97 protein-coding genes, 1 tRNA gene, 1 pseudogene and 1 riboswitch (2 of these 100 cut by a window edge) are annotated in these 113,619 nt (G+C 72.0%); of the genes and pseudogenes, 31 read left to right on the top strand and 68 right to left on the bottom strand.

The window, feature by feature from the left end; genetic code table 11:
- Positions 1-595, bottom strand: partial view of a family 2 encapsulin nanocompartment cargo protein terpene cyclase gene (locus CP980_RS05590; RefSeq protein ID WP_189998367.1) — the beginning only. It extends 623 nt beyond the left edge of the window; 595 of the gene's 1,218 nt are visible here — the first part of the coding sequence; its start codon is at positions 593-595; the stop codon falls past the left edge of the window.
- A 110-nt stretch (positions 596-705) separates the two neighbouring features.
- Positions 706-2,013, bottom strand: a complete 1,308-nt coding sequence (locus CP980_RS05595; protein WP_150492815.1) for an NsdA family TPR-like regulatory protein — start codon at positions 2,011-2,013, stop codon at positions 706-708.
- 307 nt (positions 2,014-2,320) lie between these two features.
- Between CP980_RS05595 and CP980_RS05600 the strand changes: the two genes are divergently transcribed.
- Positions 2,321-3,733, top strand: a complete 1,413-nt coding sequence (locus CP980_RS05600; RefSeq protein ID WP_150492817.1) for a family 2B encapsulin nanocompartment shell protein — start codon at positions 2,321-2,323, stop codon at positions 3,731-3,733.
- 13 nt (positions 3,734-3,746) lie between these two features.
- Positions 3,747-5,960: a terpene synthase family protein gene (locus CP980_RS05605; protein ID WP_189998364.1), complete on the top strand. Its 2,214-nt coding sequence runs from the start codon at positions 3,747-3,749 to the stop codon at positions 5,958-5,960.
- 11 nt (positions 5,961-5,971) lie between these two features.
- On the opposite strand, the gene CP980_RS05610 is transcribed toward CP980_RS05605, so the two are convergent.
- Positions 5,972-6,907, bottom strand: a complete 936-nt coding sequence (locus CP980_RS05610; RefSeq protein WP_150492819.1) for a cation diffusion facilitator family transporter — start codon at positions 6,905-6,907, stop codon at positions 5,972-5,974.
- A 200-nt stretch (positions 6,908-7,107) separates the two neighbouring features.
- On the opposite strand from CP980_RS05610, the gene CP980_RS05615 reads away from it, so the two are divergent.
- The gene (locus CP980_RS05615) at positions 7,108-7,560 is read left to right on the top strand and encodes a hypothetical protein (protein ID WP_132759540.1); all 453 of its coding nucleotides are present in this window, start codon (positions 7,108-7,110) and stop codon (positions 7,558-7,560) included.
- 141 nt (positions 7,561-7,701) lie between these two features.
- On the opposite strand, the gene CP980_RS05620 is transcribed toward CP980_RS05615, so the two are convergent.
- From CP980_RS05620 to CP980_RS05645, 6 genes are all read right to left on the bottom strand, one after another.
- Positions 7,702-9,921 (bottom strand): NADP-dependent isocitrate dehydrogenase, encoded by a 2,220-nt coding sequence (locus CP980_RS05620; protein WP_132759539.1) that lies wholly within the window; start codon positions 9,919-9,921, stop codon positions 7,702-7,704.
- A gap of 214 nt (positions 9,922-10,135) precedes the next feature.
- Positions 10,136-10,489 (bottom strand): DUF805 domain-containing protein, encoded by a 354-nt coding sequence (locus CP980_RS05625; RefSeq protein ID WP_099888658.1) that lies wholly within the window; start codon positions 10,487-10,489, stop codon positions 10,136-10,138.
- Positions 10,490-10,897: 408 nt separating this feature from the next.
- Entirely contained in the window at positions 10,898-11,737 is an 840-nt protein-coding gene (locus CP980_RS05630; protein WP_373312775.1) for a chitosanase, read from the bottom strand.
- A 339-nt stretch (positions 11,738-12,076) separates the two neighbouring features.
- On the bottom strand, positions 12,077-13,159 hold the full coding sequence (corA, locus tag CP980_RS05635; RefSeq protein ID WP_150492821.1) for a magnesium/cobalt transporter CorA: 1,083 nt from the start codon (positions 13,157-13,159) through the stop codon (positions 12,077-12,079).
- A gap of 65 nt (positions 13,160-13,224) precedes the next feature.
- On the bottom strand, positions 13,225-13,617 hold the full coding sequence (locus tag CP980_RS05640; protein WP_099888660.1) for a TOBE domain-containing protein: 393 nt from the start codon (positions 13,615-13,617) through the stop codon (positions 13,225-13,227).
- A 9-nt stretch (positions 13,618-13,626) separates the two neighbouring features.
- A complete protein-coding gene (locus tag CP980_RS05645) occupies positions 13,627-14,562 on the bottom strand; it encodes a LysR family transcriptional regulator ArgP (RefSeq protein WP_150492823.1) in 936 nt (311 codons plus the stop codon).
- Between the two features lie 69 nt (positions 14,563-14,631).
- Between CP980_RS05645 and CP980_RS05650 the strand changes: the two genes are divergently transcribed.
- The 3 genes from CP980_RS05650 to CP980_RS05660 all read left to right on the top strand — a co-directional run bounded on the left by CP980_RS05650 (position 14,632) and on the right by CP980_RS05660 (position 18,191).
- Entirely contained in the window at positions 14,632-15,255 is a 624-nt protein-coding gene (locus tag CP980_RS05650) for a LysE/ArgO family amino acid transporter (protein ID WP_132759535.1), read from the top strand.
- Between the two features lie 76 nt (positions 15,256-15,331).
- On the top strand, positions 15,332-16,522 hold the full coding sequence (locus CP980_RS05655; RefSeq protein ID WP_150492825.1) for an NUDIX hydrolase: 1,191 nt from the start codon (positions 15,332-15,334) through the stop codon (positions 16,520-16,522).
- Between the two features lie 151 nt (positions 16,523-16,673).
- Positions 16,674-18,191: an MFS transporter gene (locus tag CP980_RS05660; RefSeq protein ID WP_150492827.1), complete on the top strand. Its 1,518-nt coding sequence runs from the start codon at positions 16,674-16,676 to the stop codon at positions 18,189-18,191.
- On the opposite strand, the gene CP980_RS05665 is transcribed toward CP980_RS05660, so the two are convergent.
- The 4 genes from CP980_RS05665 to CP980_RS05680 are packed head-to-tail and all read right to left on the bottom strand — an operon-like array spanning position 18,180 to position 21,959.
- Positions 18,180-19,079: a hypothetical protein gene (locus CP980_RS05665; RefSeq protein ID WP_132759532.1), complete on the bottom strand. Its 900-nt coding sequence runs from the start codon at positions 19,077-19,079 to the stop codon at positions 18,180-18,182. The genes CP980_RS05660 and CP980_RS05665 overlap by 12 nt on opposite strands.
- A 52-nt stretch (positions 19,080-19,131) precedes the next feature.
- Entirely contained in the window at positions 19,132-19,668 is a 537-nt protein-coding gene (locus CP980_RS05670) for a cupin domain-containing protein (RefSeq protein WP_099888666.1), read from the bottom strand.
- Entirely contained in the window at positions 19,665-20,882 is a 1,218-nt protein-coding gene (locus CP980_RS05675) for a cytochrome P450 (protein ID WP_150492829.1), read from the bottom strand. Before CP980_RS05675 ends, CP980_RS05670 begins: the two co-directional genes overlap by 4 nt.
- Positions 20,883-20,909: 27 nt before the next feature.
- Complete coding sequence (locus CP980_RS05680) at positions 20,910-21,959, bottom strand: type III polyketide synthase (protein ID WP_099888668.1); 1,050 nt, start codon at positions 21,957-21,959, stop codon at positions 20,910-20,912.
- A 204-nt stretch (positions 21,960-22,163) separates the two neighbouring features.
- Here CP980_RS05680 and CP980_RS05685 point away from each other — a divergent pair, with 204 nt between their 5' ends.
- Together CP980_RS05685 and CP980_RS05690 are read left to right on the top strand one after the other, a co-directional pair.
- Positions 22,164-23,438, top strand: a complete 1,275-nt coding sequence (locus tag CP980_RS05685; protein WP_229906830.1) for a cytochrome P450 — start codon at positions 22,164-22,166, stop codon at positions 23,436-23,438.
- A complete protein-coding gene (locus CP980_RS05690; protein ID WP_165937375.1) occupies positions 23,435-23,662 on the top strand; it encodes an acyl-CoA carboxylase epsilon subunit in 228 nt (75 codons plus the stop codon). Before CP980_RS05685 ends, CP980_RS05690 begins: the two co-directional genes overlap by 4 nt.
- Positions 23,663-23,668: 6 nt before the next feature.
- Here the strand turns inward: CP980_RS05690 and CP980_RS05695 are convergent, their stop codons facing one another.
- The gene (locus CP980_RS05695; protein WP_150492831.1) at positions 23,669-25,450 is read right to left on the bottom strand and encodes a VanW family protein; all 1,782 of its coding nucleotides are present in this window, start codon (positions 25,448-25,450) and stop codon (positions 23,669-23,671) included.
- 246 nt (positions 25,451-25,696) lie between these two features.
- Here CP980_RS05695 and yczE point away from each other — a divergent pair, with 246 nt between their 5' ends.
- The gene (yczE, locus tag CP980_RS05700; protein ID WP_132759528.1) at positions 25,697-26,398 is read left to right on the top strand and encodes a membrane protein YczE; all 702 of its coding nucleotides are present in this window, start codon (positions 25,697-25,699) and stop codon (positions 26,396-26,398) included.
- A 39-nt stretch (positions 26,399-26,437) separates the two neighbouring features.
- On the opposite strand, the gene CP980_RS05705 is transcribed toward yczE, so the two are convergent.
- From CP980_RS05705 to CP980_RS05720, 4 genes are all read right to left on the bottom strand, one after another.
- Positions 26,438-29,377, bottom strand: coding sequence for an NHLP bacteriocin export ABC transporter permease/ATPase subunit (locus tag CP980_RS05705; protein ID WP_150492833.1), 2,940 nt, complete (start codon positions 29,375-29,377; stop codon positions 26,438-26,440).
- 1 nt (position 29,378) lies between these two features.
- On the bottom strand, positions 29,379-31,496 hold the full coding sequence (locus CP980_RS05710; RefSeq protein WP_229906893.1) for an NHLP family bacteriocin export ABC transporter peptidase/permease/ATPase subunit: 2,118 nt from the start codon (positions 31,494-31,496) through the stop codon (positions 29,379-29,381).
- Positions 31,497-31,570: 74 nt separating this feature from the next.
- Positions 31,571-32,377, bottom strand: coding sequence for an HlyD family efflux transporter periplasmic adaptor subunit (locus tag CP980_RS05715; RefSeq protein WP_150492835.1), 807 nt, complete (start codon positions 32,375-32,377; stop codon positions 31,571-31,573).
- Between the two features lie 71 nt (positions 32,378-32,448).
- Positions 32,449-32,667 carry a hypothetical protein gene (locus tag CP980_RS05720; RefSeq protein ID WP_099888675.1) on the bottom strand — a complete coding sequence of 73 codons (219 nt, stop codon included), beginning with the start codon at positions 32,665-32,667 and terminating at the stop codon, positions 32,449-32,451.
- A gap of 379 nt (positions 32,668-33,046) precedes the next feature.
- On the opposite strand from CP980_RS05720, the gene CP980_RS05725 reads away from it, so the two are divergent.
- A complete protein-coding gene (locus tag CP980_RS05725; RefSeq protein ID WP_150492837.1) occupies positions 33,047-33,481 on the top strand; it encodes a VOC family protein in 435 nt (144 codons plus the stop codon).
- Between the two features lie 1,164 nt (positions 33,482-34,645).
- On the opposite strand, the gene CP980_RS05730 is transcribed toward CP980_RS05725, so the two are convergent.
- Positions 34,646-35,569, bottom strand: coding sequence for a hypothetical protein (locus CP980_RS05730; RefSeq protein ID WP_150492839.1), 924 nt, complete (start codon positions 35,567-35,569; stop codon positions 34,646-34,648).
- On the bottom strand, positions 35,566-39,033 hold the full coding sequence (locus CP980_RS05735; RefSeq protein ID WP_150492841.1) for a P-loop NTPase: 3,468 nt from the start codon (positions 39,031-39,033) through the stop codon (positions 35,566-35,568). Before CP980_RS05735 ends, CP980_RS05730 begins: the two co-directional genes overlap by 4 nt.
- 238 nt (positions 39,034-39,271) lie before the next feature.
- On the opposite strand from CP980_RS05735, the pseudogene CP980_RS05740 reads away from it, so the two are divergent.
- Positions 39,272-40,045 (top strand): annotated as a pseudogene (locus tag CP980_RS05740) (IS5 family transposase).
- Between the two features lie 484 nt (positions 40,046-40,529).
- Here CP980_RS05740 and CP980_RS05745 read toward each other — a convergent pair.
- Positions 40,530-40,603: transfer RNA gene (locus tag CP980_RS05745), tRNA-Pro, on the bottom strand.
- A gap of 136 nt (positions 40,604-40,739) precedes the next feature.
- Here CP980_RS05745 and CP980_RS05750 point away from each other — a divergent pair.
- Positions 40,740-41,441, top strand: a complete 702-nt coding sequence (locus CP980_RS05750) for a thiamine pyrophosphate-dependent enzyme (RefSeq protein ID WP_150492843.1) — start codon at positions 40,740-40,742, stop codon at positions 41,439-41,441.
- Positions 41,442-41,452: 11 nt separating this feature from the next.
- Positions 41,453-42,352 carry a transketolase family protein gene (locus CP980_RS05755; protein WP_150492845.1) on the top strand — a complete coding sequence of 300 codons (900 nt, stop codon included), beginning with the start codon at positions 41,453-41,455 and terminating at the stop codon, positions 42,350-42,352.
- Positions 42,353-42,443: 91 nt separating this feature from the next.
- Here CP980_RS05755 and CP980_RS05760 read toward each other — a convergent pair whose 3' ends face one another.
- The 8 genes from CP980_RS05760 to CP980_RS05795 form a co-directional block, all read right to left on the bottom strand.
- Positions 42,444-42,995 carry a GAF domain-containing protein gene (locus tag CP980_RS05760; RefSeq protein ID WP_132759522.1) on the bottom strand — a complete coding sequence of 184 codons (552 nt, stop codon included), beginning with the start codon at positions 42,993-42,995 and terminating at the stop codon, positions 42,444-42,446.
- A complete protein-coding gene (locus CP980_RS05765) occupies positions 42,992-43,621 on the bottom strand; it encodes a GTP-binding protein (RefSeq protein ID WP_132759521.1) in 630 nt (209 codons plus the stop codon). The genes CP980_RS05760 and CP980_RS05765 overlap by 4 nt, the downstream gene beginning before the upstream one ends.
- Entirely contained in the window at positions 43,599-44,012 is a 414-nt protein-coding gene (locus CP980_RS05770; RefSeq protein WP_132759520.1) for a DUF742 domain-containing protein, read from the bottom strand. The genes CP980_RS05765 and CP980_RS05770 overlap by 23 nt, the downstream gene beginning before the upstream one ends.
- A complete protein-coding gene (locus tag CP980_RS05775; protein WP_132759584.1) occupies positions 44,012-44,440 on the bottom strand; it encodes a roadblock/LC7 domain-containing protein in 429 nt (142 codons plus the stop codon). Before CP980_RS05775 ends, CP980_RS05770 begins: the two co-directional genes overlap by 1 nt.
- A 35-nt stretch (positions 44,441-44,475) precedes the next feature.
- Positions 44,476-46,257, bottom strand: coding sequence for a sensor histidine kinase (locus CP980_RS36340; RefSeq protein ID WP_150492847.1), 1,782 nt, complete (start codon positions 46,255-46,257; stop codon positions 44,476-44,478).
- Between the two features lie 289 nt (positions 46,258-46,546).
- Complete coding sequence (locus CP980_RS05785; RefSeq protein ID WP_132759518.1) at positions 46,547-47,791, bottom strand: MBL fold metallo-hydrolase; 1,245 nt, start codon at positions 47,789-47,791, stop codon at positions 46,547-46,549.
- Between the two features lie 148 nt (positions 47,792-47,939).
- On the bottom strand, positions 47,940-48,725 hold the full coding sequence (locus CP980_RS05790) for an SGNH/GDSL hydrolase family protein (protein WP_132759517.1): 786 nt from the start codon (positions 48,723-48,725) through the stop codon (positions 47,940-47,942).
- Positions 48,726-48,890: 165 nt separating this feature from the next.
- Positions 48,891-49,859 carry a M23 family metallopeptidase gene (locus CP980_RS05795; RefSeq protein ID WP_132759516.1) on the bottom strand — a complete coding sequence of 323 codons (969 nt, stop codon included), beginning with the start codon at positions 49,857-49,859 and terminating at the stop codon, positions 48,891-48,893.
- A 2-nt stretch (positions 49,860-49,861) separates the two neighbouring features.
- Positions 49,862-50,038, bottom strand: a riboswitch (cyclic di-AMP (ydaO/yuaA leader).
- Between the two features lie 339 nt (positions 50,039-50,377).
- On the opposite strand from CP980_RS05795, the gene CP980_RS05800 reads away from it, so the two are divergent.
- Entirely contained in the window at positions 50,378-51,172 is a 795-nt protein-coding gene (locus CP980_RS05800; RefSeq protein WP_150530139.1) for a tyrosine-protein phosphatase, read from the top strand.
- Positions 51,173-51,364: 192 nt separating this feature from the next.
- Here CP980_RS05800 and CP980_RS05805 read toward each other — a convergent pair whose 3' ends face one another.
- From CP980_RS05805 to CP980_RS05875, 15 genes are all read right to left on the bottom strand, one after another.
- Positions 51,365-52,747 carry an aspartate aminotransferase family protein gene (locus CP980_RS05805; RefSeq protein ID WP_150492849.1) on the bottom strand — a complete coding sequence of 461 codons (1,383 nt, stop codon included), beginning with the start codon at positions 52,745-52,747 and terminating at the stop codon, positions 51,365-51,367.
- Positions 52,744-53,772, bottom strand: a complete 1,029-nt coding sequence (hpnH, locus tag CP980_RS05810; protein WP_150492851.1) for an adenosyl-hopene transferase HpnH — start codon at positions 53,770-53,772, stop codon at positions 52,744-52,746. Before hpnH ends, CP980_RS05805 begins: the two co-directional genes overlap by 4 nt.
- 5 nt (positions 53,773-53,777) lie before the next feature.
- Positions 53,778-54,464, bottom strand: a complete 687-nt coding sequence (locus tag CP980_RS05815) for a phosphorylase family protein (protein ID WP_150492853.1) — start codon at positions 54,462-54,464, stop codon at positions 53,778-53,780.
- Complete coding sequence (shc, locus tag CP980_RS05820; protein WP_150492855.1) at positions 54,464-56,422, bottom strand: squalene--hopene cyclase; 1,959 nt, start codon at positions 56,420-56,422, stop codon at positions 54,464-54,466. Before shc ends, CP980_RS05815 begins: the two co-directional genes overlap by 1 nt.
- Before the next feature lie 118 nt (positions 56,423-56,540).
- The gene (locus tag CP980_RS05825) at positions 56,541-57,641 is read right to left on the bottom strand and encodes a polyprenyl synthetase family protein (RefSeq protein WP_373312773.1); all 1,101 of its coding nucleotides are present in this window, start codon (positions 57,639-57,641) and stop codon (positions 56,541-56,543) included.
- Between the two features lie 50 nt (positions 57,642-57,691).
- On the bottom strand, positions 57,692-59,071 hold the full coding sequence (hpnE, locus tag CP980_RS05830; protein WP_132759511.1) for a hydroxysqualene dehydroxylase HpnE: 1,380 nt from the start codon (positions 59,069-59,071) through the stop codon (positions 57,692-57,694).
- A gap of 151 nt (positions 59,072-59,222) precedes the next feature.
- A complete protein-coding gene (hpnD, locus tag CP980_RS05835; protein ID WP_189998363.1) occupies positions 59,223-60,194 on the bottom strand; it encodes a presqualene diphosphate synthase HpnD in 972 nt (323 codons plus the stop codon).
- Positions 60,191-61,126: a squalene synthase HpnC gene (gene hpnC, locus CP980_RS05840; RefSeq protein ID WP_150530140.1), complete on the bottom strand. Its 936-nt coding sequence runs from the start codon at positions 61,124-61,126 to the stop codon at positions 60,191-60,193. Before hpnC ends, hpnD begins: the two co-directional genes overlap by 4 nt.
- A gap of 342 nt (positions 61,127-61,468) precedes the next feature.
- Entirely contained in the window at positions 61,469-62,251 is a 783-nt protein-coding gene (locus CP980_RS05845) for an ABC transporter ATP-binding protein (protein WP_132759509.1), read from the bottom strand.
- Positions 62,244-63,179, bottom strand: a complete 936-nt coding sequence (locus CP980_RS05850) for an ABC transporter permease (protein ID WP_099888692.1) — start codon at positions 63,177-63,179, stop codon at positions 62,244-62,246. Before CP980_RS05850 ends, CP980_RS05845 begins: the two co-directional genes overlap by 8 nt.
- A 128-nt stretch (positions 63,180-63,307) precedes the next feature.
- Positions 63,308-64,180 carry a glycosyltransferase family 2 protein gene (locus CP980_RS05855; protein ID WP_132759581.1) on the bottom strand — a complete coding sequence of 291 codons (873 nt, stop codon included), beginning with the start codon at positions 64,178-64,180 and terminating at the stop codon, positions 63,308-63,310.
- Between the two features lie 8 nt (positions 64,181-64,188).
- Positions 64,189-64,968: a CDP-alcohol phosphatidyltransferase family protein gene (locus tag CP980_RS05860; protein ID WP_132759508.1), complete on the bottom strand. Its 780-nt coding sequence runs from the start codon at positions 64,966-64,968 to the stop codon at positions 64,189-64,191.
- A complete protein-coding gene (locus CP980_RS05865; protein ID WP_099888695.1) occupies positions 64,946-66,007 on the bottom strand; it encodes an iron-containing alcohol dehydrogenase family protein in 1,062 nt (353 codons plus the stop codon). The genes CP980_RS05860 and CP980_RS05865 overlap by 23 nt, the downstream gene beginning before the upstream one ends.
- Entirely contained in the window at positions 65,995-66,747 is a 753-nt protein-coding gene (locus CP980_RS05870) for a phosphocholine cytidylyltransferase family protein (RefSeq protein WP_150492857.1), read from the bottom strand. Before CP980_RS05870 ends, CP980_RS05865 begins: the two co-directional genes overlap by 13 nt.
- Positions 66,744-68,525, bottom strand: coding sequence for a DUF5941 domain-containing protein (locus tag CP980_RS05875; protein ID WP_150492859.1), 1,782 nt, complete (start codon positions 68,523-68,525; stop codon positions 66,744-66,746). The genes CP980_RS05870 and CP980_RS05875 overlap by 4 nt, the downstream gene beginning before the upstream one ends.
- A 317-nt stretch (positions 68,526-68,842) precedes the next feature.
- Here CP980_RS05875 and idi point away from each other — a divergent pair, with 317 nt between their 5' ends.
- A complete protein-coding gene (gene idi / locus CP980_RS05880; RefSeq protein ID WP_132759505.1) occupies positions 68,843-69,442 on the top strand; it encodes an isopentenyl-diphosphate Delta-isomerase in 600 nt (199 codons plus the stop codon).
- Between the two features lie 13 nt (positions 69,443-69,455).
- Here the strand turns inward: idi and CP980_RS05885 are convergent, their stop codons facing one another.
- The gene (locus CP980_RS05885) at positions 69,456-69,947 is read right to left on the bottom strand and encodes an ATP-binding protein (RefSeq protein ID WP_229906892.1); all 492 of its coding nucleotides are present in this window, start codon (positions 69,945-69,947) and stop codon (positions 69,456-69,458) included.
- Positions 69,948-70,330: 383 nt separating this feature from the next.
- Between CP980_RS05885 and CP980_RS05890 the strand changes: the two genes are divergently transcribed.
- Positions 70,331-71,122, top strand: coding sequence for an enoyl-CoA hydratase/isomerase family protein (locus CP980_RS05890; RefSeq protein WP_132759503.1), 792 nt, complete (start codon positions 70,331-70,333; stop codon positions 71,120-71,122).
- Here the strand turns inward: CP980_RS05890 and CP980_RS05895 are convergent.
- Positions 71,100-71,735 (bottom strand): DJ-1/PfpI family protein, encoded by a 636-nt coding sequence (locus CP980_RS05895; RefSeq protein ID WP_132759502.1) that lies wholly within the window; start codon positions 71,733-71,735, stop codon positions 71,100-71,102. The two genes, CP980_RS05890 and CP980_RS05895, sit on opposite strands and share 23 nt — an antisense overlap.
- 40 nt (positions 71,736-71,775) lie before the next feature.
- A complete protein-coding gene (locus CP980_RS05900) occupies positions 71,776-72,747 on the bottom strand; it encodes a GlxA family transcriptional regulator (protein ID WP_150492861.1) in 972 nt (323 codons plus the stop codon).
- A gap of 92 nt (positions 72,748-72,839) precedes the next feature.
- On the opposite strand from CP980_RS05900, the gene CP980_RS05905 reads away from it, so the two are divergent.
- A complete protein-coding gene (locus CP980_RS05905) occupies positions 72,840-74,477 on the top strand; it encodes an ABC-F family ATP-binding cassette domain-containing protein (RefSeq protein WP_150492863.1) in 1,638 nt (545 codons plus the stop codon).
- Between the two features lie 42 nt (positions 74,478-74,519).
- On the opposite strand, the gene CP980_RS05910 is transcribed toward CP980_RS05905, so the two are convergent.
- The 5 genes from CP980_RS05910 to CP980_RS05930 form a co-directional block, all read right to left on the bottom strand.
- Positions 74,520-75,290 carry an SDR family NAD(P)-dependent oxidoreductase gene (locus CP980_RS05910; protein WP_150492865.1) on the bottom strand — a complete coding sequence of 257 codons (771 nt, stop codon included), beginning with the start codon at positions 75,288-75,290 and terminating at the stop codon, positions 74,520-74,522.
- A 7-nt stretch (positions 75,291-75,297) separates the two neighbouring features.
- Positions 75,298-76,521 (bottom strand): MAB_1171c family putative transporter, encoded by a 1,224-nt coding sequence (locus CP980_RS05915; RefSeq protein WP_150492867.1) that lies wholly within the window; start codon positions 76,519-76,521, stop codon positions 75,298-75,300.
- Positions 76,508-77,011 carry a hypothetical protein gene (locus tag CP980_RS05920; protein WP_132759497.1) on the bottom strand — a complete coding sequence of 168 codons (504 nt, stop codon included), beginning with the start codon at positions 77,009-77,011 and terminating at the stop codon, positions 76,508-76,510. The genes CP980_RS05915 and CP980_RS05920 overlap by 14 nt, the downstream gene beginning before the upstream one ends.
- A 247-nt stretch (positions 77,012-77,258) precedes the next feature.
- Positions 77,259-79,715 carry a Tex family protein gene (locus CP980_RS05925; RefSeq protein WP_150492869.1) on the bottom strand — a complete coding sequence of 819 codons (2,457 nt, stop codon included), beginning with the start codon at positions 79,713-79,715 and terminating at the stop codon, positions 77,259-77,261.
- Positions 79,716-79,832: 117 nt separating this feature from the next.
- The gene (locus CP980_RS05930; RefSeq protein WP_150492870.1) at positions 79,833-80,696 is read right to left on the bottom strand and encodes an SCO6745 family protein; all 864 of its coding nucleotides are present in this window, start codon (positions 80,694-80,696) and stop codon (positions 79,833-79,835) included.
- Between the two features lie 294 nt (positions 80,697-80,990).
- Between CP980_RS05930 and CP980_RS05935 the strand changes: the two genes are divergently transcribed.
- Positions 80,991-82,499, top strand: a complete 1,509-nt coding sequence (locus tag CP980_RS05935) for a M1 family metallopeptidase (protein WP_150492872.1) — start codon at positions 80,991-80,993, stop codon at positions 82,497-82,499.
- A gap of 57 nt (positions 82,500-82,556) precedes the next feature.
- Here CP980_RS05935 and CP980_RS05940 read toward each other — a convergent pair whose 3' ends face one another.
- On the bottom strand, positions 82,557-83,450 hold the full coding sequence (locus CP980_RS05940; protein WP_150492874.1) for an oxygenase MpaB family protein: 894 nt from the start codon (positions 83,448-83,450) through the stop codon (positions 82,557-82,559).
- Between the two features lie 173 nt (positions 83,451-83,623).
- Between CP980_RS05940 and sph the strand changes: the two genes are divergently transcribed.
- The 3 genes from sph to CP980_RS05955 all read left to right on the top strand — a co-directional run bounded on the left by sph (position 83,624) and on the right by CP980_RS05955 (position 86,530).
- The gene (gene sph, locus CP980_RS05945) at positions 83,624-84,613 is read left to right on the top strand and encodes a sphingomyelin phosphodiesterase (protein ID WP_150492876.1); all 990 of its coding nucleotides are present in this window, start codon (positions 83,624-83,626) and stop codon (positions 84,611-84,613) included.
- Positions 84,614-84,683: 70 nt separating this feature from the next.
- Positions 84,684-85,322, top strand: coding sequence for an HAD family hydrolase (locus CP980_RS05950; RefSeq protein WP_373312809.1), 639 nt, complete (start codon positions 84,684-84,686; stop codon positions 85,320-85,322).
- A 38-nt stretch (positions 85,323-85,360) separates the two neighbouring features.
- Positions 85,361-86,530, top strand: coding sequence for a helix-turn-helix domain-containing protein (locus CP980_RS05955; protein ID WP_150492879.1), 1,170 nt, complete (start codon positions 85,361-85,363; stop codon positions 86,528-86,530).
- 460 nt (positions 86,531-86,990) lie between these two features.
- On the opposite strand, the gene CP980_RS05960 is transcribed toward CP980_RS05955, so the two are convergent.
- Together CP980_RS05960 and CP980_RS05965 are read right to left on the bottom strand one after the other, a co-directional pair.
- Positions 86,991-88,649: a bifunctional aspartate transaminase/aspartate 4-decarboxylase gene (locus tag CP980_RS05960; protein WP_150492881.1), complete on the bottom strand. Its 1,659-nt coding sequence runs from the start codon at positions 88,647-88,649 to the stop codon at positions 86,991-86,993.
- 55 nt (positions 88,650-88,704) lie between these two features.
- Complete coding sequence (locus CP980_RS05965; protein ID WP_150492883.1) at positions 88,705-90,555, bottom strand: AMP-dependent synthetase/ligase; 1,851 nt, start codon at positions 90,553-90,555, stop codon at positions 88,705-88,707.
- 85 nt (positions 90,556-90,640) lie between these two features.
- Here CP980_RS05965 and CP980_RS05970 point away from each other — a divergent pair, with 85 nt between their 5' ends.
- The 3 genes from CP980_RS05970 to CP980_RS05980 all read left to right on the top strand — a co-directional run bounded on the left by CP980_RS05970 (position 90,641) and on the right by CP980_RS05980 (position 92,739).
- Entirely contained in the window at positions 90,641-91,366 is a 726-nt protein-coding gene (locus tag CP980_RS05970) for a MerR family transcriptional regulator (RefSeq protein WP_132759487.1), read from the top strand.
- A gap of 123 nt (positions 91,367-91,489) precedes the next feature.
- The gene (locus CP980_RS05975; protein WP_244328230.1) at positions 91,490-91,867 is read left to right on the top strand and encodes a peptidase inhibitor family I36 protein; all 378 of its coding nucleotides are present in this window, start codon (positions 91,490-91,492) and stop codon (positions 91,865-91,867) included.
- Entirely contained in the window at positions 91,861-92,739 is an 879-nt protein-coding gene (locus tag CP980_RS05980; protein WP_150492885.1) for a hypothetical protein, read from the top strand. Before CP980_RS05975 ends, CP980_RS05980 begins: the two co-directional genes overlap by 7 nt.
- A 50-nt stretch (positions 92,740-92,789) precedes the next feature.
- Here the strand turns inward: CP980_RS05980 and CP980_RS05985 are convergent, their stop codons facing one another.
- From CP980_RS05985 to CP980_RS06010, 6 genes are all read right to left on the bottom strand, one after another.
- Positions 92,790-94,961 (bottom strand): 3-hydroxyacyl-CoA dehydrogenase NAD-binding domain-containing protein, encoded by a 2,172-nt coding sequence (locus CP980_RS05985; protein ID WP_150492887.1) that lies wholly within the window; start codon positions 94,959-94,961, stop codon positions 92,790-92,792.
- A 58-nt stretch (positions 94,962-95,019) separates the two neighbouring features.
- The gene (locus CP980_RS05990) at positions 95,020-96,234 is read right to left on the bottom strand and encodes an acetyl-CoA C-acetyltransferase (protein WP_150492889.1); all 1,215 of its coding nucleotides are present in this window, start codon (positions 96,232-96,234) and stop codon (positions 95,020-95,022) included.
- A gap of 28 nt (positions 96,235-96,262) precedes the next feature.
- Positions 96,263-97,405, bottom strand: a complete 1,143-nt coding sequence (locus CP980_RS05995; RefSeq protein WP_132759483.1) for an acyl-CoA dehydrogenase family protein — start codon at positions 97,403-97,405, stop codon at positions 96,263-96,265.
- 9 nt (positions 97,406-97,414) lie between these two features.
- Positions 97,415-98,440 carry an LLM class F420-dependent oxidoreductase gene (locus CP980_RS06000; protein ID WP_099888721.1) on the bottom strand — a complete coding sequence of 342 codons (1,026 nt, stop codon included), beginning with the start codon at positions 98,438-98,440 and terminating at the stop codon, positions 97,415-97,417.
- Positions 98,440-99,618: a CaiB/BaiF CoA transferase family protein gene (locus tag CP980_RS06005; RefSeq protein ID WP_132759482.1), complete on the bottom strand. Its 1,179-nt coding sequence runs from the start codon at positions 99,616-99,618 to the stop codon at positions 98,440-98,442. Before CP980_RS06005 ends, CP980_RS06000 begins: the two co-directional genes overlap by 1 nt.
- Before the next feature lie 105 nt (positions 99,619-99,723).
- Positions 99,724-100,140, bottom strand: a complete 417-nt coding sequence (locus CP980_RS06010; protein ID WP_132759481.1) for an MmcQ/YjbR family DNA-binding protein — start codon at positions 100,138-100,140, stop codon at positions 99,724-99,726.
- Between the two features lie 171 nt (positions 100,141-100,311).
- Here CP980_RS06010 and CP980_RS06015 point away from each other — a divergent pair, with 171 nt between their 5' ends.
- Positions 100,312-101,655 (top strand): saccharopine dehydrogenase family protein, encoded by a 1,344-nt coding sequence (locus CP980_RS06015; RefSeq protein WP_150492891.1) that lies wholly within the window; start codon positions 100,312-100,314, stop codon positions 101,653-101,655.
- Positions 101,656-101,667: 12 nt separating this feature from the next.
- Here the strand turns inward: CP980_RS06015 and CP980_RS06020 are convergent, their stop codons facing one another.
- Entirely contained in the window at positions 101,668-102,345 is a 678-nt protein-coding gene (locus CP980_RS06020) for an endonuclease V (RefSeq protein ID WP_132759479.1), read from the bottom strand.
- A 25-nt stretch (positions 102,346-102,370) separates the two neighbouring features.
- Between CP980_RS06020 and CP980_RS06025 the strand changes: the two genes are divergently transcribed.
- Positions 102,371-102,670 carry a YciI family protein gene (locus CP980_RS06025; protein WP_123511716.1) on the top strand — a complete coding sequence of 100 codons (300 nt, stop codon included), beginning with the start codon at positions 102,371-102,373 and terminating at the stop codon, positions 102,668-102,670.
- 204 nt (positions 102,671-102,874) lie between these two features.
- Here CP980_RS06025 and CP980_RS06035 read toward each other — a convergent pair whose 3' ends face one another.
- Together CP980_RS06035 and CP980_RS06040 are read right to left on the bottom strand one after the other, a co-directional pair.
- Positions 102,875-103,411 carry a DoxX family protein gene (locus CP980_RS06035; protein WP_150492894.1) on the bottom strand — a complete coding sequence of 179 codons (537 nt, stop codon included), beginning with the start codon at positions 103,409-103,411 and terminating at the stop codon, positions 102,875-102,877.
- A 257-nt stretch (positions 103,412-103,668) separates the two neighbouring features.
- Positions 103,669-104,730, bottom strand: coding sequence for a WD40/YVTN/BNR-like repeat-containing protein (locus CP980_RS06040; protein WP_373312770.1), 1,062 nt, complete (start codon positions 104,728-104,730; stop codon positions 103,669-103,671).
- A gap of 95 nt (positions 104,731-104,825) precedes the next feature.
- Here CP980_RS06040 and CP980_RS06045 point away from each other — a divergent pair, with 95 nt between their 5' ends.
- The 4 genes from CP980_RS06045 (at position 104,826) to CP980_RS06060 (ending at position 108,934) form a co-directional block, all read left to right on the top strand.
- Complete coding sequence (locus tag CP980_RS06045) at positions 104,826-105,242, top strand: (4Fe-4S)-binding protein (RefSeq protein WP_132759476.1); 417 nt, start codon at positions 104,826-104,828, stop codon at positions 105,240-105,242.
- 178 nt (positions 105,243-105,420) lie between these two features.
- Positions 105,421-105,837 (top strand): spore wall synthesis regulator SsgD, encoded by a 417-nt coding sequence (gene ssgD, locus CP980_RS06050; protein WP_132759475.1) that lies wholly within the window; start codon positions 105,421-105,423, stop codon positions 105,835-105,837.
- A gap of 244 nt (positions 105,838-106,081) precedes the next feature.
- Positions 106,082-107,722 carry an ABC-F family ATP-binding cassette domain-containing protein gene (locus CP980_RS06055; protein ID WP_167535798.1) on the top strand — a complete coding sequence of 547 codons (1,641 nt, stop codon included), beginning with the start codon at positions 106,082-106,084 and terminating at the stop codon, positions 107,720-107,722.
- Between the two features lie 240 nt (positions 107,723-107,962).
- Positions 107,963-108,934: an acyl-ACP desaturase gene (locus tag CP980_RS06060; RefSeq protein ID WP_099888730.1), complete on the top strand. Its 972-nt coding sequence runs from the start codon at positions 107,963-107,965 to the stop codon at positions 108,932-108,934.
- A gap of 106 nt (positions 108,935-109,040) precedes the next feature.
- On the opposite strand, the gene CP980_RS06065 is transcribed toward CP980_RS06060, so the two are convergent.
- From CP980_RS06065 to ligD, 3 genes are read right to left on the bottom strand one after another with little or no spacing between them, the layout of a single operon-like run.
- Complete coding sequence (locus CP980_RS06065; protein ID WP_099888731.1) at positions 109,041-109,283, bottom strand: WhiB family transcriptional regulator; 243 nt, start codon at positions 109,281-109,283, stop codon at positions 109,041-109,043.
- 60 nt (positions 109,284-109,343) lie between these two features.
- Positions 109,344-110,138: a VOC family protein gene (locus CP980_RS06070; protein ID WP_150492898.1), complete on the bottom strand. Its 795-nt coding sequence runs from the start codon at positions 110,136-110,138 to the stop codon at positions 109,344-109,346.
- Positions 110,139-110,161: 23 nt separating this feature from the next.
- Positions 110,162-111,220, bottom strand: coding sequence for a non-homologous end-joining DNA ligase (ligD, locus tag CP980_RS06075; RefSeq protein ID WP_132759473.1), 1,059 nt, complete (start codon positions 111,218-111,220; stop codon positions 110,162-110,164).
- A 75-nt stretch (positions 111,221-111,295) separates the two neighbouring features.
- Here ligD and CP980_RS06080 point away from each other — a divergent pair, with 75 nt between their 5' ends.
- On the top strand, positions 111,296-112,363 hold the full coding sequence (locus CP980_RS06080) for an ATP-dependent DNA ligase (protein ID WP_150492899.1): 1,068 nt from the start codon (positions 111,296-111,298) through the stop codon (positions 112,361-112,363).
- A 133-nt stretch (positions 112,364-112,496) separates the two neighbouring features.
- On the opposite strand, the gene CP980_RS06085 is transcribed toward CP980_RS06080, so the two are convergent.
- Positions 112,497-113,619, bottom strand: the 3' portion of a protein-coding gene (locus CP980_RS06085; protein ID WP_150492901.1) for an NAD(P)-binding protein. It continues 299 nt past the right edge of the window; only the last 1,123 of its 1,422 coding nucleotides appear in the window; the start codon falls outside the window, past its right edge; its stop codon occupies positions 112,497-112,499.

Genomic DNA, 113,619 nt, shown 5'->3' on the forward strand with positions numbered 1-113,619 from the left:
CGAGGACCGGGTCGGCGCACATGGCCCGCTCCAGCAGGGGCGCGTAGGCGGCGGGGAGGTGGGCCGGGTCGATGGCGGCCAGGGCCTGGGACAGGTGGGTGGCGATCCGCAGGGGGACGGCGCCGGCGCTCTCGTCGTCGCAGTAGTAGTCGTCGGTGGCCCACTGGGCGAGGGTGCACTTGGCGGGCGCGAGCAGCCGGTCCGGGTCCTCGACGTGGGCGTACGTGAGCATGGTGTAGCGGCCGAGCGACAGGGCCCGTACGTCGGCCGGGCGGCCTGCGTAGATCCCGGTCTGCTCGGCCCAGGCGAGGAGCCGGTCCTCGACCACCTCCGCGAGGGCCGGATCGTCGCGCTGCGGGGGCGGGCAGTACAGCTCGGGGACGGCGGGCGCCGGGGCGGGGGCCCGTACGGAGACCGGACCGGGGGCCGGACCGGCAGCCGGGGCCGGCGGCGGCGGGGCGGCCGGCGGCGGGGCGGCGGGCGGCGGGGCGGGCCGGATGCGCAGGGTGCTGGTGCCGGGTCCGCCCGGCCCCCCGCGCAGCCGGGCCAGCAGCGCCGCACGGGAGGGAACGGGAGCGGCCGAGGGAAGGGACATGGCACGACAGTGCGTCGCGGGCCCGGCGTCGGGGTACCCGCCGGAGCGGCGGCCCTGTTGAAAATCCCGCGCGGTTGAAGCTCTGCACGGATGTACGAGCAGGGGCTCCGTCACGTCCCCGCGGCGACCCGCTCCAGCAGCGGCCGTACGACGCCGCTGGCGCGGACCGCCCGCAGCCTCCCCCGCATCCGGCGCAGCGCGTCCGTCACCCGGGCCGATTCCAGCTGCGGTACGGCGTCCAGGACCTCGTGCCAGGCGGCGCAGGCCCGCTCCAGATGGCCCTGGCCCAGATGGAGTTCGGCGAGCCGGGCCGCCGTGACGGCCCGGGCCCGCCGCTCGGCGGGCGGCCGGTGGCGCAGGGAGGCGCCGAGCGCGGCGATGGCCCCCGGGCCGTCGCCCAGCGCGGCCAGCGCCTCCGCCTCCTGGTGGCACAGCGCGGCCTGGTGGTAGTCGCCGATCGGAGCGCTCTGCCCCTCCGAGCGCTCCAACAGCTTCTGGGCGCCCGCCAGATGGGCGATCGCGGCCCGCCGGTCCCCGCAGGCGGCCTCCGCCACCGCCAACTGGCCCGTGACGAAAGCCGCTTGGAGCGTCGGCAGCCGCCCGGCCTCCCGCGCCGCCGCCTGCGCGAGCTCCAGCGCCTGCGTGCGGTGGCCGAGGTGGTGGGCCTGCACGCTCATGGCCCGCAGCACGGGCGCGTGGCACTGCGGATCGCCGGCCTCCCGGCCCAGCCGCAGCGCCGCCCGGTAGTAGGCCTGCGCCACGCCGTGCTGGTTGCCGTCGAAGCACAGGAAGGCGGCCGTGTAGGCCAGCCGGGAGGTGGCGCCCAGCAGCCGGTGGCGTACGGAGGGCGGCGCGTCGGCCCGCAGCCACGGGGCGACGGTGGTGGCCAGGTACGCGGTGAGGGCGGGCCGGGCCAGGCCGCTGCCGAACATCATGTCGCTGTTGCGGAAGACCGGGAGCACCGCCTCGGCGGCCCGTACGTGGTCCAGCCCGATCCGTGCCCCACCGCGCCGCCCGGTCCGTACGCCGGCCCTTTCCGGGTCCTGCGGTGGTTCCTGCGGCGGGCGCCAGGCGCTGGAGTACACCGGGATCTCGCCCAGTGCGCCGACCCCGAAGTCCGGTCCGGCGTCGGCCTGCCCGCCTTCGGTCCGCGCGGCGGCGGACGGGCGGGCCAGTCCGGTGTCGGCGGCGGCGATCCGGCGCCGGGTGCGCAGGCTCAGGGCCTCGGCGGCCAGGGCGACGACGTGCGCGGGCGGCTTGGTGCCCGCGAGCCAGTGGGAGACGGAGGTCCGGTCGTAGCTCAGGGTGAGGCCGGCCTCGGCTGCGACGCCGTTGACGGCCCGTGCGAAGTCCTGCCCGCTCCAGCGGGCTTCGGCCAGGAGGGTGCGCAGTCGTCCGTTGGGGTCTCGCTTGGCCATCCGGAACCGCCCAACTCGTACGTGTGTCCAGCGCTTCAACACGGTCGGAGATTCAACAGGGTGGGACGGGGGCCCGTGTACCCGGTGGGGCCGCCCTGCCTCTAACTAAGACGTGTGCACACGGTGGCCCCCGGTCACACCGGGTGTCCGTGGCGTGCGGGAGCACGCGGATCACGTACAAGCGGGGCCACTCCTTCCGATCACCCCCGTACGCGGCGTGCGCGACGCACGCGACCGCGAGCCGCGCCGCATCCGGAGCCCGCAGGACCGGCCGACCAAGGAAGACCGACCGAGAGGACGTTCCGTCATGCCTGTCGACCCGACGACCGAAGACAGCGCCGCCGCACAGCAGAGCCGCTCCTCCCGCCAGAGCCTCAGCACCGACGCGGCGCGGAACCTGGCGACGACCACCAAGTCCGCCCCGCAGATGCAGGGCATCAGCTCCCGCTGGCTGCTGAGGATCCTGCCGTGGGTCCAGACCAGCGGCGGCACGTACCGGGTCAACCGCACGGTCAGCTACACCCTCGGCGACGGGCGCATCAGCTTCGTCAAGACCGGCTCCGAACTGCGGGTCATCCCGCCCATGCTGCGCGAACTCGGTATGCTGCGGCACTTCCCCGACGACGCGGTCGTCAAGTCGATCGCGGACCGGTTCGTCAAGGAGGAGTTCCGCAAGGGCGACGTGATCGTCCGCCGCGGCGAGCCCGTGGACAAGATCTACCTGATCGCCCACGGCCGCATCGAGCGGCTCGGCGAGAGCGCGTACGGTGAGGAGGCGAGCCTCGGCGTCCTCAGCGACGGCGACCACTTCGGCCACCACCCGCTGCCCGACGCCCGCTGGGAGTTCACCGCCCGGGCCCAGACCGACGTGGTGACCATGACGTACAACCGCGGCAACTGGGACGAGGCCCTGACCCGCTCCCCCGCCCTGCGCCGGCACGCCGAGGCCTATCTGGAGGCGGAGCGGGTCGGCCGCAAGGGCAGCGAGGCCGTGGACGTGTCGGCCGGCCACACCGGCGAGGTCATGCTGCCCGGCACCTACGTCGACTACGACCTGAGCCCCCGCGAGTACGAACTGAGCGTCGCCCAGACCGTGCTGCGCGTGCACACCCGCGTGGCCGACCTCTACAACCAGCCGATGAACCAGTCGGAACAGCAGCTGCGCCTGACCATCGAGGCCCTCAAGGAGCGCCAGGAGAGCGAGCTGGTCAACCACCCGGAGTTCGGGCTGCTGCACAACGCCGAGTACGAGCAGCGGATCTACGCCCGCACCGGCCCGCCCACCCCCGACGACCTGGACGACCTGCTCAGCCGGCGGCGCGGCTCCCAGTACTTCCTCGCGCACCCGCGCACGATCGCCGCGTTCGGCCGCGAGTGCAGCCGGCGCGGCCTGTACCCGGCCTCCGTCGAGTTCCAGGGGCACATGATGCCCGCCTGGCGGGGGGTGCCGCTGCTGCCCTGCAACAAGATCCCGATCACGAAGGAGCGGACCAGCTCGATCCTGGTCATGCGCACCGGCGAGGACAACGAAGGGGTGATCGGACTGCACCAGCCGGGCCTGCCGGACGAGTACCAGCCGGGGCTGTCCGTGCGGTTCATGGGCATCAACGAACAGGCGATCGTCTCCTACCTGGTCACCGCCTACTACTCGGCGGCGATCCTGGTTCCCGACGCCGTCGGGGTGCTGGAGAACGTAGAGATCTCCCGCTTCGAGGACTGAGGGCGGCGCCCGTATGAGCAGCACCGCAAGCACCCAGCCCTTCGAACTGCCCGAGTTCTACGTCCCGCACCCCGCGCGCCTCAACCCCCACCTGGCCCCCGCCCGCGCCCACGCCCTCGACTGGGCCCGCTCCCTGGGCATGCTGGAGGGCTCCGGCGTCTGGGACCGCTCCGACCTGGAGGCCCACGACTACGCGCTGCTGTGCGCCTACACGCACCCCGAATGCGATGCCGCGACGCTCTCGCTGGTCACCGACTGGTACGTGTGGGTGTTCTTCTTCGACGACTGGTTCCTGGAGGTCTTCAAGCGGCGCGGGGACCGGGAGGGCGGGCGCACGGCGCTGGACCGCCTGGCGCTGTTCATGCCCGGATCCGTGCCCCCGCCGGGCGGGGCGGCGCGGGCCCCCGAGCCCGGGAACCCGGTCGAGGCGGGGCTCGCCGACCTGTGGGCCCGTACCGTCCCCGGCCATTCGCCGGACTGGATCGCCCGCTTCTCGCTCAGCACCCGCAATCTCCTCGTGGAGTCCCTGTGGGAGCTCGACAACATCAGCATCGGCCGGGTCGCCAATCCCGTCGAGTACGTGGAACAGCGCCGCAAGGTGGGCGGCGCGCCCTGGTCGGCGGGGCTCGTCGAGCACGCGGTCGGCGCCGAGGTGCCCGCCGCCGTCTCCGCCGAGCGGCCGCTGCGCGTGCTGCGCGACTGCTTCGCCGACTCGGTGCATTTCCGCAACGACCTGTTCTCGTACGAGCGCGAGGTCGGCCAGGAGGGCGAACTCAGCAACGGGGTGCTGGTGCTGGAGACGTTCTTCGGCTGCACCACCCAGGAGGCCGCCGACCAGCTGAACCGGCTGCTGACCTCGCGGCTCCAGCAGTTCGAGCACACCTTCTTCGCCGAGCTGCCGCCGATGTTCGTACGGACCGGCCTGGCCCCGGAGGAGGTCGCGGCGGTGCTCACGTACGCCCGCGGGCTCCAGGACTGGCAGTCCGGCGGCCACGAGTGGCACCTGCGCTCCAGCCGTTACATGAACCGCCGGGCCGGCCTGCCCTCCGGTCCTCCGGGGCTGGGCGGCGCTGTCTGCGCCCTCAAGGCACTGCTCGGGACCACCGGCGGTGCGGACCGCCGCCGGCGGCACACCCACGTTCCCCACCCGGTGGGACCCTCGGTGATCCCGGACTTCCACCTGCCGTTCCCGACGCGCCTGAACCCGCACCTGGAGGGGGCGCGGGGGCGGCTGGTGGAGTGGAACCGGGCGATGGGGATGTTCGACGAGGGCCTGTGGTGGGAGGAGAAGGCGGTCGACTACGACTTCGCCCTGTGCTCGGCGGGCATCGACCCGAAGGCCTCGGCCGAGGACCTGGACGTCAGCGCGGCCTGGCTGAGCTGGGGCACGTACGCGGACGACCTCTATCCGCTCCGCTTCGGCGCCACCCGCGACCTGGCCGGGGCCAGGGCCCAGGACGCCCGGCTGCGGGCGCTGATGCCGCCGGAGCCGGGGGCGCCCACCCCCGCGCCGGTGAACGCGCTGGAGCGCGGGCTCGCCGACGTGTGGCTGCGCACCATCACCCCGATGGCCCCGGCCGGGCGGCGCATGTTCCGGGCGGCGATGGACTCGGTGCTCGACGGCTGGCTGTGGGAGGTGGAGAACCAGGCGGCCCACCGGGTGCCCGATCCGGTGGACTACCTGGAGATGCGCCGGGTGACCTTCGGCTCGCCGATGACGGCCTCGCTGGCCCGGATGGCGCACATGGACGTCGTACCGGAGGCCGTGTACGGGAGTGCGGCGATGCAGTCGCTGGAGGCGGCCGCCTTCGACTACTCGGGGCTGATGAACGACGTGTACTCGTACCAGAAGGAGGTGGAGTACGAGGGCGAGCTGCTCAACATCCTGGTCGTCACCGAGACCTTCTTCGGCTGCGACTACCGGACGGCGCTCGGGGTCGTGGGCGATCTGATGACCGCGCGGATGAAGCAGTTCGAGCACGTGCTGGCCGACGAGTTCCCCGCCATGTACCGGGACTTCGCCCTGGACGCGGCGGCGCGCCGCGCCCTGGACCGGTACGCGGAGGAGCTCAAGCAGTGGATGGCCGCGATCGCGACCTGGCACGCGCGGACCGGGCGCTACCGGGAGGAGGACCTGAAGCGGCACCACGCGCGGCGGACCGGGGCGGTCGTCGCGGCCTTGCCCGGTGCGCTGCCCCGGGCTCCGCACCGGGCCGGGTGGGCCTGAGGGCGCCGGCGCTACGTGTGCAGGGCCCGTTCGTCCTCGGCGTGGCCCTGCGGTTCCAGCTGGAGGGTGGAGTGGGCCACGTCGAAGTGCTCGCCGACGCAGGCCTGGAGCCGGGCGAGCAGCTTGCCGTGCTCCTCGCCGCGCAGGGTCTCTTCCGCCACCACGACGTGGGCGGTGAGCACGGGCATGCCGGAGGTGACCGTCCAGGCGTGCAGGTCGTGCACGGCCAGTACCCCGGGCTGCTCCAGGAGGTGCCCGCGTACGTCGGCCAGGTCCATGTCCTGCGGGGTGGCCTCCAGCAGGACGTGGGTGGCCTCGCGCAGCAGTCCGTACGCGCGGGGGACGATGAGCAGGCCGATGACGATGGAGGCGATGGGGTCGGCGGCCTCCCACCCGGTGAGCAGGATGACCAGGCCGCCGACGATGACGGCGACGGAGCCGAGGGCGTCGCCGAGCACTTCGAGGTAGGCGCCGCGCAGGTTGAGGCTGTGCTCCTTGGCGTCGCGCAGCAGCCACAGGCCGACGCCGTTGGCGGCCAGGCCCACGACGGCCACGCCCAGCATCAGCCCGCCCTTGACCTCGACGGGTTCGCTGAAGCGGCGGATCGCGGTGTAGAGGACCCAGACGAAGATCGCGAGGAGGAGCAGTGCGTTCAGGACGGCGGAGAAGATCTCGACCCGGTAGAAGCCGAAGGTGCGGCGCGGGGTCGGGGCGCGCTGGGCGAGGGTGACCGCGCCGAGCGCGAGGGAGACCCCGACGGCGTCGGTGAGGCTGTGCGCGGCGTCGGCGAGGAGGGCGAGGCTGCCGGAGAGGAGGGAGCCGACGACCTGGATCAGGGTGATCGTGGCGCTGATGCCGATGGTCCAGAGCAGGCGGGCTCGGAACGTCCCGCTGACGGTCCCGGCGGCCGCCGAGGGAGCTCCGTGGTCGTGACCCATGATCAGCATCCGACCACAGGAGGCCGGTGTGCGCCCGCCGGACGTCCCCCACCTGGCCGAATGGACAAAAGTGCGCCGCGTGTACAACTTATCCGGAATGCGACATTCCCCTAGCCATCCGGCAGAACTGGCGCATAATCATCGCTACGCGGCTCGAATGAACCCTTGGCCGCGCATGGGACACGCATGCAATGGGGGGCATCGTGCCGATGAGGGATGCAGGCCGGACCGGCACGCTGCCGGCGACGTCCGACGAACTGTCCCGGCTGCTGACCGTCGTCCGGCGGGGACGGGTGCTGACGGTCACGGGGCGGTTCCGGGAGCCGCGGAGCCGGCTGGTGCGGGAGATCGCCGGGCGGCTCTCGTCCAACTTCTGCGACGGCGCGGCCGTCGTCGCGATCGGCCGGCCCTTCGGTGTGCGCGAGCTGACGGCCGCCCTGGGCTGCGTACCGGGCATGCCGTTCCTGCCGTACGGGACGGCGGACGCCGTCTCCTGGCTCGCGGAGCGGGACATGCTCCTGGTCCTGGACGGCGCCGAGCACCTCGCGCCGGAGGCGCTGGCCTGGCTGCGGCGCCTGCTCACCGCGGCCCCCGGGCTGCGCATCCTGGCCTCGGGCCGGTCACCGCTGGCCTTCGAGGGGGAACGCGTCCACCGGCTCTGAGCAGGGGGCGAGGGGCAGGGGGCGAGGGGCAGGGGGCCGCAGACCCCGGAACGGTCCGCCCCCGGCCGTACGAGCGCGGGTACGGGTCCGCCCCGGTCGGCGGCTGCCGACCGGGGCGGAATCGATCAGGACGACCGGACCTCAGGCGAGGGTGGCGATCGCCTGGTTGAAGGTCGCGGACGGCCGCATGACCGCCGCGGCCTTCGCGGCGTCGGGCTGGTAGTACCCGCCGATCTCGGCCGGGGAGCCCTGGACGGCGACGAGCTCGCCGACGATCTTCTCCTCGGACTCGGTCAGGGTCTTGGCGAGCGGGTGGAACGCCGCGGCCAGCTTCGGGTCGTCGGTCTGGCGCGACAGCTCCTGCGCCCAGTACAGGGCGAGGTAGAAGTGGCTGCCGCGGTTGTCGATGCCGCCCAGCTTGCGGCTCGGCGACTTGTCCTCGTTGAGGAAGGTGCCGGTCGCGCGGTCCAGGGTGTCGGCCAGCACCTGGGCGCGGGCGTTGCCGGTGGTGGTCGCGAGGTGCTCGAAGGAGACGGCCAGCGCGAGGAACTCACCGAGGGAGTCCCAGCGCAGGTAGTTCTCCTTGACCAGCTGCTGGACGTGCTTCGGGGCGGAGCCGCCGGCGCCGGTCTCGAAGAGGCCGCCGCCGTTCATGAGCGGGACGACCGACAGCATCTTGGCGCTGGTGCCCAGCTCCAGGATCGGGAAGAGGTCGGTCAGGTAGTCGCGCAGCACGTTGCCGGTCACCGAGATGGTGTCCTCGCCGCGGCGGATGCGCTCCAGGGAGTACTTGGTGGCCTCGACCGGGGAGAGGATCTCGATGGTCAGACCCTCGGTGTCGTGCTCGGCGAGGTACGTCTTGACCTTGGCGATCAGCTGCGCGTCGTGCGCGCGGCCCTCGTCCAGCCAGAAGACGGCCGGGACGCCGGTGGCGCGGGCGCGGGTGACGGCGAGCTTGACCCAGTCCTGGATCGGGGCGTCCTTGGTCTGGCAGGCGCGGAAGATGTCGCCCTTGGCGACCTGCTGCTCCAGGACGGCCTTGCCCTCGGCGTCGACGACGCGGACGGTGCCCGCGGCGGCGATCTCGAAGGTCTTGTCGTGGCTGCCGTACTCCTCGGCCTTCTGGGCCATGAGGCCGACGTTCGGCACCGAGCCCATGGTGGACGGGTCGAAGGCGCCGTGCGCGCGGCAGTCGTCGATGACGACCTGGTAGACGCCCGCGTAGCTGCTGTCCGGGAGGACGGCCAGGGTGTCGGCCTCGTTGCCGTCCGGGCCCCACATGTGGCCGGAGGTGCGGATCATGGCCGGCATGGAGGCGTCGACGATGACGTCGGACGGGACGTGCAGGTTGGTGATGCCCTTGTCCGAGTCGACCATCGCGAGGGCCGGGCCCTCGGCGATCTCGGCGTCGAAGGAGGCCTTGATCGCGTCGGCGTCGGGCAGCGCGCCCAGGCCGTTCAGGATGGTGCCGAGGCCGTCGTTCGGGGACAGGCCGGCGGCGGCCAGGGTCTCGCCGTAGCGGGCGAAGGTCTTCGGGAAGAAGGCGCGGACCACGTGGCCGAAGATGATCGGGTCGGAGACCTTCATCATCGTGGCCTTGAGGTGCACGGAGAACAGGACGTTCTCGGCCTTGGCGCGCTCGATCTGGTCGTTCAGGAAGGTGCGCAGCGCGTCGACGTGCAGGACGGACGCGTCCACGACCTCACCGGCGAGGACGGGTACGGACTCGCGCAGGACGGTCGTGGTGCCGTCGGCGGCGACGTGCTCGATGCGGAGCGTGCCGGCCTCGGTGATGACCGCGGACTTCTCGGTGGAGCGGAAGTCCTCGGCGCCCATGGTCGCGACGTTCGTCTTCGACTCGGGGGTCCAGGCGCCCATGCGGTGCGGGTGGGCCTTGGCGTAGTTCTTGACCGAGGCGGGGGCGCGGCGGTCGGAGTTGCCCTCGCGCAGGACCGGGTTGACGGCGCTGCCCTTGACCTTGTCGTAGCGCGCGCGGATCTCGCGCTCCTCGTCGGTCTTCGGGTCGTCCGGGTAGTCCGGAAGCGCGTAGCCCTGGCCCTGGAGCTCGGCGACCGCGGCCTTCAGCTGCGGGATCGAGGCCGAGATGTTGGGCAGCTTGATGATGTTCGCTTCCGGCGTCTTCGCCAGCTCGCCGAGCTCGGCGAGGGCATCGGCGATCCGCTGGCCCTCTTCCAGGTGCTCGGGGAAGCTGGCGATGATCCGACCGGCCAGGGAGATGTCACGGGTCTCGACATTCACACCGGCCGTCGACGCGTAGGCCTGGATCACAGGCAGGAAGGAATACGTCGCGAGGGCCGGGGCCTCGTCAGTGTGCGTGTAGATGATGGTCGAGTCAGTCACCGGATGCTCCGCTCCACAGTCTGCGTCTCTCGTCTGCAACATTGCTCGACATCAAGATATCTCGTGATCGGGGCGGTCCGGACAGCCCCCTGCCCGAGTCCCGGGGAGACACGCGTCACCCCCGGGCCCGCACGGCCCGTGGAACGGCGAGAGCGCCGCCCCGCGGCCGTTTCCGGCCGGGGCGGCGCTCAGGCGATCAGGCGTACGGGCCTGCTCAGGCGTGGACGGCCTTCGGGTTCGGGCCGTACTCGTTCGGCTGGGCCTGGCCCTCGGTCGCCATGAGGACGAGGAGCCAGATGCCGCCGATCAGCGGGACGAGGGCGATGAGCAGCCACCAGCCGGACTTGCCGGTGTCGTGCAGGCGGCGGACACCGACGGCCAGACCCGGGAGGAGGACTGCCAGCGCGTAGATCGCGTAGAGCAGCGGGTAGGTGCCGATCGCGTTGTCCAGGACGGCGATGATGATCAGGGCGATCAGGTTGAAGAGGGTGAACATCCAGTACTCCTGGCGGCGGGCGCGGCCGGAGAACACGGTGTACTTCTTCAGGACGTCGGTGTAGTAGTGCATGGGTCCCCCCTGAGGACGGTTCGTCGGCCCGTCCGTCTGGAGCAAGCCGAGGCAGAACTTATGCCCCGCTTATGTGGTGGTCAAGCCACTTCACAACCCGCCGGAAGAGCCGCATTTCGCCGGTTCACCGACCAAAGTCACCGGCCTCGGGCGCCACTTGGAACCCACGGATCGTTCCGCGTCACAGCGCGTGACGAAATGGGGGAGATAGCTGCCATTTCGTGATGCAGGAGGGGCTCCTGAATCACTCGCAGGCAACCTGTGCACCCCCTCGCCCCCGCCGGAGCGCCCTCGTCCGCACCCACATCGTTACGGCTCCGCGACCCTGTCAGCCGCTGTCACGTACGTGCACGGCGCCCCGCGCCGGACCCTCGCACCGGCACGGGACGCCGTGAACTCACCTGCGGCTCAGCCGATGTGGAACGAGTCCCCGTAGACCTTCCAGTCCAGCGGGGTGTTGAGGTTCAGGTTCCCCTTCTTCAGGAAGACCCGCTGCGCGGTGTCGACACGGCTGGTGTCGCTGTGCGCCTCCTCCTGCTTCATCGCCCAGACCCGGGCGTCGAGGAAGGCGTTCAGCCAGGTCGTCTCGTTCCCGCCCTGGGCCGGGGGCTTGGCCTTGGACAGCGCCCGCTTGCGGATGTTGCGGAAGCTGGTGGAGTCCCCGCCGTCCCCGTGCATGACGATGGCGTCGTAGTAGATGAACTGGCCGAGCGCGCCCACCCCGTCGGACTTGCCCTGATTGACTGCGGGGTTGAAGTAGACCCGGTCGCGCTCGTGGTCCTGGGCCTTCTTGAACTCGGCGTCCTGGGCCGCCTTCGCCCAGTCCTTGGTGAAGTTGGGGTCGAGGCCCTGGTGCGAGTCGGAGCCGTCGACCTTCCGCAGGGCCGGCAGGTACTTGGCGAGCACGTTGCCGGGCTTGACGTCGGTGTAGTACTCGACGAGGTCAAGCATGTCGCCCGTACCGGAACAGAAGCCGATGATCCCGGCCGTGTAGCCGCGGCCGTCGTCTATGTCCTCGATGTACTTGTACTGCGCCTTCCAGTCCAGGGAGGAGTTCTCCGCACTGGAGACGATCTGCATCGCGATGTCCTTCTTCGCCGGGTCGTCGAGCCCGACGGCCTTCGCCGCCGTCGCGGCGGCGGGTGCGGCCGCGGGGGCCGCCGTCGCGTGGGCGGTCACCGGGACGGCGAGGAGCGCGCCGCCGAGCAGGGCGCTGATGGCGATTCTCTTGCGGTGGGGGGCGAACACAAGACCTCCATAGGGGAGTTGAGGCTTGGCAGCTTCGTTAGGAAACTTTACTACCAGAGGTCGGGACAGCTCAATACCCCCGCACGCCACGTGTGCGGCCGGCAGGACAGGGTGCGACAGCGCTGGTTCATCGACCAACGCGCGGGACGCGCGGTGGCCGGATTTCCGTACCCGGGACCAGTGCCCCCGCTCCCCGCGCGCTTGTTTGACTGGGGGTACACCACGGAGGACGCCCCGGTGCCGGCGGCTCTCGCGCCGGGCGGACCCGTGGGAGGAAGGGGAGGTCCCCGCGCCCCGATCGCGGTGTTCGGCGCGCGGGCCCCTGGCCCGGAAAAAGGCTCAGAGCCAGCCGTTGCGGCGGAAGCCGCGGTGGATGACGAAGCAGGCGAGGCCCATCACGCCGACCACGATCGGGTAGCCGTACGTCCAGTGCAGTTCGGGCATGTTGTCGAAGTTCATGCCGTAGATCCCGCAGACCATGGTCGGCACGGCGACGATGGCCGCCCACGCCGTGATCTTGCGCATGTCCTCGTTCTGCGCGACGGTGACCTGCGCGAGATGCGCCTGGAGGATGGAGTCGAGCAGCGCGTCGTACGCGTTGATCTGGTCGGTGGCCCGGGTCAAGTGGTCGGCGACGTCGCGGAAGTACGCGCGGACCTCCGCCGGGATCACCGGTATCGGCTGCGTGGCCAGGTGCTGGAGCGGGCGGCTCAGCGGGGCCACCGCCCGGCGCAGCTCCAGCAGTTCGCGCTTGAGCTGGTAGATGCGGCCCGCGTCGCCCCGGCCGCCGTACTCGCTGAACACCGCCGTCTCGACGGCGTCGATGTCGTTCTGCACCGCGTCCGTGACGGCCACGTAGTCGTCGACGACGTGGTCGGCGATGGCGTGCAGCACCGAGGCCGGCCCCTTGGCCAGTTGGTCGGGCGCGGCCTCCAGGCTCTCCCGGACCGGGCCGAGCGTGCCGTGGCCGCCGTGCCGGATGGTGATGACGAAGTCGTCGCCGGTGAACGCCATCAGCTCGCCGGTCTCCACGACCTCGCTGGTCGCGGTGAGCTCCTCGTGCTCCACGTAGCGCACCGTCTTGAAGACGGAGAACAATGTGTCGTCGAACCGCTCCACCTTGGGGCGCTGGTGCGCGGTCACGGCGTCCTCGACGGCGAGGGGGTGCAGGCCGAACAGCTCGGCGAGCCCGGCGAGCTCCTCCCTGGTCGGTTCGTGCAGGCCGATCCAGACGAACCCGTCGCCCGCCTTGCGCACCCGGCGCAGCGCCTCCTCCACCTCGGCGCAGCCGTCCTGCCGTGCTCCGTCCACGTAGACCACGCAGTTGACCACCGCGCTGCCGAGCGGGGAGCGGGAAGGGTGGCTGAGGTCGACGGCGCGGCGGTAGCCGCGGCGCACGGCCCGGCGCAGGTTGCTGAACATGGACAACGGGGTACTTCCCTTCGGCGGATCAGCGGCCAGTCTGCCACCGCCGCCGATCGGCCCCGTCAGACCCTGTCGATGAACACGCTCGTCGACTTCACCCGGGCCACGGCCTGCGCGCCGACCTCCAGGCCGAGCTCCTCCACCGCCTCCCGGGTCAGGAGCGATACGACACGGTGCGGGCCGGCCTGGATCTCGACCTGTGCGTCGACCGTGCCGAGCTTCACGGCGGTGACGATGCCGGGGAAGGCGTTGCGCGCCGAGGTGTACGGGGCGTCCTCGCCCTCGCCCGCCTCTTGGGCGGCCTGCACGCAGAACGCGGCCAGGTCCGGCCCGTCCACCATGCGCCGCGCGCCCTCCCGGCGGGTGGGGAAGCGCTCGGCGTCGGCCCAGCGGCGGGCCGTGTCGACGCTCACGCCGAGCAGCCGCGCGGCCTGGCCGATCGTGTAGGACTCCATACCCGCAGCTTAGGGGGTGTCCCGCCGGTCGGGCCGGACCCCGTCCTGGCGCAGGGCCCCGGCCGCCGCGGCCGCCACCACCCGTGCCACCGTCGACAGCGCCGGGGAGTCGAGCTTCCACTGCTGCCAGTACAGCGGCACGTCCAGCGGCCGCCGCGGCGCGAGCAGTTCCAGTCCGCCCGCGCCGACCAGCGGCTCCGCCTGGGGCTCCGGCACCAGTCCCCACCCCAGCCCGGCCGCCACCGCGTCGCGGAACCCCTCCGAGGTCGGGACGTGGTGGCGCAGCGGCCCGGCCGCGGCGTCCTGATCGCCGGTCAGCGACCGTACGTACCCGTCCTGGAGCTCGTCCCGCCGGTCGAACACGATCACCGGGGCCTCCCGCAGTCCCCGCTCCAGGTCTCCGGTCAGGTACCGGGCCACGAAGGCGGGGCTCGCCACCGGCAGGTACCGCGCCAGCCCCAGCCTCCGTACGGTGCACCCGGCCACCGGGTCGGGCGAGGAGGTGACCGCCGCCATCACCTGGCCCTCCCGCAGCAGGCCCGTCGTATGCCCCTCGTCCTCCCGGTGGAGCTCGAAGAAGACCGGCGGGTCCTGCGGCACCCGGGTGAGGGCGGGCAGGAACCAGGTGGCCAGCGAGTCCGCGTTGACGGCGATCGGCAGCCGCACCGGACCGCCCGACTCCTGCGCCATCCCGAGCTCCGCGCGAGCGTCCCGCTCCAGGCGGGCCAGCTGCCGGGCGAAGCGGACCACCACCTGCCCGGACTCGGTCGCCCGTACAGGCTTCGTCCGCATCAGCAGCACCCGCCCGGTCCGCTGCTCCAGCGCCTTCACCCGCTGGCTCACGGCCGAGGGGGTCACGTGCAGGGCCGCGGCCGCCGCGTCGAAGGTGCCTTCGTCGACCACGGCGAGGAGGGTCCGCACCTGGTCCAGGGGAAGTTCGTCCATCACGAACGCTAAGGGTACGTAAATATCTTTAGCTGTACTGAAGCCGCGCGGCTGCCTACGGTCGAAGACATGACACACGGCATCATCGCGGCGGCGCTCGCCGGCTTCGGCACCGGACTCTCCCTCATCGTCGCCATCGGCGCGCAGAACGCCTTCGTCCTGCGGCAGGGGGTGCGCCGGCACGCCGTCCTCGCCGTGGTCGCGATCTGCGCCGTCTCCGACGCGCTCCTCATCGCCCTCGGCGTCGCCGGGGTCGGTGCCTTCGTCACCGCCTGGCCGGCCGCCCTGACCGCGGTCGCCATCGCCGGAGGCACCTTCCTGATCGCCTACGGGTTCCTCGCCGCCCGGCGGGTGCTGCGGCCCGCCCCCGGCGCCGCCCTGGCCGCCGAGGGGGCCACCGCCGGGTCCCGCCGCCGGGCCGTCCTGGTCTGTCTGGCCATGACCTGGCTCAACCCGCACGTCTACCTGGACACCGTCCTGCTGGTCGGCTCGCTCGCGGCCGACCGCGGCGACCTGCGCTGGGCCTTCGGCATCGGCGCCGCAGCGGCCAGCCTGATCTGGTTCGCCACCCTCGGCTACGGCGCCCGGCTGCTGAGCGGCGTGCTGGCGCGCCCCTCGGCCTGGCGGGTGCTGGACGGGCTCGTCGCGGCGACCATGGTCACCATGGGCGGGATGCTGCTGGCCCGGGCCTGACCGGCGGGCGCGGCGGGCCCGCGCGGGGTGGGGGTCCGCCCCGTACGGTGGCACGACCAGACACCAGGAGCCCCCTTTGCCCGACCGCCCGTCCGCCCCTCCCTCCGACAGCCCGGCCGGGCGGACGCCGGGCCACGCCCCGGGCCACGCCCCGGGGCGCCCCTCCCCCGACGAGGTGCGCCTGTACTACGCCGCCCGGCCGTCGCCGCTCGTCGCCGCCACCGCGATCGTGCTGGACCCCGCCGGGCGTGTCCTCGTACTGGCGCCCTCGCCGCCCCGGGCGGAGGCGGAGCTCCCGGGCACCGCCGTCGAGGACACGCAGACCCCGGAGGAGGCGCTGGCCCGCGGGCTGGAGGAGGAGCTGGGCCTGTCCGCGCCGATCGGCCGGCTCCTCGCCGTGGAGACCCGGCGGCCCGGCCCGCTCGGCCGCTCCCTCATCGCCCACGTCCACCTCGTCGGGCCGCTCCCGCCGGAGCAGGCCGGCGCGCTCGCCTCCGCGGACGGCGGGCCCGCCGGGGCCCGGTGGCTCGTGCCGGAGGAGGCGTACGCGGCGCTGCCCGCCCGGCTCGCGCCCCGGCTGCGCGCCGCCCTGGCCGCCCTGTACGCCGGCTCCCTCGCGCACCTCGTCGACGGGGTGCCGCAGCCCGGCTCCCCCGCCGGCCTGGACCCGCGGCGGCGTACGGCCCTGGAGCACGCCGGTTCCTTCGACGCGGCCAGCCACCGGGCCGCCCGTCCCAAGGCCGTCACCGCGGCGAGCGTGGTGTTCACCGACTCCGCGGGCCGGGTCCTGCTGGTGGAGCCCTCGTACGGCAACTCCGGGCGCTGGAACCTGCCGGGCGGCGGGATCGACAGCGACCTCGGCGAGACCCCGCGGGCCGCCGCCCGCCGGGAGGTGCGGGAGGAACTCGGCCTCGACCTCGCACCGGGCCGGCTGCTCGGCGTCAACTGGGCCCACAAGCCCGGCTATCCGGCCCGCATCCGCTTCCTCTACGACGGCGGGGTCCTGGACGACGCCGCCCTGGCCCGGATCCGCCTCGCCCCCTTCGAGCTGCTGCGCTGGCGGGCCGCGCCCGTCGGGGAGCTGCGCGCGCTGGTCAAACCCTCCCTGCGGCGCCAGATCGAGGCGTGCCTGCGCGCACGCGCCGAGGGCACGGGCCCGCTGGAGCTGCACGCCGGCCGCCCGGCCGACGCCCCGCGCGAGAGGAAGGGCAAGAAGGGCACCGGGGAGAAGAAGGAGAAGGAGAAGGGGACGAAGGGGAAACGGTAGGAGAAACCAACGCGGTACTGGTCCATCCGGACGGCGTCATGGCGTGGCGCGCGGGTGACGGGGCGCTCTCACGCATCGTCGAACCAGACAGTCCACGCACACGCGTACGCCCTCTCGCCGGCGAGAACGCGCGGAACCCATGGAGCCACCCATGTCCGCAGAGCCGACCCGTCCCGGAACCAGTACCGCTTCCGCCGTCCCCGGCGCCGCGGCGCCCCCCGATCCGCGCCGCTGGTGGATCCTCGCCGTCATCGGCCTCGCCCAGCTCATGGTCGTCCTCGACGCGACCATCGTGAACATCGCCCTGCCCTCCGCCCAGGCCGGCCTCGGGTTCTCCGACGACCAGCGGCAGTGGGTGGTGACCGCGTACGCGATCACCTTCGGCAGTCTGCTGCTGCTCGGCGGGCGCCTGGCGGACAAGTTCGGGCGCCGCCGGGCCTTCCTCGTCGGGCAGATCGGCTTCGCGGCGGCCTCCGCGCTCGGCGGCGCCGCGGCCACCTTCGGGGTCCTCGTCACGGCCCGCGCCCTGCAAGGCGTGTTCGCGGCGCTGCTGGCTCCCGCCGCGCTCTCGCTGCTGACCACCACCTTCGCGGCGCCCGCCGAACGGGCCAAGGCCTTCGGCGTGTTCGGGTCGCTCGCCGCGTCCGGGGGCGCCGTGGGGCTGCTGCTGGGCGGTTTCCTCACCGAGCACCTGAGCTGGCGCTCGACGATGTACGTGAACCTGCTGTTCGCCGCCGTCGCCGTCACCGGTGGGGTGCTGCTGCTGAAGCGGCCCGCGCCCACCACCCCGCCCCGGCTGGACCTGCCGGGCACGGTCCTCGCCTCGTCCGGGCTCTTCTGCCTGGTCTACGGACTGGCCACGGCCGGCCCGCGCGGCTGGCACTCCGTACGCAGCCTGGGCTTCCTGGCCATGGCCGTGCTGCTGCTCGGCGCCTTCGTGTGGTGGCAGCGCCGCAGCCCGCACCCGCTGCTGCCCCTGCGGATCGTGCTCGACCGGGTCCGGGGCACGGCGCTGATCGCCGTGTTCATCACCGGGGTCGGGATGTTCGGGGTGTTCCTGTTCCTGACGTACTACCTCCAGCACACCCGCGGCTACAGCCCGGCCCGGACCGGGCTGGCCTTCATGCCGATGTCCGGCTGCACGATGATCGGCGCGATCGGCAGCAACATGGGGCTGCTGGGCCGGATCGGCGGGCGCCCGCGCATCGTCACCGGCATGCTGCTGTCGGCCTGCGGGATGGCCTGGATGACGAACCTGACGGCGACCGCCCCGTACGTCGTGGACGTGCTGCCGGGCCAGGTGGCGACGGGGCTGGGCATGGGCCTGATCACGGCGGCCGCCATGAACCTCGGCACGGCCGGCATCGACCCGCGGGACGCGGGGGTGGGCTCGGCGACGGTCAACGCCATGCGGCAGACGGGCGGCTCCGTCGGCACGGCGCTCATGAGCACCCTTGCCGCCGGAGCCGTCGCCCACTCGCTGGCGGGCCGGCGGCCCACGCCGGACCTGATGGCGCGGGCCGCCCTGGAGGGTTACCACACGGTCTTCACGGCATCGGCGGCCATCTTCGCCGTCGGCGCGGTGCTGACCCTGTTCATGCTTCCCGGCGGCCTGTCCGTGGAGCGCCGGCACGGCGCTCCCGGGGGCCGTGGTCCGTCAGCGCGGTGAGTGGCCGCCGGCGGCCGGCGCCGCCGGCTTGGCCTGCTGCTGGGCGGGCTTCGCGGGGGCGGGCGGGGCCACGGGGGCCCCGTCGGCCGTCAGGCAGTTCGACAGCGAGCTGCGGACCCGGTCGCCGGTGGAGAAGTGCTTCACCCGGCAGGAGTTGGTCCCGATGCCGCCGTCGACCTGGCCGTAGCCGGGGCCGATCGTCAGGACGGTGTCGTTCAGGCCGCGGACCGTGTCGTTGCCCGGGCCGCCCTGGACGATGCCCGCGGACTCGGCGCCCACCGACTTGGGCTCGATGACGTCGTTCTCGCTGCCGCCGAGGACCCGGCCGCCGAGGTCGACGTTGCCGGTGCGGATCAGGTCGTTGCCGTCGTTGCCGAAGACCTGGCCGCCGCCGCGCTCGTACTCGCCCGGCTGGCCCATGACGCTGCCCGTGGTGATCTTGTCGTCGCCGTGGTCGCCGTAGACGCTGGCGCCGTGCTCCGCCGTGCCCACGACGAGCGCGGTGATGATGGTGTCGCTGCCCAGACCGCCGCGCACCGAGGAGTTGCCGTTCTTCGGGGCGAGGTTGTTGACCTGGAGGGTGTCGTCGCCCTCGCCACCGAGCACCTGGGAGTCGATCAGCATGCCCTTGACGCGGATGTTGTCGTTGCCGCCGGCGCCGTCGATGATGACGTTCTCGACGTCGTTCTCGCACAGGATCGTGTCGACGCCCTCCGTGCCCCTGACCACCGTCAGACCGGACTTCACCTCGACACCGTTGAGGTAGCACCAGTAGGACGGCAGGGAACTGGCGGCCTGGGCCGGGCCCGCCGCCAGCGTGGCGGCGGCGACGACCGTGCCGGCCAGGACGTACGTGGCGGTGCGAAGTTTGCGGCGCGTGCGCAGCATGAATTCTCCCGAGAATGGTGTGCGTGTGGTGTGGGGGTTCTTGCGGTGGTGGTCAGGACAGCTCGTGGCGCAGCGGCGTGAGCTGTTCGATGTCGTAGCGCTTCCGGAGTGCGTGGACCGCGGCGGGATCCGGGGTGGCGCTCGTGTCGAGCAGTTCGAGGAGCTCCTCGAAGTACCGCTCGTGATCGGGGGGCGGGGAGGCCTGGAAGAACATCCGGGCCGGTTCGCCGGTGGGGTTCGCGAAGGCGTGCGGACAACCGGGCGGAACCACGATGACGGTTCCTGGCGTGGCACGGACGACCTGGCGTCCGTCGAGCGACTCCCAGTGTCGCCAGTCGTCCCCGGAACGGACGCGCGGCTCGAAGGCCATGACGTCGAGTTCACCCTCCAGGACGTAGAAGAGCTCCTCGCTGCGGGTGTGCAGGTGCGCCCCCACGTCGAACCCGGGCGGGACGACGACCTCGAAGCTGGAGGCCACCGTGGAGTGCTCCCCGGTGACCTTGAACGTGACCTGCTGGGCGTCGGTGTGCAGCTTGCGGCCGTGACCCGGGGGCACGAGCAGCCCGTCGCGGGCGACGTGCGCGGTCATGACCAGGTCACGGGCAGACCTTCGGGCCCGCGGATGAGGGCCCCGGGCCGCCAGCGCAGTTCGCTCACGGGGACGCTGAAGCGCAGGTCCGCGAAGCGGTCGAGGAGGGCGTCCACCATCAGCTCGGATTCGAGGCGGGCCAGCATGTTCCCGGGGCAGAAGTGGGGTCCGTACCCGAACGAGACGTGCGGGTTGGGGCTGCGCTCCAGGTTCAGCTCGTGGGGGTCGGGGAAGACCTCCGGGTCGCGGTTGGCCGCGAGGTAGGAGACGTAGATCGCCTCGCCCGCCCGGATGAGCTGCCCGGCCACGGTGACGTCCTCCAGGGCGATCCGGGAGAGTCCGACGGCGTTGCGGTGCGGGATGTAGCGCAGCAGCTCGTTGATGGCCGAGGGCCGCAGGGCCGGGTCGCTGCGCATCCGGTCCATCAGGTCCGGCCGGGTGAGCAGGATGTAGACCATGTTGCCGACGTTGTTGGTGACGGCCTCGCCCCCGATCTGCAGGAGCAGGGCGAGGCCGGTGGCCTCCTCGGCGGTGACCTCGCCCGCCTCGATGGCCTTGACCAGGAGCCCGATGACGCTGTCGCCGCCGGCCACTTCCCCGGTGCGCATGCGCCCGCCCAGGTAGGCGCACATGTCGTTCTTCGCCTGTTCGCTGCGCTGCGCGCCCTGGGCCGAGGAGAGGATCAGGGTGGTCCATTCGTGGACCCTGGGCCGGTCCTCCTCCGGTACGCCCATCAGCTCGCACACGACGGCGAGCGGGAAGGGCGCCAGCAGGCGTTCGGTCAGGTCCACGGGCGGGCCGTCGCGCAGGATCCCGTCGACGTAGCCGTCGAGCATCTCCTTCGCGCGGGTGCGCAGGCGCTCCACCCCGGGGGTGGTGAAGGCCGCGCCCACGGTGCGCCGCAGCCGGGTGTGGTCGGGCGGGTCCTCGAACCCGACCGCACCCGGTGCGGGGATGAAGTGCGGGGCCAGGCGGGTGACATCGTGTTCCACGACCAGCTTGCGGCTGAACCGGGGATCGTTGGCCACCATGCGCACGTCGTCGTACCGGCAGACGAGCCAGGCCCACCCGCTCCCGTTGGGCATGCGGATCCGGGTGATCGGACCCGCCTGCATCAGCTCGGCGAGGACGGGGTCGAAGTCGACCCCGTCCAGGGCCGGGGTGGGCCAGTGCGTGATGGGTGGCCTTGAGGTAGCGGGGCCGTCCTTCAGCATTCTTCGGATTCCTCCCTCACCCGGTCCTCATTCCGAGGTCCAGCTGCCCAGTGAGATCTCCGCGGTGATGCCCGGGCCGAAACCGGCCAGCAGGCCCCGCGCGGCGTCGGCGGTGCCGTTCTCGTCGAACATGCGGCGCAGTGCGTCCAGGACGACGGCGCTTGCGATGTTGCCGTACTCGGTCAGTGTGGCCCGACTGAAGCGGAATGCCTCGGGTGCCACACCGAGGTACTTGCTGAGGTCGTCCAGGATGCGCGGTCCACCGGCGTGGATGATGTAGAAATCCAGCGCGGCGGCGTCCCAGCCATGGAGCTTGGCCAGGTCCTTGAGGGACGGTGCGAGCGGCTCCATGGTCCCCGGGACCCGCCGGTCTAGCTTGAAGTGGAACCCGGTGGACTTGACGTCGTACATGATCCAGTCCTCCGTCTGGGGGATGATGTACGAACTGTTGCGGTGCAGTTCCATGCCGGTTCCGCCCCGGCCGCGGACGACGGCCGCGCCCACTCCGTCGCCGAACAGGCCGTTGGAGAGCAGGTTGCCGACCTCAAGGTCGCTGGGCTGGTAGCACAGCGAGCAGAGTTCGCAGGACACGATCAGCGCGTTCGCCTCGGGGTAGGCCATGCAGAAGTCATGGGCCCGGTTGACCGCGGCGCCGCCCGCGGCACAGCCCAGCTGGGCGATGGGCAGCTGCCGGGTGTCCGTCCGGAAGCCGAGCGCGTTGATCATCCAGGCGGTCAGCGAGGGCATCATGAAGCCCGTGCACGACACGTAGATGATCATGTCGATGTCCTTGGCCCGGAGCTGGGCGTCCTCCAGCGCCTGCCGCACCACCGCCGGGACCCGCGCCTTGGCCTCGGCCTCGTACACGGCGTTGCGCGATTCGAAACCGGGGTGCTTGAGCGTTTCCTCGATGGGCTGCACGATGTGCCGCTTCGCGACGCCGGTGTTGCGGATCAGGCGCAGCGCCAGGTCGAGCTGCGGATGGTCCGCGTGTACGGACCGGCACAGATCGAGGGTCTGCTCCATCGTGATCACGTGCTCGGGCACGGACACCGTTGGCCTGCACAGAGTCGCCATGGGTGGCTCTCCTTTCGTGTCTGACACAGCCTCATCGACCTCCGCCGGATGCGCGCGCGGGACTACGGCGTTGGGGACATGAGCCAATCCGGTGACGCTGCGCCGCGGAGGCAGCGGAGCGAGTGGCGACAGGGAAGGGATGCCGGTGCCGATTTCCCGCGGAATCGCGCCTTGGGGGGTGCCATCCACGCAGGGAGATGAACCATGACGTCAGACCCGCAAACCGCCCTCCGGCCCGAGCCGGAGATGGACCCGGAGAGGGACGCCGGGGTGGACCCGGCCTCGGGCGAACCGGTGCACTGCTGGAACCTGGACGATTTCGAGGCGCTGGAATTCGACCCGTTCCTGCACGACCGCCTGCGGGACAAACGGGCCACCCGGATCCGGCTGCCGTTCGGCCAGGGAACCGCCTGGCTGATGGCGCGCTACGCCGATGTGAAGGCGGCGACCACCGACCCCCGGTTCAGCCGGTCGGAGCTGGTCGGCCGGACGATCACCGCCTCCTCCCCGCACGCGATCGCCTCGCAGCAGGCGTCGATGAACTACGCCGACCCGCCGCGCCTGAACGACATGCGGCGTGTGGTCGCCCGGGCGTTCACCGGCAAGAGCATGCAGAAGCTGCGGCCGACCGTGCAGCACACGGCCGACCAGCTGCTGGACGAGATGGAGCGGCACGGCTCGCCGGCGGACCTCGTCGAGCACCTGCACGGCCCGTTCCCGCTCGCGGCCGTCGCCGACCTGCTGGGGATGCCGCAGGACATGCGCCAGGACATGACCTCCTGGGCGAACGTGATCATGACCCCGGGGCCGGCCCCCGACAAGAGCACCGACGCCCTCAAGACGGTGCGCGAATGCGTGGTCGCCCTGCTCGCCATGCGGCGGGAGAAGCAGAGCGACGACCTGGCCGGGGTCCTCGCCGGGGCGGCCGACGCCGGTGAGATCACCGAGCCGGAGGCCGTCTCCATCGCCACCGCGATCCTCGTGAGCGGTGCGCACGCCGTCCGCAACAACAGCGCGAACATGGTGTACGCCCTGCTCACCCATCCGGAGCACCACGAACGGCTGCGCCGGGAGCCGGAGATGATCCCCCAGGCGGTCGACGAGCTGCTGCGGTTCATCCCGCACCGCAGCGGGGTCGGTCTGCCGCGGATCGCCACGCGGGACGTGGACATCGCCGGGGTCACGGTCAAGGCCGGGGACACCGTGTACTCCTCGTACCTCGCGGCCAACCGCGATCCCGAGGTCTTCCCGAACCCGGACACGCTGGACTTCGACCGCGGGCCCATCGCCCACATGGCCTTCGGCAACGGGCCCCACCACTGCGTCGGCTCGATGCTGGCCCGTATGGAGTCCGAGATCATCATCACCACGCTGATCGAACGCTATCCGCGCCTGGCCCTGGCCGTGCCGCCCGAGCAGCTCGAATGGCAGGCCGGGGCGCTGATCCGGGGGCCCAAGACCCTGCCGGTGACCTGGTGATACGCCGACACCGGATCAAGGTGGTCCGAGGCACCCCGGACCACATAGAACTGGCGGCACTCACGGCCGCCCTGCTCATACTGGCGCGCACGGCCCCCGTGCCGTGCGCGCCCCACGCCCGCTCCCACCGCCGCCACCGGGCCCACTGGGACCGGAACGTGACGTCGGTGGTGCACTGCCCCGCCCACTCCTGGCGGGCACGCCCGCCCGCGGGCTTCGTCTAGGGGGTGTCAGGCGCGGCCCGGCTGCGATGCGGCCGGGCCCGTCGGCGTTGCCGAGGGGCTCGGGGTCGCCTGCGCGTCACAGGTGACCTCGTCGCGCGGGGTGTAGTGCGTGCGGTAGGTCTCGCGCTTGACCTCCTGCCCGCCCTGGACGAAGACCCGGTCGACGGCGACGTCGAAGCCCTCCAGCGGGGTCTGGACCTCGCAGGTCGGACCGGAGCCGGTGCGCTTGGCCGGCGGGGTGGTGTTCGTCCGCGGGCCCTGGGTCGCGCGTATCTCGTCGTACTTCTTCGTGCCGAGGAGGCTGATGGTCACCGAGGTGTCGGTGGACTCGGCCTTGACGTAGATCGCGTGGCCGGAGTCGTTCTTCCAGCGCAGGTCGAGGGTGCCCCAGGCGACGGTGGCCTCGCGGCCCTCCGGGTAGCGCTCGATGTAGAACGAGTGGGCCCCGTGCTCCACAGGGTGGACGCCCGCGAAGAACATGGCGTTGTACATGGTCGTCGCGACCGCCGAGACCCCGCCGCCGGGGGACTTCACGTACTGGCCGTCGTTGATCATGATGCCGTCGACGAAGCCGTTCTCCTTGGTCCGCTCGCCGACCGTCTTGTTGAAGCTCCACGTCTCGCCGGGCATCACGACGGAGCCGTTGATCAGCTCCACCGCCCGCCCGATGTTCGTGGTGCGGTACGGCGCGGCCGGGAAGTCGACCTTGAAGGACGACATCTGCTCCTTGATGCCGAGCCGCGCGGCGTTCTCGGCGGTCAGCCGCGGGTGGACCGTCGTCACGGCGACCTCGCCGGTACGGGCGGCGCCGGTGCGCGTCAGGAGCGGGACGACCGCGTCGGCGAAGGCCTTCTCGGTGACCTGCACGCCGGAGCGCCCGTCCTGGGCGACGACCGCGCGGCCCGTGGAGTCCACCCGGAAGGTGGCCCCGCGGGAGGGGCTGGTGGCCGCGGCGATCTGCCGGGCGACCGCGGGCTCGGCCATCAGTGCCTTGGCGTCGAGCCTGGGGACCAGCCTGCCCTGCGCGTCGGGCTCCACCGACAGGTGCTTGCCCAGCACGGCGGGGGTGAGGGTGACCGTCTTCCCGGCCACGGAGAGGGTGACCGGGCCGGACATCGCGGGCTCGGCGAACTCCTTCAGGGCCCGCGCGGTCTCCTGCTGCCCCACGGCGGGGGCCTTCTGGTCCACGGGGAGGGCGACCGCCCCGCCCTGCGGGCGCAGGTAGGCGGCGCGTACGGTCTCGGCCGCCCGGTCGGCGCGTACGGCGACGCCGGTGACGGGGGCGGTGGCCCGGGCCGTGCCGTCCTCGAAGGTGATGTCGCCGTCGCGGGCCTGCCGGCCGGCGGCGGTGATCCGGCCGACCTCGGCGGCGCTCGTGGGGCCGTCCGTACGGATCACGGGCTCGACCTCCCGGTTCTCGGCCGGGGTGACCAGGCGCCCGATCACGGTGAAGGGGTCGGATCCGGTCTGCGCGGCGCGGTCGACGGTGGCGGCGGTGTCCAGGGACAGCCCGAAGGCGGCGGGGGCCGCCTTCTCCGTGCGGTCGCCGATGCGCAGCTCGATCGGGGCGGCCGCGGCGGGGCCGAGCGCGCGGTCGAGCGCGGTCTTGGCCTCCGTACGGCTCATCCCGCCGATGTCGACGCCGCGGACGTGGGTGCCGTCGGCGATGGCGTCGCCCGCCGCGGCGAGACCGGTGAGGTAGAGGCCGCCGAAGCCGAGGACGACGGCTCCGCCGACGAGGGGCAGGGCCGTTCGCCGGTTGACCTTCAGGCGGTGTACGCGTCGCATGTGTCTCGTCTCTCCCGGTGCCGTTGGCGCTGGTGGATCGGTGTGGACCGGCAACCAGCATTCATCAATTCGGACCAAAAGGGACAAAAATGTGCCTGTTCTCACGAGGGCCGGTGCGGCGGGCCGCCCAGGGGGCCAGTCGACCGAAAACAAGGCCACTTGGTTCGGATTGGACCTGTTGGGCCGTTCGGGGGATGCCACACGGTAAGACCTGCCGGTCTTTGGCTCCCCCGAAAGGCTCCACCGATGTCCATCGCCCCCGTCCGCCCCGCGCGGCGTCTGCCCCGCCGGCTCCTGCAGCTCTACGTGGGGCTCGCGCTGTACGGCGCCAGCTCGGCCTTCCTGGTCCGCGCCGGGCTGGGGCTGGACCCGTGGGACGTCTTCCACCAGGGGCTCGCCGAGCGCACGGGGTGGAGCATCGGCACCGTCTCGGTGGCCGTCGGCGCGCTGGTCCTGCTGCTGTGGGTGCCGCTGCGGCAGCGGCCGGGGCTCGGGACCGTATCCAACGTGTTCGCCGTCGGTCTGACCATGGACGCCACGCTCGCGGTCCTGCCGGACGTCCACGGCACGCTCGCGCAGGCCTCCCTGCTGACCGCGGGCATCCTCCTCAACGGGGTCGCGACCGGCCTCTACATCGCCGCCCGCTTCGGGCCCGGCCCGCGTGACGGCCTCATGACCGGGCTGCACCGGCGGACCGGGCGCTCGCTGCGGCTGGTCCGTACCGGCATCGAGCTGACGGTGCTGGCGGCCGGAGTCCTGCTGGGCGGCACGGCGGGCGTCGGCACGGTGGCGTACGCCCTGGCCATCGGCCCGCTCTCCCAGCTCTTCCTCCGCGTCTTCGCCCTGCCGCCGCAGGCGGCCCCCGCTCCTCCCGTGGCCGGGTCGGCGCCCGAGCAGGCGACCGGCACTCCGGCTCCGGCTCCGGCTCCGGCTCCGGCGCGAGGCTGACGGCCGCACATCCCCCGGCCCGTTACCGGGCCGGCCCCCTCAGCCGATCTGGCGGCGGACCAGTTCGCGGAACGGTCCCGAGGGATCGGCGAGCAGCTCGGCGGGCGGCCCCTGCTGGGCGATCCGGCCGTCGGCCATCACGATCACCCGGTCGGCGTCCATGACCGTGGACAGCCGGTGCGCGATCACGATGCGGGTGGCGCGCAGGGCTCGGGTCGACTCGATGACCACCCGCTGGGCCTCGTTGTCGAGCGCGCTGGTGGCCTCGTCCAGGAAGAGGATGCGCGGCTTGCCGACGAGGGCCTGGGCGATCATCAGCCGCTGGCGCTGGCCGCCCGAGACGGTCCCGCCGCCGTCGGACAGGACGGTGTGCAGGCCCATCGGCATGGCCTTGATGTCCTCGGCCAGCCCCGCCAGCGCCGCGGCCTCCGCCGCCTCTTCGAGGGAGTACGTGCCGGAGCCGCGGATGCAGTCGAGGATCGACCCGGAGAACGGCTGGGCGTTCTGGAGGACGACACCGCACTGGCGGCGCACGGCCGCCTGGTCGAGGGCGGCCAGGTCCTGGCCGTCGTACAGGACGCTGCCGGAGGCGGGCCGGTCGAAGCCGATGAGCATGCGCAGCAGCGTCGACTTGCCGCAGCCGCTGGCCCCGACGACCGCGACGAACTCCCCCGGCCGCACCGCGAACGACACGTCGTCCAGGACGAGCGGGCCGTCGTCGGTGTACCGGTACGAGAGGTCGCGCACCTCGACGGCGCCGCTGAGCTCGCCCGGCCGGATGCCGGCGGCCCGTACCTCGGGGCTCGCCCCGAGGATCGGCTTGACCTGCTCGTACATGGGCTGCACGGCGGCGGCCGACAGGAGGGCGCCGGTCAGCTGGGTGGCGGAGGACAGCATCATCGTCACGGCGGTGCTGAACGTGAGGAACTCGGCCGCGGACATGCTGCCGCGGGCCGGCCCGGCCAGCAGCATGAACATCGCGAGCGTGCAGAGCGGCAGGTAGACCGCGTTGAGGACGGTGAGGACGTTCTTGATCCGGCCGATGCGCTGCTGCAGTTCGCGGGTCCGGGCGAACTCCCGCGCCCAGGCGGCGTACGCGAAGCTCTCGGCGGCCGCCACGCGCAGTTTGGGCAGCCCGCGCAGGGTCTGGAACGCCTGGTTGTCCAGCTTGTTGCCGAGCCGGATCAGCTGCCGCTGATAGCGCAGCTGCCAGAGCCCGAGACCCAGGAAGACGGCGGCCACGCAGATCAGCATGGCGAGCGCCGCCAGCGCCAGGGGGACGCTGTAGACGAGCAGCAGCACGAGGTTCATCGCGCCGACGGTGCCCGCCTGCAGGGAGACCGCGACGATGCCGGACAGCACGCTGCGGATGGAGCTGATGCCCATGGCCGCGGCGGCGAGTTCCCCGGTGGAGCGGCCGGAGAAGAAGGTCACGGGCAGTCGCAGCAGCCGGTCCCAGACGGCCGGTTGCAAGGTGGCCTCGATGCGGCCTTCCATCCGCAGGACGGAGGTGTTCTGGAGCAGCATGAAGGCGGCCGAGACCACGCAGGTCGCGATGAGCGCCAGCGCGGTCTGCGCGATGAGGCCGTCCTCGCCGCGCGGTACGTACGTGCCGAGCACCCGGCCGGTGGCCACGGGGACGAGCGCGCCGAGGCCGACGGCTCCGAGTCCGCCCAGGACCAGGCCGCGCAGGTCCTGGGCGCTGCCGCGCACGCTGAAGCGCAGCAGGTGCGCCACGCCGGGCTTCCCGTCGGGCAGGGGGCGGTAGAACATGACGGCCTGCGGGGCGAAGGCGGCCGCGTCGCGCCGGCGCACGGGTGCGCGGGCTCCGGTGGCCGGGTCGACGGCCTCGTACCGGCCGCGCCGCCAGAGCAGGGCCACGGGGGCCCCGTCGTCCGCGCGGCGGCCGACCAGCGGTCCGCCGTACTCCCGCCACCAGCGACCGGTGAGCCTGACGGGACGGGTGCGGACGCGGGAGGCGAGGGCGATGCGTTCGACCGGGTCCATGCGCCCGGAGTCGGCCGCGGCGCCAGGGGGTTCGGTCAGGGCGATGCCGGCTTCGGCGGCCACGAGGCGGCACGCGGCGAAGGTCGCGTCGTCGCCGGCGGCGCCGCGCGGTCCCCGGCGGGAGCGGCCGATGGAGGCGAGCAGGGCGCGGTCGGCCCCGGTACGGGCGGCTTCTCCGGCCTCGATGCCGGCGGCGGTCCGGTCCGCGTGGGCCCGCTCGTCCTGCTCGATGCGGCGGTCCAGGGCGGACAGCAGCCGGTACTGCCGGTCGACCATGCCCTGCCACACGGCCTCGTCGACGAGGAGCGTGCCGGCCGTGGCCGCGCCCGCGTGGGGCTCGTACACGGCGCCGTACTGCACGCTGCCCGGCGGGATCTGCATCCACAGGATGTCCTCGTCGGCCCCGCCCCGGCCCGCGGCGTCCGGGCCGCCTTCCAGCGGAGTCCGGTACAGCACGCGAAGGCCCCGGCCGATGCCGCGGGCGAAGGCGTCCTCCAGCGGGCTGGGTGCGGGCTGCCAGGGCTCGGCGTAACCACCGTACGGGTGGTACGCGTCGTACCCGCCGTACTCGCCCGGGAGGCTCCAGGATCCCCCGTTCGCGGGCCGGTGCAGCTCGTGCAGTTCGATGCGGCGCAGTACGCAGCCGTGCAGCGGGCGCCCGGTCAGCGTGTGCGCGGGCCCGTCGACCGGGCCCAGCAACAGCGCACCCGGCTCCAGCCGGCCGAGGAAGTGCCAGTGGCCCTCCTCGGCGGCGTCGACGGCGAACAGGTCCAGCTCGCCCCGGAGGACGAGCCACAGGACGAGGGGCCCCTCCAGGGAGAGGCTGCGCAGGCCCGCGCAGTCGACGGCCGAGCCGAGCGCGCCGAGGGCCGCGACGACCGGATCCGTCCCGGGGTGGGGCCGGTCGGCGTGCTGCGCCTGGTGAGGCTGTGGGAACTGCTCCGTCTGAGGGGTCGGTTGCCAGGTCGCCACGTCAGTGCTCCTTGACCAGTGCGGCGTACCGGCCCCGGGCGGCGACCAGTTGTTCGTGGCGTCCGCGCTCCACGACCGCGCCCCGGTCGAGTACGACGATCTCGTCGCTCTCGCGTACGGTGCTCAGCCGGTGGGCGATCACCACGCAGGCGCAGCCGCGGCGGCGCAGGTTGTCCATGACGATCTGCTCGGTCGCCGCGTCCAGGGCGCTGGTCACCTCGTCCAGGATCATGACGCTGGGGCGGCGCACCAGGGCGCGGGCGATCTCCAGCCGCTGGCGCTGGCCGCCGGAGAAGTTGCGCCCGTCCTGCTCCACGCGGCTGTGGATGCCGCCGGCCCGGCGCGCGACCACCTCGTGGACGGCGGCGTCGCGGAGGGCGGCGACGACGGCCTCGTCCGGGATGGACGGGTCCCACAGGGCGACGTTGTCGCGGACGGTTCCCTCGAAGAGGAAGACGTCCTGGTCCACGAACGACACGGAGGCGGCCAGCGCGGCGCGCGGGATGTCCTCCAGCCGCATCCCGTCGATGCGGATGGCCCCCTCCCACGGGGTGTGGAGGCCGGAAATCAGCCGGGAGACGGTGGACTTGCCGCTGCCCGAGCCGCCGACGAGGGCGAGCTGCTGCCCGGGGCCCACGGCGAGCGAGACGTTCTTCAGCAGCGGCGCGTCCAGGGGGCTGTAGCCGAAGGTGACGCCGTCCAGCTCCACGTGGCCCTTGAGCCGGCGGGTGCCGGAGTGCGGCTCGCGGCGCAGGTAGAGGGGGTCGACGGGAAAGTTCTCTACGTCCTTCAGCCTGGCCACGTCGGCGGCGAAGTCCTGGATCCGGCCCGCCACGGCGCCCAGGCGGGTGATCGGCGCGGTGAAGCTGGTCACGAGGGCCTGGAAGGCGACGAGCAGGCCGACCGACAGGTGTCCCTCCACCGCGCGCAGGCCGCCGATCATGAGGATCAGCGCGCTGTTGAGCGCGGCGAGGGTGGGGGCGACGACGGCCAGCCAGGCGCTGGGGACCCCGAGCCGCTGCTGTACGTCGAGGGTGACGGCGTGCTGGCCGGCCCAGCGGCGGAAGAAGGCGTTCTCCCCGCCGGTGGCCTTCATCGTCTCGATGAGCTGGAGCCCGCTGTACGAGGTGTTGGTGAGCCGGGCGCTCTCGGCGCGCAGCTTCTGGGTGCCGGTGGCCCTCAGCCGCATCACGATCCGCAGGGCCACGAGGTTGAGCAGGGCGATGAGCACCCCGACGAGGGTGAGTTGCGGATCGTAGGTCCACAGCAGGACGGCGTAGAGCACGACCACCACGGCGTCCACCCCGGCGGCGGCCAGGTCGCGGGCGAGGGTCTCGGCGACCGCGTCGTTGGACTGGAGGCGCTGGACGAGGTCGGCGGGGTTGCGCTGGGTGAAGAAGGCGACCGGGAGCCGGAGCAGGTGGCGCAGGAAGCGGGCGCTGCCGAGCGTCGAGGAGATGATGCGGCCGCGCAGCAGGTTGGCCTGCTGGAGCCAGGTGAGCACGGCGGTGAGGACGAGGGCCGCCGTCATCGCCGCGAACAACACGCCCAGCAGGGAGGTTTGCTCGCCGATGAGGAACGTGTCGATGTACGTACGGCTCAGCGCGGGCACCGTCGCACCGACGGCCACCAGCAGGAGGCTGGAGAGCACGGCGGCGAGCATCGTGCCCGAAGTGCCGCGCAGGCGGGCCGGCATGGCGCTCATGACACCTTCCCGGCGGCCGCTGCGGCGAAAGCGCGGGCCGGGTTCGAAGACGAGCGCGATGCCGGTGAAAGCGGTGTCGAACTCCTCCATGGGGACGAACCGGCGTCCCTTGGCGGGGTCGTTGACGTACGCGCCCCGGCGGCCGAGGCGCCGGCCCGTTCCCTCGTAGACGACGTAGTGGTTGAACTCCCAGAAGAGGATGGCGGGCGGGGCGACCCGGGCGAGCGCGGCGAGGTCCATCTGCATGCCCTTGGCGGTCAGCCCGTAGCCCCGGGCCGCCTTGAGCAGGTTCCCGGCGCGGGAGCCGTCGCGGGACACCCCGCAGGCGATGCGCAGCTCTTCGAGGGGGACGAAGCGGCCGTGGTGGCCCAGGACCATGGCCAGCGCGGCGGCCCCGCACTCCACCGCCTCCATCTGGAGCACGGTGGGGGTGCGTACGGGACGGGGCGCGCGGCGGGGCGGGCGCGGGCGGCCGTGGGTGGGGACGGTCACGGGAGCAGCCAATCGACGGGGCGCTGCGGCGGCAGGTGGACGGCTCCGGTGACCGGTGTCGTGGAGTCGAGGGGGTACGGGGGGCCGCCCGCGGTGGACCAGCGGTAGCCGGAGGCGGTCGCGGTGGAGCCTTCGAGCTCCACGAGCACGGCGACGGGGCTGCCCTGTCGGGCGAACTGCGCGGCCAGGCGCGGGTCGCCCAGGAACCCGGCGATCTGCGCCTGCGTCTGGGGCGCGCGCCCCACCTCCTTGACGCGCCCGCGCAGTACGCCGAACCGCTGCCGGGGGACGGAGGTGACGTCGAGGTCGACGGATGCCCCGACACGGATGTCCGCGCCGCCGGCGCCGGACACGTACAACACGGCGACCAGCGGCTCGTCCGCGCTCTTGACCCGCTCCAGGACGGCGAGGTCCGCGCCCGTCGTCACGACGGCGCCCGTCTTGGCGACCAGGCTCGTCACCCGGCCGCCGGCCACGGCGCGCACGGTCCGTTCGCCCTGCTCCGTGGCGACTTGGAGCAGGGGGGCGCCGGGCGGGAGCAGCTGCCCCTCCTGGGCGGGCACGGCGGTGACCTGTCCGGAGAACGGGCTCTGGAGCAGATAACTGCCCTGGGCGCGCGTAAGGATTCCGGATGCGCTCAATTTCGCGGAAACAGAACCGTCGAACGCCCACACACCGAGAACAGCCATGACGAGCACGGTCACACCGAGCACGAATCTCCCCTGAGGGCGGGCGAAGCGCACGGGAAGATCGAGCTCATCACCCGAATTCAGCTTGGAGAGCGCCTTTCGACGGAACTGCACGAACTCCCCTTCACACACGGCGAACCCCGGAACGAAATACGCCCCGGGGTCCACTCACACGGACTTCCGGCTCAGAGGCCGGCGACACCGGCGCGAACGCCGACGATGCCCTCGGCCGCACCGGGCAGAGCCTGCACGCCCTGGACCGTGTGGAGCGAGGTGACCGTGTTCACCACGTGGAAGACGTCGCCGGTCACGGCGCCGAGGAGCCCGCCGGAAATGCTGACACCGCCGGAAACCGCGTCCAGCTCGTCGTCGGCGATCTCACGGGTCTCGATGTCGTTACGCATGATGTGCGCACCCTTTCAGTCGTCTGATCAATCATCAAATGACGTGGCCTCACGGGCCGCGCCGGGACCGATGAAAGCACGCTGACGAGCAGTGCAGCCAACCGTGTTGACACCCCGAACGAGGCGGCACGACGAGGTGGGACACGAACTCTCCGATCAATCCGGCGGATCATTACACCTCCTCCACACGATCGAGTAACAGATTCGGGCGGCCCCTTTCCCCGGCCCCGCACAACCACCCAAACCGGACCAAAAATTCACCGGCGGTGTAACGGGACGCACCCCCTCCACTTTCACGGGGTGAAGATTCCCGGGAGCGACAGCGCGTGACCTCTCAACCGCGCTCCGTGCGCCCGGCCGAGATTGCTATGGTGCGCCGATGTCATCGATCAGGCAGGTCCAAATCACCTTCGACTGCGCGGAACCCGAGCGCGTCGCCCGCTTCTGGTGCGAGGTTCTGGGGTACGTCGCACCGCCGCCGCCCGCAGGGTTCCCCACGTGGGAGGCGTACGAACTTTCCCGTCCCCCGCAGGACCAGGGCGCCTGGTTCGCCTGCAGCGACCCGTCGGGGGCGGGCCCGCGGCTGTACTTCCAGCGCGTCCCCGAGGGCAAGGTCGCCAAGAACCGGGTGCACCTCGACGTACGGGTCGGCACCGGACTGGTGGGGGCCGAGCGCCTGGCCACGCTCCAGGCCGAGTGCGCACGGCTGATCGCGCTCGGCGCGGTGTGCGTGCAGGTGCTGACCGCCGACGAGGACAACGAGTCCTGCATCGTGATGCAGGACGTCGAGGGCAACGAGTTCTGCCTCGACTGAGGGCGCCGTCCGCCGGCCCCCGCCCACGTGCCGCCAGGCCTTGGAGCGACCGAGCAGCCCGGACCCCGAAAAACGATCAGAGGCCGTGTCGGATGTCTCCGACACGGCCTCTGATCCACGACTCTCACGAGTCGGGACGACAGGATTTGAACCTGCGACCCCTTGACCCCCAGATCGATGGGTCGGAGGAAAAATCGCGACATACGCCTTAACGTCAGGGCGCACAGCGTGTACTTATGTACCTGGCGTGCGCCCATCGACGTGGGCGGTGGTCCCCAGCTGGTCCCCAAGGTAAGCCACCTGGCCCTCGGCCCGCCGAGCCGTCTCGGACCGCTGGGCGGGGGCGGCGAGTCAGGGCGCAGTCTGGAGTTGCCTCCTTTCGACCCGGCGGCGAAGGTCGCTTACGACCTCACGCCAACGCCACGAGCCTTCCCAGTTGCAGTTCTAGTGGCCGCTGGGCTCCCAGTCCGCGAGCTCGTTCAGCTGCTTGAGTAGGGCTTCCGGCCCGACAGGAGGGCGGTAGGCGCGCTCGTCGTCGAGCTGGCCGGCGATCTCGTGGAGTTGCTGGGCAGCGCTGTAGCAGGAGAGCTGGGTGTCTGTCAGCCGGCGCGCAGAGTAGCCGCCGCACTTGCTGCATCAGTCCCGTCGTCCGGGAACACCCCGGTACTCAGCCGGAGGAACACCCTGAGCAGGCCGCGCCCGCCATCGCCGGATCGTCCGGGGTGCCCGCCGGACTGAGGGGCAGCAGACCGCCCCCCGCCGGTTCCCGAGAACAAGACCGACAGACGGCCATCGACAAGGCACCCCCACGACGGCCTAGCGGCCGACGGTACTCCAGCCGGCGGGCGCGGACGGGGCCGAACGGCCTGCAGCGTGCTCGCGGAGGCGGCAGGTCAGGATCGGCCTTCGGCCCAGTGCCGACGCACGGCGCCTCGTCCAGGTTGCGCAAGCCCTATTAGTTCACCGCCTCCCAGCAGGCCGCCTGCTCCCAGCCGGCAAGCGCTCATCCGGGCGCCAAGCTTCGCGGCGGCCGATGCTGCGATCAAGCCGGCCGGTGGCGATCGCGATCACTTTCGCGACGCGTCGCCGGGAGCGCGTTCCGGCCAATCGACCTTGCACTTCCAAGGCCCCGCCCTCAGCTTGCGAGCCAATGCCAAGCCGATCCTACGGACTCTTCAGCTGATCCCAGTTCTCGACCAGGCTATCCAATAGTGAGGAACGGTCCAGGGTCGGCTTCATGCTATAGAGAACCTGTGCCAGCCGCAGCGCCACTTCCACCGATTCACCCGGGTTTATCGCAAGCCGCTCCATTACATCGGCAGCCGTGACGGGCAGCAGACGACCGGTCTCTGCGAGAAGAGCCTGCTCCATGTGGCGGGTCGTGGCCGTATCAAGGTCGGCACTCGCAGGGATGAGGGAGAGCGCCTCCGCCCAGCGTCTGCTGTAGCGGTCACGTATCTGAGTGAGATTCAGACCTCCGCAGCCCAGATCGCCGGCCGCGCTCTGCAGCTCGCCAAGATAGTTGACCACGACATCCGTGCGGCTGAGGCGGTCCCTCCACATATTCGACAACGTCGCACTGTCGGCGTGGCACTCGATGGACCGGGCGACCTCGATGGCCAGTTGCAAGCATCGCAGAGCCGATGCGAGCAATGCCTCCAGACAGCATTCCCACTGATCGTCACCAGGGACGCGCGAGCCACAAGCATCCTTGAACCATGCGTAGCAGGTATCACGGGTGCCTCGGTCCCGCGTGTTGCTGGGGTCGAGGTTGTGGGCAAAGAACGTCCGCAGCCGGCCGAGCACATGCCTAAACCGCTCCGCCTCAGCCGGATCCACCCCCACCCTGAGTGCCTGGCCAAGCAGGTACTTCATGCTGGCCTTCCACGCCTCTTCCAGCCAGGAACTCAGCCAGATGGTCGTGGTGACGAAGCCGTGCTGCGGGCTGGAGAGAACCGGGCGCGGTGCCGTGACCGGGTCCCCCACCGGACATGACGTCAGAGCATCGCACAGCATTTCCAACTCGGTTCTACGTCGGTCTAGTTCGGAGAGAGTGACATGCAATCCCGATCCGGAGGCGGCGATCACTTCCGCCCCCGCCGGGGCATGATCGACGGCAGCGGAACGCCGAGACGCGAGGTGACGGTCGGCCCCCTCCGCCCCCCCGGGCTACGCACGGGCTCGAGGATCGGCCCCCGAAGATTAAAAGCCACATGCGAGTCCGGCAGAGCCATCCCCGGCCTAGGGTCAGAGATCGCGAAATCATATGTCTGGAATGCGACTTCGCGCGCTAGCTCTTCCACCCAACACCTACCCTTGCGCTGATCCGCGTCCAACTGGCGGATCACCGGGTGGAACCTCAGAGGGCTCCCAGAAGAATCGCTGGCCATGTACATGGATACGACCCGCCGACGAAACGTGAGCGACTGCTGCTCCGCCGTCCGGAACGCGTCAGAGGCGGCGTTGGCAAGCCCTAGGTGGAAGAACGCGAGGGCGCGCATGAACTCGACCCGCAGGAGGGACAACTCGTCCGCGGCTCTCAGCCGGTCCGCGAGGTCGCGACACTCGACCCAATCCTCATGGGTGAGTGGCAGCGTGAGACGCTCCCCTCCCATGAACCGGTGTCCGGTTTTGGCCAGCCAGAACAGATCCACGAGCAACCGCAGGCAGCGCCGGTCGTTCATCGCGGCATCATGCGACTTCAGGTGAGCCAACGCCGCCTGGACGCCCGCTGGTACCGGGGTGTTCCGCAGGAGTCCGCTCACCCGAAGCGCGTAGAGGTACGCGGCAAGTGGTTCATCGTGCTTCGCCAGCTCCTGAAGCCGCTCGTCAGCAACCCTGTCGTCGCGCGCGAGGGCTGCAAGGTCGGCGAAACGCGCGTTGTACTTGGCTTCCTGCTTCTCGCTGAGGTCGGCCACGTCAAAGAGCAGCAGCCTGGAAATGCACTCCGAGAGCATCAAGGTGGCTTCGCGCTCGGGAAGCACGTTCTTCTCGAGCACGTCGATGGTGACCCAGCAGAGAACGTCCATGGGGTAGTACTTGTCCGCTGAGAGACGCATCGAGTCCGAGGTGACACGCTGTACACGATCAACGAGGCCGTTGACGAGCTCGACCGGCAGCGGCGACGGAACCGCACCGTCTGCCCCGCTGCGCAGCAGCTCGTAGAGCTTCGAACCCGCGACGCTCGCCTGCTCCACTAGCAGGTTGGCGCGCAACCCAGGGCGGGGCGAGGGGGGCAACGTCGCCAGAGCCTCCTCCACCACCTGCTCGGCGCGTTCCAGTATCTGAGCGCGTTCGTTCGCGTCGGAAAGCTGCCTGCGCTGGGCATACCTGACCCATTTTCGGCACAAGTTCGTCTCAAGCAGTGCGAGTCGCTGGTTCGGCACCACGCTGGCCCGGTTGGCATGGGAGATCGCGTCTGCGATCCGGAGGAAGTGCGGTGCGAAGCGGCCTTCCTGCTCACCCTGTGGACCGATGCGGTTGAGAAGGTCCACGGCAAACTGGACCTCGCTTCCGCCAAAGAGCGTACTGTCGGGTCGCACCTCTGAGAGGACTTCTGCCAGCGCCTTGATCTCAGACTCCTCGCTGATCCGCTCGGCGGTCACCAGAATCTGAGCTTCGAGTTCGTTGCGCGCGGACAGCAGGTAGTTGCCTCCGCGGTCCTCCTGCCAGCGGATGAGATCGACCTTGCCAAGCACCTGGGGCAGGTTGCGGACACCGTCGCGCCCCACGACTCGCAGCGCGAGTTCGAGGGGAATGGACTGTCCGTGCCGGGAGGCCACGAGCACCACATTGACCAGACGCTCGTACGGCCCCTGGTATGCGGACGCGCCGGCGTCTTCCCCTATGTCCCGAAGCGCCGAAGCCAGAGTGTCCACCAGGCCGGCCCTCGCCAGCGCCGCGGCCATCGCGCTCGGCGGCGAGTAGGTGGACGACGTACGAATTGCAGCGGTCAACGCTGTTTCGGTGTGCCTCAGTTCGAGTACTAGACCGCCACTAACCGCCCCCCTGCTCTCCGGCAGAAGGCGGTAGAGGGCGGAGAGGAAGGTGTTGTCCTTCTGGATCAGGGGCCCATCCCTGTCATGAATGGTGATCCCCAAGGATTCGAGGTGCTGGGCGAAGCGCTTCATCTCCCCGCTGACCAGCGACGCAGGTGCCTCGATGACCTGTCGGGTCCTGCGCTCGTTCGTGCGATAGCAACTACCGACCAACACGGCCTTGCGTCCCCTGGCGTCGAGGTATCTCGCCAGCCGGAAGTACTCGTCCGGGTCAACCATCCCGTCCCACACCAGCAGAGTGCTCGGGACGGACGTGTTCTCCACCCATTCACAGAAGGAGTCGATCGCTTCGAAGGACGGCCGGATCGCCCGCCGAGGGATGTGCAGGACTGCGTGCTGTCCCTCACGTGCGACTGAGTATGCCAGCGAGGCCAAGGCGATCGTCTTTCCGCTGCCGGTCTGCCCTTGGAGCAGCAGTGGGCGCTCTAGCAGACTCCGGCCTGCCAAGGCTGTGTCCACGCGGTCGCGCAGGTCCGTCTCGTAGTCCCTACGGAACGCGAGGCCGCTGTTGATCGCCGACCAGATGTTCGATGATTCCGTTGCCCCAAGGAACTCTCGGAACCGCACGTATCGCAGCTCTTGCGACTGCGTTGGCGGTGCCGCGAGCAAGTCTGCATCGATCGGCTGCCCGAATGCGGTGACGGCGTTCCATATGTCCCGGGGGACTTCATGGAAATCCCCCCCGTGTCTGATCCGGTGGCCACCGGAATCGAAGCGCTGGAGGTCGGTCAGCCGCCCGCGCCGTCGGGCTTCCTCGACGTAGCTCGCAAAGTCTTCCGCGTGAACAACCAGAGTGCCCTCGGCGATCGCTGCCGCAAGGAACTCGTCGGCGAGCTCGGCGGAGCTCGCCGAAAACAGATGCGCCTGGCCGCGCCCGAGGCGGGAGAGAACTCCGTACAGGTCCTCGGAGTCGAACCAGTCGTCGACCCCCCATGCCTCGATGACCAGAACGCCGCGAGGAGTGATGAGCTCGTCCGGGAGACGCTGTGCGAGCGCTCTGGCCTCCGCCTTGCGCGCGCCAAGCCCGAGCCGACCGGTCGGCGGTTGATTCTCGGGCGGTTGGTCGGCGCCTCCGAAGAGGAGAACGGCCTGGACCTGATTCGTACTCCGCGGCGCCGAGGGCCGAAAGGTCGAGGCAGCGACTGGCTGCACCTGGCGCCAGTCGCTTCGCAGTGTGCGCAGGAACAGGGAATCGACCGCGGTGCTGAACACCCCGTTCCACGGCAGACCGGCCACCACATTGAGCCAGGCCGGTGCAGTCAGTTCGGCCGCCGCCCTGGCCAGACTGGCGAGCACCGCCTCGCGCTTCTCGCCTCGGGTCCTCAGCAAGAGTGAGTAGAGATCGGATGCGTCGGCAAGGTCCTCCGCTGACCGCGAGACCGCGCCGACCAGCGGATCCTCGCCGCTCTCCAGGCATAGATACTTCTGGCCGAGGAGGAGGAAGCTAGGACCTTGTTCGAGGCGGTTAATCAGATCCTCGTACTGGACTGTCATCGTTCTCCTCGCCAGTTGCGCTGAAGACTGCCCATCATAGAGACTGACGGGCCGTTGCAATCGACCCATCTCCCTTGCCTGCGTGCAGCGCTCCCCCGGTTCGGGCAGCAGTCCGGCCTGTGGCACAGGAAGATGGGGCCTGTACGGTCAACTAACCTTACGGACCCGTCGCATGGCCGGAGCTATTAGAGGTCCCAACAGAAGCTGTTGATCACGCAACTTTCGGTTCGGATGACTGTTGGTCTGGCCGTGGGGGAAACATCAGTCGCGGTCATGGATCGTGTCGGATGAAGTGTGGTCGTTCATCGAGCCGTTGCTTCCGGAGACTGCACCGAAGCAGGTGGAAGGACGTCCGCGGGTACCGGACCGGCAAGCCCTATACGGGATCCTGTTCGTGTTGCATACCGAAATCCAGTGAGAGTACCTGCCGCAGGAGCTGGGCTTCGGTTCCGGCATCACCTGCTGGCGGCGCCTGGCCGCGTGGAACGACGTCGGCCTCTGGGACCAATTGCACCTGGTGCTGCTGAAGAAGCTGCGGGTCGCGAAGAAGCTCGACTGGACGCGGGCGGTGATCGACTCCTCCCACGTCAGGGCCGCTCGACGGGGCCCCAAAGCGGGCCCAGCCCGGCCGACCGCGCACGTCCGAGCAGCAAGCACCACCTCATCGTCGACGGCCAGGCATTCCATTTGCCTTGTCACCGACCGGCGGAAGCCACAACGACGTCACCCAGCTGATGCCCCTCCTGAACAAGATCCCGCCGGTGGCCGGCCTCGTTGACTGGCCCCGCAGACGCCCAGGCACACTCCTGGCCGACCGCGGCTACGACCACGACAAGTACCGCCGGCTGGTCTGGGCGACCGGCGTCAAACCCGTGATGGCCCGCCGCGGAGTTGGCCCCACGGCTTCCGCCGGCTTCGCGTCCGGTGGAAACGACGCGACGACATACACGAAGCCTTCCTCGGCCTCGCCACCTGCCCCATCATCCACCGCCACGTCCAACGCCTTTGTTAGGACTTCGTAGGCGCGCGGCCAGGCCCACCGCCGAAGGTCCGTCACGTCAACGGCGCCGCCGCACCGTCATCAGGATCTGACCCAGCACGGCCGCCGCAGCACGGCGGCGAGCCGGGCGCGAGGACCACACGGACAGAGGCGTCGGGCGGCCTCGCAGTTCGCACGGGTGCGGTAGGTCGCCCACCAGGGACGCACCGGCCCCTGAGAACACCGTCACCGGTGATCGTGACCGGGTTCCACTCGCGCGTATTGGGGCCGCCCCGTCACCGAGGTCGGGTTCACCTGCCAGCCGGATGACAGCTTAGGTCGAGCGGACGGTCAATCGGGCAGCCACGTCGCCGATGCGGCTGTGACGCACCTGGACCAAGTCAAGGTGCGTCACAGACCCACCCAAGTCACCCTGGTCCCCAACTGGTCCCCAAAAACGATCAAGGGGCTGTTTCAGATTTCTCTGAAACAGCCCCTGACCTGCGACTTCGAAAAGTCGGGACGACAGGATTTGAACCTGCGACCCCTTGACCCCCAGTCAAGTGCGCTACCAAGCTGCGCCACGTCCCGATACGCGCTGACCTGGGCTTTCCCCGGGGTGAACGCGCACGAGAACAATACCGCACTTCCCGGGGTGGTCGCGCGCACCTTCCCGGGATCGGGGCGCGCTTGACCTCAAGCGGGCTTGAGGTTGCACGATCGGTGCATGACACAGGCAACCGCGGACACGGGGTTCCGCTACGAGGATCTGGGCCGGCTCATCGCGCTCATGACCGGGGCCGAGAAGCACGCGCCCGCCGCCCACTCCACGCTCGACGTGCTCTGGGTGCTCTACGACCGGGTGCTGCGCGTGCGGCCCGAGAACGCCGAGGAGCCCGGGCGGGACCGGTTCCTGCTCTCCAAGGGGCACGGGCCGATGGCGTACTACGCCGTACTCGCCGCCAAGGGGTTCTTCCCCGTGGAGCGGCTGCGCGGCTTCGGCTCGTACGACTCTCCCCTCGGCCACCATCCGGACCGCACCCTGATCCCCGGAGTGGAGATCGGCAGCGGCTCCCTCGGGCACGGGCTGCCGCTCGCCGTCGGCAGCGCGCTCGGGCTGCGGGCGCAGGGGCTGGACGACCCGGCCGTATGGGTGCTGATCGGGGACGCGGAGCTCGACGAGGGCAGCAACCACGAGGCCATCGCCTACGCCGGCGCCGCCGGGCTGGAGCGGCTGCACACCGTGGTGATCGACAACGACTCCGCTACCCACGGCTGGCGCGGCGGGATCGCCTCCCGCTTCGAGGCCGCCGGCTGGTCGGCGGTGACCGTCGACGGCCGGGACCACGAGGCGCTGTACGCCGCCTTCACCGCACCGCATCCGGGCCGGCCCCACGCGGTCGTCGCCCGTGTCGAGAAGAAGCAGTAGAGGGGTTCGTCATGGACAACATGCGGGAGCGGTTCGTCTCCGTCACGTCGCGGGCGCTCGACGAGGATCCGCGGCTGGCGCTCGTGCTCGCCGAGATCACCATGGACGGGTTCCGGCCCGACCAGCAGCGCCATCCCGAGCGGGTGATCAACGTCGGGATCAGGGAGCAGCTGCTCATCGGGGTCGGCGGCGGGCTGGCCCTCACCGGGCTGCGGCCGATCGTGCACACCTTCGCCAGCTTCCTGGTGGAGCGGCCGTTCGAGCAGATCAAGCTGGACTTCGGACACCAGGGCACGGGCGGGGTCCTGGTCAGCGCGAACGCCAGCTACGACTGGCCGGCCGGCGGGCTCACGCACATGGCCCCGGGCGACGTGGCGCTGCTGGACACCCTCGACGGCTGGACGGTCCACGTACCGGGCCATCCGGACGAGGCCGAGGCGCTGCTGCGCCGCGCCTACGCCGCCGGGGACGACAAGGTCTACGTGCGGCTCTCGCAGCAGTCGAACGCCGCCCCGCGCCCGGTGGACGGCGTGGGCCTGCGGACCGTACGGGAAGGCGGTCCGGGCGCCGCCGTCGTGATCGCCGTCGGCCCGCTGCTGGACAACGTGCTCGCCGCGACGGAGGGGCTGGACGTGACCGTGCTCTACGCCACCACCGTGCGCCCCTTCGACGACGCGGCCCTGCGCGGGGCCGCCGGCCGGGGCAGGGCGGACGTGGTCCTCGTCGAGCCGTACCTGGCCGGCACCTCCACGGGGGCCGCCGCGCAGGCCCTGTCGGAGGTCCCGCACCGGATCCTCGGGCTCGGCGTCGGCCGCGCCGAGCTCCGCCGCTACGGCACGATGGACGAGCACACCGCCGCGCACGGACTGGACCCCCGCTCCCTGCGCCTGCGGATCGGGGCGTTCCTCTAGGCCGTGTCCTTCGGATCACGGCGGGCCCGGGGCGCCCGGCACCGCGATCGAGGCGTCGTGCTCGGCGGGCGGCGCGAGGATCTTCCCGCCCTCACCCCGCCCGCAGCCCGTCCTCCCGACCGTGGATGACCTCCAGCAGCTCCGCCGCCAGGGACTTGGCCGTGGCCAGCCCCTGCATCCCCCACCGGCGCGGCTCCACGTCCACCGCGCAGACCGTCCCCAGGACGGTCCCCGTCCGGTCGATCAGCGGCGCGCCCAGGTACGAACGGACCCCGCTCTCGTCCACCACCGCGTTGCCCGCGAAGCGCGCGAAGTCGCGTACGTCCTCCAGCACCAGCGCCTTGCGCCGCACCACCACGTGCGGGCAGTACCCGTGGTCCCGGGGCAGCGCCCGCGCCGGGTAGCCGCTCGCCGGGGCGCCCGGCGCGTGGTGCAGCCCGGCGAAGAACTGCCGTTCCTCACCGACGAAGTTGACCCCTGCGTACGGGGCGGCCAGGACATCGGCGATCTGCCGGGCGAAGGCGTCGAACTCCGTGTCCGCGCGCTCCCCCAGGCCCAGTGCGCGCAGCCGGACGGTGCGCGCGGGCGCCTCCCGGTCCACGGGTGTGAGCAGCAGGTGTCCGGTCGACTCGTAGTACGTCATCCCGGGTTTTCCCCCTCCGGATTCCAGGATCCCGGCGGCCGTGTCGCCGCCGTGAAGAGCAAGTGCTGGACCAGGGCGGCCAGCGCCCCGGTCCCCGAACTGGTGAGCCGCGCGTCGCACCGTACGACCGGCACGTCAGGCCCGAGCCCCACCGCCTCGCGCACCTCGTCGGGGGTGTAGCGGTGGCCCCCGTCGAACTCGTTGACGGCGACGATGAACCCGATGCCGCGCCGCTCGAAGAAGTCCACGGCCGCGAAGCAGTCCGCGAGCCGGCGCGTGTCCGCGATGACCACCGCGCCGAGCGCGCCCGCGCACAGCTCCTCCCACAGGAACCAGAACCGCTGCTGCCCCGGAGTCCCGAAGAGGTACAGCACGTGCCGCTCGTCCAGGGTGAGGCGGCCGAAGTCGAGCGCGACGGTCGTGGACGCCTTCGCCGCGACCCCCTCGGTCGGGTCGGCGTCCTCGCTCAGCCCGCTGAGCAGCTCCTCCGTGCACAGCGGCTCGATCTCGCTCACCGCGCCCACGAAGGTCGTCTTGCCCGCCCCGAACCCGCCCGCGACGAGGATCTTCAGCGTCGCGGGCAGGGCGGGGGCGAGGCGGGTGTCACAGTCGTCGACGTAGGCCATCGAGCACCGCCCGCAGCAGGTTCTGGTCGTCGGCGGCGACGTATCCGCCGCCCGGGAACCGCGGCGCCTGCGCCGTGACGGCCCCGTACTCCATCAGGTCGGACAGCAGCACCTTCACCACCACCGCCGGCAGCCGCAGCTGTCCGGCCACCTCGGCGACGGTGACGGCCGCGGAGCCCGCGCACAGGCGCAGCGCCATCGTGTGCTCCGGGCCGAGCGGACCGCGCGGCCGCACCCCCGTTGCCGTCACCAGGGACAGCAGGTCGAGTGCGGCGGCGGGCCGGGTCCGCCCGCCGCTGGCCGTGTACGGACGCATCACCCGGCCCGCCGAATCGTCGAGCCAGGGCGTGTCGCGCGGGGCGCCCCTGCCGCACGCGGCGCGGGCGCGCATCACTGCGCTTCGCCGACGGGCCGGCGCGGCGGGGCCGCCAGGTACGGCCGGACGCTCTTGACCAGCATCGCCATCTCGTAGCCGAGGACGCCCGCGTCGGCCTCGCGGTCGGCCAGGACCGCGAGGCAGGTGCCTGCGCCCGCCGCCGACACGAAGACCAGCGCGGTGTCGAGCTCGACCACCACCTGCCGGACCCCGGCGCCGTCCCCGAAGCGCGATCCGGCGCTCCGCCCGAGCGAGTAGAGCCCCGAGGCCAAGGCCGCCAAGTGGTCCGCGCTGTCGGCGTCGAGGCCGTGGACGCAGGTGACGAGCCCGTCGGCGGTGAGGAGGACCGCGCTGCGCGTGTAGGGGACCCGCTGGACGAGGCCGCTGAGCAGCCAGTCGAGGTCCGAGAGCCGGGTGGTCTTCGTCGCCGCTTCGCCGCCCATGGTGGTGCGCTCCTTGCCGGGGTGAGAGGTCGGGGTCATGGCTGGTTCTCCGTCTGGGCGAGGCCGAAGCCCCGCTGGAAGGCGGCCATCAGGCCCGGATCGTGGACGGGTTGTTCGGGCGCGTCGGCCGGCCGGGGGGCGGGGGCGTCGCGCAGCTGCGGGACGAGGTGGTCCTGGGCGCGCCGGCGGGGCAGGGGCGGCCGGTCGGGATCCGTCCGGGCGGCCGGTACGGAGACGAGGGCCGTGGCCGGCGGGACCGGCGCGGGCGCCGGAGCAGGTGCCGGAGCCGCCGGTTCGCGTACGACGGGCCGCGCGGCCGACCGTACGACCGGCTCCGCGCCCGCGGCAGGGGCCCGGCCCGGCGCCGGCGCCGGGTCCGGGGCGGGCCCCGTCTCCGCGGCCTGCCCCCGGCCCGGCTCCCGGTGGTCCGGCTCCGGGTGCGGCGCGTGCGGCGCCGCCCAGGCCGGTGCGACGGGCTCCGGCTCCGGCACCCGGCGCGTCTGCGGCCTCCGGGGCATCGCCACCCGTACCGGCTCCAGCGGGGGCATCCCGGCGGCCCCGTCCCCGGTCCCCCACGACGTGGCCCGGGAGCCCCCGAGCGCGTCGGCGGCGCTCGGCGCCTCGGCCCCCAGCAGTTCCTGCGGCAGCACCAGCACCGCGAGCACCCCGCCGTAGATGTTGGACTTGAGCTCGACGGCGATCCCGTGCCGCCGGGCGAGCGCCGAGACCACGAAGAGGCCGATCCGCCCGTCCGCCAGCAGCTGCCGGACGCTGACCTGCTCGGGGTCGACGAGCAGGGCGTTCATCCGGTGCTGCTCGGCGGCCGGCATGCCCAGTCCGCGGTCCTCCACCTCGATGGCGATGCCCGCGGTGACCCGTTCGGCGCGCAGCACCACGTCGGTGTCGGGGGCGGAGAACACCGTGGCGTTCTCGACGAGTTCGGCCAGCAGGTGCACCACGTCGGCGACGGCGTGGCCGCGTACGGTGCCGCCCGCCGGGGGAACCACCTTGACCCGCGTGTACTGCTCGACCTCCGCGACGGAGGAGCGCAGCACCTCGCTCAGGTCGATGGGCCGGGTCCACTGGCGTCGGGAGGCGGCGCCGCCGAGGACGGCCAGGTTCTCGGCGTGGCGGCGGATCCGGGTCGCGAGGTGGTCGACGTGGAAGAGCTCCCTGAGGAGGTCGGGGTCCTCGACCGTGTCCTCCAGCTCGTCGAGGAGGGAGATCTCCCGGTGCACGAGGGACTGGAGCCGGCGCGCGAGGTTGACGAACACCTCGACCTTGCGGTCGCTGTCGGAGGGCGCGGCCGGGCCGGCCAGCCGTACGAGGGTGGTGTGCGCGTGTTCGCGGGCGCCGCGCAGCTCCTGGGAGAGCAGCCAGAACTCGTCGACCCGGGCCGCGTCGGTGCCGGGCGGCGGCGCCGTCGGGCCGCCGCGGACCGGGCGGACCGGCGGCTCGCCCCGTTCCAGCCGCTCGGCGGCGGTCCGCAGTTCCTGGCGTCCGCGCACGCTGGAGCGGCGCAGCGCCTCGCAGCGGTCCCGTACGGCCTTGGCGGAGCGCTCGGCCCCGAGCGTGGCGGCGGCCAGCGCGCCGACCGCGAGCAGGGCGCAGCCCGCCAGGACGGGCCACAGCCGGGCGTCCCGCTCCCCCGCGCCCCCGCCGAGCTGGAGCGTGAAGATCACCGCGGCGGCTCCGCTGAGGGCGGCCGCGAGCGTGGGCAGCAGGGAGGCGCGCACCAGCTGGGGCCTTATCTGCCGGCCGGGACCGGTGGCGGCGTGTCTCGACGGGGCGTGGCGGGCGGCGCGGAGTCCGGACATCGGCGTCCTCTACGTGGGGCCCGGGCCCCCAGGGTTCCGGAGCCCGGTGTGGATCACGGTGTTGATCACCGGATACCCACGCTAGACCGCACGATCACGCTGCTGACAGCCAGTTGGGGAACTTCGCCGGGCTGCTTCCCGCTCCCGGCGGAGCGCTCGTACGACAGCCCGAATCCGCCGGGGGCGCACGTTCCCGACCGGCTCCCGCGACGCACCACCCCCCGGGTGCGGCGGGCGGCCCGGTCGCGGCCCGCCCGCGCCGCGTCCCGGGCCCGCGGACCCGCCGGGGTCAGGACCCGACGGACTCCGGCTTCTCCTGCCCGCCGTCGACGGCCCCGGAAGCCACCCGGGCCGCCGTGGCCGTGACCCCGCCCGCCTCCGGCCGGGGCACGGCCGCCGGACCGTCGACGGGACCGCCCGAGGGCGCGCCGAGGACGAAGGGGCGCCACCACGGCTCGGCGGGCACATCGGCCGCGCCCGGCTCGAAGGGCTGGCCCGGGACCGGCAGCGCGATACCGGCGCCCGCCTCCTTCGCGGCGGTCACGGTGCCCTCGCCCGGCTCGTCCCACGGGTGCAGCGCCAGGTTGAAGGTGCCCCAGTGGATCGGCAGCATGATGCCGTGCGGGATCCCGCCCTGGAGGTCGAGGTGGGCCTGCATGCCCTCCTCGGGGGTCATGTGGATGTCGGGCCAGTACTCCGAGTAGGCACCGATCTGGATCATCGTGGCGTCGAAGGGGCCGTGCGCGGCGCCGATCTCCGCGAAGCCGGGGAAGTAGCCCGTGTCACCGCTGTGGAAGATCCGGTGCCGGTCGCCCGCGACCACCCATGAGGCCCACAGGGTGTTCTGCTGGTTGCGCAGGCCGCGCCCGCAGAAGTGCCGTGCCGGGGTCGCCGTCAGCGAGAGCCCCGCGATCTCGGTGGCCTCGTTCCAGTCCAGCTCGCGCAGCCGGCCCGGCGGGACGCCCCAGCGCTCCAGGTGCGCGCCGACGCCGAGCGGGACGGCGAAGACCGTGTCCGTCCCGGCCAGCTCCTTGATGGTCGGCAGGTCGAGGTGGTCGTAGTGGTCGTGCGAGATCACCACGGCGTCGACCGGCCCCAGCGAGGCCAGCGGCACGGGGACGGGGTGCAGCCGCTTGGGCCCGGCGAACGGGAACGGCGAGCACCGCTCCCCCCATACGGGGTCGAACAGCACCCGCCGCCCGTCGATCTCCGCGAGTACGCCCGAGTGCCCCATCCAGGTCAGGCGCAACCCGCTCACCGGCGGTTTCGCCAGCTCGGCCAGGGTCGTCGGGTACACCGGGATGGGCGCACCCGGATTGCGCCGGGTCCGCTGCTCCTTGTGGAAGTAGATCTTGGCGAACTCCATCATGGAGCCGGAGGGCCTGGTCCGGGCCCCGACCGGGTTCTGGAAGACGCCGTCGGCGAAGTTCGGCGAGCGCCGGATCCGCTCCAGGCGGGCGCCGGACGGATCCGCGCCGAAGGCTTCGGGCCGCAGGGCGCGCAGCCGAGGACGCAGGGGACGGGAGCCGGTCAAAGCGCCTCCTGGGAGGGTGGGGCGGATGGTCGTGAGGCCGTACGAATACCGGTCTACCACCTTGCCAACGCGTACCGCCCCCGAAGGATTCCGCCGCGCGCCCCCGTTCTCGGGCGCTCCCCCTGCCCCTTCCGTCCCCGCCGTCGCCCTACAGGGGCAGCAGGTCGGGGCGCTTCGCCTCCACGTGGTCCCCGGAGGACTCCCCGCGCAGCCGACGCCCGATCCACGGCACCAGGTACTCCCGGGCCCACTGGATGTTGTCCCGGGTCACGTCCACCGAGCCGCGCGGCTGTTGCGGCGGCCACGGCTGGTCGGGGTCGGTCGGCACCTCCAGCCCCAGCACCTGGGCGGCGCGCAGCGCGACCCGGGTGTGCCCCTCGGGCGACAGGTGCAGCCGGTCGTCGTCCCAAGCCCGGCGGTCCTGTACGGACTTGAGCGACCAGAGGTCGAGCACCGGGCAGTCGTAGCGGTCGGCGATGGCGCGCACGTGCGCGTTGTACGTCGCGATCTTGCCCCGCAGGTGCTTGAGGACCGGAACGCCCCGGGTGTCGAAGCCCGTGGTGATCATGACCTGGCCGACGGCCCCGGTGAGGTCGGCGACCGCCGCCTCGAACCGCTCCGCCGCGTCGTCCGGGTCGCTGCCGGGCCGGATGATGTCGTTCCCGCCCGCGCAGAAGCTCACCAGGTCCGGTGCGAGCTCCTTGGCCCGGGGGACCTGTTCGGCCACGATCTGGTCGAGGAGGCGCCCCCGCACGGCCAGGTTCGCGTACCGGAACTCGTTTTCCTCGCGCTGATCGGCCAGGAGTACGGCCAGTCGGTCCGCCCAGCCGAGAAAGGTCCCCCCGGGCCCCGGGTCCCCCACACCCTCGGTGAAGCTGTCCCCGATCGCCGCGTACGAGCCGATGGTCTTGAGTGTCGTCTTCGTCGCTGCCACGAGGACACATCCTTCACCCCGACACGTGACCTACGCCACCGTAGGCAGGGGTTGACGGGCCGTGATCTATACCACCTGGTCGGTACGGAATAACAGCGCGTGAGGCCGGGACCCCCCTCGGGTCCCGGCCTCACGTGTCCTGCGGCCCGCTGACGACGGGAGCCGTCAGATGCTCACGCCCTTCGAGCGGAGGTAGGCCAGCGGGTCGATGTCCGAGCCGTAGGACGGCCCGGTACGGATCTCGAAGTGCAGGTGCGGGCCGGTGGAGTTGCCCGTGGAGCCGGAGAGGCCGATGGTCTGGCCGCCGGCGACGCTCTGGCCGACCGAGACGGAGAGCTGGGACAGGTGGCCGTACTGGGAGTACTTGCCGTCCGCGTGCCGGATGACGACCTCGTTGCCGTACGCGCCGCCCCAGCCCGCGGAGACCACGGTGCCCGCGCCGACGGCGCGGACGGTGGTGCCGGAGCTCGCGATGAAGTCGACACCGGTGTGGTAACCGCTGGACCACATGGCGCCGGGGGTCTTGTACTGGGTGGAGATGCCGCCACCGGCGACGGGGGCGACGAAGCCGGCGGCGCTGACCGCACCGGCGGCGGACCGGGCGGTGGCGCTCTTCTGGGCGGGCGCTGCGGGCGCAGCGGGGGCCGCGGGGGCCGCCTCGGGGGCGGAGGCCTTCTCGTCCGCCGCCGCGTGCGAGGACTTCTTCGCCGGGGCCGGGGCCGGCTCGGCGGCCGGAGCCTCGACGCCCTTCGCGGCGAGGGTCAGCTTCAGCCCGGGGTGGATCAGCGAGGGGTCGCTGCCGACGGCCTCGCGGTTGTCCGCGTACAGCTGCTGCCAGCCGCCCGCCAGGTGCCGGTCCTGGGCGATCTTGGAGAGGTAGTCCCCCGGCACGACCGTGTAGACGGCCGAAGTGGCCGGCGAACCCTGCTGGACGGCGGTGGGCACGGACACCGGGGCCGCCGGGAGCTGCGGGGCCTGCGCGGGAGCCGCGGCGGGTGCGGAGGCCGGAGCCGCCTGGGCGCCGGCGGCACCGAGCAGCGGCAGCGCGAGGGCCGCACCGCCGGTGCCCGCGACGGCGAAGCCGCGCGCCACGGAACGGGACTTGGGACGTCGGTGCTTACCCTTTGCAGGCATGGCGAATTCCTCTCCGTCGCCTGCGAGGTGAGCTGTCGGGTTCGGACTGGAGATGTCCGGCCGCGCATGAACGGAACATGAACGGCTTCACCCCGAGCTGTTCGGACCGAAAGATCCGGAACAGCGGCCTACCTGGTTCCCCCGCTCCTGCCGCGCGCGTGAATAGTCGGGTGCGGTTTCCGGACGGCGGCAGGATTCGGCGGTCCATCCGGATCGATCGCGAAGGTAATCGAGTTGAGGCACGCGGAACAAGCCACGAATTTCCTGACGGATTCACAGAACGGGGAATCCGACGGAATTCCGGTCACCCTCCGTCCATTCCCCGGCGCCAACAACCGCTCCGGCCGGGCCATTCGACTTCGGTGATCAGGCACTCACGGTCACCGTATGATCTGGCTCACGGGGCCGGGTCCGATCTCGCCTCCGGCAATGGCAAGTTGGTGCCAAGTAGCGTAATTCGGACAGACCGCCACGATGCGGAGGAGTGCCCCGTGACCCAGCAGATACCCCGGCCCGCACTGACGGAGCCCGTACCCGAGCCCGAACTCGAAGGAGTGCGCAACTTCCGTGACGTGGGCGGGTTGCCGACCACCGACGGGCGCCGGGTCAAGCCGGGAAAACTGTTCCGTAGCGGACATCTGGCACATGCCACCGAAACCGATGCAGAATTCCTCGCATCGCTCGGCCTGCACACCATCTTCGACTTCCGCAACAACGCCGACCACGCCCTGGAGGGGCTCGACGTGGAGCTCCCCGGCGTACGGAACGTCAACATCCCGCTGTCGGATCCGGCCGACGGCAAGGAGTTCTGGAAGATGGTCCGCGACGGAGGGGTCGAACAGCTCCGCGGGCTCCTCGGCGACGGAAAGGCCGCCGACCGGATGGCCGACTCCTACCGCGCGATGATCGAGAACCGCACCGCCGAGCACAGCCGGGTCGTGCACGCCCTCGCCGAGGACAGCGTCCCGGCGCTCATGCACTGCGCGGCCGGCAAGGACCGGGCCGGCCTGTCGATCGCCGTCACCCTGCTCGCACTGGGCGTCGAGCGCGAGGCGATCGTGGCGGACTACCTGGAGTCCAACGCCCCGCACCGGCGCTACCGCGTGCGCCGCGGCAGCGAGGCGCCCGAGGCCCGCTCCCCCGAGGTGATGGAGCTGCTCGCGCCGCTGTTCGACGCCCGCGCCGAGTACCTGACCGCCGCGTTCGACGCGATCGACACGTACTGGGGCGGGGTCGACCGGTACCTCGCCGAGGGCCTCGGACTCTCCTCCGAGACCCTCGGCAGGCTGCGGGACCGGCTGCTCGACCGCTAGGTCGTGTCGTCAAAGTCCCGTCTGGTCGGCGGGGTCTGGCACGCACGCTCGCCGCGTTGTCGTCGGTCACCGACGCTCCGCGTCGATTCCCTCCTCCGCCTTGCGATCGCACGCACCAGACCCCGCCGACCACCGCCCTGACGGGCGGCCGACGCCACTTCGACGACACTCCCTAGCCCGTGGAGCGGGCCGTCAGCCGCCGCCGACGGCCTGCTTCACCAGCGTCCTGCCGAAGTCCCACATGAGGGCGCCGCCGCCGTGCGCCTCGTCCATGACCTCGCGGAAGGCACCGACGAACCGGTCGACGTCCCGCTCGTCCACGATCAGCGGCGGGATGAGCTTGATGACCTCCAGGTGGTCACCCGACACCTGCGTCAGGATCCGGTGCTTCTGCAGCAGCGGCACCACGACCATCTGGGCGAAGAGCCCCTTGCGGGCCGCCTGGAGCATGGTCCACCGGCTGCGCAGTCCGAGCGAGGACGGCCGACCGAACTCGATGCCGATCATCAGTCCGCGCCCGCGCACCTCGTGGAGCAGCTCGTACTCGTCGACGAGCGCCGCGAGCCGCCCGCGCAGCAGGTCGCCCATGGCGCGTGCGTTCGCGACCACCGACTCCTCCTCCATCACGGAGAGCACCGCCAGCCCGGCCGCCATCGCCTGCGCGTTGGAGCCGAAGCTGGCGGAGTGCACGAGCACCCGGTCCATGGACGAGTAGACCTTCTTGAAGATCCAGTCCTTGCCCAGGGTGGCGCCCACCGGCACGTAGCCGCCGGAAAGGGCCTTGGCCACGCACACCAGATCCGGCTCCACGCCCGGCTCGTGCTGGTACGCGTAGAAGTCGCCGGTCCGGCCGAGCCCCGTCTGCACCTCGTCCGCGATCAGCAGCGCCTTGTGCCGGCGCAGCAGCTCCTGCGCGGCGCGCAGGAAGCCGGGCGGGGCCGCGAGCACGCCCTTGCCCTGGATCGGCTCGACGACGAAGGCGGCGACGTCGCCCCGCTTCAGCTCCCGCTCCAGGGCGGCCAGGTCCCCGAGGGCGATCTTCGTATCGGGCAGCAGCGGCGCGAACCCGTCCCGGAACCCGCCCTCGCCGTTGACCGACAGCGAGCCCGTGGTCAGCCCGTGGAAGGCGTGGTCGCAGTACAGGATCCTGGGCCGGCCCGTGGCGTACCGGGCGAACTTCAGGGCCGTCTCCACCGCCTCGGTGCCGCTGTTGCCGAAGAAGACCCGGTCCAGGTGCGGACTGTACGAGAGCAGCTTCTCCGCCAGCAGCCCGGGCAGCGGCTGGCAGTCGAACCGGGTCAGGTCGGCGAGCTGGGCGTCCAGGACGTCGTGCAGGGCCCTGCGGACGACCGGGTGGTGCCGGCCCAGGCCCATGACCCCGAACCCGGCGAGCATGTCCAGGTAGTCGTTGCCCTCGGCGTCCCAGAAGTGCGCGCCCTCGGCCCGTACGTAGACCTTGTCGAAGCCGATCGTGTGCAGCATGCGCGGCAGCTGGTGGTTGAGGTGGCGCGCGTGCAGCTCGTACCGTTCCCCGCCCCGCTCGTCGAGCAGGGCGCGGAGGTCGAAGCCGGTCACTGCTTCTCCCGGTTCCCCGAGACCGTCTCGCGGGCGGCGCGCAGGGATTCCTTGAGAGAGCCCATGGTGGCCAGGACGGCGGTGGGCTCGTACCCGCAGTGCGCCATGCAATTCGCGCAGCGCGGGTCCTTTCCACGGCCGTACTTGCTCCAGTCGGTCTCCTCGATCAGCTCCCGGTACGTCGGCACGTAGCCGTCGCTCATCAGGTAGCAGGGGCGCTGCCAGCCGAAGAGGGAGTAATTGGGAATGGCCCAGGCGGTGCAGGGGAAATCCACCTTGCCTTCCAGGAAGTCGAGGAAGAGCGGGGAGTGGTTGAGCCGCCAGCGCCGCCGGTTGCCGCCCGCGAAGGCCTTCCTGAAGAGTTCCCGGGTCTGTTCGACGCCCAGGAAGTGCTCCTGGTCGGGGGCCTTTTCATAGGCGTAAGCGGGCGAGATCATCATTTCGTCGACCTTGAGGTCGTCATTGAGGTAGTTGAGCACCTCGATGATCGTCTGCGGGGTGTCGGTGTTGAAGAAGGTGGAGTTGGTGGTGACCCGGAACCCGCGCCTCTTCGCCTCCTTGATGGCGGCGACCGCCTCGTCGAAGACGCCTTCCTTGGCCACCGACTCGTCGTGGCGTTCGCGCAGTCCGTCGATGTGCACCGCGAACGCGAAGTACGGCGACGGGGTGAACTTCTCGATCTTCTTGCGCAGCAGCATCGCGTTGGTGCACAGGAAAACGTACTTCCGCTTGGCCACCAACTGCCGGACGATCTCGTCGATCTGCGGGTGCATCAGGGGCTCGCCGCCCGCGATGGACACCATCGGCGCGCCGGACTCCAGGACGGCGCCGACCGCCTGGGCCACCGGCATGCGCTGCTTGAGCACGCCCGCCGGGTGCTGGATCTTCCCGCACCCCTCGCAGGCCAGATTGCAGGCGTAGAGCGGTTCCAGCTCGACGATCAGCGGGAACTTCTCACGCTTGCGGAGCTTCTGTTCGAGAAGATACGTCCCGACCCTGATGGACTGTCGCAGCGGCATGGCCATCTGGCTCACCTCCTGGGGAGCAGAAAAGAACGGTGCCAGTCATAAAACGCGGGCAGTACGGCACGCAATACGCGGAAGGCCGATATTCCACCGCGGAGCGTGCCGATGCGGACGAGCTCATGCTCCGGAGCGTCCACGATCACCCGGACGGCCGCAACCGGACGGTTCCAGCCATCGGCGGCGGCCTCCTCGGCGGTCCACAGGGTGGCCGCGGACTCCATGTCGACCGCGATGGCGCCGGTGGCGCGCAGCTCGGCGCGCTCCTGGCCGCGGACGACGTGGTCGGATCCGGTCAGTGCGCCGGTGTGCACGGTCCGGCCGGGAGCGGCCCGGGCCAGTGCCTCGGCGAGCAGGGCGGTGCCCTCGCAGGCGACGGTGCCCCGCGGATCCCGGGTCTCCTCGGCGACGACGAGGTCGCCGGGGCTCATGCCGGGGACCAGCCCGGCGCAGAAACCTGTGGCCAGGACGGGGGCCCGGGCCAGCCCGGGCCGGGCGAGCGCCCGGCCGACCGCCCGCTCGGCTGCGCGCGGGCCCATGCCCGTGCGCAGCACGGCGTAGCCCGGTTCGGGCCGGGCGGCGCCGCGGCCGCCGCCGCTGCGCAGGGCCGCCTGCTCGATGCGCAGCGCGCAGGCGACCAGCAGCGGGGCGGGCGCCCCGGACGGTCGGGGGCCTTCGGCCCGGGCTGCGGCCATCAGGCCTCCCCGGGCGCGAAGGGGTCCCCGTACAGATAGCGGCCGAGCGCGGTGAGCGGGAAGACCTGCCGGTACAGGTGGTAGTTGATGGAGAAGTCCCAGGGGAAGCCGGTTCCGGTGAAGTACGGCTCGTCCCAGGAGCCGTCCCCGCGTTGGGTCTCCACCAGGTGCGCGATGCCGCGCCGGACGGCCTTGCCCTCCCGCTCCCCCGCCGAGAGCAGGGCCATCAGCGCCCAGGCCGTCTGCGAGGGGGTGGAGGCCCCCTTCCCGGCCCACTGCGGGTCCTTGTAGGAGCGCTGGTCCTCGCCCCACCCGCCGTCCTCGTTCTGTACGGATTCCAGCCAGCGCACCGCGCGGCGGATCGCGGGGTGCGCCGGGGCGAAGCCCGCGGCCGCCAGCGCCGGCACCACCGACCCGGTCCCGTACACGTAGTTGGTGCCCCAGCGGCCGAACCAGGCGCCGGAGGGCTCCTGTTCGGCGAGCAGCCAGGCGATGCCCCGCCGGGTGCGCGGGTCGGCCGCCTTGCCCTCGACGGCGAGCATCTCCACGACGTGGGCGGTGACGTCGGCCGAGGGCGGGTCGATGACCTCGCCGAAGTCGCAGAACGGCAGCCGGTTCGGGAAGGGGCTGGTGTTGTCGGCGTCGAAGGCGCCCCAGCCCCCGTTCCCGGACTGCATCCCGAGGTTCCACGAGACCCCGCGGGCGATGGCGGCCTCGACCCGGGCCGGCTCCGGATGCTTGATCCGGCGCAGCGCGAGGACCACTTCGGCGGTGTCGTCGATGTCGGGGTAGGTGTCGTTGTGGAATTCGAACGCCCAGCCCCCGGGGGCGAGTCCGGGTCGGCGCACCGCCCAGTCCCCGGTGCGTACGATCTCCTCGCCGAGCATCCAGTCGGCGGCCTTCACCAGGGCCGGGTGGTCGGGTTCCAGGCCCGCGTCGACCAGGGCGATGGCGGCGAGGCAGGTGTCCCAGACCGGTGACTGGCAGGCCTCGATCATCCGGGCGCCGTCCTCGCGCCACACCGCGAACCGGTCGAGGGACTCCAGCCCGGCCCGCATCACCGGGTGGGCGAGGTCGTACCCGAGCAGGTGCAGGGCAATGACGGAGTACACGGCGGGTGGCTGGATCCCGCCCCAGCAGCCGTCGTTCTCCTGGCGCTCGATGATCCAGCGGGCGGCGGTGTCCATCGCGGCCTTGCGCAGCCGGCGCGGGGCGAACCGGCGGTAGACGTGCAGCGCCTTGTCCATCCGCTGGAAGGCGCCCTCCCAACTGGCCAGCGGCGCAGGCCGCTTGGCCGCGGGGTAGGGCCGCCGCGCGTCGGTGTGCAGCTCGTCCAGGGCGAACGGGGCCGGGCGTACGGGCCGCTTCGCGGAGACCACGGTCAGCGGGACGATGGTCTGGCGGGCCCAGCAGCCGAAGTCGTAGATGTTCAGCGGCACCCACGGCGGCAGGAAGACCAGCTCGGGCGGGAGTTCGGGCAGGTGGTCCCAGCTCCACCAGCCGAACAGGGCCAGCCAGATGCGGGTGAAGACGCGTGCGGCGGCGATCCCGCCGTGGGACCGGATCCAGGCGGAGGCGCGGGCCATGTGCGGTGCGTCGGGCGCGTCACCGGCGAGCCGCAGGGCGACGTACGCCTCGATGGTGGCGGAGAGTTCGGGCGGTCCGCCGTGGAAGGTGGCCCAGGTGCCGTCCGTACGCTGCTCGCCGCGGATGAAGAGGGCGGCGGCCTGCGTGGTGGCCTCGTCCCCGATCCCGAGGAACTGGCGCAGCAGGAGGTCCTCGGCGTCCATGGTGACGTTGGTCTCCAGGTCGCCCTTCCACCACCCGGCCGCGTCCTGGCGGGCGAGCAGGTGCCGGGTCGCGCGCGCGGCGGCCTCCTGCGCACCCTGCACCGTCTCCGGTGCGGTGATCCCCGGATCGGCGCCGGGGGTACCGGCGCCGTCGGTCGTCGCTGTCATGGCTTCCCCTTACGTGGCAGTGAACCTCTGCTGTGCTGGGGGTACGCCGTCGGCCGGGCGCCCCCGTCAGGGGGCGCCGGCCGGCGACTCGCGCGTCATATCCCTGCCCGGGTGGCGGTCACCTCTTGCGCACGACGACGAAGTCGGCGAGCGCGACGAGCTGTTCGCGCACCCGCTGCGGCATGTCCACGTCGTCCAGCGCGCGGATGGCGATCGCGTGCTGGCGGCGTGCCTCCTGGGCGGTCCACTCGCGCCCGCCCGCGGCCTCGATGAGCGCGGCGCGCGCCGCGAACTCCTCCTCCGAGAAGTTCTCGAAGTCGTTGCTCTTGGCGTCGGCGGCGAGGAGCCGTCCGAGCTCCTCGCAGGCGGGCCCGCCCGCCGCGAGGGCGGCGACGACCGGCAGGGACTTCTTGCGCTGGCGCAGGTCGCTCCAGGTCTGCTTGCCGGTGGCCTCGGGGTCGCCCCAGATGCCGAGGAGGTCGTCGACGGCCTGGAAGGCGAGGCCGAGGTGGTAGCCGTACTCCTCCAGCTTGTCGGCGGTGCGGTCGTCCGCGCCGCCGAGGACGGCGCCGATGGAGACCGCGCAGGCGAGCAGGGCGCCCGTCTTGTTGCCCTCCATCTCCAGGCATTCCTCGACGCTGACGCGCTCGCGGTGCTCGTAGGAGATGTCCTGGGCCTGGCCGTCGATGAGCTTGCGGCTGGCGGTGGTCAGCCGGCGCGTGGCGCGGCCGGCCTCGACGGTGCCCAGCTCCAGCAGCACCTCGTTGGCGAGGGCGAAGAGGGCGTCGCCGACGAGGATCGCCAGCGCCGGGCCGTGCACCTTCCACACGGTGTCGCGGTGGCGGCGCTGCTCGTCGCCGTCCATGAGGTCGTCGTGGAGCAGGGAGAAGTTGTGGACGAGCTCGACGGCGACGGCGCCGGGGATGCCGACCTCGGCCGAGGCCCCGGCGGCTTCGGCGGAGAGCAGCGCGAGGGCGGGGCGCACGGCCTTGCCGCCGTCACCGTCCGCCGCGTTGCCCTGGGCGTCGATCCAGCCGAAGTGGTACGCGGCGACGGTGTCCATGGGCGCCGCCAGCCGGTCGACCGCGGCGCGGAGCACGGGGGTCGACAGGGCGCGGCCGCGCTCCAGGAGTGCCAGCGTGTCCGCCTTCTCCACGCCCCCTCCGGCTGCGCCGTTGCCGGCGTCCGTGTTCTCGACAGCCGGATTCCCCGGGTTCACTGGCTCTCCTCTGTGTCCTGTACGTGCTGCTGCGTTCGTGCTGGTGGTCGTCATGCCGCCTCCTGCAGGGGGTGCTCCCGGTGGCGGCCGAGTGCGGCGAGCGCGGCGTGCGCCGCGCTCAGTCCGCTGCGGACAGCGCCCTCCATGGTCGCGGGCCAGCCGGTGGCGGTCCACGCACCGGCGAGGTAGAGGCCCGGCGTGTCGGTCCGCGCGCCGGGGCGCAGCCGGCCGACGCCGGGGGTGGGGGCGAACGTGGCGGTCCGCTCCCGGGTCACGAAGAAGTCCCGTACCTTGGCGCCCCGCGCGGCCGGCAGCAGCCGTTCGAGCTCGGGCAGGTACTTGGTGCGCAGCACCGAGACGGGCTCGTCGATGTCGTCCTGGGCGGCCGACTGGGACAGCGCCAGGTACTGGCCGCCGTCGGGCAGCCCGGAGGCGTCGGTCCGGTCGAACACCCACTGGACCGGGGAGCCGAGCGCGGCGAAGAAGGGCTGCCTGAGCACCTTGCGGTCGTAGACGACGTGGACGTTGAGGATGGGCGCGGTGCCGATGTCCAGGAGCTTGTCCGGGTCGGCGAGGGCGCCGGGCGGCAGCAGGCCGTGCGCCTCGCGCTGCGGGACGGCGAGGACGACCGTGCCGGCGTCGAGGGACTCGCCCTCGGTGTCGACCCGCCAGTTCCCGTCCTGGGTACGGGAGACGCGGGTCACCCGGGTGCGCAGTTCGGTGCGTACGCCGGCGGAGTCGAGCTGTTCGCGGGCGAGGGTGTCGTGCAGGTCGCCGAGCGGGACGGTGGCCCAGCCGATGTCGGCGGCGCCGTTCTCGGAGAGCAGGCCGGTCTTGAAGACCATGGCGGCCAGGCCCAGCGAGGAGTGGGCGGCGGTCGCGTTGAGGGTGGCGATGCCGACGAGGTCCCACAGGGCCTCGATGGTGCGCGGGCTCTGGCCCTGGCGGCCGAGCCAGGTCGCGAAGTCCACGCCGTCCAGCGCGGGATCCGCGGGGTCGAGCCGGCGCAGCGCGAGGGCGGCGCGGCCGACGCTCGCCCGCTCGGCGAGCGAGAGGTGCGGGTAGCGGGCCAGGGAGCCCGCGAGGTGCAGGGGTACGGGCAGGGCACTGCGGCGCAGTCGGCCCAGGCGCGGCCCGGCGGGGTGGGCGACGTCGAGCACGGGGACGTCGAGCCGGTCCTGGATCGGGGCGAGGGCGGCTCCCCCGACGCGGTCGAGGAACCACCGGTAGGCGGTACAGCAGCGCAGGTAGACGTGCTGGCCGTTGTCGACGGTGAGTTCGCCGCGCTTGAAGGAGAAGGCGAGGCCGCCCAGGCGCGGGCGGCCTTCGAGCAGGGTGACCCGCATTCCCGCGTCGGCGAGTTCGAGCGCGGCCGTCACGCCGGCGAGTCCGCCGCCGATGACGACGGCGCGCTGTTCGGTCGCGCTCATGCGGCCTCCCCCCTCGTACGCGTACGGCCCGCCGGGGCGGCCGTCCGGGCGGAGCCCGCACGGTGAGACGCGGCGGGCCCGGCCGGGGTTGCCCGCCGGGCGTGCGGCAGCGGAGCGCGCTTCGTGGTGCGCGGCGTCTGCGTCGGGCCCATCAGCCCCGCCTCCGCGTGCTCTGGCGGGAGATGGTCCGGGCGTCGAGGCCGGAGAGTCCGCGGACGGCGACGTACGCCTTCTCGTGCGGGGGCAGCGAGACGCGGCCGCGCAGTACGGCCTCGGGTTCGCGCTCGATGCGGTCGAGCAGGCGGCGGTAGATGCCGGCCATGGCGGCTACGCAGGCGCCGCTGCGCCGGTCGAGCATGGGCAGCAGCCGGTAGCCCTCGACGAACAGGGCGCGGGCGCGCCGCACTTCGTGGTGGACGAGTCCGGCGAAGTCGGCGCCGGCGGGCAGCCGCTCGCTCGCGAACCCGTCGGAGCAGCCGAACTTGGCGAGGTCCTCGGCGGGCAGGTACGTACGCCCGTTGGCGGCGTCCTCGCGGACGTCGCGCAGGATGTTGGTGAGCTGGAGGGCGAGGCCGAGGGTGTCGGCGTACTCGGCGGCCCGCGTGGCGTCGGGGGCGCCGAGGCCGCCGGTGTGCACGGTGCCGAACACGCCGAGGGAGAGCCGTCCGATGGCCCCGGCCACGCAACGGCAGTAGGCCTTGAGGTCGTCCCAGGTCTCGTAGGTCTCGCCGCGGACGTCCATGAGGACGCCGTCGATGAGCTCGTCGAGGCCGCCGAGCGGGATCGGGAAGCGGCGGGCGGCGTGGGCGAGGGCGACGGCGACCGGGTCGGTGTCGTCCTCGTCGATCTCCTCGGCGCGGACGCGTCCGAGCAGGGCGCGGGTCTCCTCCAGCCGGGCCAGCTTGGCCCCGGGGGCGAGCGCGCCGTCGCCGATGTCGTCGACGCGCCGGGAGAACGCGTACAGCGCGGACATCGCCTGCCGCTTGTCGGAGGGCAGCAGCCGGATGCCGTACGCGAAGTTGCGCGCCTGGGAGCCGGTGACGGCCTCGCAGTAGCTGTACGCCGCCAGGACCGCTGCGGACGGTGCGGACGTGTGTGCGGAACCCTCCACGGTCGGGCTCACCCCTTTCTCGGCGCTGTGCGCAGGACGGCGGCCACCTCGCGGAGCAGACCGCTCCTGGTGGGCTTGGGCGGGCCGGGCAGTACGTCGAATCCGGCGGCGGTGACGGCCCGCAGGGCGGCGCGCCCTCCTCCCACGAAGCCCGCGAGCAGCAGCCGGAGCCTGCCGTGCACGCTACCCACGAGCGGGGGGCCCTCATTCAGCAGGTCCCGGGCCCGTTCCGCCTCGAACGCGACCAGGGAGCGTACGGACGCGCCGGCGCGGTGGGCCTTGAGGTCGGTCTCGGCCACGTGGAAGCGGCGCATGTCCTGCGCCGGGAGGTAGATGCGGTCGCGGCCGAGGTCCTCCGCGACGTCCTGTACGTGTTCGACGATCTGCAGGGCGGTGCAGACGGCGTCGGAGCGGCGGATCCGCTCGGGCGTGCTGGTTCCGGTGAGGGACAGCACGAGGCGGCCGACGGGGTTCGCGGAGAGCTCGCAGTACGCGAGGAGGTCGCCGTAGGTGGCGTAGCGCGTGACGCGCTGGTCCCGGCGGTTGGCCTCGATGAGCCCGAGGAAGGGCTCGGGGGTGAGCCCGTGGCCGCGGACCACGGGCTGGAGCGCCTGCAGGAGGGGGTGGCGCGGGGAGCCGCCGGGACCGCCGAAAACACGGTGGAGGTCGGCTTCGAGGGCGTCGAGCATGGCGAGCGGTTCGTCCGCCGCGGCCGGGTCGAGGCCGAGGAGCACGGCGTCGTGGCCCCCGGGGGCGAGGTCGCCGTCGCCGATGTCGTCGACCAGGCGGGCGTACCCGTACACCGCCATGAGGCCGTCGCGCCAGGCGCGGGGAAGGAAGGACGGGGCGACGGGGAAGTTTTCCGTGCGTGCCTTGCCGAGGGTGGCGTACGCCTGCGCTCGGGCGTCGGGGGCTGTGGGGGACGCGTCCCGCCGTGGCCGGATACCGTGCCCGGGGGTCACCGCCCGCCGCCCGCGCGGGGGACGGCCGTGATGCCTGGGGGCCGGAGAATTCCCGTAGCCATTGCCGTCACATCTCCCGTTCTACACTGCCGACCCAATACATCCTATTTCGGACACGCCGCCGGACTTTCCCCGGGGTACCCCAGGCCGTTCACCTGCGGGGAATCGTCCCCTCTGGCGTGATTCAGGACTGCTCCAGCTTACGCTGTACAACGCCGCAGCAGCCTCTCGGGTATTCACCCGGCTACCGAATGTCGGCGCGGACGCCCCGGACATGCCGAAGCCCCCGCCGCTCGGAGCGACGGGGGCCGGCGAGGACCGCGGTCAGGCGCTGGTCGCCTTCTCGTAGGCCGAGACGACTTCCTCGGTGGGCCCGTCCATCAGCAGTTCACCCTTCTCCAGCCACAGCACGCGGCTGCAGGTGTCGCGGATGGACTTGTTGTTGTGGCTCACCAGGAAAACGGTTCCGGCGTGCTTGCGCAGTTCGCGGATGCGCTCCTCGGAACGCACCTGGAACTTGCGGTCACCGGTGGCCAGGGCCTCATCGATCATCAGAACGTCGTGGTCCTTGGCCGCGGCAATGGAAAAGCGCAGGCGCGCCGCCATACCGGAGGAGTACGTGCGCATCGGAAGGGAGATGAAATCGCCCTTGTCGTTGATGCCCGAGAAGTCGACGATGTCGTCGTAGCGCTCCCGGATCTGCTCGCGGCTCATTCCCATCGCGAGACCGCCGAGGACCACGTTGCGCTCACCGGTGAGGTCGTTCATCAGTGCGGCGTTGACACCCAGCAGCGAGGGCTGGCCGTCGGTGTAGACCTTGCCGGACTCGCAGGGCAGCAGGCCCGCGATGGCGCGCAGCAGGGTGGACTTGCCGGAGCCGTTGGAGCCGATGACGCCGATGGCCTCACCGCGGTACGCCGTGAAGGACACGCCGCGCACGGCGTGGACCCGGCGGACGCCCGGGGCGTCGCCCTTGCCCCGGCGGAGTATCTTGCTCAGCGCGGCGGTGGCGCTGCCCTTGCCGGACCGGCCGGCGTTGACGCGGTAGACGATGTGCACGTCGTCGGCGATGACGGTGGGGACGTTGCCCCGGTTGTTCTCAGCCACGGCCGTAACGCTCCTCAGCCTTCCAGAAGTACACGAAACCGCCGAGGCCGATCACGACGGCCCAGCCGACGGCGAAGGCCCAGACGTGCGGCGGCAGGTTGCTGCGGCCGTAGTCGTCGATCAGCGCGAACCGGACCAGGTCCATGTAGATCGCGGCCGGGTTCCACTGGAGCACGTCGGTGACCCACGCGGGCACGTGCCGGTCCTCCAGCGCCCCGCTGATCGAGAACATGACGCCCGAGGCGTACATCCACGTACGCGTGATGAACGGCATCAGCTGCGCGAGGTCGGGGGTCTTGGAACCCATCCGCCCGAAGATCAGCGCGAGGCCGGTGTTGAAGAGGAACTGGAGCGCCAGGGTCGGGAGGACGAGGAGCCAAGCCGGCCTCGGGTAGTTGCCGAAGGAGACCGTGACGATCAGCACGACGATCATCGAGTAGAGCAGCTGCTGGAGCTGCTGCATCGAGAAGGAGATCGGCAGGGAGGCGCGCGGGAAGTGCAGGGCCCGGACCAGGCCGAGGTTGCCGGGGATGGCCCGGACTCCCGCCATCAGCGAGCTCTGGGTGAAGGTGAAGACGAAGATGCCCGTCACCAGGAAGGGGATGTAGACCCCCTTCTCCATGCCGCGGCCGGCGTTCATGATCAGGCCGAAGATCAGGTAGTAGACCAGCGCGTTGAGCAGGGGGGTCGCCACCTGCCAGATCTGGCCGAGCTTCGCCTCGCTGTACTGGGCCATGAGCTTGGCCCTGGAGAACGCCATGATGAAGTGGCGCCGGTCCCAGAGCTGGCGCACGTATTCGGCCAGCGTCGGCCGGGCACCGCTGACGGACAGGCCGTACTTCCTGGCGAGCTGCGCCGGGGTCAGCCCCGCGTCTTCGGACGGCGGCTTGCTCGTGGCGAGGACGCCATCCTGGGTTGTGTCACTCACAAGATGAAACTTTCCGTCTTCAAGATGCGGCAGAAGGTGGCATCGGGCCTGGGCGCTCGGCCCGTGATCATGCAGGCTCCGTGATCGCGTACGTCCCGGGACCACGTATGTTCTCAGACGCGAGCGTCTCAGATGACAGGCGGTCGGCCCAGCCGGGTCAGCCGCCAGACCGTGCGCCACCTCATGGGGCGCCGGGGACCGCAGGGAGTGGTCCATCCCTCCTTGAACCCACCGAACCAGGCCTTGAGCGCCGGGGCCGAGGGTCTGCGCAGGAGCGTCAGCAGGAGCCAGACGCCCAGGTAGACCGGGACCAGCGGAGCGGGCAGGTTACGGCGGGCGAGCCACACCCGGTTACGGGCCACCATACGGTGATAGACGGCGTGCCGGGAGGGGGCGGTCGTCGGATGCAGGAGCACCATGTCCGCCCGGTAGTCGATCAGCCACCCGGCGTCGAGCGCCCGCCAGGCGAGGTCCGTCTCCTCGTGCGCGTAGAAGAACTCCCCCGGCAACCCGCCGACCTGCTGGAACACCGATGTGCGGACGGCGTTGGCGCCGCCCAGGAAGGTGGTCACGCGGGAGGAGCGCATCGGGTCCGAGGCGCGCAGCCGGGGCACGTGCCGCCGCTGGGTCTCACCGGACTCCGGATCGGCGATCCGGAAGCTGACGATCCCGAGCCGGGGGTCCTCGGCGAACGCCTGCCGGCACAGCTCGGCGGTGTCGGTGCGCTCCAGCAGCCCGTCGTCGTCGAGGAAGAGCAGGGCGTCGACCTCGCAGCCACCGGGGCCGAAGGCCTCGATGCCGACGTTGCGGCCGCCGGGGATGCCCAGGTTCTCGGGCAGTTCGACGCAGCGCACGCCCTCGGGGAGCCCGGTGACCCGCACCCCCTGGCCCACGACGACGACCTCGACCGGATCGCCCTCCTGGCGGGCCACCGAGTCGAGGAGCGCCTTGAGCTCGTCGGGGCGGTTGCCCATGGTGATGATCACGGCGCCCAGCCGCATCGGCGTCGTCACTTGAGCCTGCTGGAGGCCAGGATCGACACCAGGTGCAGCACGGTCTGGAGCATCGCGATGCCGGCCAGCACGGCCACGCCGAGCCGGGAGAAGAACAGGTCGCCCCGGACCTGGTCCAGGATCGCCAGGAGCAGGATGAGCAGCGAGGCCTCGATGCCGAGGACGAGCCGGTGGAACTTGAGCGCGGACGCGGCCCGGCGGGCCAGCGCCATGCCGGAGGATCGCGGCTCGGCGGCGGCCTCGGCGACGGGCTCCTTGCCGGTCTGGTGCCGGGCGACGCCGACCAGGTCGGTCTCGGCCTTGATCAGGATGGCGCCGAGGGCCGCGAGGGTGCCCAGGAACGCCCACAGCCAGTCGATCCGGCCGGTGCCCCACAGATCCGAGGCGCGCAGGCCGAAGCCGACGAGGACCGCCGCGTCGCACAGGTAGGCGCCGACCCGGTCCAGGTACACGCCGGACAGCGAGAACTGCTTCTTCCAGCGGGCGACCTCGCCGTCGACGCAGTCGAGCAGCAGGTACATCTGGACGCAGAGCACGCCGAGGACGGCGCCGGCGATGCCCGGCACGAGCAGCGCCGGGGCGGCCAGGACACCGGCGAGCGTCATCACGTAGGTCAGCTGGTTGGGCGTGACCTTGGTGTTCACCAGGACGCGGGTGATGCGCAGGGAGATCTCGCGCATGTACAGGCGACCGCCCCAGTGCTCGCCACTGCGCCGGTCCTTGACGCCCGGCGGATGGACGACGGGCCGGAGTTCAGCTACGGATGGTCTTGGCATAGTCGGCGTAAGCGTCCCTGATCTCGGCTGTGGACAGGTTGAGGTGCTCCAGGATCGTGAAGCGTCCCGGGCGGGTCTGGGGGGCGTACTCGACGGCCGCGACGAACTCGTCCACGGTGAACCCCATCTCGGCGGGCAGCACGGGCAGCCCGTGGCCGCGCAGCGATTCGACGAACAGCCCGGCCTGCTCGTCGGCGCCGCGCAGGAACATCGCGAAGGCGGCGCCGAGGCCGACCTGCTCGCCGTGGAGCGCGGAGCGCCCGGGGTAGAGCAGGTCGAAGGCGTGGCTGATCTCGTGGCAGGCGCCGGAGGCCGGCCGGCTGTCCCCGCTGATCGACATGGCGATGCCGGTGAGCACCAGGGCTTCCGCGAGCACGGTGAGGAAGGTGTCGTCGCCGCAGCCGCCGGGGTGGCGCAGGACGGCCTCGCCGGCCGTACGGGCCATGGCGGCGGCCAGGCCGTCCACCTGCTCGCCGGTGATCTTGTGCGAGAGCTCCCAGTCGGCGACGGACGAGATGTTCGAGAGCGCGTCGCCGATCCCGGAGCGGACGAACCGCACCGGGGCGTCGCGGATCACGTCCAGGTCGATGACCATCGCGATGGGCGTGGGCACGCCGTAGGAGCCGCGGCCGTTGTCGTTGTCCAGCGTGGCCACGGGCGAGCAGATGCCGTCGTGGGCCAGGTTGGTGGCGACGGCCACCATGGGCAGCCCGACCCGCGCCGCGGCGTACTTGGCCACGTCGATGATCTTGCCGCCGCCCAGGCCGACGACGGCGTCGTAGCGACGGCCCTTTATGTCGTCGGCCAGCTTGACGGCGGAATCGATCGTGCCGTCGGCGACCGGGTACCAGTCGGCGTGCGGCAGTACGGGCTCCAGCTTGGCGCGCAGCTGCCGGCCGGAGCCGCCGCTGATCGCGATCGCCAGCTTGCCCGAGGCCGAGATCCGCTGGTCGGCCAGGAGGCCGGCCAGGTCGTCCATGGCGCCGCGGGTGATGTCGACGACGACCGGGGAGGGGATGAGCCTCGTCAGTACTGGCATGCGATCGTCCGGCCCTTGGCGAGGTCGTCGTGGTTGTCGATCTCGACCCACTTGACGTCGCCGATGGGGGCCACGTCGATGACGAAGCCGTCGTTGACGAGCTGCTGGTAGCCGTCCTCGTAGTACAGGTCCGGGTCGCGCTCGAACGTGGTCTTCAGCGCCTCGGCGAGGGCCTCGGCGGCCTCCGGCTCGATGAGGGTGACGCCGATGTACTCGCCGGTGGCCTCGGACGGCTCCATCAGCTTGGTGATCCTCCGGACGCCCTTGGCGCCGTCGACCACGACCTTCATCTCCTCGTCGGCCAGGCTCTTGACCGTGTCGAGGGCGAGGATGATCTTCTGGCCCTTGCCGCGGGCGTCGAGCAGGGTCCGCTCGACGGAGACCGGGTGGACGGTGTCGCCGTTGGCGAGGATCACGCCCTGCTTGAGGACGTCACGCGCGCACCACAGGGAGTAGGCGTTGTTCCACTCCTCGGCCTTGTCGTTGTCGATCAGCGTGATCTTGACGCCGTACTTGGCCTCCAGGGCCTCGCGGCGCTCGTACACGGCCTCCTTGCGGTAGCCGACGACGATGGCGACCTCGGTGAGGCCCACCTCGGCGAAGTTGCCGAGCGTGAGGTCCAGCACGGTCAGGCTGTCCTCGGCGCCTTCGGGGCCGACGGGCACCAGGGCCTTGGGCAGGGTGTCGGTGTAGGGACGCAGGCGGCGTCCGGCACCGGCAGCGAGTACAAGGCCGATCATGCTGGTTCTCCTTCGTCATGTACGGCGGGTGCCCCGGAGGAGACCCAGAAGCGGATGCTCTCCACGAGCACCACGAGTGCCACGAACACGGCCAGGGCCGTGAGCGCGACGGGGAAGTCCGCGGCGCGCGCCGCCAGGGCGGAGGCCAAGGCCGCGGTCAGCAGGACCCGGCCGTCGTGACCGCCGACCGTCCACACCAGCCACCGCGGGGGCGCGCCCGATCCGCCGCGGATGCGGTAGACCGTGTCGTAGTGATGGTAGGCGACCGCCGCGACCAGTCCGAATGCCGCGGGAAGGGCCCCCGGCACGTCCGCTTTGGCGGCGAGGATGAGCACGGTGGTGTACTCGGCGGCCCGGAAGACGGGCGGGACGAGCCAGTCGAGGGCGCCCTTGAGGGGGCGGGCGACGGCCGCTCCGGCGAGTACGGCGTAGAACGCGGCCGCGATGATCACCTGGCGGGCGCCGAACTCGTACGCCCAGGCCGTCCAGAGCAGGGCCACCGAGCCGATCACCGCGGCGGCGATCCCGGCCCCGGGGGCCATCCGGCCCACGAACCGGCCCGCGAGCTCCGCGACGGGGCCGGAGTCGGCGAGGTCGGCCAGCGCCTGGGCGGCGCGGTCCGTCCTCTTCGCCTTGCGGGTCAGCGAGCGCAGCACGCGGCCGGCGGTGGTGTAGAGGGCGCCGAAGGCGCAGCCGATGAGCAGGGCGTAGAAGACGATCCGGGGACTGGTGGCCGCGGTGAGCACCGCGATCATGGCCCAGCGCTCGCCGATCGGCAGGATGATCATCCGCCGGACCCAGACCGTCCAGCCGACGCTGTCGAGCTTGTCGGACAGGGCCGCCGTGGGGCTCGTGTTGGCGGTGGCGTCGTGGTTGGCCTCGTTGAAGGCGAAGTCCACGACGTGGCGGCAGGTCATGAGGATCATCGCGCCGAGCGCGAGGGCCCACACGTCGTCGCCGTTCCTGGCGGCGCCCAGCGCGAGGCCCGCGTAGAAGGAGTACTCCTTCGCGCGGTCGAAGGTGGCGTCGAGCCAGGCGCCCATCGTCGAGTACTGGAGCGAGTAGCGGGCGAGCTGCCCGTCCGTGCAGTCCAGGACGAAGGAGACGAGGAGCAGCACGCCGGCGGCGACGTAGCCGCCGCGCTCGCCGGTGGCGGCGCAGCCGGCCGCGATCAGCGCGGTGATCAGCGAGGCGGTGGTGACCTGGTTCGGGGTCAGGCCGCGGCGCGCGCACCAGCGGGCGATGTAGCGCGAGTACGGGCTGATGAAGAAGGTGGTGAAGAACCCGTCGCGGGACTTCACGGCGGTGCGCAGGCGTACGGCCTCGTCGTCCACGGCTGCGACGGCGGCTTCCGCCGCGGCGCGCTCGGCCTCGGTGGCGGGCACGGCGGCGACCAGGGTGCCGAGCTCGGGGTGCTGCACGGGGGTCCCGGCGGCCTCGACGGCGGCGGCGAGGCGGTCCGCGTAGGGACCGTCGCCCTCGGCGGGGAGGGCCGCGGCCTTCTCCAGGGCCGCGCGGGCCCCCGGCCGGACGGCGAGGGCGCCGGTCACGGCGCAGGCGTCGAAGCGCGGGTCGGTCAGCGCGAGCCGCAGGGCGTGGACGTGCCCGACGAAGGCGCTGTCGACGACGGCGACCCGCTGGTCGGCGGGGACGCCGGCGAGCACCGCGGCGGTCTCTTCAGGACCCGCGGCGGGACGGACGTCGAAGCCGAGGGAGCGCAGCTCGTCGGTGAGCGGTGATCCGGGGACCGGCAGGCCGGTGAGGATGACGGTCGACAGACGGACTCACTCCTTGCAGCGAACACTGGACGGGCGCCCCGGCGGGGGCGGCGGCACGTCGGCAGAGGCTATCGGATGAATGGAAGCGGGGGTTCACCACCCGTTTACTCCCCGATAAGCCGAATATTCCGGGGCTTCGGGCCCCGGCGCGATCATCATTGACGATCTCGGCGAGATACCACAAACCCGGGGGGCGCGGCTGCCGCGGCGGCGCCGCTTACCACGCCGCACGGGCGGACATGCGCGGATGGCCGAAGTGGGGACAAGCCTCTTTTGTACGGCAGACTGAAGGCCGAAGTCCGAAGCGAAGGATGGGTATGCCGACCACACCAGCCACCGCCGCGAACACCGCGTCCCCCGGCACCGGCACTCAGGAACCGATCATGCTCGAACTGGTCGATGAGTCCGGCAACACCATCGGCACGGCGGAGAAGCTCTCCGCCCATCAGGCGCCCGGTCTGCTGCACCGGGCCTTCTCCGTGTTCCTCTTCGACGAGCAGGGCCGGCTGCTGCTCCAGCAGCGCGCCCTCGGGAAGTACCACTCCCCCGGCGTCTGGTCGAACACCTGCTGCGGTCACCCCTACCCCGGGGAGTCGCCCTTCGCGGCGGCGGCCCGGCGGACCCACGAGGAGCTGGGCCTGTCGCCCTCGCTGCTCGCGGAGGCGGGAACCGTGCGCTACAACCACCCGGACCCGGCGTCGGGCCTGGTGGAGCAGGAGTACAACCACCTCTTCGTGGGACTCGCGCAGTCGCGGCTGCGGCCCGATCCGGAGGAGGTCGGGGACACCGCGTTCGTGACCGCCGAGGAGCTGGCCGAGCGGCACGCCGAGGCGCCGTTCTCCGCCTGGTTCATGACCGTGCTCGACGCGGCCCGGCCCGCGATCCGGGAACTGACCGGAGATGCCGCGGGCTGGTAGCCCGTACGCCGGCTCAGCCCGTCGGCGCGGCGAGCGGCAGGGCCGCCCAGATGACCTTGCCGCCCGTCGAGGTGTGCTCGACGTCGCAGACCCCGCCGGACTCCCGCGTGACCTCGCGCACCAGGAGCAGTCCGCGTCCGCCGGTCTGACCGAAATCCGCCTCCAGCGCCTTGGGGCGGTACGGGTGGTTGTCCTCGACCGCCACCCGTACCCATTCCCGGCCGATGGCGACCTCGACCGCCACCTGGGGCGAGAGCAGGGCCGCGTGCCGGACCGAGTTCGTCACCAGTTCGGAGACGATCAGCAGCAGCGAGTACACCAGGTCCCGGTCGGCCGGGACGCCCTGGCGCCCGAGGAGGTCGCGCACGGCCCTGCGGGCCTGCGGAACGGATTCTTCTACAGCGGGCACGGTGAACCGCCACACGCCCTCGTACGCGAGGGGGTCGGCCGGGGCGGCCGCCGGCTCGCCCTCCTTGGCTGGCGGGACGCTCCCGCTGACATCCATCTTCCGGCCCCCGTCTTCACGCTCGATCGTCTCCACGCGTCAAGAGTGGGGAGCGGACAGGTCCGGACCGGACTCCTGACCAGAACTCAGCGTCAATCGGACGCTTTCTGACCGTTGGCGTATGACAGCGTCAGTTGTGCGACCGTTCCTGGCCTTCCGCGGGCCCCTTCCCGGCCGCGACGCCCGGATCGGCCGCGGCGGCGGATTCCGCCGGGAGCCCGTCTTCCCTGACCAAGCCCGCAATGCGCCGGGCGCCCGTGCCGGGAGGACGGGGCTCGGCCCCTCGAACAGCAGGACGGGCGAGGAGAAGGTTCCGATCACGTGGCGACCGCTGCACGGGCTCCTTGATCACAGGATCGGCCGGCCGGGATAGCATCCGGCGCATGGACGCAGCCCTCCTGCACACCGTCGCCGACGGGGTCGCCACGGTCGTCATCTCGCACCCCGCCAAGCGCAACGCTATGACCGCGGCGATGTGGCGGGCGCTCCCGGAGGTACTGGACGGGCTCGCGGCCGATCCGGCCGTCCGGGTGCTCGTCCTGACCGGGGCCGGGCCGACCTTCTGCGCGGGGGCGGACATCTCCTCGCTGACCGGGGACGAGGACCCGCAGGCGCTGGCCGTGGCGGCCGAGGAGGCCCTGGCGGCCTTCCCCGGGCCGACGCTCGCGGCGATCCGCGGGTTCTGCGTGGGCGGCGGCAGCCAGCTGGCGGCGGCCTGCGATCTGCGCTTCGCGGAGGAGGGGGCCTCCTTCGGGGTGACCCCGGCCAGGCTGGGCATCGTCTACCCCGCGTCCTCGACCCGCCGCCTGACCGCGCTCGTCGGCCCCGCGGTGGCCAAGTACCTCCTCTTCTCGGCGGAGTTGATCGACGCGGAGCACGCGCTGCGGGCCGGGTTCCTGAACGAGCTGCTGCCGGCCGGGCAGCTGGACAAGCGCGTGGCGGACTTCGCCCGCGTCCTGACCACCCGCTCGCAGCTGACACAGGCGGCGGCCAAGGAGTTCGCGAACGGGCGGACGGACCGGGACGCGTACTGGGCGGACCAGGCGGCCGCGAGCGGCGACACCGCGGAGGGTGTCGCCGCGTTCCTGGAGCGCCGTGCGCCCTCGTTCGACTGGACCGCCGCGCGGGCGACCGGACCCGCGAGCGCGCCCGCTACCGGGCGGCCGGCGGAGTGAGCGCGCGCAGCCGCGCCACGATCTCGGCCGGGGCCTTGTCGGGCGAGCCGGCGTCGTAGGGCGGCCGGGGGTCGTACTCGGTCATCAGCTGGACGGTCTGGGCGTACTCGTCGCCCGCGATCCGGCCGAGGAGGCCGATGCCCATGTCGATGCCGGAGGACACCCCGGCGGCGGTGACGTACTTCCCGTCGTACACGACGCGCTCACCGGTGGGCTCGGCTCCGAAGGCCGGCAGCCGGTCCAGGTAGAGCCAGTGGCTCGTGGCCCGGCGTCCCTTGAGCAGCCCGGCCGCGGCCAGCAGGAGCGAGCCGGTGCAGACCGAGGTGGTCCAGGTGGTGGTGGCGTCAACGGCGCGCAGCCAGTCGACGACGGCCGGGTTCTCCATCTCCAGCTCGGGGTGGGGTCCGCCGGGCACGATGACGATGTCGGGCCGGGTCACCTCGTCGAGCCCCTTGTCGGCGACGAGCGCGAGCGCCCCGTTGTCCGTCCGCACCGGCCCGGGCCGCTCCGAGACGAACACGACCTCGGCGCCCGCGAGCCGCCCCAGGGTGTCGAAGGGCCCGATGGCGTCGAGGGCGGTGAACCGGTCGTAGAGCAGGACTGCGATCTGCATGGTTCCTCCTGAGCGGTGGTCAGTGGTGGTCGGTGGCGGGCTACGGGTGGCCGGGGCCGAAGCGGCGCCGGTATTCGGCGGGGGGCTGGCCGAGGGTCTTCACGAAGGCCCGGCGCAGGGCCTCCGGGGTGCGGTAGCCGCAGGCGCGGGAGATCTGGGCCACGCCCTCCCCCGTGTCCTCCAGGAGGCGCCGCGCGTGTTCCACCCGGACGCGCTCCACGTAGCGGCCCGGGGTCACCCCCGTCTCCTGGTGGAAGGCGCGGGCGAAGTGGCGGGGGGAGAGCCTGGCGCGGGCCGCCAGGGCCTCCACGCTCAGGTCCTCGTCGGGATGCTCGGTGATCCACTGCTGCACCTCCCGCAGGGGGTCGCGCCGCGCGGTCTGCGCCGCGAGCTGCGCGCTGAACTGCGACTGGTTCCCGGGCCTGCGCAGGAACACCACCAGGTGCCGCGCGATGGCGAGCGCCGGCTCCCTCCCGTGGTCCTCCTCCACCAGGGCCAGCGCCAGGTCGATCCCCGCCGTGACCCCGGCCGAGGTGGCGACCGGGCCGTCCCGTACGTAGATCGGGTCCAGTTCGACGCGCACCCCCGGGTAGTCCCGGGCCATCCGCTCGCACGCGTACCAGTGCGTCGTGGCCCGCCGCCCGTTCAGGAGCCCGGCCTCGGCCAGCAGCAGCCCGCCCGTGCAGACGGACACCAGCCGCTCCGCGCCACCCCCGTACGCGCGCAGCCAGTCGGTGAGCCGGGGCTCGAAGTCCCCCCGGTACTGCCCGCCCGGCACCAGCAGGGTGGTGCCCGCCCCCGGCCGCGCGCCCTCCAGGTCCCCGTCCGGCACCAGCGTGAGCCCGCTGCTCGTCCGTACGGGCGCCCCACCGAGGGAGACCGTGCGGATCGTGTACCCGGAACCCGCCCGCCCCGGCAGGCGGCCGACCCCGGCGAACACCTCCACGGGCCCCGTCACGTCCAGGCTCTGCACGCCGTCGTAGAGGACGACGAGCACGTTTCGCAGCGACATGACCCCATGGTGTGACGCCCTGCCGATGGCCGCAATGACGGCTGTCCCACCTTTACGGCCATGCCCCGCAGCGCGGATAGGATCGACGGACCATGACTGCAACCCTCGTCGCCAAGAACCTCACCGCCGCGCACGGTGAGCGCACGCTCTTCTCCGAGCTCGACCTCGTCGTCGCCCCCGGCGACGTCATCGGCCTCGTCGGCGTCAACGGCGCCGGGAAGTCCACCCTGCTGCGCCTGCTGGCCGGCCTGGACACCCCCGAGACCGGTGAACTGCGACTCTCGCCGCCCGGCGCGGCCGTCGGCCACCTCCCCCAGGAGCCGGAGCGGCGCCCCGAAGAGTCCGTACGGGACTTCCTGGCCCGGCGCACGGGCGTCGCCGCCGCCCAGGCGGCACTGGACGCGGCGACCCAGGGCCTGGTCGACGGGACCCCGGGAGCCGACGACGCGTACGCGACGACCCTGGACCAGTGGCTGAACCTCGGCGGGGCCGACCTCGACGAGCGCGCCCAGGAGGTCGCCGACGAACTCGGGCTGGCGGTCGGGCTGGACCTGCCGATGACCGCGCTGTCCGGCGGCCAGGCGGCCCGCGCGGGCCTCGCCTCGCTGCTGCTCTCGCGCTACGACGTCTTCCTGCTGGACGAGCCGACCAACGACCTGGACCTGGCGGGCCTGGAGCGCCTGGAGCGGTTCGTGAAGGGCCTGCGCGCGGGGACGGTCGTCATCAGCCACGACCGCGAGTTCCTGGCCCGGACCGTCACCAAGGTCCTCGAACTCGACCTGGCGCAGCAGCAGATCAACCTCTACGGCGGCGACTACGACGCCTATCTGGAGGAGCGCGAGCGGGCCCGTACGCACGCCCGCGAGGAGTTCGACGAGTACGCGGGCAAGAAGGCGGCCCTGGAGGGCCGCGCCCAGATGCAGCGCAACTGGATGGACAAGGGCGTGCGCAACGCCCGCCGCAAGGCGAGCGACAACGACAAGATCGGCAAGAACCTGCGCGGCGAGTCCAGCGAGAAGCAGGCCGCCAAGGCCCGCCAGACGCAGCGCGCCATCGAGCGGCTCGAAGTCGTCGACGAGCCCCGCAAGGAGTGGGAGCTGCGCATGGAGATCGCGGCGGCGCCGCGCTCCGGCTCGGTCGTCGCCACCTTGAACGAGGCCTGCGTGCGGCGCGGGGACTTCGCCTTCGGCCCGGCCAGCCTGCAGATCGACTGGGCGGACCGGGTGGCGATCACCGGGGCCAACGGCGCGGGCAAGTCCACGCTGCTGGCCGTCCTCCTCGGGCGGCTGGTGCCCGACTCCGGTGCGGCCGCGCTCGGTTCGGGGGTGCTGGTCGGCGAGGTGGACCAGGCGCGCGGGCTCTTCCTCGGGGACGAGCCGCTGCTGGAGGCCTTCTGCGCGGCGGTCCCGGACACCGAGCCGGCCGAAGTGCGGACCCTGCTGGCCAAGTTCGGCCTGAAGGCGGCCCACGTACTGCGTCCGGCGGCCACGCTCTCGCCCGGCGAGCGCACCCGCGCGGCCCTGGCACTGCTCCAGGGCCGCGGGGTGAACCTGCTGGTGCTGGACGAGCCCACGAACCACCTGGACCTGCCGGCGATCGAGCAGCTGGAGTCGGCCCTGGACGCGTACGAGGGCACCCTGCTGCTCGTCACCCACGACCGCCGGATGCTGGACGCGGTGCACGTGACCCGCCGCCTTGAGGTCGCGGACGGCAAGGTCACCGAGCTCTAGCGGCTTCCCTCCGGCTCGCGCCGGCCCCGCCGGAGGCGGCCGTCACCGCTCGGGCGCACGCCGCTTGCGTGCGAGCCGGGCGGCGACGAAGCCGCGCGGCAGGTGCCGGACGGCGAGCGCGTACGCCTGGTAGCGCCGGCCGGTGATGCTCACCGGACGGCGCAGGGCCAGGTCCCGCAGGGCCTTGGCCACCACGGCCTCGGGCTCCAGCCACACCGCCTCGCGCAGGGAGCTGACGTCCATCCCGGCGCGCGCCTGGAACTCGGTGCGGGTGAAGCCCGGTACCACCGCCAGCACGCGGACCCCGTACGGCTCCATGTCCACCCGCAGGGATTCGCTGAACGCGGTGACCCAGGCCTTGGCGGCCCCGTACGTGCCGGTCGGCAGCAGTCCGGCCACCGAGGACACGTTGACCACCGCGCCCCGGCGGCGCTCGCGCAGCCCCGGCAGCAGGGCGTGGGTGAGCCGCAGCGGGACCTTCACCAGCAGGTCGAGCAGCCGCTCCTCGTCCTCGACCGGGCTGTACGGGAACGGCGCGGGCAGCCCGAAGCCCGCGTTGTTGACCAGGATGTCCACGGGCCGCTGCCGGTCGGCGAGCCGCTCGGCGACGGCCGCGCAGCCGTCCGCGTCCAGCAGGTCGGCGGGCAGCACCTCGCTGGCCGTACCGAACTCCCGGCCGAGCTCGCGGGCCACGGACTCCAGGCGCTCCTTGTCGCGGGCGACCAGGACGAGTTCGCAGCCCTTGGCCGCGAAGCCGCGGGCGAAGGCGGCGCCCAGTCCGGCACTGGCCCCGGTGATCAGAACGGTCGTCACGGGAGGGTCACTTCCTTACGGGGTGTGCGGGCGCTGCGGGGTCGGGGGGCAGCGGGGTGAAGTCCGTGGTCGACGGCGATCCGTAGGCCTGGGCCACGTCGACCAGGAAGCGGGCCTCGTCGTCGAGGTCGCCGCCCTCGGCGGAGGTCTGCATCGCGGCGGGCAGCTCCCAGGCCGCTTCCTCCCCCGGCTGCCCGGGCCGGCCGGCCAGCTTCGCCTGCCGCGCCTCCTTCAGTACGCAGGCCAGCGCGGCCGCGGTGCGCCGCTGCTCGGGGATCCCGTGCCCGGTGACATGGCTGCGGGCCAGTTCCGGGACGCCCGGGGCGACGTACTCGCCGAGGATCAGGATCGCGTCGCGGGTCTCGATCACCTTGCGGTACACGAGCAGGTTGCGCGGGACGGGGGGCCACAGCAGCTCCACGACGCGGCCGGCCCGCGGCTTGGTCAGGGCGACGTGCGGGACGGCCTGGACCAGGTCGTGCCACAGCGGCCACAGCCGCCAGGCGGTGGCGATGTCGGAGCCGGTGCGGCGCAGCGTGAACAGGGTGGGCACGAGGATCGCGGCGGCGCGCAGCAGTCCGTGCAGGTTCATCATCAGCGGCAGGGCGGGCATCGCCCAGGTGCTGGCGAACAGGGCCTTGAGCAGGTAGACGAACCAGAACAGGCCGGCGAGGGCGGTGCCGAGGCCGAACAGCCGCAGGCCGGCCGCGAGACCCCGGCTCTCGGTGCGGCGGCTGTAGCGCCAGCAGAGGGCGACGCAGGTGGTGTTGGCCAGCAGGTGCGCGGTGATCAGGAGCAGCCAGTAGGCGAGGGAGGGCACCGGGTCGCCCGTCGCCGGGATGGTGTGCGCGGTGTGCGCGGGGGCGGCGGTGTCCAGCACCACGAGGGTGGTCAGCCAGGCCGCCGTGCCCGTCCAGGAGGCGAGCTGGAGGATCCGGCCTCCGGTGGCGGCGGCGACGAAGTAGAGAACGGTGCCCGCCGACAGGACGCCGATGAGGTTGCGGACGAGGCCGACGGAGTGCGCGTAGTGCGGGTCGCGCATCGCGTACGTGACGACGTCGGGGAGGTTCAGGGTCATCGCGGCGGCCGCGGTGGCGACGGCCAGCCACAGGCCGCGCTGTTGGGGGGAGCGCAGGGCGGCCGGGGCGCGCAGCAGGACGGCCGCCCACAGGCAGACGACGCTGGGCACGGCGAGCGAGTCGCCGAAGGCGGTGAGGTCAGCGGCGTCCATGGCTCCCCCGCCCGTAGCCCATGGCGGATTCCAGCCAGGCGAGGGTGCCGCGGGGCGCGGAGGCCGACTGCGGGCAAGGGCCCGTCGTACGGATGCGGATCATGCTGGCCAGCATTTCCGCTTCCTGTTCCTGGCTGGTGGTGTAGTTGGTGCGCCCGAGGACGACTGGGACCTGGCCGTCGTTGTCCTCGGCCTCCAGGGAGTTGTGGCCGAACAGGATGTGCCCGAGCTCGTGGAGCACGATGTGCTCGCGGTGCAGCGCGGTGGTCTGGGCCTCGTAGAACACGAAGTCGACGCTGTCGGTGCCCACCCACAGCCCACAGACCCCGGACTCCGCGGCCTCCTTGGGCAGCGGGTGCAGATGGATGGGGCGACCCCGCTGCTCGGCGATCCGGTTGCACAGCCCTTCGATGGAGAAGGGATGCGTCAGCTCCAGATGGCCGAGAATCTTCTCGCACCGTTTACGGAGGCTGGGTTGCGAGTGGGGCATGTGATCCCTCTTCGGACCCTTTCGCGGGCAGCGTCGGTAGGCGTGCGTGGGCGTGGGCATGGCGTCCTGTGCCTTCAAGGCGGCCTCTGGGAGTGGGGTCCTGAGGGGAGAAACGGAAGCCCGTTCGCCACTCGGCGAACGGGCGTTCCACCATGCCTACAGATCTTGTACGGGACTTCGCAAGGTGTGTGCCCAGGTGGGGTGCCTATTCGGCCATCCCCGAAAAGCCCCTGCGGGCCCTTGCGCCTCAGCGCCCCCGGCGCTCCTCGGAGCCGCCGGTGAGGCCGGCCCGGCGCAGGGCGTCGGCCATCGCGCTGTTGGCGGGGGCCGGGGAGCCGCTGCCGCCCTGACCGCCCTGGCGCTGGCCGCCCTGGCGCTGTCCGCGTCCCTGACCGCGGTCCTGACCGCCCTGGCCACCGCCCTGGCCACCGCCCTGGCCCTGGCCGCCGCCGCGCTGCTGCGGGGGACGGCCGCCGCGTTGCTCCTGCCGGTCCTCGCGCTGGCGGGGAGCACCGCCCGCCGGGCGGTCGGCCTCGTCCTCCAGCCGCAGCGTCAGCGAGATCCGCTTGCGCGGGATGTCCACGTCCAGGACCTTCACGCGGACGATGTCGCCCGGCTTGACCACGTCCCGCGGGTCCTTGACGAAGTTCTTCGACAGCGCCGAGACGTGGGCCAGGCCGTCCTGGTGGACGCCGATGTCGATGAAAGCGCCGAAGGCCGCCACGTTCGTGACCACGCCCTCCAGGATCATCCCGGGTGCCAGGTCCCCGATCTTTTCGACACCCTCCTTGAAGGTGGCCGTCTTGAAGGCCGGCCGCGGGTCGCGGCCCGGCTTCTCCAGCTCGCGCAGGATGTCCGTGACGGTCGGCAGGCCGAAGGCCTCGGTGACGAACTGCTCCGGCCGCAGCGAGCGCAGCACGCCGGTGTTGCCGATGAGCGCCGCCACGTCACTGCCGGCGGTCTTGGCCATGCCCCGGACCAGGGGGTACGACTCGGGGTGCACGCTGGAGAAGTCCAGCGGGTCGTCGCCGCCGCGGATCCGCAGGAAGCCCGCGCACTGCTCGTACGCCTTCGGGCCGAGCCTGGCCACGTCCTTGAGGGCCTTGCGGCTGCGGAAGGGGCCGTTGTTGTCGCGGTGGGCCACGATGTTCTCGGCGAGGCCGCCGCTGATGCCGGACACCCGCGAGAGCAGCGGCGCGGAGGCGGTGTTGACGTCCACTCCGACGCCGTTCACACAGTCCTCGACCACGGCGTCGAGCGAGCGCGACAGCTTCACCTCGGAGAGGTCGTGCTGGTACTGGCCGACGCCGATCGACTTGGGGTCGATCTTGACGAGCTCGGCCAGCGGGTCCTGCAGGCGGCGGGCGATGGAGACGGCGCCGCGCAGCGACACGTCCATGTCCGGGAGTTCCTGCGAGGCGAAGGCCGAGGCCGAGTACACGGACGCGCCCGCCTCGGACACCATCACCTTGGTCAGCTTCAGCTCGGGGTGGCGGGCGATCAGGTCCCCGGCGAGCTTGTCGGTCTCGCGCGAGGCCGTGCCGTTGCCGATGGCGATCAGCTCGACCGCGTGCTCCTCGGCGAGGCGGGCCAGCTTGGCGAGGGACTCGTCCCACTTGTTGGCGGGCACGTGCGGGTAGATCACCTCGGTCGCGACGACCTTGCCGGTGGCGTCCACGACGGCGACCTTCACACCGGTGCGGAAGCCCGGGTCCAGGCCGAGCGTGGCCCGGGTGCCGGCCGGGGCGGCGAGCAGCAGGTCGCGCAGGTTGGCGGCGAAGACGCGTACGGCCTCGTCCTCGGCGGCGGCGCGCAGCCGCATCCGCAGGTCGATGCCGAGGTGCACCTGGATCTTCGTGCGCCAGGCCCAGCGGACGGTGTCGGCCAGCCACTTGTCACCGGGCCGGCCGCGGTCGCTGATGCCGAAGCGGCGGGCGACCATGCCCTCGTACGTGGACGGCCCGGGGGTCTCGCCCGGCTCCTCCGGTTCCAGGGTGAGGTCGAGGACGTCCTCCTTCTCGCCGCGCAGCATGGCGAGGACGCGGTGCGAGGGCAGCGCGGTGAAGGGCTCGGCGAAGTCGAAGTAGTCGGCGAACTTGGCGCCCGCCTCCTCCTTGCCCTCGCGGACCTTCGCGGCGAGCCGGCCGCGGCCCCACATGCGCTCGCGCAGCTCGCCGATCAGGTCGGCGTCCTCGCCGAAGCGCTCGGTCAGGATGGCGCGGGCGCCCTCCAGGGCGGCCGCCGGGTCGGCGACGCCCTTGTCGGCGTCGACGAACGCGGCCGCCGCGGCGGCAGGTTCCACCGACGGGTCGGCCAGCAGGCCGTCGGCGAGCGGCTCCAGGCCGGCCTCGCGGGCGATCTGCGCCTTGGTGCGCCGCTTGGGCTTGAACGGGAGGTAGATGTCCTCCAGCCGGGCCTTGGTGTCGGCCGCGTTGATCCGGGCCTCCAGCTCGGCGTCGAGCTTGCCCTGCTCCCGTACGGAGTCCAGGATCGCCGCGCGCCGGTCCTCCAGCTCGCGCAGATAGCGCAGGCGCTCCTCAAGGGTGCGCAGCTGGGCGTCGTCGAGCATCTCGGTCGCTTCCTTGCGGTAGCGCGCGATGAACGGCACGGTGGAGCCGCCGTCGAGCAGCTCGACGGCGGCCTTGACCTGCCGCTCCCGTACGCCGAGCTCCTCGGCGATCCTGCCTTCGATGGACATCGTCACGATCGGGTCCCGCCTGCCTTCGTTTGCACTGGAAGGCTGCCAATTGTGGCAGGTGGCGGTGACAGCGGCCGGGAGCCCCGCGCCCGGGCCCGTACCCGGGTCCGCGCCCGGCCCCCGTCAGGCCTTGCCGAAGGCGTCCGCGGGGAAGGCTCCGGCGGTGACGGCCCGGACGACGAATTGGCCGCCGAGGTCGGCGAGGCGGGCCAGGCCTTCGGCGCCGAGGTGTTCGTAGGGGGCGGCGTCGAGGCGGTCGGTGTCGGCTTCGAGGCGCTCGCGCACGGCCGCACCCTCCTCGGTGAGTTCGCCGTCGGCGTCGAGGAGCCCGCGCTCGCGCAGCCGGTCGGCGGCGGCGTCGAGGTCGGACTGCTCCCAGCCGCGGATGGCCTTGATCCACTTGGGGGTCATGCCGCGCCCGGTGGCGGTGTGGCTGACCAGGGCCTCCAGCGGGTCCAGACCGGCGAGCAGCAGGGCGGCGAGGTGGCCGTCGCCGCGGTGCTCGCGGAGCAGGGTGGTGGCGTGCCACAGGCGCAGGTGCGGCTCCTCGGGTACGGGGAGGTCGGCGTGGGCGGCGTAGAGGGGCCGGGCGTGCCGCGTACAGCCCTCGGCGGCGCGCAGGGCGAGGTCGGCCGCTTCGGCGAGGCCGGGGGAGGCGATGGCCTCCTCGCCGAGGAGCCGGCGCAGGGTGCTGTCGGCGGCGCGCAGCCGGGCCTCCAGGGCCTGTTCGGGGGTGATCGTGCCCCAGACGGCGGGCAGGTGCCGTGCGACGAAGTCGTGGCGGTAGTTGTAGAAGGTGGCGGTGACCGTGCCGGGCCCGACGGCGCCCATGGCGGCGGAGCGGGAGGCGAGGTTCACGGCGGGCCGCTCGGTGACCCCGAGGGCGGCGAACTCCTTGCCCAGGTCGGGAGAGAAGTAGATGGTCGCGTGCAGCGGGTTGATCGCCGCGTGCCAGCAATGACGGGCGGCGCGCTCAGGAATCGTCATGCCGGTCAGATTACCGACCGCTCAGTATGCCCGGTAGGCCGGTCCCGGCCGCATCCGGCCGCCGTTCGGTTCCGGCCTTCTTCCGCGCTCCCCGTACACCGGAGGAAGGGAGTCCGCGCACCCGAACGCGGCGCTTCCAGGCGGTGGGCCCGGGGTGCGGCCCCCGTCCTGTGACGGCCGAATGGCGATCGTGTGACACCAGGGGCCATGGACATGACGTAGCGGGCCGGGCGTGAATACGGTCGGACGACAAGCCGTTGACCAGAACTGCCTCCCTACCCCTTGGAGCTCTTCGTGCACCGCAAAGTCATCGCCCCGAGCGTCCTCGCCGCCTCCCTCCTGCTGGTGATCCCGGCATCGGCGGCGAGTTCGGTCCAAGGAGCCCCGGGTATCGGCGATCCGTACTACCCGGCGAGCGGCAACGGCGGGTACGACGTGTCCCACTACGACCTGCGCCTGCAGTACCAGCCCAAGACCGACCTGCTGGAGGGCACCGCCACCCTCCTGACCACCGCCAAGCAGGACCTCTCCCGCTTCAACCTGGACTTCGGCCTGAAGGTCAGCGAGATCCGGGTCAACGGCGCCAAGGCGAAGTTCGCCACGTCCGGGGAGCACGAGCTGGAGGTGACCCCCGCCCAGCCGCTGAAGAAGGACATCCCGGCCTCGGTCGTCGTCAAGTACGCCGGAAAGCCCTCGGAGTTCAAGGTCGACGGCTGGTCGGCCTGGCAGCGCACCCCGGACGGCGGAGTCGCCGCGCAGGAGCCCGATTCGGCCGTCTGGTGGTTCCCGAGCAACGACCACCCGCTCGACAAGGCCACCTTCGACATCTCGGTCAACGTCCCCGACGGCACCCAGGCCATCAGCAACGGCGTGCTCCAGTCGCAGAGTTCCCGGCTGGGCTGGACGCGGTACAACTGGCGCTCGAACAAGCCGCAGGCCACGTACCTCGCCACCCTCGCCATCGGCAAGTTCGACGTCACCACCGGCCAGACGTCGAGCGGTCTGCCGATCCTGAACGCCTACAGCAAGGACCTCGGCGACAACGCGGGTGCGGCGCGCGCGAGCGTGGAGCGGACCGGCGAGGTCGCCGAGTGGCTGGAGGGGGTCTTCGGGCCGTACCCGTTCAACGCCCTGGGCGGGTACGTGCCCAACGTGCCGTCCAGCTTCGCGCTGGAGACGCAGACCCGGCCGTTCTACAGCCCGAAGCAGTTCGCGAACGGCGCGAACGTCCAGGTGGTCGTGCACGAGCTGGCCCACCAGTGGTACGGGGACAGCGTCTCGGTCGACGGCTGGAAGGACATCTGGATCAACGAGGGCTTCGCCCGCTACAGCCAGTGGCTGTGGTCGGAGAAGGAGGGCGAGGGCACCGCGCAGGAGCTCGCGGACTGGGCGTACGGGCTGCGCGCCGCGGACGACCCGTTCTGGCAGGTCAAGCCGGGCGACCCGGGCCCGGACAACCAGTTCCACGGAGCCGTGTACGACCGCGGCGCGATCGCCCTGCAGGCGCTGCGCAACGAGCTCGGCGACGAGACGTTCTTCAAGATCCTCAAGGGCTGGCCGGCCGAGCGCGCCTACGGGAACGCCAAGGTCGGGGACTTCGTCCGGTACGCGGAGAAGATCTCGAACAAGCCCCTGGCGCAGCTGTTCGAGACCTGGCTGTACACCCCGGGCAAGCCGGCCTTCGCCCCGCCGGCCGCGGCGTCCAAGGGCGCCCGGTCCCTCCAGGCCGCCCCCGCCGCGAAGCCGGTGGAGCCGAAGTCCTGGAAGAAGATCGCCGAGACGAACACGATCCACGAGCACTGATCCGCGTAGCGCGTACGAGGCTCCGCGCGCCGGCTCCCCTCAGGGGGCGCCGGCGCGTCAGGGGGCGCCGGCGCGCCGACGGGCCCGGGCCTCCCGCGCGATGGGCAGGTACCGCAGCCGCTCCGGCAGCAGTGGTACGAGGAGCCGTACGGCCGTGCTGAACCGCCGGAGCGCGCGCTCCTGGGCCGGGCTCCACTCCAGCCCGATGGCGGCGCGGGCCTCGGGCGGCATGTAGCCGACGGTGACGAACGCCCGGAAGCGCAGGAACGCCGCCCGCAGCACCGGCCAGGTCAGCCGCAGCAGGAGGCGCACCGGCAGGGATCCGCCCTCGGGCCTCGGCAGCGGCCCGTCGGTGGCGACCAGCTCGCGGGCGACCTTGGTCGGCTCGATCTCCTCGGCCAGCATCCGGCGGTAGTAGACCCAGTACTCCTCGATGCTCTGCGGCATGTCCCGGTCGTGCAGGCCGAGGATCCGGCCCACCTGGAGCCACTCCCGGTACAGCTGCCGCTCCTGCGCGGGGGTGAAGGGGCGCAGCAGGTACCGCCCGGCGTAGAGGTAGATCGGGAAGCCGGTGGCGTGCACCCAGGAGTAGCAGGCGGGGTCGAGGGAGTGGTAGCGCCGCCCCCGGGTGTCGACGCCCTGGATCTCCTTGTGCAGGCGGCGCACCCGGCGGCCCTCCTCGGCGGCCCGCTCCCCGCCGTACACCCACAGCTGGACCGAGCGCAGGGAGCGCTCGCCGCGCCCCCAGGGGTCGGTGCGGAAGACGGAGTGCTCGTCGACCCCGGCGCCGATCGCGGGGTGGGCGACCTGCATCGTGAAGGCGGCGGGGAGCATCAGCAGGGCCCGGATGTCGCCGGAGATGGTCCAGAGCACCCCGCCGGGGGCCGGCGGCTCGGGATCGGGGCGGCGCGCGGCCTTCGGCCCGGGTGCGGGGAGCTCTGTTTCTCTCATGGTTCCAGTATGCGAGTGCTGAAGGTTCGGGTTGCGGGTGGCGGGCTCGGGAGCGCCGGGTGCCAGACGTCCGCTCCCGGACAGAAAGTCTTGTCACGGGTGTTACCCAGAGGTAACCGCGGCTGCTTGGATGACGGAGTCGATCTCCCCCCTGCAGGAATGATGGAGACCTCATGCTGCACACCAAGCTCAGCCGCAACCGCGCCGCCGCCACGGCCGTTGCGGCGATCGCCGTCGGCGCACTGGCCGCCACCGGTGCGCCGGCCGCCTCGGCCGCGGAGAGCGCCGCGGCCCCGCGGCTCAGCGTCCTCACGTACAACACGTTCCTGATGAGCAAGAACCTCTACCCCAACTGGGGCCAGGACCACCGGGCTTCGGAGATCCCCAAGGCATCCTTCTTCCAGGGCCACGACGTGGTCGTGCTCCAGGAGGCCTTCGACAACGGCGCCTCGGACGCGCTGAAGTCGGGCGCCTCGGCGCAGTACCCGTACCAGACCCCGATCGTCGGCCGCAGCAAGAGCGGCTGGGACGCGACGGGCGGCGCCTACTCCTCCACCACCCCGGAGGACGGCGGCGTCACCATCCTCAGCAAGTGGCCGATCGTCCGCAAGGAGCAGGTCGTCTACAAGGACGCCTGCGGCGCCGACTGGTGGTCCAACAAGGGCTTCGCCTACGTCGTGCTGAACGTGAACGGGACCAAGGTCCACGTGGTCGGCACCCACGCCCAGTCCACCGACCCGGGCTGCGGCTCCGGCGAGGCGGCCGACATGCGCGCCCGCCAGTTCAAGGCGATAGACGCCTTCCTGGACGACAAGAACATCCCGGCGAACGAGCAGGTCATCGTCGCGGGTGACATGAACGTCGACTCGCGCTCCCCCGAGTTCGCGTCCATGCTCGCCAACGCCGACCTGGCGAACTCCGACTCGCGCACGGGCCACCCGTACTCGTTCGACACCGCGCAGAACTCCATCGCGAACTACCGCTACCCGACGGACCCGCGCGAGGACCTGGACTACGTCCTCTACCGCAAGGGCAACGCGCGCCCGGCGGGCTGGGAGAACAACGTGGTCAAGGAAGAGTCGGCGCCCTGGACGGTCTCCAGCTGGGGCACCTCGTACACGTACACCAACCTCAGCGACCACTACCCCCTGATCGGCCGCTAGTCCGCACTCCCCCGGGTGGTCCGCCGTACGACGGCACCCGGGGGCCGCCGGCCCGTAGGCTGGCCGGGTGATGCGTACCGTGGTGCTGGACGTGGGCGAGACCTTGACCCGCGATGACCGCTACTGGGCGTCCTGGGCCGACTGGCTGGGCGTGCCCCGACACACCCTGTCGGCGCTCGTCGGAGCGGCCGTCGTAGACGGCAGGGACAACGCGGACGCGCTGCGCCTCCTGCGGCCGGGCTTGGACGTGGGCGCGGAGTACGCCGCTCGCGAGGCCGCAGGCCGCGGTGAGCAGCTCGACGACACCGACCTGTACGACGACGTCCGGCCCGCGCTCGCGGCGCTCCGGGCGGCCGGGGTCCGGGTGGTCGTCGCGGGGAACCAGACGGTGCGCGCAGGGGCTCTGCTGCGCGCCCTGGACCTGCCCGCGGACCTGGTCGTGACCTCGGGCGAGTGGCGTGTGGCGAAGCCCTCGCCAGAGTTCTTCGCCCGGGTACTGCAGGTCTCTGGCGCACCCGCGGAAGAGACCCTGTACGTCGGTGACCACCCGGCGAACGACATCCTGCCGGCGCGGGCCGCCGGGCTGCGGACCGCGCACCTGCGCCGCGGGCCGTGGGGATTCTGGTGGGCCGACGACCCGGCTGTCCGGGCGGCGGCCGACTGGTCGGTCGACTCCTTGTACGATCTCGTGGACCTCGTCAAGGAGTAGTCCCGGCAGGTCGGTTCGGTACCCGCTACGGTTCACCCATGGCCGACCGCATCGGGCAGTCCATGGCCGCGCTGCGCCGGGCCCGCCGCATGACCCAACAGGACCTTGCTCGCGAGTCGCACGTCTCCCTCGCCATGGTGAAGAGCGTCGAGCGCGGCGTACGGATGCCGTCGCCGACGCTGCTGGAGGCGCTGGCATCGGCCCTGAGCGTGGACCCCTCCCGGCTCGACCCGGTGTACACCGGCACCCATCGCCGCGTGCACACGGTGCTTCCCCTGATCTCCGCCGCGATTGCCGGGTACGACATCCCTCTCGACCCGCCCGCGCGCCCTTTGGCGGAGATTCAGGACATCACGGGGCAGGCGATGGCCTGGAGGCTCGCCGCTCAGTACGGACACATCGCCTCGGCCGCCCCGGGTCTCTTGGCCGACGCTGTCGGGCACCTGCACGCCGCGGCCGGGCGGGAGCGTGCCGAAACCGCGCGCCTCGTGGTCGACGCCGCGCGCGCCGCCGATGCCGTGGCCTACAAGTTCGGTGCCCACGACCTGTCGGCGAGGCTGGTCGACATGATGCGCTGGGCCGCCGACCGGACCGGAGACCCGGACGTCATCGCCACGGCCGCATACGTCCGCGCGGAGACATTCCTCGCGGCCGAGGCCCACCGAGCCGGGCAGGCAGCCCTGGAGCGGACACTCGATTCGATCACCGGCCGGGGCTCCGAGCAGGCCAATGCCGTGCGCGGCGCGTTGTTCATGCGGACCGCCGTCCTGGCTGCCCGGGCGGCCAACGCCGACGCCGCCTACACGCATCTCCGCGAGGCCGGGCGCCTGGCCGACGGGCTGCGCGAGGACGTGTACCTGGGCACCGCGTTCGGGCCGTCGAGCGTCAGGATCCACGAGGTCGCTGTCGCGGTGAGTCTCGGCCGCGAGCACACCGCCCACGCACTGGACGTGGCTCGCGACTGGAAGCCCGGCCAAGAGATCCCTGCCGAACGCCGATCGGGGTTCTACGTCGAACTCGGTCGGGCTCAGCTCTGGGCCGGTCGGCCGGACGACGCGTTCGAGTCGCTCAAGGTGGCCCGCAGGCTGGCGCCGCAGCACGTCCGCCAGCACCCGTGGGCGCGTGCGGACATCGCGACGATCCGCAGGATCAAGCGTGCGGATGCCGAGTCGCTGAGTGCGTTCGCCGAATGGATCGGCGCCATCTGACAAACCCGCGAGGGGATACACGGTGTATCCCTTGCACCTCTTGTGGCGGCCCATCATCTGTCGGTCGACACCGATTGACAGATGGGAAGTCCATGAGCGTCCAGCCTGTTGTATCCCCAGGTGATGTACACACCGCCCGTCTTCACGGCAAAGCCTGTTGGGAGTGCGGCGCCGCAGACTGCGGTCTCGTCCCGAACGGCGAGGCCAGGGTCCGTGGCTTCGAGAAGGTCTGGCCCATCGTGCGGTGCGACCCGGGCTGCACGCAGACCACGGAGGAACTGTCGTGAGCGCCGTGGGGCAGATCTGCTGCCGCTGCGACAGTGTCATCCGTGCGGGCGGGCACGAGCTCGTCCAGCACTCGGCCTCCGGCGCAAAGCCCAATGTCTGGGCTCACGACATCCGCGACCCCTCCTGCCGCCCTGCTGTGAGGAGCACGACGTCCAGCCAGGCGTAGGCGTGGCTAGTCGGTCTGGAGGCACGTGCGGCGCCATTCGGCCGCGTACTCCTGGAAGATCTCGTGCAGGTGGTGGCCGACCTTGAGGTAGTCCAGGTCGTCGAGGTTGGCCAGGGAGACCCGGACCGACCACTGCGGGCCGTCGAAGCCGCCGCCGTTCAGGAGTACCACCGAGGTCTGTTCCGCGAGGCGCAGCAGCGGGTCGACGGGCTCGTAGTTCGCCTCCAGGAAGTCCGCGAAGTCCTTGCCGTGGACGCGTTCCGCCTCGGCCAGCAGGTCGAGTTCGACGTAGTACGCGGCCCGCCGGTCATCCTCGGCGATCTTCATCCGGGCTCCCTCCAGCAGCAGGCCGAGCCGCCGCTGGACGATCGTGCGGATGCGCTCCTTGTACGCCTGGCCCTCCTCCAACAGGTCGAACAGCGAGAAGAGCACCATCAGCGCCTGTTGCGGCGGGGAGAGCCCGGCCGTGTGATGGAGCGCCACCGAGCGGGAGTCGGCGACCATCCGGTCGATGAAGCGGATCCGCTCCGGCTCCAGGCTGAGCGAGCCGTACCGCCGGGCGAGCCGCTCCCGCTCCTCCCGCGGGAGCTCCCCGAGCATCTCGTCGATGACGTTGTCCTCGTGCAGGCCGATGACGCCGAGCCGCCAGCCGGTCGCCCCGTAGTGCTTGGAGTACGAGTACACCAGCAGCGTGTTGCGCGGCAGTTCGGCGGCGAGCGAGCGGAATCCGGGCACGAAGGTGCCGTACACGTCGTCGGTGACGATGAGCAGGCGCGGGTTGGCGGTGGCCACGATCTCCTTGATCTGCGCCGCCACCCGGTCGCTCAGCGCGAGCGAGGGCGGGTTGCTCGGATTGACCAGGCAGACCATCCTGACCTCCGGGTCGGCCAGTTTGGCGATCTCCTCCGGCGGATAGCGCCACTGGCGCACACCCGTCTCGGCGAACAGGCTCGCGCTGACGCTGACCACCTCGAACTCGAAGGTGTCGAGCCCGGGGATCTCGATGTACGGGGTGAACACCGGGGTCATCAGGGCGATCTTGTCGCCCTTGCGGAGGATCCCGTTCTGGACGAGCGAGTCGAAGACGTAGCACATCGCGGCCGTGCCGCCCTCGGTGGCGAACAGCGAGAGGCGGTCCACGGCCGGCCGCTCGCCGAAGACCTCGAAGTCGAGGTAGCCGCGGACGATCTGCTCGGCGTGCACGAGCATCCGGTCCGGCACCGGGTAGTTGTCGCCGATCACGGCGTCGGCCAGCTCGTGCACGAGGGCGTCCTGGTCGAACCCCCACCGCGACAGGGCGTACGCGACGCACGCGGAGAGCAGCTCGGTGCCGGGCAGCTGCGGGTGGCGGCGGATCCAGGAGTCGAACCGCTTCCCGATGCCGCGGCGCTCCGGCATCCCGCCGAGGTGGTCGGCGGTCCACACGCGCCGGGACTCGTCGAGGGCGAAGTAGCCGAGGGCGTGGAAGGCCTCGCGGGGACCGGTGGCGATCCAGTTGGGGTTGCCGCGCCCCGCGTTCAGCATGGCGCGGGCGGTGGTGTCCTTCTGGCCCGGCTCGCCGGCCTGGGTCTCCTGGGCGAGCCGGATGAACCTGTCCTTCAGCTCGAACGGGCTGAGCCGCGCGAGGGCCTGGATCTCCTCGCGGCTGAAACGGGTCTCCGGCATCTTCCCAGCCTCGTCCGGCGGGCGCCCGCGCGCCCACCGGACGGGGCCGTCCGGGCTACGGCGCGCCGGTCCGGTGCGGTTCCTCGTACGGCTCGGCGTACAGCGCGTCGATGAGGGAGCCGTACTTCTCCCGGACCACCCGGCGGCGCAGCTTCAGCGAGGGCGTGAGCTCGCCCGTGGCGGGGCCCCACTCCTCGGTCAGCAGCCGGTACCGCTTGATCTGCTCGGTCCGGTTGAGCCGGGCGTTGGCCGCGTCGACGGCGGCGGCGATCTCCGCCCGGACGGCCGGGTGCTCCGCGAGCCGGGCGAGCGGGCCGGCCTCGATGCCGCGGGCCGCCGCCCAGGCCGGGGCCACCTCCCCGTCCAGCACCAGCAGGGCGACGAGGTAGGAGCGGCCGTCGCCGTGCACCAGGGCCTGGCCGATCAGCGGATGCTCCTTGACGGTGTTCTCCACCAGCGCCGGCGAGACGTTCTTGCCGTTCGAGGTGATGATCAGTTCCTTCTTGCGGTCGGTCAGCCAGAGGAACCCGTCCTCGTCGAGCCGGCCGACGTCCCCGGTCGGGAACCAGCCCTCGGCGTCGTGCGCGCTCTCCACCGATCCGTCGGGCCGCAGGTAGCCGGCGAAGACGGTCGCGCCGCGCGTGAGGATCTCCCCGTCCTCGGCGAGCCGCAGCTCCAGCCCCTCGATCGGGCGTCCCACCGAGCCCAGCCGGAAGCCGTCCGGGCTGTTGATCGTGCACACGCCCGAGGTCTCGGTGAGCCCCCAGGCGTCCATGATGGTGATCCCCCAGCCCGCCCAGAACCGGACCACGTCGATGGGCATCGGCGCGGTGGCGCTGGCCGTCCACACGAGCCGGTCCAGCCCGGCCAGGCCCAGCAGCGGGTCCAGCACCTGCTCCTTCGCCCGGGCGTACGAGGATTCGAGCGCGGCCGGGATCCGCTCGCCGCGCTCGCGGTGGCCCGCCCGGGCGCGGGCGAGGTCGTTCGCGGCCTCGATGGACTCCCGCTGCGCGGCCGGAAGCTGCGCGAGCACCGCCCGTACGGAGGCGGCGAGCTTCTCCCAGACCCGGGGCACCCCGAAGAACTGCACCGGGTGCAGCTCCCGTACGGCGGCCCCCACGGCGGCCGGGTCGGCGACGAGCCGGACGTGCGCGGCCCGCAGCAGCGGCAGGTAGATGCCGAGGATCCGCTCGGCGATGTGCGCGAACGGCAGGTAGCAGATGTGCTCGGCGTGCTCGGGCAGGTCCGTGCGCCCGTCGATGCGGACGGCCTGGAGCATGATGTTGCGGTGGGTCAGCCGGACGCCCTTGGGGTCGCCGGTGGTGCCGGAGGTGTAGACGACCGTCAGCGGGTCCTCGGGGCGGGTCTCCCGCCAGGCCTTCTCGAAGTCGTCGGGCCGGTGGGTTCGGGCGCCGCTCGCGTGCAGGGATCCGTAGGTGCGGTGCGGACCCGCCTCGGCAGCCTCGGCCACGACCAGCCGTTCCAGGGGCACCCGCTCGTCGGCGAGCAGCGGCTCCCAGCGGGCCAGCTCGCGGGCGCCTTCGAGTACGGCCACGCGGGCGCGGCTGTGGCGGGCGATGTGGGCGATCTGCTCGGGCGCGGAGGTGCCGTAGACGGTGACGGGGACGGCGCCGAGGTGGACGAGGGCGAGGTCGGTCAGCCAGTGCTCGGGGCGGTTGCCCATCATGATCAGTACGTGTTCGCCCCGTTCGATGCCGAGGGCGGCGTAGCCGGAGGCCAGGACGGCGACCTTGCGGCGGACCTCGGTCCAGTCGAGGGTCGTCCAGCCGTCGCCCTCCCGCCAGGAGAGGGCGGGGAGGTCGCCGTGTTCGGCGGCGTTGCGGGCCAGCAGGGTGGGGATCGTGAGCTCTTCGGGTCGTCCGGGCAGTCGCAGTTTCATGGTCATGGGCAGCTCCTGGCCGTTTCACATCGTTGGTGCGACAGCAATACTGTTGAACCCAAGCTGTGGAGCAGAGAGCGAGGCGCAGACGATGGCCGACCAGGCACCCGAGCCGATGCTCACCGTCGACGAGCTGGCGGCCAGGGCGGGCGTCACCGTGCGCACCGTTCGTTTCTACAGCACGCGCGGGCTTTTGCCCCCTCCCGTGATCGGCCCGCGTCGGGTGGGGCACTACGGACCGGAGCACCTGTCCCGGCTGGCGCTGATCGAGGAACTCCAGCACCAGGGAATGACGTTGTCCGCCATCGAGCGGTACCTGGACGCGCTGCCAGACGATCTAAGCGCGCACGACCTGGCGATCCACCGGGCGATGGTGTCGAGTTGGGCTCCGGACGCGCCCCAGGAAGTGTCGCGGGGGGAGCTGGAGAAGCGAGCGGGGCGGAGCCTGTCGGACGCCGACGTGCTGCGGCTGACGGCGATGAACGTACTGGCGCCGGCGGCCGGGGGCTTCCGGGTGGACGTGGGGCTGCTGCGGCTGGGGGTCGCACTGCTGGACGTACCGATCGCGCACGAGACGATCCTGGCGGCGCGCACGGTGTTGCTGGAGCACGCGCGGACGGCGGCGCACGAGCTGACCGCGCTGTTCCGGGACGAGGTGTGGGGGCCGTTCACGCGCGGCGAGAGCGATCCGGAGCGGGTGGAGTCGATGAAGGCGCTGTCCGCGCACATGCAGCCGATGGTGGTGCAGGCGCTGGTGACCGCGTTCCAGCGGTCGCTGAAGGAGGAACTGCGGGCGGCGTTCGTCTCCGGCGAGTGACCCGGCCCGGGCGGCAGCCGAGCCCCTTGTCCGCCCCAACTCCGCCTGCGCCGAGCACTGTTGAGAACCCCTGAACCCTCACCTATGGTTGGCATGAACACCACGACTCAGGGGGATGTACCCATGCGCATGAAGCGCTCCGTGGCACTCCTGGCTGCCGCAGCCGGTGTCACTCTCGCAATGGCCACTCCGGCGAGCGCGTATGCGTGCCAGACCGGCTACTTCTGCTTCTATTACAACTCCAACCAGGCCGGCGCCCGGTTCATGACGGACACCAACATCCCCAATCTCGCCGGTGAGACCTTCAGCACGATCGCCAATGGCGAGGGACAGCCGGTGAAGAACAACGCCGCGTCCGCACAGAACGCTTCGAGTTACTGCTACCGCGTGTACTACAACTCGAACTACTCCGGTCCGTCGGACACCGTCGCGGCCTATTCGTCCCGGAACCTCGCGAACACGTACAACGACAACGCCTCAGTCAGAAGCATCATTTGCTGAGCAGAGCACGCGCGGGTTCGGCGTTGCTGCTGGTTCCCCTGCTCTGTGCCTGCTCGGCCGGCGCGTCCGGCGCGTCCGGCGCGCAGGGATCCGCCCCTCGCGCCGGCGACACCAAGGGCCGGACCCCGGTGCACCGGCTCGACGACAGCAAGACCCTTGAGCTGCCCCTGGACGCGTACCTGCTCACGACACCCGATCTGGAGACGCTCTCCCGGGGGCGCGATGCGATCGTGCAGCGGTGCCTCGCCGCCCTGGACGCCCCGCCGGCCCCCGCGCCACGGGGCGGCGTGAACATCGGGACCAACGAGCGGCGCTACGGCCTGGCCGACGCGGAACTCGCCCAGGCCCACGGCTATCACGTGCCCGACGCGGACCGGCCGGTCGAGGACTATCCACCGGCCGTCCTTCCCCTCGTCCGGGGCGAGGTCACCACGTACAACGGCAAACCGGTACCCGAGGGCGGCTGCGCGGGAGAGGCGCGGCGGGAACTCCACGACACCGAGTTGCAGCCGGCGTTGAGCCCCGTGCAGCAACTCGACACGGAAAGCTACGTGAGTTCGCAGAAGGATCCCACGGTGAAGGAAGCCGCCGCGAAATGGTCGGCGTGCATGAAGGAGTCCGGCCACAGGTATCCGGACCCCATGGCCGCCATCAACGACAAGGAGTTCGGCGGCGCGGCGCCGGGCGAGCACGAGAAGGAAGTCGCGCTCGCCGACGTCCTGTGCAAACGGAAGGTGAATCTGATCGGCGTCTGGTCCGGCGTCGAGACCGCGTATCAACGGTCCCTGATCGAGTCGAAGGCGGGCGTTCTGGCGGCGCCGCTGCGCGCCAAGGAAAAGACCCTGTCGATCGCCAGGGCCGCGATCGGATAGCGGCGGGGAGGGCGGCCCGGAGGATCCGGCCCGCCCTCCCCGCGGCCGTGCTAGTCGGCGTACGTCTCGCCGCGCTCGGCCTTCGCGACGAGCGAGGCCGGCGGGGTGAACCGCTCGCCGTACTCGGCGGCCAGCTCACGGGAGCGGGCGACGAAGCCCGCCAGGCCGCCCTCGTAGCCGTTGATGTACTGGATGACACCGCCGGTCCAGGCCGGGAAGCCGATGCCCATGATGGAGCCGATGTTGGCGTCGGCGATCGAGGTCAGGACGCCCTCGTCGAGGCAGCGGACGGTGTCCAGGGCCTCGGAGAAGAGCATCCGCTCCTTCATGTCCTCGAAGGGGATCTCCGCGTCCGGCTTGGCGAAGTGCTCGCGCAGGCCCGGCCAGATGCCGGCGCGCTTGCCGCTCTCGTCGTACTCGTAGAAGCCGGCCCCGCCGCTGCGGCCGGGGCGCCCGAAGTCGTCGACCATCCGGTCGATGACGGCGTCCGCGGGGTGCGCGGTCCACGAGCGGCCCTCGGCCTCGAAGGCCTTGCGGGTCTCGTTGCGGATCTTGCGCGGGAGGGTCAGGGTGAGCTCGTCCATCAGGGAGAGCACCTTGGCCGGGTAGCCGGCCTGCGCCGCGGCCTGCTCGACGGAGGCGGGCTCGATGCCCTCGCCGACCATCGCCACGCCCTCGTTGATGAACTGGCCGATGACGCGCGAGGTGAAGAAGCCGCGCGAGTCGTTGACCACGATCGGGGTCTTGTTGATCTGCCGTACGAGGTCGAAGGCGCGGGCGATCGCCTCCTCGCCGGTGCGCTCGCCCTTGATGATCTCCACGAGCGGCATCTTGTCGACGGGCGAGAAGAAGTGCAGCCCGATGAAGTCCGCCGGGCGCGAAACCCCCTCCGCCAGGCCCGTGATGGGCAGCGTGGAGGTGTTGGAGCACAGCAGCGCGTCGGGGGCGATGACGTCCTGGACCTCCTGGAACACCTTGTGCTTGAGGGAGGTGTCCTCGAAGACGGCCTCGATGACGGCGTCGCAGCCCGCCAGGTCGGCGGCTTCGGCGGTCGGGGTGATCCGGGCCAGCAGCTCGGCGCGCTGGGCCTCGGTGCTGCGGCCGCGGGAGACGGCCTTGTCGAGCAGCTTCTCGGAGTACGTCTTGCCCTTGGCGGCGGCCTCGGCGGTGACGTCCTTCAGGACCACCTCGATGCCCGCGCGGGCGCAGGAGTACGCGATGCCCGCTCCCATCATGCCGGCGCCGAGGACGGCCACCTTGGTGACCTTGCGCGGCGGGACGCCCTGGGGGCGGCTGCGGCCGGCGTTGACGGCCTGGAGGTCGAGGAAGAACGCCTGGATCATGTTCTTGGCGGTCTGGCCGGTGACCAGCTCGGTGAAGTACCGGGCCTCGATGGTCAGCGCGGTCTCGAAGTCCACCTGGGCGCCCTCGACGGCGCAGGCCAGGATATTGCGCGGGGCCGGGTACGGGGCCCCGTTCAGCTGCTTCTTCAAGTTGGCCGGGAAGGCCGGGAGGTTGGCGGCGAACTTCGGGTTCGACGGGGTGCCGCCCGGAATCCGGTAGCCGGGCTGGTCCCAGGGCTGCTTCGACTCGGGGTTGGCGTCGATGAAGGCGCGGGCCTTGGCCAGCATCTCCTCGGGGGTGGCCGCCAGTTCGTGGACGAGGCCGTTGTCGAGGGCGCGCTGCGGGTTGTACTGGGTGCCCTGGAGCAGGACCTTGAGGAGCGCGTCGGCGATGCCCATCAGGCGCACGGTACGGGTGAGTCCGCCGCCCGCCGGGAGCAGGCCGAGGGTGACCTCGGGCAGACCGATCTTGGAGCCGGGGGCGTCGAGGGCGACGCGGTGGTGGGAGGCGAGGCAGATCTCGTAACCGCCGCCGAGGGCCGCGCCGTTGATGGCGGCGACGACGGGCTTGCCGAGGGTCTCGATGCGGCGCAGGGAGCGCTTGATCTCGGTGCCGGTGTCGAAGGCGAGCTGCGCGTCCTCGGGGCGCAGCCGGATCATGTCCTTGAGGTCGCCGCCCGCGAAGAAGGTCTTCTTGGCGGAGGTGTAGATGATGCCGCGGATGGAGTCCTTCTCGGCCTCGGCGCGGTCGGCGACGGCCGCGATGGAGTCCTTGAAGGCCTGGTTCATCGTGTTGGCGGACTGGCCCGGGTCGTCGAGGGTGAGGGTGACGACGCCGGTCTCGTCCTGTTCCCAGCGGATCGTGGTGGACTCGCTCATGTTTCTCGCTACTTCCGTGTCGGATCAGAGAGGAGGTCTGGGGTGTGCAGGACGGGGTTCAGAGGCGTTCGACGATGGTCGCGACACCCATGCCGCCACCGACGCAGAGGGTGACGAGCCCGTAGCGCTTGTCCTGGCGCTCCAGTTCGTCGATGACCGTGCCGAGCAGCATCGCGCCGGTGGCGCCGAGGGGGTGGCCGAGCGCGATGGAGCCGCCGTTGACGTTGACCCGGTCGAGGGTGATGCCCATGTCCTTGACGAAGCGCAGGACGACGCCGGCGAAGGCCTCGTTCATCTCGATCAGGTCGATGTCGTCGATGGTCAGGCCCGCCTTGGCGAGGGCCTTGCGGGTGGCGGGGGCGGGGCCGGTGAGCATGATGGTGGGCTCGGAGCCGGAGACGGCGGCCGAGACGATCCGGGCGCGGGGCGCGAGGCCATTGCGTTCGCCGGCCTCGCGGGTGCCGATGGCGACGAGCGAGGCGCCGTCGACGATGCCGGAGGAGTTGCCCGCGTGGTGGACGTGGTCGATCTTCTCGATCCAGTGGTACTTCTGCAGGGCGACGGCGTCGAAGCCGCCGAGGTCGCCGATGTCCGCGAAGGACGGCTTGAGCTTCGCGAGGGTGTCGGCGGTGGTACCGGGGCGGACGAACTCCTCCTGGTCCAGGACGACCAGGCCGTTGCGGTCGGTCACCGGGACGACGGACTTCGCGAAGCGGCCCTCCTTGATGGCGGTGGCCGCGCGCTCCTGGGAGAGCGCCGCGTACTCGTCGACGTCGCGCCGGGAGAAGCCCTCGATGGTGGCGATGAGGTCGGCGCCGATGCCCTGCGGGACGAAGCCGGTGTCCCAGTTGGTCATCGGGTCGTTGAACCAGGCGCCGCCGTCGGAGGCCATGGGGACGCGGGACATCGACTCCACGCCGCCCGCGAGGACCAGGTCCTCCCAGCCGGAGCGGACCTTGGCGGCGGCCATGTTGACGGCCTCCAGGCCGGAGGCGCAGAAGCGGTTCTCCTGTACACCGGCCACCGTGTCCGGGAGTCCGGCGGCGATGGCCGCGATGCGGGCGATGTCGGAGCCCTGGTCGCCGACCGGGCCGACGACGCCGAGGACGATGTCGTCGATGGTGGCGGGGTCGAGGCCGGGGTTGCGCTCGCGCAGGGCGTCGATGAGGCCGACGACGAGGTCGATCGGCTTGGTGCCGTGCAGGGCGCCGTTGGCCTTGCCGCGGCCGCGCGGCGTGCGGATCGCGTCGTATACGTACGCTTCGGTGCTCACTGGTCAAGCCTTTCGGGGAGGTCGGGCATTAGCCGAGGAGGGAGCGGCCGATGATCTCTTTCATGATCTCGGTCGTGCCGCCGTAGATGGTCTGGATGCGGCCGTCGGTGAAGGCGCGTGCGACCCGGTACTCGCTCATGTAGCCGTAACCGCCGTGCAGTTGCAGGCACCGGTCGGCGACGCGCTTCTGGAGCTCGGTCGCCCACCACTTGGCCATCGAGGCGTGGACGTGGTCCAGCTCGCCGTTGGAGTGGTCGACGATGCAGCGGTCCAGGAAGGTGCGGGTGACGGCGCACTCGGTGGCCATCTCCGCTATCTCGAAGCGGATGTGCTGGAGCTTGGAGAGCGGCCGCCCGAAGGCCTCGCGCTCCTTCACGTACGTCGTGGTGATCTCCAGCAGGTGTTCGGCGGCGGCGATGCCGGCCATCGCGATGCCCATCCGCTCCTGCGCGAGATTGGTCATCAGGTGGACGAAGGCCCCGTTCAGCTCGCCGAGCAGGTTCTCCTTCGGGACGCGTACGTCGTGGAAGAACAGCTCGGCGGTGTCCTGCGCCTTCTGGCCGATCTTGTCGAGGTTGCGGCCGCGTTCGAAGCCCTCCGCGCCGCGCTCGACGACCAGCAGCGACAGGCCGTGCGCGCCGCCCTCGGGGGTGGTCCTGGCGACGACGACGACCAGGTCGGCCAGGATGCCGTTGGAGATGAAGGTCTTGGAGCCGTTGAGCACCCAGTGGTCGCCCCGGTCCTCGGCGCTGGTCCGGATCCCCTGGAGGTCGGAGCCCGCGCCCGGCTCGGTCATGGCGATGGCGGTGATGGTCTCGCCGGAGCAGAAGCCGGGCAGCCAGCGCCGCTTCTGCTCCTCGGTGGCCAGCGAGGTCAGGTAGGGGCCGATGATGTCGTTGTGCAGGCCGATCGCGAGTCCGGCGGCGCCCGCCCGGGTGAACTCCTCGGCGATCACGGCCGCGTAGCGGAAGTCGGTGTTCCCGCCGCCCCCGTACTCCTCCGGGACGGCCAGGCCCAGCAGGCCCTGTCGGCCCGCGGCCCGCCAGGCCTCACGGCTGACGATGCCGTCCTTCTCCCACTGGTCGTAGTGCGGCAGCACCTCCTTGGTGAGGAAGGTGCGCACGGTCTCGCGGAACGCCTCGTGGTCGGCGTCGAAGATGCGGCGTTGCATCGGGGCCTCCTAGAGCCAGCTCTTGACGGTTTCGATCAGCCGGGCCGGCTCGGCTCCGACGGGTGTGACGTTGAGCATCGTGACGCCCGCCTCCCGGAAGGCCTCGACGCGCTCGCGCACGTAGCCCTCCGGCCCGCACAAGGTCATGAGCTCGCAGAACTCGTCCGGTACGGCGGCCGCGGCGTCGCGCTTGCGGCCGGAGAGGTAGAGCTCCTGGATCTTGCGGGCCTCCTCCCCGTACCCGTAGGCGACGGCGAGGTCGTTGTAGAAGTTCTTGCCGACCGCGCCCATCCCCCCGACGTACAGGGCGATCTGCGGGCGCGCGAGGTCCCGTACGGCGGCCGCGTCCTCGCCGATCGCGAGCAGCCCGCCCGCCACGGTCTGCAGCGGGCCGAGCTCCGGGGAGCGCAGGGCGGCGCCCTCGGCGAGGGCGCTCCCCCACACCGCGTGGGCCTTCTCGGGCAGGAACAGGGTCGGCAGCCAGCCGTCGGCGATCTCGGCCGTCATCCGCACGTTGGCCGGTCCGAGCGAGGCGATGTAGACGGGGACCGCGTCGCGGACCGGCCGGGTCAGGATCTTCAGCGGCTTGCCGTGCCGGCCGCCCTTCCCGGGCGGCAGCGGCATGTCGGTGATGCCGTGGTGGTCGATGGTCTCGCGGCGCCAGATCCGGCGGCACAGCTCGACCGTCTCGCGGGTCCGCCCGATCGGCCTGTCGTACGGCTTGCCGTGCCAGCCCTCGACGACCTGCGGGCCGGAGGCACCGAGGCCCAGCAGCGCACGGCCACCGGAGATCGCGTCGAGTCCGGCGGCCGTCTGCGCGACGAGGGCCGGGGTGCGCGAGTACACGTTGAGGATGGCCGAGCCGATCTTCATCCGCTCGGTGCGTGCGGCGAGGTAGCCCATGATCGTCGGGGAGTCGAAGCCCCAGGCCTCGGCGACCCACACGGCGTCGAGCCCGGCCGCCTCCAGCGCCGCCGCCTCGTCGGCGGCCCGGCGCGGGTCCCCGGCGTAGTCGAGCATCATGGACAGTTCCATCAGACCTCTTTCGGGAGCAGGGCCGGTACGTCCCAGTCGCGGGCCACGGATGCGGTGTGCGCGCCGGGCTGGGCGGGACCCGAGGTGACCGCGGCCGGCGTGGCCGAGAACCGGGGCGCGGGGGCGGGCTGGGTGATCCCGCCGAAGTCGGTGAACGTGGCACGGGCGGCGAGGTGCGGGTGGAGCGGCGCCTCGCCCAGGGACAGCACCGGTGCCACGCAGGCGTCGGAGCCCTCGAAGACCTCCGTCCACTCCTGGCGCGTACGGGACTTGAAGCGGGCGGCGACGGCCTCGCGGAGCTCGCCCCAGCGGGCCAGGTCCTTGCGGGCGGGAGCCTGCTCCTTGATGCCGAGCAGCTCCGTGAAGGTGTCGTAGAACTGCTGCTCCAGCGCGCCCACCGCCATGTACCCGCCGTCGGAAGTCTCGTACGTGCCGTAGAACGGGCAGCCGCCGTCGAGGAGGTTGGCCCCGCGCCGGTCCTGCCAGCCGCCGGCCGCCATCATGCCGTGGATCATGGCGGTCAGGTGGGCGGTGCCGTCGACGATGGCCGCGTCGACGACCTGACCGGCGCCGCCGGGGGTGCGGGCGTGCTGGAGGGCCGCCAGGACGCCGATGACCAGGTAGAGGGAGCCGCCCGCGTAGTCCCCGACGAGGTTGGCGGGGACGGCCGGCGGCTCCCCCGGGTTGCCGATCATGCCGAGGGCGCCGGTGACGGCGATGTACGCGATGTCGTGCCCGGCGGTGTGCGCGAGGGGACCGTCCTGGCCCCAGCCGGTCATCCGGCCGTAGACCAGCTTCGGGTTGCGGGCGTGGCACGCGGCGGGTCCGACCCCGAGCCGCTCGGCGACGCCGGGGCGGAAGCCCTCGATCAGCACGTCGGCCCGCTCGACGAGGTCCAGCACGCGGGCGGGCCCCTCGGCGGACTTCAGGTCGACCAGGACGGAGCGCTTGCCGCGGTTGGTGACGTCGTACGCGGGGTCGACCGCGAGGGCGCCGCCGCCGGGCCGGTCCACCCGTACGACATCGGCGCCCAGGTCGGCGAGGAGCATGGCGGCGAACGGGCCGGGGCCGATGCCCGCCAGTTCGACGACGCGCACGCCCGCGAGCGGGCCGCCGCCGGGTCTGCCGGGTCCCCCGGGGGTGCCCGGCCCGTCGGGCACGTTCCCTGTCACTGCCATCGAGCCCCCAGCGTCCGTAGCATCCGTGGCGCGCCATTGTGTGACACAACTGATGTAACACCAGCGATGCTAGGAACGCGTTCCACTCAGCACAAGAGCAACCGCTTAGCCGGTTGGCGCGTTTCGCGCCGCGGAGCCCTCCTCCAGCCGCGCGTCGAGCTCCTTGACGTGCCGCTTGAGGGCGACCGTCCGGTAGCTCTCCTCCACCCACTCGCACAGCACGTCGAGGGCCGGGGCCCCCTTCACCCCGAGCGGTACGAACACCCAGCCGGCCCGCCCCAGCCCGTACCCGGTGGGCTCCGCCCCCGGCGCGGCCATGGCGTGGCCGTGCAGCGCCTCGTCCTTGAGCTTCACCGAGAGCCCGGGCGACTGCGGGCCGTCGAGGCCGCCGAGGAAGACGAAGATCTTCTTGTTGACCTTCACCACGCAGTCCTCGGGCCCCCAGGGAAACTCCATCACGGCCTCCGGCAGCCCCTGGGCGAACTCCCGCACCGCCTCCCACTTGCGCACCGCGGCCTTCATCGACGCCTCCCTCACCACGAGCCCGCACCCGCCCGCACGGACGGTCCCCGCCCACGCTAGCCGCGCCCGCCGACACGCGGCGGCCGACGGGTCCGGGGTCCGGGGGCGCTGTTCTGCGCGGGCCGGGTGCGGGTTAGCCTCAGCCACCGACTGGAGTGGGGTGAAGCCGTGATGGACGAAGAGGTTCGGCGGGCTGACGGGGCCACGGGGCACGGAACGGACCGGGATCGAGACCTGTCACGGGACGGGGACCAGGACCGGGAACCGGGCCGGGACCAGGACCGGGAACCGGGCAGGGACCAGGAACCGGGCCGGGACCAGGACCGGGAAGCGGGCCGGCGACGGGAACGCCCTTACGACGTGGTGCTGTTCGGCGCGACCGGCTTCGTCGGCGCCCTCACCGCCGAGTACCTCGCCGCGCACGCCCCCGCCGGCTGCCGGTGGGCGCTCGCTGGGCGCGACCTCGGCAAGCTGGAGCGGCTGCGCGAGCGGCTGACCGCGCTCCACCCCGGCTGCGCCTCGCTGCCGCTGCTGCGCGCGGACGCCGCGGACCCGACGGCCGTACGGGAACTGGCCGCCTCCACCCGGGTCCTCGCCACGACCGTGGGACCGTACGTCCTGTACGGGGCGGAGCTGGTCGCCGCCTGCGCCGCGGCGGGCACGGACTACGTGGACCTCACCGGCGAGCCGGAGTTCGTGGACCGGATGTACGTCGAGCACGACGCCCGGGCCCGGGAAACGGGCGCGCGGCTGGTGCACGCCTGCGGCTTCGACTCGATCCCGGCCGACCTCGGCGCGTACTTCACGGTGGGGCAGCTCCCCGAGGGCGCCGCGCTGCGGGTGGACGGGTTCATGCGGTCCAACGCCACCTTCTCCGGCGGAACGCTGGCCTCCGCCCTCACCGCCATGGGTCGCGGACCGCAGACCCTGGCGGCGGCGCGGGAGCGCCGGCTGCACGAGCCCCGGCTGCCCGGGCGACGCGTGCGCGGACCCCTGGGCGCGCCGCGGTTCAGCCGGGAGACCGGCACGTGGGCGCTCCCGCTGCCGACCCTGGACCACCGCGTCGTGACCCGCTCGGCGGCCGCGCTGGAGCGGTACGGGCCGGACTTCCGCTACCGGCAGTACGCCTCGGTGAAGCACCTCCCGGTCGCCGTGGGCGGCGCGGCGGCGGTCGGCGGGGCGGTGGCCCTGGCACAGCTCCCGGCGGCGCGGCGGTGGCTGATGGGCCGCTGGGAGGCGGGCCAGGGCCCGGACGCGGAGCGTCGGGCGCGCAGCTGGTTCACGGTGCGCTTCGTGGGGGAGGGCGGCGGCCGCCGCGTGTTCACCGAGGTCTCGGGCGGCGACCCGGGCTACGGGGAGACCGCCAAGATGCTGGCGGAGTCCGCGCTGTGCCTCGCGTACGACGCCCTGCCCGACCGGGCCGGCCAGCTCACCACGGCGGTGGCGATGGGCGACGCCCTGCTGGACCGGCTCCAGAAGGCGGGGATCCGTTTCCGGGTGGCCTCGGCCCGCTGAACCGGCCGCCGCTCAGGAGGCCTCGCGCAGGGCCCGTCGGCAGAGCGAGTCGGCGTGCCGGGTGGACTCGGGGATCCGGAAGCGGGGGCTCAGCGCCAGGGCGTGGGCACAGGCGTTGTCGAGCGAGATGCGGTGGCCGACCGAGACGTACACCGGCTTGATCCCGTCCTGCGTGCGCAGCGCCCGGCCGACGACGGCCCCGTCGGCCGCGACCAGCGCGGCGGCGTCACCGCGCCGGGCGCCGGGCTCCTCGTACGTGAACGTGAAGGGGTTCTTCGCCACCCCCATGCTCGGCAGCCCGGTGACGACCCCGAGGTGGCAGGCGAGACCGAAGCCGCGGGGGTGGGCGAGCCCGTACCCGTCGCAGACGACCAGGCCGGGGGCGGCGGTCAGCGATTCGAGGGCGGCCAGCACGGTGGGCAGCTCCCGGAAGGCGAGGAGTCCGGGCACGTAGGGGAAGCTGACGTGCCCGACGGCGGTCGCCTCCTCCACCACTTCCAAGGTGGCGGCGTCGAGGACGACGGCCGCGGCGGCGACCAGGTCGCGCTCGTCGTCGTAGGCGACGTCCACACCGGCGACCAGCCCGCGCCCGGGCGGCGGGCCCGCCTCGTCGAGCACCACGCTCTTGCGGAGTTCGTCCTGTATCGCCCGGGCCTCGGCCTCGTCGGCGGGGGTCTTCACACTCGTCATGAGGTGCGAGAGTAGCCTGGCGATCATGTTCGTCATGGAGCTCACGTACACCGCCCCCATCGAGGCCGTCGAGGACGAGCTGGACGCCCACATCGCGTGGCTGGACGGCTACTACGCCTCGGGCGTCTTCCTCGCCTCGGGCCGCAAGGTCCCGCGCGAGGGCGGCATCATCCTGGCCGCGGGCGTCTCGCGGGCGGAAGTCGAGCGCATCGCGGCGGAGGACCCCTTCGTCCTGGCCGGCGTCTGCGCGTACCGCATCACGGAGTTCATCGCGACGAAGACGTCGCCGGAGCTGGCCGGAGTACGGGAGAACCTGGCGGTCTAGTACGACCGCCGGCGCAATCCATGGGCGGGGGGAGCGAGGACATCGGCGTGGATCTCGACGGTGGTGCCGCGGTCCCTCGTCAAGCCCTTCCACCTTCGGCAGACGGAGGGCCTGCTGACCCGTGAGGCGGGCGTCCTGCGCCTCCTCGGTGCCACGGACGATCCCGCGGCCACCGAGCGGCCTGAGCTGGGGATTGGCGGCGGGTCAGTCCCGGATCAGGAGGACGACGAAACCCGCCACGGCTCCCAGGACCAGCCCCAGGACCGCGTAGCGGGGGCGCGACTCGCGCAGGACCGGGAGCAGGTGGTCCACGGAGAAGCGGCCCGGGCCGGTGAGGGTGAGGGCGACGACCGCGGTGAAGAGGACCGACTCCAGTTCCACGCCTTTGGGGGCGAAGTAGGTGCTCAGGCCCCGGACGGCGAGGACGTTGATGAAGGTGCCGGTCAGGGCCGCGCCTGCGAGCGGGGTGAGGAACCCGAGGGCGAGACCGAGACCGCCGAGGGTCTCGGAGAGACCCGCGATGGCCGCCATGGCCTGGCCGGCGGGGTAGCCGCTCATCGAGAAGCCCTTGCCGGTCGCGGTGAAGCCGGGGCCGTCGAACCAGCCGAAGAGCTTCTGGGTGCCGTGCGCGGCCATGGTGAGGCCGACGACGAGGCGCAGTACGAGCAGGCCGACGTCGTGGGTGGCAGTGGTGGCGGAGGTGGCACCGAAGATCGCGCGGTCCCGTCGGTCGTACGCCATGAACGTCCGTTCTTCCGTCGCCTGGGAGCGACGGCCACCCTATGACGCCCGGCTGCCACGGCCCGGCCGCAACGTCGTCGGCCCCCGTCGTCGACCCGTTCGGCCGCAGACCGGCCCCGGCGCGGACCGACCCTGCCGCAGACCTGCCCCCACGCTGACCGGCCCGGTGCCGACCGACCCCGCCGCAGACCGGCCCGGCCGCAGACCGGCCCGGGCCCGCCGCAGCGGGGACCGGCCCCGGCCGTCCGGCCCGGCTCCTACGGCCGCTCCAGCCTCCCCACCCGTCCCTTCTCCCCCGCCGCCCAGCAGCCGCCGTCGCCCGCGCAGGTGACCGTGTCGAACGAGCCCGGGGCCAGGGGGCGCCACGTCCTGCCCCCGTCCGTCGTCACGTCCGTGCCCGTCGGGCCCACCGCCAGGGCCGCGGTGCGCAGGTGCGGGAGCCAGGCCGCGCCCGAGCGGTAGCCGGGGGGCGGGACCGATGCCGGGCTCCAGGTGCGGCCCGCGTCCGCCGACACGGCGGCGGCCCGCGGGGAGGCCTCGCCGGTGCGGTAGTCACCGCCGACCGCCAGGCCCGTCGTACGGTCCCGGAAGGCCAGGGCGAAGACCCCCTTGGCCGGGTCGCCCGCCGGGATGCCCGACGCGGCGGCCCGCCAGGTGCGGCCGCGGTCCGAGGAGTGCAGGATCCGGCCGGTCGCGCCGCCGCCCGTCGCCAGCCAGGCGTCACGCGGCCCGGCGCTGACCAGGCACTGGCCGCCGGCCGCGAAGCCCGCCTCGCCGGGCAGGGCGTCCGGCATCCCCGCGCTCGGCAGCACCGCCCAGTTCCGGCCGCCGTCGTCCGTCGACAGGATGCGGAACTTGCCGTCCACCGGGTCGCTCACGGCCAGTCCGTGCCGGGAGTCGAAGAAGGTGAGGCAGTCGTAGAAGGCCCGCGGGTCGGGGTTGCGGAAGGCCTCGGTCCAGGTGGCGCCGCCGTCCTCGGTGCGCAGCACCCGCGAGGCCTCTCCCTCCCCGATGGACAGGGCCACCGCGCGCCGGGCGTCGAAGGCCTCGATGTCGCGCAGCTCCAGGCCCTCGGCGACGGCGGCGGGCGGTGAGACGTCCCGCCAGCTGCGGCCGCCGTCCAACGTGCGCAGCACCGTGCCCTTGGTGCCGGCCACCCAGGCCGTGGAGCGGCTGACCGCTGCCAGCCCGCGGAACCGGGCGTCCTTGCCGGTGTCCTTCAGCGCCCAGCCCGCGCCCCGTAACTCCTGCCCGCCCGTACCGCCCTGCGCGTGTGCCGGGGCGGCCAGCAGACCCACCGCCAAAGCCGCCGCGCACATGCCAACTCCCAGAAGTCTCATGGCGCCGGAAGCTAATGCACGCCGGATTCGCCGTCCAGGGTGCGTCCGTGCCGCCGCGTTCCTACGCTGTGGCCATGCCATCCAAGGAACCCAAGGCCTACGACGGCAAGCGCATCACCGTCACCTACGACACCGGGCGGTGCCTGCACGCCGCCGAATGCGTGAGCGGGCTCCCCGAGGTGTTCGACTCGGGGAAGCGTCCGTGGGTACAGCCGGACGGCGCCGAGCCGGAACGGGTCGCCGAGGTGGTCCGCCGGTGCCCGTCGGGGGCGCTGCGGTACCGGCTCGCCGACGAGGGGCCGGCCGAGGAACCGGACCGGCCGACGACGGTCGTACGGTCGTCCGCCGGGCAGCTCGTGATGCGCGGCGATCTGCGCGTGACGACCTCCGAAGGGGCCGTCCGGCACGAGACCAGAGCGATGCTTTGCGCTTGTGGAGTGAGCGGGAACCAGCCGTTCTGCGACCACTCCGGGGCATGCGGCCGCGACTGACTCCCCTTCACCCACCCTCCTCCCGTCGTCACTCTGTGCGATCAAACAGACGCGTTTCAGCCAATCGGTGACACAGCTCACGTCAGTTCGCATGCACGGATTTGCCGATTCCGGCGTCTATCCGGTTGTCGGGCTTCACCCCATGCCCGGCAGCAGATCCGCCGCAAGGGAGCGAGCCTTGATCACTGTTATCGAGCAGGCCGTGCAGGCCCGTCTGGTCGCCGCCGCGCCGAAGGTCGAGACCGTACCCGTCACGCTCTGCTACGACCGAGCGGATCCCTTCGCCGTGCGCATGGCCTTCCCCGCTCCCGCCACCCTGGAAGGCGTCGAGGTGTCGTGGACCTTCGCCCGCGAGCTCCTCGAATCGGGGCTGGACCGCCCGACGGGGTGGGGCGACGTGCGGGTGCGGCCGTACGACATCGACCGGACCACGATCGAGTTCCACGCGCCGGAGGGTGTGGCGATCGTGCTGATGCTGACGGCCGAACTGCACCGCTTCCTGGAGCGGGCCGCGGCGATCGTGCCGCCGGGGCTGGAGCACCTGTACCTGGACATGGACCACGACCTGGCCGAGCTGATGCGCGACCCGCACTGAGGCCCGGACGCCTCCCGGTCCGCGCACCCCCGCACCCGCCCTTTAAATCGTTTGCGGGCGGCTCCCGGCCGCCCGTAGCTTCGTAGACGCCCCATTGCCGTCGAAACGGAGCAGGCCGTTGCTCTTCTGAGGTCCGAGACACCGACCGATCCCGCCATCCGACCCGTTCCGCGTCCACGCCCGGGTCCGACCGTCGGCTGTCTCCCCGCGTTGCACTCACCACTCACGCAACCTGGAGGCCTCCATGAGCCACGCCCCCGCATTCATCACCTGCTCCGCCCTGTCCTTCGACTGGCCCGACGGGACTCCCGTCTTCGAGGACTTCCAGCTGGCCGTCGGCCCCGGCCGAACCGGCCTCATCGGGCTCAACGGCTGCGGCAAGTCCACCCTGCTGAAACTCATCTCCGGTGAACTGACCCCCTCCGACGGCCAGTTGTCGGTGGCCGGCACCCTCGGGTACCTCCCGCAGGGGGTCACCCTCGACACCGCCCTGCGCGTGGACGAGGCGCTCGGCATCCGCACCGCCCGCGCCGCCCTGCACGCCATCGAGGCGGGCGAGGCGACCGAGGCGAACTTCGCCGCCGTCGGCGACGACTGGGACGTCGAGGAGCGGGCCCTGGCCACCCTCGACCAGCTCGGCCTCGCCCGCATCGGCCTGGACCGGACGGTTGGCGAACTGTCCGGCGGCGAATGCGTGTTGCTGCGCCTCGCCGCCCTGCTGCTCGCCCGCCCCGACGTCCTGCTGCTCGACGAGCCGACGAACAACCTGGACCTGCGGGCCCGGCGCCGCCTGTACGCGGCGGTCGAGTCCTGGTCCGGGGTGCTGCTCGTGGTCAGCCACGACCGGGAGCTGCTGGAGCGGGTCGACCAGATCGCCGACCTGCACGACGGCGAAGTCCGCTGGTACGGGGGGAACTTCTCCGCGTACGAGGAACAGCTGGCCGCCGAGCAGGACGCGGCCGAGCGGATGGTCCGGGTCGCGGAGGCCGACGTACAGCGGCAGAAGCGGGAACTGTCCGACGCGCACATGAAGTTGGCGCGGCGCAAGCGGTACGGCCAGAAGATGAACGACTCGAAGCGCGAGCCGAAGATCGTCATGGGCGCCCGCAAGCGCGCGGCGCAGGAGTCGGCCGGCAAGCACCGGATCCTGCACACCGAGAAGCTGGCGCAGGCGAAGGAACGCCTGGACCAGGCGGCGGAGGCGGTCCGGGACGACGACGAGATCCGGATCAAGCTGCCCGCCACGCAGGTCCCGCCGGGCAGGCGGGTCCTGACCCTGAGCGACGTGCACCTGGCGCACGGGGCGCGGGCCGCGGGCGAGTGGGAGCTGCGCGGTCCGGAGCGGATCGCGCTGGTGGGCCGCAACGGCTCGGGCAAGACGACCCTGCTGCGCACGATCGCGGGGGCGCTCGCGCCGGTGTCCGGGGAGGCGGTCACGCACGTGCCGACGCGGTTCCTGCCGCAGCGGCTGGACGTGCTCGACGAGAGCCGCTCGGTGGTGGAGAACGTGGCCCGGTTCGCCCCGCAGGCCTCGAACAACCTGGTCCGGGCGCGGCTCGCGCACTTCCTGTTCCGGGGCGCCCGGGCGGACCGGCCGGCCGGCACCCTGTCGGGCGGCGAGCGGTTCCGGGCGGCTCTGGCGGCGCTGCTGCTGGCGGAGCCGGCTCCGCAGCTGCTGATGCTGGACGAGCCGACGAACAACCTGGACCTGGCCAGCGTGCGGCAGCTCACGGAGGCACTGGAGTCGTACGAGGGTGCGCTGCTGGTGGCCAGCCACGACGTGCCGTTCCTGGAGTCGCTCGGGATCACCCGGTGGCTGCTGCTGGACGGCGAGCTGAAGCCGACCACGGCCGAGGAGGTGCGCGAGGCCCTCTGGCACGAGTGAGCCCGGCCGCCGTCATGCCCGTCCTGGCGGTGACCACCGTCAAGGCGGGCGTCACGGGCCACCTGCCGGGGCGACTTTCGCTCCGGCGGGCCCCTGCCGCACGCCCTCAAACTGCGCAGATAACCGGACGTAACCGGTCATATGAACGCCTGGGGCTTGGCTGGTCCTCACGCTCCGCTTAACCTACGGGTTCGTAGGCTACGGAACCGTAGGTATTTCGCTTTGTCCTCAGGAGCACCCGTGACAATCACCTCTCCCCACCTCGGCAGCTCGGAGGCGTGGACCGACGCCAAGCTGCTGTTCGCGCTGGAAGAGGTGGTCGAGAAGGAACTCAACCGCCATCTGAAGGTCACCAAGGACTGGATGCCCCACGAGTACGTCCCGTGGAGCGACGGCCGCAACTTCCCGGGCTTCTTCGAGGACGGCGAGGCCTGGGACCCGCAGCAGTCCAAGGTCACCGACATCGGCAAGATCGCGCTGGTCGTGAACCTGCTGACGGAGGACAACCTCCCCAGCTACCACCACGAGATCGCCACGCTCTTCGGGCGCAACGGCGCCTGGGGCACGTGGGTGCACCGCTGGACGGCCGAGGAGGGCCGCCACGGCATCGTGATGCGCGACTACCTGCTGGCCTCGCGCGCCGTGGACCCGGACAAGCTGGAAGCGTTCCGCATGCAGCACATGTCGGAGGGCTTCGAGTCCGACAACCGGCACTCGATGCTGCACTCGGTGGCGTACGTGGCCTTCCAGGAGCTCGCGACCCGCATCTCGCACCGCAACACCGGCCACCAGTCCGGTGACCCGGTCTGCGACCGGATGCTGGCCCGCATCGCGCAGGACGAGAACCTGCACATGGTCTTCTACCGCAACCTGCTGGGCGCGGCCTTCGAGCTCGCCCCGGACCTGACGATGCAGGCCGTTCGGGACGTCGTGGTCAACTTCCGGATGCCCGGACACGGTATGCCCGGCTTCGAGCGGATGGCCGCGCAGATGGCGATCGGCGGGGTCTACAACCTGCGGATCCACCACGACGACGTGCTGAGCCCCGTGATCCGCTTCCTGAAGATCATGGACATCGACGGTCTCGGTCCCGAGGGCCGGCAGGCCCAGGAGGAGCTCGGGCTCTTCATGAACGGTCTGGACTCCGAGGCCCGCAAGTTCGACGAGCGTCTGGCCGCCCGCGCGGCGCGTCTCGCGGCCCGCAAGGCCTGACACCTGCCCCGTACGCCTCGAAACCCTGGCAGGGCCCCCGCCCTGCCAGGGTTTCGCGTTCGTCCGGGGTTCGCGCGTCCGGGGCGGGTGCCCGGCGGCGGTCCCGTCAGCCGCGCCGGCGCAGGGCGAGGCGCTCGGATTCCGAGAGCCCGCCCCAGACGCCGAAGCGCTCGTCGTTGGCCAGGGCGTACTCCAGGCACGCCGCGCGGCCCTCGCACGCCCCGCACAGCCGCTTCGCGTCCCGCAGGGAGGAGCCCGGCTCCGGGAAGAAGAAGCCCGGGCCCGTCTGGGCGCAGAGGGCGAGGTCGTACCAGGCGGGTGCTGCGGTGGTGGAGGTGTTCATCGACATGCCGGAGATCCTCACCGCCGCCGATGGACGTCCGATCAACGCCTGATCAACACCGGCTCCTCAAGCCCCCGGGGCGGGGGCGCTGGCGATGACGGCGAACCGCGCGCCGTAGGGGTCGGCCAGCTTGGCGAAGCGGCCGACGCCCTCCATGGACACCGGCGACAGCCGGACCTTGCCGCCCGACTCCTCCGCCTGGGCCGCCGTCACGTCACAGTCGGGCACCTCGAAGTACGGGGTCCAGTAGGGGCGTTCGGCGTCCTCCACCGGGTCGGTCCCGATCGGGACGAGGCCGCCGAAGGCCGCCCGGTCGGGCGTGCCCGCCGCTTTGACCGCGGTGTACGAGCCGCCCTCGAAAGGCATCTCGTTGACCTCCCACCCGAAGACCGCGCCGTAGAAGGCCGCGGCCGCCGGCACATCGGGCGTGTAGAGCTCGGTCCAGCACAGGGTGCCGACGTCGGTGACGGCGCCGAGGCCTTCGATCCTGCCCGGCTGCCAGATCGAGAACGTGACCCCCGCGGGGTCGGCGAAGATCGCCATCCGGCCGAGGCCCATGACGTCCCTGGGCTCGACCGCGACCGTGCCGCCCGCCTGGACCACGGCGGCCGCGGTGGCGTCCGCGTCGGAGCTCCGGAAGTACACCGTCCACGCCGACCGGACCTCGCCCGGCGCGACGGCCATGCCGCCCGCCACCGTCCTGCCGTCGAGCTGGAACATCGCGTATCCGCCGGCTTCCTCGCCGCCCGGCCGGTAGTCCCAGCCGAACAGCGCGGTGTAGAACCCGGCGGCCCCGTCGAGGTCGGGCGTGCCGAGGTCGACCCAGTTCGGGGAGCCGTCCGTGTAGTCCGTCGTGAGCATGACCCGTACTCCTTCCGTCCTCCCTACGAGCTGTCCTCGTCCTTCGTGTCCTCGCGGCCCTTCGTCTCCCCGTGCTTCGCCCGGCTCGGCTGGACGCGCTTCGGCTCGCCGGGCATCTTCGGGTAGTCCGGCGGGTACGGCATGTCGCCCAGGCCGTGCTCGTGTTCGTGGCGCTCGGCCAGTTCCAGGGCCGCGTCCAGGGTGAAGGCGTGCTCGTCCATGTCCGCGTGCAGGTCCCCGAGCTCCGCGTACCGCGCCGGCATCGTGGTGATGTCGAAGTCGCGGGGCTCGGCGGAGTCGATCTCGTCCCAGCGCAGCGGGGCCGAGACCGGGGCGTGCGGGCGTGGGCGCACGGAGTACGCGGAGGCGATCGTGCGGTCGCGGGCGGTCTGGTTGTAGTCGACGAAGATCCGCTCGCCGCGCTCCTCCTTCCACCACGCCGTGGTCACCTTGCCGGGCATCCGCTGTTCCAGTTCACGGCCGATCGCGATCGCGCAGCGCCGGACCTCGGTGAACGTCCAGCGCGGCTCGATCGGGACGAAGACGTGCAGACCCCGCCCGCCGGAGGTCTTGGGCCAGCCGCGCAGGCCCAGGTCCTCCAGTACGTCGCGCAGCTCGTGGGCGCAGATCACCGCGTGGTGGTAGTCGGTGCCCGGTTGCGGGTCCAGGTCGATGCGCAGTTCGTCGGGCCGGTCGGTGTCCCCGCGCCGCACCGGCCAGGGGTGGAAGGTCAGGCAGCCCAGGTTGGCGGCCCACAGGACGGCGGCCGGTTCGGTCGGGCAGATCTCGTCGGCTGTGCGCCCGCTGGGGAACTCGATGTGGGCGGTCGGGATCCAGTCGGGCAGGTTCTTCGGGGCGCGCTTCTGGAAGAAGGACTCGCCCTCCACCCCTTCGGGGTAGCGCTCCAGGGTGGTGGGCCGGTTGCGCAGGGCGCGCGTGATCCCGTCGGCCACGGACAGGTAGTACCGCGCCACGTCCAGCTTGGTCAGGCCCCGCTCGGGGAAGTAGACCTTGTCCGGGCTGGACAGCCGTACGGTCCGCCCGCCCGCGTCCAGCTCGATGGCATTACCGGATGCACCCATGTGCGCCACGGTAGGCGGCCCCCGCCCGGTGCGCATACCGGGCGGGCCGGGACGTACCACCGCAGAATCTAAGACATGGATCTGCCCGTGATGCCGCCCGTGAAGCCGATGCTCGCCAAGTCGGTGTCCAAGATCCCTCCGGGCATGCAGTACGAGGCCAAATGGGACGGCTTCCGGGCCATCGTGCACCGCGACGGCGACGAGGTGGAGATCGGCAGCCGTACGGGGAAGTCCCTGACCCGGTACTTTCCCGAGTTGGTGACCGCGCTGAAGGACAACCTGCCCGCCCGCTGCGTCGTGGACGGCGAGATCGTCATCGTTCACGGCGGGCGGCTCGACTTCGACCGGCTGACCGAGCGGATCCATCCCGCGCAGTCCCGTGTCGACATGCTGGCGCAGAAGACGCCGGCCGGGTTCGTCGCCTTCGATCTGCTCGCGCTCGGCGACCAGTCCCTCCTCGACACCCCGCTCGCAGCCCGCCGTACCGCCCTCACCGACGCCCTGTCCACCGCTCGGCCCCCCGTTCATCTCGCGCCCGCCACCACCGACCCCGCGCTCGCGCAGGAGTGGTTCGAGCGGTTCGAGGGCGCCGGGCTCGACGGGGTGATCGCCAAACCGCTCGATCTGCCCTACCGGCCCGATGCCCGCCTCATGTTCAAGATCAAGCACGAGCGTACGGCCGACGTCGTCGTCGCGGGCTTCCGTTTCCACAAGAGCGGTCCGATTGTCGGATCGCTCCTCCTGGGCCTGCACGACGCCCACGGAGCCCTCCAGCACGTGGGCGTCTGCGCCGCCTTCCCCATGAAGCGCCGGGCCGAACTGGTGGAGGAGCTCGCACCCCTGCGGATGGACGACACCACCGGCCACCCGTGGGCCGCCTGGGCCGAGGAGGCCGCCCATGAGAGCGCCCGGCTGCCCGGCGCACAGAGCCGCTGGACCGGCAAGAAGGACCTCTCCTGGGTACCGCTGCGCCCCGAGCGCGTCTGCGAGGTCGCGTACGACCACCTGGAGGGCGACCGCTTCCGGCACACCGCCCAGTTCCGCCGCTGGCGGCCCGACCGCGAACCGCAGAGCTGTACGTACGCCCAGCTCGAAGAGGTCGTCGGCTACGACCTCGCCGAGGTCCTCAACTTGAAGGCGTAGGTCGCTCGTTTCGATCTTGATCAACCCTCTGGCATGCCGACACGACGAGACGCCGACCAGCACATGGTTCGAGCGGAATCACAAGAGCGTCCACAAGCCACTACGCCCGCACGCCGTACGACAACAACCCTGATCAGTAAAGGTATTGGGGCCAACCGGGCGCCGGGGCGCGGACCAGCTTCTCCCACTCCTCGCGGTCCGGGCCCGCCGCGTGTGGCGCGTATCCGGGGCGGGCCGCCAGCCAGCGCTCCACACGGGCCCTCACCTGCGGGTCCGCGTACGCCCGCTCCGGCGGTTCGACCAGGTGCCGCACCCGCGCCCGGGCCCGCATCACCTCGGGGTCCTCCAGCGCGCACTCGAAGAGCGCGGCCACCGCGCGCGCCGACTCCGTCCGCCCCGCCCGCGTCGCGAACCGCTCCCCGATGGCCGTGTCGGCCACCACCTGGAAGTCGAACCACGGCTTCAGGGTGCGTACGGCCCACGCGTGGTACGCGGCGGCGAACCGCACCGATCCCGGGTCCTGGTGCGCCGTACGGGCCACCCTGCACGCGGCCCACAGCGCCAGCGAGGTGCCCTGCCCCAGCGTCGGGTTGGTGTGCGTGATCGCATCCCCGATCGGCACCAGGCCGGTCGCCACCGGCCCCCGCTCGTCGACCAGCGCGCTCCACCGGTTGTCCAGGCCGCCCGTGGCCAGGACCCCGGACAGCGGTTCGGCGCCCAGGTCCAGCCAGGCCGCTCCGGGCGGAAAGGCCCGGGCCGCGGCCTCGAACACGGCGGGATCGCGCAGCGCGGCGCGGGTGGTGTCCCCGGTGTGGACGAACAGGGTCACCGCGAACAGCCGGTTGTCGGCCGGGAAGACGGCGCACCCCGCGAACGTGTTCCCGGTCACCGCCCACGGCCTGCGCGGCCCCTCCTCCATCCCCTCGGGCAGCCGGTACCAGCGGCAGAAGTACGCCAGCCCCGTCCGGTGCCGTTCCACCACCGCCGGCCGGCAGCCCGCCGCGGGCAGCAGGCGCTCGACGCCCCCGCGCCGCCCGCCCGCGTCCACCACGAGGTCCCCCGCGTACGCACCGGCCGCAGTGGTCACGCCCCCCACCCGTACGGCGGAACCCCGCGCCTCGGCCAGCAGCCCGGTCACCGGCTCCCCGTGGTGCATCACGGCCCCCGGTTCGGCGCGCAGCGCGGTGGTCAGGGCGCTCTCCAGGACGATGCGCCGGGCCTGGAGCATCACCAGGTCCTCGTCACCGGGCCGGGCC

This window comes from Streptomyces vinaceus (assembly GCF_008704935.1).
GTDB classification, from domain to species: domain Bacteria; phylum Actinomycetota; class Actinomycetes; order Streptomycetales; family Streptomycetaceae; genus Streptomyces; species Streptomyces vinaceus.

Bases quoted from the DNA above. Each gene is read 5' to 3' on its own strand.
- CP980_RS05595 (WP_150492815.1), bottom strand. From the start codon at position 2,013: ATGGCCAAGCGAGACCCCAACGGACGACTGCGCACCCTCCTGGCCGAA.
- CP980_RS05600 (WP_150492817.1), top strand. From the start codon at position 2,321: ATGCCTGTCGACCCGACGACCGAAGACAGCGCCGCCGCACAGCAGAGC.
- CP980_RS05605 (WP_189998364.1), top strand. From the start codon at position 3,747: ATGAGCAGCACCGCAAGCACCCAGCCCTTCGAACTGCCCGAGTTCTAC.
- CP980_RS05610 (WP_150492819.1), bottom strand. From the start codon at position 6,907: ATGCTGATCATGGGTCACGACCACGGAGCTCCCTCGGCGGCCGCCGGG.
- CP980_RS05615 (WP_132759540.1), top strand. From the start codon at position 7,108: ATGAGGGATGCAGGCCGGACCGGCACGCTGCCGGCGACGTCCGACGAA.
- CP980_RS05625 (WP_099888658.1), bottom strand. From the start codon at position 10,489: ATGCACTACTACACCGACGTCCTGAAGAAGTACACCGTGTTCTCCGGC.
- corA (WP_150492821.1), bottom strand. From the start codon at position 13,159: ATGTTCAGCAACCTGCGCCGGGCCGTGCGCCGCGGCTACCGCCGCGCC.
- CP980_RS05640 (WP_099888660.1), bottom strand. From the start codon at position 13,617: ATGGAGTCCTACACGATCGGCCAGGCCGCGCGGCTGCTCGGCGTGAGC.
- CP980_RS05645 (WP_150492823.1), bottom strand. From the start codon at position 14,562: ATGGACGAACTTCCCCTGGACCAGGTGCGGACCCTCCTCGCCGTGGTC.
- CP980_RS05650 (WP_132759535.1), top strand. From the start codon at position 14,632: ATGACACACGGCATCATCGCGGCGGCGCTCGCCGGCTTCGGCACCGGA.
- CP980_RS05660 (WP_150492827.1), top strand. From the start codon at position 16,674: ATGTCCGCAGAGCCGACCCGTCCCGGAACCAGTACCGCTTCCGCCGTC.
- CP980_RS05665 (WP_132759532.1), bottom strand. From the start codon at position 19,079: ATGCTGCGCACGCGCCGCAAACTTCGCACCGCCACGTACGTCCTGGCC.
- CP980_RS05670 (WP_099888666.1), bottom strand. From the start codon at position 19,668: ATGACCGCGCACGTCGCCCGCGACGGGCTGCTCGTGCCCCCGGGTCAC.
- CP980_RS05675 (WP_150492829.1), bottom strand. From the start codon at position 20,882: ATGCTGAAGGACGGCCCCGCTACCTCAAGGCCACCCATCACGCACTGG.
- CP980_RS05680 (WP_099888668.1), bottom strand. From the start codon at position 21,959: ATGGCGACTCTGTGCAGGCCAACGGTGTCCGTGCCCGAGCACGTGATC.
- CP980_RS05685 (WP_229906830.1), top strand. From the start codon at position 22,164: ATGACGTCAGACCCGCAAACCGCCCTCCGGCCCGAGCCGGAGATGGAC.
- CP980_RS05695 (WP_150492831.1), bottom strand. From the start codon at position 25,450: ATGCGACGCGTACACCGCCTGAAGGTCAACCGGCGAACGGCCCTGCCC.
- yczE (WP_132759528.1), top strand. From the start codon at position 25,697: ATGTCCATCGCCCCCGTCCGCCCCGCGCGGCGTCTGCCCCGCCGGCTC.
- CP980_RS05710 (WP_229906893.1), bottom strand. From the start codon at position 31,496: ATGGAGGCGGTGGAGTGCGGGGCCGCCGCGCTGGCCATGGTCCTGGGC.
- CP980_RS05720 (WP_099888675.1), bottom strand. From the start codon at position 32,667: ATGCGTAACGACATCGAGACCCGTGAGATCGCCGACGACGAGCTGGAC.
- CP980_RS05725 (WP_150492837.1), top strand. From the start codon at position 33,047: ATGTCATCGATCAGGCAGGTCCAAATCACCTTCGACTGCGCGGAACCC.
- CP980_RS05735 (WP_150492841.1), bottom strand. From the start codon at position 39,033: ATGACAGTCCAGTACGAGGATCTGATTAACCGCCTCGAACAAGGTCCT.
- CP980_RS05750 (WP_150492843.1), top strand. From the start codon at position 40,740: ATGACACAGGCAACCGCGGACACGGGGTTCCGCTACGAGGATCTGGGC.
- CP980_RS05755 (WP_150492845.1), top strand. From the start codon at position 41,453: ATGGACAACATGCGGGAGCGGTTCGTCTCCGTCACGTCGCGGGCGCTC.
- CP980_RS05760 (WP_132759522.1), bottom strand. From the start codon at position 42,995: ATGACGTACTACGAGTCGACCGGACACCTGCTGCTCACACCCGTGGAC.
- CP980_RS05765 (WP_132759521.1), bottom strand. From the start codon at position 43,621: ATGGCCTACGTCGACGACTGTGACACCCGCCTCGCCCCCGCCCTGCCC.
- CP980_RS05770 (WP_132759520.1), bottom strand. From the start codon at position 44,012: ATGCGCGCCCGCGCCGCGTGCGGCAGGGGCGCCCCGCGCGACACGCCC.
- CP980_RS05775 (WP_132759584.1), bottom strand. From the start codon at position 44,440: ATGGGCGGCGAAGCGGCGACGAAGACCACCCGGCTCTCGGACCTCGAC.
- CP980_RS36340 (WP_150492847.1), bottom strand. From the start codon at position 46,257: ATGTCCGGACTCCGCGCCGCCCGCCACGCCCCGTCGAGACACGCCGCC.
- CP980_RS05795 (WP_132759516.1), bottom strand. From the start codon at position 49,859: ATGCCTGCAAAGGGTAAGCACCGACGTCCCAAGTCCCGTTCCGTGGCG.
- hpnH (WP_150492851.1), bottom strand. From the start codon at position 53,772: ATGGCCATGCCGCTGCGACAGTCCATCAGGGTCGGGACGTATCTTCTC.
- CP980_RS05815 (WP_150492853.1), bottom strand. From the start codon at position 54,464: ATGGCCGCAGCCCGGGCCGAAGGCCCCCGACCGTCCGGGGCGCCCGCC.
- shc (WP_150492855.1), bottom strand. From the start codon at position 56,422: ATGACAGCGACGACCGACGGCGCCGGTACCCCCGGCGCCGATCCGGGG.
- hpnE (WP_132759511.1), bottom strand. From the start codon at position 59,071: ATGAGCGCGACCGAACAGCGCGCCGTCGTCATCGGCGGCGGACTCGCC.
- CP980_RS05855 (WP_132759581.1), bottom strand. From the start codon at position 64,180: ATGCGGCTGGGCGCCGTGATCATCACCATGGGCAACCGCCCCGACGAG.
- CP980_RS05860 (WP_132759508.1), bottom strand. From the start codon at position 64,968: ATGCCAAGACCATCCGTAGCTGAACTCCGGCCCGTCGTCCATCCGCCG.
- CP980_RS05865 (WP_099888695.1), bottom strand. From the start codon at position 66,007: ATGCCAGTACTGACGAGGCTCATCCCCTCCCCGGTCGTCGTCGACATC.
- CP980_RS05870 (WP_150492857.1), bottom strand. From the start codon at position 66,747: ATGATCGGCCTTGTACTCGCTGCCGGTGCCGGACGCCGCCTGCGTCCC.
- idi (WP_132759505.1), top strand. From the start codon at position 68,843: ATGCCGACCACACCAGCCACCGCCGCGAACACCGCGTCCCCCGGCACC.
- CP980_RS05885 (WP_229906892.1), bottom strand. From the start codon at position 69,947: ATGGATGTCAGCGGGAGCGTCCCGCCAGCCAAGGAGGGCGAGCCGGCG.
- CP980_RS05890 (WP_132759503.1), top strand. From the start codon at position 70,331: ATGGACGCAGCCCTCCTGCACACCGTCGCCGACGGGGTCGCCACGGTC.
- CP980_RS05895 (WP_132759502.1), bottom strand. From the start codon at position 71,735: ATGCAGATCGCAGTCCTGCTCTACGACCGGTTCACCGCCCTCGACGCC.
- CP980_RS05900 (WP_150492861.1), bottom strand. From the start codon at position 72,747: ATGTCGCTGCGAAACGTGCTCGTCGTCCTCTACGACGGCGTGCAGAGC.
- CP980_RS05905 (WP_150492863.1), top strand. From the start codon at position 72,840: ATGACTGCAACCCTCGTCGCCAAGAACCTCACCGCCGCGCACGGTGAG.
- CP980_RS05915 (WP_150492867.1), bottom strand. From the start codon at position 76,521: ATGGACGCCGCTGACCTCACCGCCTTCGGCGACTCGCTCGCCGTGCCC.
- CP980_RS05920 (WP_132759497.1), bottom strand. From the start codon at position 77,011: ATGCCCCACTCGCAACCCAGCCTCCGTAAACGGTGCGAGAAGATTCTC.
- CP980_RS05930 (WP_150492870.1), bottom strand. From the start codon at position 80,696: ATGACGATTCCTGAGCGCGCCGCCCGTCATTGCTGGCACGCGGCGATC.
- CP980_RS05940 (WP_150492874.1), bottom strand. From the start codon at position 83,450: ATGAGAGAAACAGAGCTCCCCGCACCCGGGCCGAAGGCCGCGCGCCGC.
- sph (WP_150492876.1), top strand. From the start codon at position 83,624: ATGCTGCACACCAAGCTCAGCCGCAACCGCGCCGCCGCCACGGCCGTT.
- CP980_RS05950 (WP_373312809.1), top strand. From the start codon at position 84,684: ATGCGTACCGTGGTGCTGGACGTGGGCGAGACCTTGACCCGCGATGAC.
- CP980_RS05955 (WP_150492879.1), top strand. From the start codon at position 85,361: ATGGCCGACCGCATCGGGCAGTCCATGGCCGCGCTGCGCCGGGCCCGC.
- CP980_RS05960 (WP_150492881.1), bottom strand. From the start codon at position 88,649: ATGCCGGAGACCCGTTTCAGCCGCGAGGAGATCCAGGCCCTCGCGCGG.
- CP980_RS05965 (WP_150492883.1), bottom strand. From the start codon at position 90,555: ATGACCATGAAACTGCGACTGCCCGGACGACCCGAAGAGCTCACGATC.
- CP980_RS05970 (WP_132759487.1), top strand. From the start codon at position 90,641: ATGGCCGACCAGGCACCCGAGCCGATGCTCACCGTCGACGAGCTGGCG.
- CP980_RS05975 (WP_244328230.1), top strand. From the start codon at position 91,490: ATGCGCATGAAGCGCTCCGTGGCACTCCTGGCTGCCGCAGCCGGTGTC.
- CP980_RS05985 (WP_150492887.1), bottom strand. From the start codon at position 94,961: ATGAGCGAGTCCACCACGATCCGCTGGGAACAGGACGAGACCGGCGTC.
- CP980_RS05995 (WP_132759483.1), bottom strand. From the start codon at position 97,405: ATGCAACGCCGCATCTTCGACGCCGACCACGAGGCGTTCCGCGAGACC.
- CP980_RS06000 (WP_099888721.1), bottom strand. From the start codon at position 98,440: ATGGAACTGTCCATGATGCTCGACTACGCCGGGGACCCGCGCCGGGCC.
- CP980_RS06005 (WP_132759482.1), bottom strand. From the start codon at position 99,618: ATGGCAGTGACAGGGAACGTGCCCGACGGGCCGGGCACCCCCGGGGGA.
- CP980_RS06010 (WP_132759481.1), bottom strand. From the start codon at position 100,140: ATGAAGGCCGCGGTGCGCAAGTGGGAGGCGGTGCGGGAGTTCGCCCAG.
- CP980_RS06015 (WP_150492891.1), top strand. From the start codon at position 100,312: ATGGACGAAGAGGTTCGGCGGGCTGACGGGGCCACGGGGCACGGAACG.
- CP980_RS06020 (WP_132759479.1), bottom strand. From the start codon at position 102,345: ATGACGAGTGTGAAGACCCCCGCCGACGAGGCCGAGGCCCGGGCGATA.
- CP980_RS06025 (WP_123511716.1), top strand. From the start codon at position 102,371: ATGTTCGTCATGGAGCTCACGTACACCGCCCCCATCGAGGCCGTCGAG.
- CP980_RS06035 (WP_150492894.1), bottom strand. From the start codon at position 103,411: ATGGCGTACGACCGACGGGACCGCGCGATCTTCGGTGCCACCTCCGCC.
- CP980_RS06040 (WP_373312770.1), bottom strand. From the start codon at position 104,730: ATGTGCGCGGCGGCTTTGGCGGTGGGTCTGCTGGCCGCCCCGGCACAC.
- CP980_RS06045 (WP_132759476.1), top strand. From the start codon at position 104,826: ATGCCATCCAAGGAACCCAAGGCCTACGACGGCAAGCGCATCACCGTC.
- CP980_RS06055 (WP_167535798.1), top strand. From the start codon at position 106,082: ATGAGCCACGCCCCCGCATTCATCACCTGCTCCGCCCTGTCCTTCGAC.
- CP980_RS06065 (WP_099888731.1), bottom strand. From the start codon at position 109,283: ATGTCGATGAACACCTCCACCACCGCAGCACCCGCCTGGTACGACCTC.
- CP980_RS06070 (WP_150492898.1), bottom strand. From the start codon at position 110,138: ATGCTCACGACGGACTACACGGACGGCTCCCCGAACTGGGTCGACCTC.
- ligD (WP_132759473.1), bottom strand. From the start codon at position 111,220: ATGGGTGCATCCGGTAATGCCATCGAGCTGGACGCGGGCGGGCGGACC.
- CP980_RS06080 (WP_150492899.1), top strand. From the start codon at position 111,296: ATGGATCTGCCCGTGATGCCGCCCGTGAAGCCGATGCTCGCCAAGTCG.